This is a genomic window from Nocardioides sp. WG-D5 (assembly GCF_054031175.1).
In genome coordinates this window covers 3,842,563-3,956,904 of sequence record NZ_CM132928.1, presented here as the reverse complement: position 1 = coordinate 3,956,904, position 114,342 = coordinate 3,842,563, and the positions used below count along the sequence as shown (strand labels likewise).

The window sequence follows — 114,342 nt, the reverse complement described above, 5'->3', positions numbered from 1 at the left end:
GCTCGACGCCACCCGTGGTCAGCTCGACGTACGTCCACCGCCCGACACGTACGCCGGACCAGAGCCGGGAGGTGCCGTCGGAGGTCGGCCACGCCTCGATCGGGACCACGCGCGTCTGGTCGGGCGCCCGCAGCCACGGCAGGATGTCGACGCCGTCGGGCTCGTGCGGGTCGTCGGCGCCGGCGGCCGCGAGCAGCGTGGTGGCGATGTCGGGGTTGGTGAGCGTGGTCGCGACCTTGCGCCCCTTCGGCACGCCGGGCCCGCTCATCAGGACCGGGATGCGCAGGGACTCCTCGTAGTACCAGAGCTTGCCGTTGAAGTTGTGGTAGCCGTTCGAGAACCCGTTGTCGGAGGTGAAGACGACCAGCGTGCGCGCCAGCTCGCCGCTCTTCTTCAGCCCACCGAGCAGGGAGGCGATGTTGCGGTCCAGGCTGCGCGCCGACTCGATCCGTCGCTGGTAGGAGAGCTCGTAGGCGTCCTTCTCGACCTGCGAGGGGTTCTTCCGTGACGGCGACCCCTTGGGGAACTGCTTGCGTCCCTCCGGGAAGAGGTTCGGCTGCTGCGGGATCGGCTTGTCGGCGTACGCGTCCCGGTCCTGCCGGTCCGGCACCGGTACGCCGATCGCGCCCTTGGTGCCGGGGAAGCGCTGCTTGGGGTCGCCCTTCTCCGTCGGGCCGCCGATGTGCGGCGCCACGTAGTTGACCCACTGGAACCACGGCTTCGCCTCGGCCCCGGACTTCTTCCTCGCGTCTCGCAGGGCCGCCTGCGCCTGCTGGGTGATGACGGTGGTCGAGTAGCCCTTCGGCTTCACCAGGCGCCCGTTCACGTTGAACTTCGCGCCCAGGTAGTTGTAGGTCGACGGGTCGACGGTCGCGCGCCACTCGTCCCACCCGGGAGGGATGTCACGGTCGGTGCCGTCCTCGCCGTACTCGTTGAGGTACTTCCCGGTGAACACCGTGGTGTAGCCCGCGTCCTGCAGAGAGGTGGCAACGGTCTCGGAGTCGTCGAAGGAGGGGTAGCCGCCCTCGGGACCGTGGATGGTGTGCGCGCCGTGGTTGTGGGCGTACTGCCCCGAGAGCAGCGAGGCCCGGGCCGGCACGCAGATCGGCGTCGGCGCGACCGCGTCGGTGAAGGTCACCCCGCTCTCGCCGACGAGCTTGCGCACGCTCGGCAGGTAGTCCATGTCGACGGTGGCGAGGTCGTCGACGGTCACCATCAGCAGGTTGGGCTTCTCCACCGGCATCTCGAAGGCCGGTGCCGGCGTCGAGGGCTGGCCCCCGTCACCGGACGGCTGCTGGGTCGGCGCGTGGCCACAGCCCGACATCCCCACGACTCCGGCCACCGCGAGTGCCGCCGACAACGCCCGGACGCGCCTGGATACCGCCACTGATTGTCCTCATCACACTGGTCATCTACTGGTCGCCATGACTGGGCCCGCCCGGTCGCGCGGACAGCCTGCCACTATGCCGATGGTTCATCCCAGATCAACGCACGTGTCGCGCACTCGCCATCCCCGGGCAGGACGCTGGTCCCATGAAGATGGCGCTGGTCACCGAGAGCTTCTTTCCTACCATCGATGGTGTCACAACCACGGTGAAGGCCATCGCCGACCGCATGATCGAGTCGGGCCACGAGGTGCGTTTCATCGCGCCCGGCCCCGGCCTCCCGGTTTACCGCAACAGCCGTGTCGTCCGGGTCTCGCCGATCGCCAAGACCGGCAGGCAGGTACGCACCGCGCTGGAGTCCTTCGATCCGGACGTCGTGATCAGCTTCGACCCGGGGCGTCTGGGTCGCAAGGCGCTGGCCTCGCCGACGGCCGCCGACGCGACCACGCTGGTCGTCCAGCAGTCCCCGATCTCCCCCAAGGCGGCACTCACCTGGGACACGTCGATCGCCGCGTACGCGGATGAGATCTTCGTCACAAGCGAGTGGCTCCGTCGCGTGCTCTCGGCGATCGACGTCCGCGCCGAGGTGTGGGAGCCGGGGGTCGACACGGCCGCCTTCTCACCCAGCCTGCGCGACGACTGGCTCCACCGCCGCTGGTCCAAGGCGAAGTCCCGTCCCACCCCGCTGGTCGTGGTCGGCTATGCCGGGAACCTGGCCAAGAGCCATGGCGTACGCCGCCTCGCCGAGCTCACCGCCGTGCCCGGAATCCGCCTCGTCATCATCGGCGACGGACCCCAGCGCGGCTGGCTCAAGCAGCGGGTCCCGCAGGCGAAGCTGACCGGGCCGCTGGGCACCGGCGACCTGGCCATCGCACTGGCCTCTCTCGACGTGCTGGTGCACCCCGGCGAGGAGGAGGGATGCGGCCACATCCTGCGTGAGGCCGCGGCCAGCGCCCTCCCGGTGGTCGCCCCGCGTGCCGGCGCCGCGGCCGAGATCGTCCAGCACCTGGAGACCGGTGTGCTCTACAACCCGGCGCGCAGCCGCGAGCTCGCCGACGCGGTCGCCTCGGTGGTCTCCGACCCCCGTCGACGCCTGCTGGGCGACCGGGGTCGCGAGCTGGCTGCGACCCGGCCGTGGACCGATGCCGTCGACGAGCTCTTGACCCGTCTGGTCACACTGAACGACGCCCGGACCTCACAATCTCACGCCGCTGCCTCCGAGAATGCGGGACCTGCTGTTAGGCTTGCCTAACTCGCGATAACGATACTCATCGGTAACCTCGCCCGCCCAGGTAGAGACGACAATGTCACATACTCCCTGCGTACAAGTTCGGGTCTGAGGGGTAGTAGCGTGCGTGCCGTGGCAACCACGACTCTGATCAAAGGCGCGCGGTCGACGCGCTCGACGATCGCCCTGAAGCTCCTTATGGCGGCCAGCGGCATCGTCTTCATCCTGTTTGTGCTCGTGCACATGTACGGCAACCTCAAGGCCTTCAGCGGCGAGCTTGCCTTCAACGAGTACGCCGAGCACCTGCGTACGTTCGGGGAGCCGATGCTGCCGTACGGCGGCCTCCTCTGGATCATCCGGGTGGTGCTCCTGGCCTCGCTGGTGGCGCACGTCGGCTCGGCGATCGCACTCGCGAAGCGTGCGCACGCGCAGCGGCCGGTGAAGTACGCGGTGAAGAAGAACAAGGCTTCGTCGCTCTCCTCGCGCACCATGCGCTGGGGCGGCGTGGCGCTGTTCCTCTTCCTCGTCTGGCACCTGCTCCAGTTCACCATCGTGAAGATCAACGTGGGTGCGGGCGGACAGGCTCCTGACGTCACCGAGAACCCCTACCGGCTGCTGATCAACGCCTTCCAGCCGGAGCAGTGGTGGATGGTGATCATCTACCTGCTCGCGATGCTCGCGCTCGCGTTCCACCTGCACCACGGCACCTTCAGCGCCATCCAGACGCTCGGGTTCACCAACACCGCTGAGTCGCGTGCCAGGGCCCGCGTCGCCGGCTGGGTCGTCGCGATCGTGGTCGCCGGCGGCTTCTCGCTGGTCCCCCTGTTCACCGTCTTCGGCGTCATCTCGTAAGGACATCTGACACATGGCTGCTGGAACCCACTACCTGCCGGGCCTCACTCCGACCAACGAGGCACCGGTCCAGAAATCCGACGACGCCGCGGGCTACTACGTGCTCGGCGACAAGCTCGTCGACCCGAAGGCTCCGACCGGTCCGATCGAGGAGCGCTGGACGACCCGCAAGTTCGAGAACCGCCTGGTCAACCCGGCCAACCGCCGCAAGCTGTCGATCATCATCGTCGGCACCGGCCTGGCCGGCGGCGCCGCCGCCGCCACGCTCGGCGAGGCCGGCTACAACGTGAAGTCGTTCTGCTACCAGGACTCCCCGCGTCGCGCCCACTCGATCGCCGCCCAGGGCGGCATCAACGCCGCCAAGAACTACAAGGGCGACGGCGACTCGGCCTACCGGCTCTTCTACGACACGGTCAAGGGCGGCGACTACCGCGCCCGCGAGTCCAACGTCTACCGCCTCGCCGAGGAGTCGGTGAACATCATCGACCAGTGCGTGGCGCAGGGCGTCCCGTTCGCCCGCGAGTACGGCGGTCTGCTCGACAACCGCTCGTTCGGTGGCGTGCAGGTGTCGCGTACGTTCTACGCCCGCGGCCAGACGGGTCAGCAGCTCCTCATCGGCGCCTACCAGGCCATGGAGCGCCAGGTCGCGGCCGGCACGGTGGAGCAGTTCACGCGTCACGAGATGCTCGAGCTGATCGTCGCCGACGGCAAGGCCCGCGGCATCATCGCCCGTGACATGGTCACCGGCGAGATCGAGACCCACCTGGCCGACGTGGTCGTGCTCGCCACCGGCGGCTACGGCAACGTCTTCTACCTCTCGACCAACGCGATGGGGTCCAACGTCACCGCCACGTGGCGTGCGCACCGCAAGGGCGCCTACATGGCCAACCCCTGCTACACGCAGATCCACCCGACCTGCATCCCGGTGACCGGCGCCCACCAGTCGAAGCTGACCCTGATGTCGGAGTCGCTGCGTAACGACGGCCGCATCTGGGTGCCCAAGAACGCCGAGGACTGCGCCAAGGACCCGCGCGACATCCCGGAGGAGGACCGCGACTACTTCCTGGAGCGGATCTACCCGTCCTTCGGAAACCTGGTCCCCCGCGACATCGCCTCGCGTGCCGCGAAGTACATGTGCGACGAGGGCCGCGGTGTCGGCCCGGAGGTCGAGGAGACCCAGCCCGACGGCTCGGTGAAGAAGTTCCGCCGCGGCGTCTACCTCGACCTGGGTGCCGCGATCGAGCGCCTCGGCAAGGCCGCCATCGAGGAGAAGTACGACAACCTCCTCGACATGTACGAGCGGATCACGGGTGAAAACCCCTACGAACTGCCGATGCGCATCTACCCCGCCGTCCACTACGTCATGGGCGGTCTGTGGGTCGACTACGAGCTCTCGACCAACATCGAGGGCCTGTACTGCACCGGTGAGGCCAACTTCTCCGACCACGGCGCGAACCGCCTCGGTGCCTCGGCGCTGATGCAGGGTCTGGCCGACGGCTACTTCGTGCTCCCGAACACGATCCGCGAGTACCTCGCCGACGGGCCGTTCGAGCCCATCTCCGAGGACCACCCGGCGGTCGTCGAGGCGAAGCAGTCGGTCCAGGAGCGGATCGACAAGTTCATGTCGATCAACGGCACCCGCTCGGTCGAGTCGATCCACAAGGAGCTCGGCCTGATCATGTGGGAGTACTGCGGCATGGAGCGGACCGAGGAGGGCCTCAAGAAGGCCATCGGCCTGATCCGTGAGCTCAAGAAGGAGTTCTGGACCAACGTCAAGGTCCTCGGCTCGGCCGACTCCCTCAACCAGGACCTCGAGAAGGCCGGCCGTGTCGCCGACTTCATCGAGCTCGGTGAGCTGATGTGCATCGACGCGCTCAACCGGCGCGAGTCCTGCGGCGGCCACTTCCGCGCCGAGTCGCAGACCGAGGACGGCGAGGCGCTGCGTCACGACGACGAGTTCGCCTACGTCGCGGCCTGGGAGTTCGGTGGCGAGGACGGCGCCCCGATCCTCCACAAGGAGGACCTGATCTACACCGCCATCGAGATGAAGCAGAGGTCGTACAAGTGAAGCTCACCCTCAAGATCTGGCGGCAGGCCAACGCGTCCGAGAAGGGTGCGCTCAAGACGTACGAGCTGGACGGCGTCTCGCAGGACATGTCCTTCCTCGAGATGCTCGACCTGCTCAACGAGCAGCTCCTGCACAACGACGAGGAGCCGGTCGCGTTCGACTCGGACTGTCGCGAGGGCATCTGCGGCATGTGTTCGCTGATGATCAACGGCCAGGCGCACGGCCCGGAGGTCACCACGACCTGCCAGCTGCACATGCGCTCGTTCAACGACGGTGACACCATCACCATCGAGCCGTGGCGCGCCGCGTCGTTCCCGATCGTCAAGGACCTGATCGTCGACCGCTCGGCGTTCGACCGGATCATCCAGAACGGCGGCTACATCTCGGCCAACACCGGCTCGGCCCCCGAGGCCAACTCGGTGCCGGCTCCGCGCGACAAGGCCATGCGGGCGTTCAACACGGCCACCTGCATCGGCTGCGGCGCCTGCGTCGCCGCCTGCCCCAACGGCTCGGCGTCGCTGTTCCTCGGCGCCAAGATCACCCACCTCGGTGAGCTGCCGCAGGGTCAGCCGGAGCGCTACTCCCGCGTGCAGTCCATGGTCGGCCAGCACGACGCCGAGGGCTTCGGTGGCTGCACCAACATCGGTGAGTGCGCCGCCGCCTGCCCCAAGGAGATCCCGCTCGACGTGATCTCCCAGCTCAACAAGGACCTGCGCAAGTCGCTGATCCTCGGCTGACCAATCTGGTCGCCGGACGCCAGAAGGGCCGCTCTCCTCGGAGAGCGGCCCTTCTGCTGTGTCGAGGTCAGGCGACGGTGAGCTTGACCTCGATGTTGCCGCGGGTGGCGTTGGAGTAGGGGCAGACCTGGTGGGCCTGCTCGGCGAGCTGCTGGGCGGTCGCGGCGTCGGCGCCGGGGATGGTGACCTCGAGCTGCACGGCGAGGCCGAAGCCGCCCTCACCGTTGCTGCCGATGCTGACGTCGGCGACGACCTCGGAGTCGGTCATGTCGACCTTGGCCTTGCCGGCGACCAGCTTGAGCGCCGAGTGGAAGCAGGCGGCGTAGCCGGCGGCGAAGAGCTGCTCGGGGTTGGTGGCACCGCCCTCGCCACCCATCTCCTTGGGGACGCGGACGTCGGCGTCGATGAGACCGTCGGTGGACTGGACGTGGCCGTTGCGGGCGTCGCCGGTGCTGACTGCGGTGGCTGTGTAGAGAGGTGTCATGTGCACAACTATATTGCGCACAACTTAATAGCGCAAGGGAGTAGACTGGTGAATGTGTCCGGACGTACCTATCCCCAGCTCGCGCTCGACCTACAGCTCTGCTTCCCGCTGTACGCAGCGACCCGAGCCGTCACGAAGCGCTACGTGACGCTGCTCAAGGGGACAGGCCTGACCTATCCGCAGTATCTGGTGATGCTGGTGCTGTGGGAGGCCGAGGAGCCGCTCTCGGTGACCTCCCTCGGCCAGCGGCTGCGGCTCGACTCCGGCACCCTGACGCCGCTGCTCAAGCGGCTCGAGACCGCGGGGCTGGTGAGCCGCGACCGCGACCCCGGCGACGAGCGCCGGGTGCTGGTCAGCCTCACCGAGGAGGGCCGCGCCCTGGAGGAGCAGGTCTCCGGTGTGCCGCATCAGCTCGGCGCGTCGATGGGGATCACCCGTGACGAGGCGCTCGCGCTGCGCGACCAGCTCACCGAGCTGGTCGACCACCTCGACACGGCCGAGTCGTCCTGAGCGTCCTATCCCCTGGTCAGCAGCCGCTGCACGCCGAGCTTGATCAGCAGACCGCCGAGCAGGACGTCGACGACCACGAGCACCGCGTGGGCGATGTAGTAGGGCTTGGGCCGGCTCTGCTCCGGGTCCTTGGCCGTCTTGACGAGGTTGCGGCCGAAGTTGGTCCAGATGGCGATCGTCCAGATCCCGATGACTAGGAGGAGCGCGCCGTCAGTCTTCTCGAGCTTCATGGTCCGACTCTCTCATCCGCTGGTGTCGTCTGAAGCGGCAGCCCGGTCGGGATCGTCCGAATCGGCCGGAGTCGCCCCGACGTGCGCATACGAGGCGGCGTACAGGATCACCATCGAGGTGTAGTGGATCCAGACGACCAGGATGAGGGCGATGCCGAATGCCTGGAACGCGGGCTGCCCCTGGGTGGCGTTCAGCAGCAGGGTCGAGGCCTGCTTGAGGACCTCGAAGCCGATGGCGCCGAGCACGGCGCCCGCCCACAGGGGTCGCTTCGGGGTGTCCTTCTGGGGCGCCAGGTGGAACATCGCGAAGAAGAGCACGGTGTTGGCCGCCAGGCCGAGCACCAGGGAGAGGAGCACGATCAGCCAGCCGAAGCCCTCGTCGAGGCCGATCCAGTCCAGGACGTTGACCGAGAACGTACGGATGAGGCCGGTGAACGCGACTGCGACCAGCATGATCAGGCCGAGCAGGATCAGCGCGGCCAGGTCGCGGACCTTGGCCATCAGGAAGCCCGGCTGCTCCTCCTCGGGCACCAGGAAGACCGCCTCGAGCGCCTTGCGCAGCCCGTCGATGAAGCCCAGGCCGGCGTAGAGCAGACCGAACGCACCGACGATCCCGACCGCTCCGGCGGCTCGCTCGATGTCGGCGATCTTCAGCTGGCCGGGGCTGTCCCCGACCAGGCCGGGCAGGACCTGGTCGATCGCCTCGACGAGGTCGCTCTCGGCACCGCCGTAGACCTTGGCGATCTGGCCGACCGCGAAGAACGCCAGCGCGAGGATCGGGAAGGTCGACAGGAAGCCGAAGTAGGTGATCGCGCCGGCCTGCTGAGAGGCCCCCACCTCGCCATAGTGCTCCTGCGTACGCATCACCCGGTCCAGTGCCGGGAAGCGAGCACGCAGCTCGGCGATCTTCGCCTTGATCTTCTCTTTGTCGAGCATCCCGAGGTCCCCATCCGTCGTTCGTAGGCGGACCCGAGCCCGCCTAACCGGTCAGTGCTGCTCTCAGTGCGAACTCCCGGGTCGGGCGCCAACCGTCCGTGTCGTCGTGGACATAGAGGTGGAACTCCTCGACCGACCACTCGCACTCGAAGTCGGCCAGCTCACCGAAAGCCTTGTCGAGGCTAGCGTCGGGAAGGTCGTGGGCGATCGTGACATGCGGGTGATAGGGAAACGTGAGCTTCTGGTCGAGCGGACCCTGCCGGACCGTGTTGGCCAGCTGCTCACATCCCGAGATGCCCTGGACCACAGCTACGAACACCACGGGTGAGACCGGCCGGAAGGTGCCGGTGCCGCGTAGGTGCACGCCGAACGGAGCCACCCTCGAGGCAGCCTGCTCGAGATGGCTCTCGACGTCCGGCAGCAGATCGTCGTGGATCTCGGTCGGTGGCACAAGTGTGATGTGCGTCGGGATCATGGTCGCCGTCGCGTCCCCGAGAGACGTCCGGTAGTCCTGGAGCTGACTTGCCCACGGCTCCGGGATAGCGATGGCAACACCGATGGTGCGCATGCGCCGACCTTACTAGCCGAGAGGCGCCGCGGGGGCCACAAAGCCAACCCGCTCGTAGACGTCGGCCAGAGTCTTGCGGGCGACCGCACCCGCCTTCTCCGCACCCTGCGCAAGGATGCCGTCGAGATACTCCCGGTCCTCGAGGACCTCGAAGGTCTTCTCCCGGAACGGCGTGACGTAGTCGACGACGACCTCGGCGAGATCCTTCTTCAGGTCGCCGTAGCCCTTGCCGGCGTACTTGCCGACCAGGGTGTCGATGTCGGAGCCGGTCAGCGCGGAGTAGATCCGCAGCAGGTTGGAGACGCCCGGCTTGGCCTCCTCGTCGAAGCGGATCTCCATCTCGGAGTCGGTGACCGCGGAGCGGATCTTCTTCGCCGAGACCTTCGGGTCGTCGAGCATGTCGATCAGACCGCTCGGGCTCGAGGCCGACTTGGACATCTTGATCGACGGGTCCTGGAGGTCGTAGATCTTCGCGACCTCCTTGAGGATGTAGGGCTCGGGGAGACGGAAGGTCTTCTTGTAGCGGCTGTTGAACCGCTGCGCGAGGTCGCGGGTCAGCTCCAGGTGCTGGCGCTGGTCCTCGCCGACAGGGACGTACGCCGGGCGGTAGAGCAGGATGTCGGCGGCCATCAGCATCGGGTAGGAGAAGAGGCCGACGGAGGCCGCGCCCTCACCACCCTTGGCGGACTTGTCCTTGAACTGGGTCATCCGGCGGGCCTCACCGAAGGAGGTGATGCACTGCATCACCCAGCCGAGCTGGGCGTGCTCGGGGAGGTGGGACTGGACGAAGATCGCGGACCGCTCCGGGTCGACACCGGCGGCCAGCAACTGGGCGGCGGCCCGCCGCGTACGCTCCCGGAGCACCTTCGGGTTCTGCTCGACGGTGATCGCGTGCAGGTCGGCGATGAAGAAGAACGGCTCGTGCTCCTCCTGCAGGCTCACCCACTGCCGAACGGCGCCGAGATAGTTGCCGAGGTGGTAGGAGTCCGCGGTCGGCTGGATGCCGGAAAGAACCCTGGGCCGAGTGGTGGGAGCGGTGCTGCCGGTCATGTGCGCATTCTGTCAGCCGGTCGCCGAAAGGCTCGAAATGACAGAGGATCCTGCCCGCGGCACTGATCTGCGTGCCGGCCATGGGCCTCGACGCCCCCCGTGATCAACGTCGAGGACCATGGTCGCCCGCAGTCTTAGAGGCCGCGAGCAGGATCCGCATGACCCATCAACGACGGATCCTCGGCGGGGTTATCGAACAAGTGCATCCAATTTCTTACGAGTTTGTGGACCTCCTGAGAGGCTCTACTCAGTGCAGATTCGATGCTCCGTCAAATGCCCGTTCCCTGGATGACACACGCTCCTGTTAACGTGGTTGGTCGACCCGCGGATCCTCCAAGGGGTCCGCAGCCTCGGGCCAGCTGCCGAATCGGCCTCGAGGCCAGGCGACCCCCGAGGAGACTTGTGAACGACACGTCCGCTGCCAATGCGCGCATGCTGCTCGCGACCGATCTGGACGGAACCTTCCTAGCCGGCGACCCCGAGGCGAAGGTCAAGCTCTACCAGACGCTGAGCCGCCGCGAGGACGTACTCCTGTCCTTCGTCACCGGTCGTGGGCTGGAGTCGGTGATGCCGCTGCTCGCCGACCCGACCATCCCGACGCCCGACTTCATCATCTGCGACGTCGGCGCGACCATCGTCACCGGCCACGACCTGCTCGCCGTCGAACCGATCCAGCAGGAGATCGCGGCCAAGTGGCCCGGCGAGCTCGCCGTCCTGGAGAAGATCGGCGACCGACCCGGCCTGGTGCGCCAGAACGTGCCCCAGGATCGCCGGGTCTCCTACTTCTGCGACCCCGAGGCCGTCACCGACGACCTCGCCCCGCTGGTCGCGGAGATCGGCTGCGACCTGCTCTACTCCCTCAGCCACTACCTCGACGTGCTGCCCGGCGGGATCAACAAGGGCCACACGGTCACCAAGCTCGTCGAGCACCTCGGCATCCCCAAGGACCGCGTGCTGGTTGCCGGCGACACCCTCAACGACCTGGCGATGTACGACATCGGGTTCAACGGCGTCTGCGTCGGCGAGGCCGAGGACAAGCTCCTCGACGCGACCCGCGACCAGGAGCGTACGTTCCACGCCACCTCCCCCGGCACCGGCGGGATCCTGCAGGCGATCAGGCGCTTCAACCTGCTCGACGACGAGCACATCTACGACCCGGAGAACGACGCCGACGACCCCGGGAAGTCCGACCTCGTCATGGTCTACCACCGGCTCCCCTACGACGAGGTGATCGAGGAGGGAGAGGTCAAGCGTCGCCGCCCGAAGTCACCCAACGGCATCATCCCGACGCTGCTGTCCTTCTTCACCGAGCGCACCGGATCCTGGGTCGCCTGGTCGATCGACGACCCCAAACGCGGGAAGTTCGCGACGCACACGGTGGTCGACCCCAAGCTCTATCCCGGCCTGGTGGCCTCCCGGCTGCCGCTGTCGAAGAGGGACGTCGACGTCTTCTACAAACGCTTCTCCAAGGAGGCGTTCTGGCCGTTGCTGCACACCTTCTGGGAACGCGCGAAGTTCAAGGAGGAGGACTGGAAGGTCTACTGCCGGGTCAACAAGGCCTTCGCCGAGCAGGCGGCGGCCGAGGCGGCGTACGGCGGCATCGTCTGGATCCACGACTACAACCTGTGGATGGTGCCGGCCTACCTGCGTGAGCTGCGTCCGGACGTGAAGATCGCGTTCCTGCACCACACCCACTTCCCGGGCGCGGACGTGTTCAACGTGGTGCCGTGGCGCCGAGAGATCATCGGCTCGCTGCTGCAGTGCGACTACATCTCGTTCCACATCCCGCGCCAGGTCGAGAACTTCGTCGACGTGGCCCGCGGCGTGGCACCGGTCGAGGTCGTCGAGACCGAGGACTCGGCGCCGCGGTTCCGCACCTACGGCTTCGCCCTCGGCCTCGACACCATGCCGTCGGTGATCGACGTCGGCGGGCGGCGCGTGCACCTGGGCGCCAACCCGGTCAGCGTCGACACCAAGCGGATCGAGCAGACCCTGGCCTCCTCGGCGGTGCAGGCCTCGATCGCACGGGTGAAGGACGAGTTCGAGGGTCAGCGGATCGCCCTCGCGGTCTCGCGACTCGACTACACCAAGGGCGTGCTGCAGCAGCTCGAGGCCTTCGAGCGGGCTCTGCTCGAGGACCCCTCGCTGCTGGGCGAGCTGTCGCTCGTGCTGGTGTGCGTGCCCGCGGCCGGCGAGATGACCGTCTACAAGACCCTGCAGAACCAGATCGAGCAGGCGGTCGGGCGGATCAACGGCCGGTTCTCGCGGATGGGCTGGATGCCGGTCCACTTCTACTTCCGGCCGATCCCCTTCGAGGAGCTGCTGGCCTACTACGCCAACGCCGACGTCATGTGGATCACCCCGCTGCGCGACGGCCTCAACCTGGTCGCGAAGGAGTACGCCGCGGTCCACGGTCTCCGCGGCACGAGCGGCACGCTGGTGCTCTCCGAGTTCGCCGGGGCGGCCGCCGAGCTGCGCGGCGCGGTGCTGACCAACCCCCACGACGTCTCCGACATGGTTCGGGTCTTCCTCCAGGCCGTCGACATGGACGAGGCCGAGGCCAAGGACCGGATGCGCGGGCTGTGGGACACCATCCGCCACCACGACTCCAAGGCCTGGGCCGACGGGTTCCTGGCCGCGGTCGAGGCCGCGACCTCCAACACCCCGGGCGACGAGGTCGAGCTCTAGGACTGGGCCCGCCGCCGGTGGATGCTGATGCTCCACACCAGCACCAGCAGCCCGGCGGCGGCCAGGCCTGCGCCGACCAACGGCGCCTCACGGACGCTCCAGACGTCGAGGGCCACGCCGCCGGCGAAGGCGCCGAGCGCGTTGGCGATGTTGAGGCTCGCGTGGTTCATCGCGGCACCCAGGGTCACCGCGTCGTCGGCGACGTCCATCAGACGCACCTGCAGGTTGATCACCAGCACCGACGCCACCGCGGTGGTCAGGAAGGCGACCGGCGCGAGCCACCAACCGGCCGGGGCGACCAGCCAGAAGAGCGCCAGCACCGCCACCATCCCGAGGCTGCTGGCGAGCAGTGAACCCATCACCGACCAGCGCGCCAGTTCCCCCGCGATCCAGGTGCCGACGACCATCCCGGTGCCGAACGCGAAGACGAACCACGGCACCGCGCCCGCCGCCAGTCCGGCCGTGTCGGTCACGATCGGGGCGATGTAGGAGTAGGCGGCGAACATGCCGCCGAAGCCGATCGCGCCCGCGAGCATGGTCAGCCAGACCTGCTTGTTGGTGAAGAACCGGCCGGCCTCACTGCGGCCGGTCGCGTTGGGGTCGCCCGGGAAGTGGGGCACCGAGAACTGCACCAGGACCACGGTCAGCAGGGCGAGGCCTGCTGCGGCTGCGTACGGGGCTCGCCAGCCGGCGGTCTGGCCGAGCCAGGTGGCGAACGGGACGCCGACCACGTTGGCGACCGAGAGCCCGAGCATCACCAGGGCGACCGCCCGGCCGCGGTGCTTCGGGGCGGCCATCGAGGTCGCGACGATGCTCGCGACACCGAAGTAGGCGCCGTGCGGCAGCCCGTCGAGGAACCTCGCGACCAGGAGCATCTGGTAGTCGACGGCAGCCGCGCTCAGGACATTGAACAGCGCGTACGCCGCCATCAGCGACAGCAGCAGCCCCTTGCGCGGAAGGTGGGCGACGAAGAACGAGAGGATCGGTACGCCGACCACGACTCCGACCGCGTAGGCGCTGATCAGGTGGCCGGCCGTGGAGGTGCGGACACCCACGCCCTCGGCGATCTCGGGCAGCACGCCCATGGTGACGAACTCGGTCGTACCGATCGCGAAACCACCCGTCGCGAGGGCGATCATCGCGATCGCGAACCGGACGGGGGTGACCTGCCTCAGGGCGGTCTCGGTGCTGGCGCTGTCGGTCACTACGGCTTAACCTTCCGCGATTTGGGGGCTATTCCGCGAATCGGTGTGACTCGGGTCCCGCTTCTCCACGCTTCTGTCAATCTTGGTTGACATCGCGGATCTGTCAACCTACATTGACATCATGACGGATGCCAAGGATCTCGCCGAGTCGGCCGCGAGCGCCGACCCGCGCACCGGACTGCGAGCCGCGCTCGCGCTACGTCGCCTCGCCGACTCGCTGGAGCGGCTGCAGGTGGCGAACGCCCGTCGACAGGGATGGGCCTGGCAGGAGATCGCCGACGCGCTGGAGGTCAGCCGGCAGGCGGTCCACAAGAAGTATGCGAAGGAGCTGTGATGTTCGAGAGGTTCACCAAACAGGCCCAGCTGGTCGTGGTCGAGGCACAGGGCGTCGCCCGAGAGCTGAACCACACCCAGATCGACACCAACCACCTGTTGCTGGCGATGCTGGGCGACCCCGAGAATCCCGCCGCCCGGGCGCTCCTCGAGGCAGGCATCGACCGCGAGCGGTTGCGCTCGGAGGTCGCGAAGGCCCACGACCGCCTCGGGCCCGACGACGCCGAGGCGCTCGCGGCTCTCGGGATCGATCTCGACGCCGTCCGGGAGAAGGTCGAGGAGGCCTTCGGCCCCGGAGCCCTGGACAAGAGCGGACCGCGGCGCCGCGGCGGGCACATCCCCTTCTCCAAGGAGGCCAAGAAGACCCTCGAGCTCTCGCTCCGCGAGGCGATCCGGCTCAAGGACCGCTCGATCGGCACCGAGCACATCCTGCTCGGCATTCTGCGGGCGGAGGGGGAAGGACATGCTGCACTACGGGCCCTCGGCGTGGATGTTGCTGCGCTGCGCCGCACGCTCGAGCACGGCGAGGCCGCCTGACGCCGAAGCGCCAGACGGCCTGCCGAGGCGGCGATCAGCCGGCGAGGTGGGACCAGGCCGGGGCCAGCTCGGCCCACGGACCCACGGCCGCGACCTCGCCGTCGACCATGACGACCACGCGGTCGGCCTGGGCGAGAGCGGCTCGCTTGGAGGTGGCTCCGATGACCGTCGTGTGCCGGTCGCGGAGCGCCCGCCAGAGCTCGATCTCGGTGGCCGCGTCGAGCGCGCTGGAGACGTCGTCGGCCAGGAGCAGCTCGGTGTCGGCGGCCAGCGCCCGCGCCAGGGCGAGACGCTGGACCTGACCCCCGGAGAGGCGTACGCCACGGTGACCGACGATCGCGTCCGCACCGCCCGCCTCCTTGACGTCGAGCTCGAGCCGCGCGTCGGCGACCGGGCTGTCGAAGGGTCGGTCGTGACCCAGACGGATGTTGTCGGAGAAGGTGCCGGAGAGCACCCGCGGCACCTGGGCGACGTAGGCGACCTGACCGGGCCGCAGGAAGGCCTGCGGGTCCTCGACCAGCTCGTCGTTCCACCGGATCGTGCCGGTGTGCTCGATCAGGCCGGCCAACGACGCCAGCAGGGACGACTTGCCCGAGCCGACCTGCCCGACGAGCAGGACCAGCTCGCCACGCTCGATGGTGAGCGAGACGTCCGAGACACCGATCGTGCCGTCGTCGTGGACCGCCGACAGGGCCGAGAGCTCCAATGAGTGGAGCGGCACCTGATCGACCGGACCCGGATCCGGCGCGTCGCCGGAGACCAGGTCGACACCCGGCGGCAGGTCCATCAGGTCCCGGCCACCGGCGAACCGGCTGGTCTCCCTCTGCCACGCACGGGTGCCCGGCGCCTCGGTGACGACCATGCCGGCCACGCGGCCGAACCAGTCGAAGCCCGAGACCGCGTTGGCCACCAGCAGCGCGGTGGCCAGGCCCCAGCCGCCGCCGAAGTAGATGCCCCACGCAGCCACGACACCGCACTGCACCATCAGCGCGGGCACCCCGTCGAGGAACGCCTGCACCCGGTGCTCCTTCACCGCCGCCTCCACGCGACCCGAGTCCACGTGCTGCAGGTGGGCGTGGACCTGCGGGGTGGCCGCGGCCAGCTTCACCGTGCGTACGGACTCCAGCGCCGAGACCACGGCGCGCCCGAACCGGGCACGAGCGGCGGAGGAGGCCGCGGCCGAACGACCGGCGATCGGCCGACCGACCGCGGAGGCCAGGGCCGAGGCGACCATGACGACCAGGAGCACGGCGCCCGCGAGCGCGGTGCCGGCGAGCAGGGCCGTGATCGTCGCGATCACCAGACCGTTGACGAAGTCGACCCAGCGGTCGGCGTAGCGGGCGTAGCGGTCCGCGTCCATCGACCGCGCGACGACCTCACCCGGCGGCGTACGCGTCAGGCGGTGCTGGCGGGTCTGGCCGTAGAGCACGGCCATCCGGGCCCGCAGCATGACCTCGATCCACCAGCGCGGGTAGCGGTAGAAGGCGTCGGCGAGCATCAGCGGGGCGGCCAGCAGGCTGACGACCAGCAGCACCGACAGCACGGTCGGGCTGCCACCGTCCTGCAGCGACTCGACGATCCGACCCCACAGGAGTCCGGTGAAGGCACCCTGCGCACCGGTCATCGAGGCGAACAGGAAGAGCAGCGCACCCGCGACTCCCCACTCGGGGCGCAGGAACAGGACGTGCAGCATGCCGCGGGCGAGCGACGGCCCGGTGCCGACCTCCGGGAGCTCCGGCGGAGCACCCGAGCGCCGCTTGCCGCCGACCCCGGAACTGCCCTCGGCGACGTGGTCGAGGGTGGAGTGGTCGACGGGCTTGGCCTCCGGCGAGGGCGAGTCGTGGTGATCGGTGCGACTGGCCTCGAGCAGGTCGTGGAACGGCCCCGGCGCGGTCGCCAGCGAGGCCCGCAGGCCATGCTGGATCACCCGGCCGTGGTCGAGCACGGCCACGTGCGGAGCCCGCTCGATCGTGGACAGCCGGTGGGCGATCAGGATGCCCGTGCGCCCGGTGAGCAGCCGGTCGGCAGCAGCGACCACCCGGCGCTCGGTGAGCGGGTCCATCCGCGCGGTCGCCTCGTCGAGCACGACCACGCGTACGTCGCGCACCAGCAGCCGGGCGAAGGCGACCAGCTGCTCCTCCCCCGCCGACAGCGAGGTGCCGCCGGGTCCGAGCAGGGTGTCGAGGCCCTCGGGCAGCCCCGCGACCCACTCCGAGAGCCCGAGCCGGGCAACCGCCCGCTCGATGTCCTCGCGCGGACGCGAGTCGTCGAAGAGCGCGATGTTCTCCGCGAGCGTGCCGGCCAGGATCTCCGTACGCTGCGTCACCACGCCCACGGAGGCGCGCAGCTGCTGCAGGTCGAGGTCGCGCACGTCCACGCCACCCAGGAACACCGAGCCGCGCGGCGGCTCGACGGCCCGGGAGAGCAGCGAGGCGAGCGTCGACTTCCCCGAGCCGGTGCGGCCGACCAGGGCGATGGTGTCGCCGGCGGGCACGGTGAGCGAGATGCCCTGGAGGGCGAAGGTGCCCTCGGCGTAGGAGAAGCTCAGGTCGCGCAGGTCGACCTCGAGCGCTCCCCCACCGGGCACCGGCTCGCCGCCCTCGGGCTCCGGCTCGGCGGCCATCATCTGGCGCAGCCGGATGACCGCGCCGAGGCCGGCCTGGATGTCGGGCAAGTGGTTGGCGAGCATCGCGATCTGACCGACGAACGTGCTCGTGACCAGGAAGAGCGTGACCAGCGCGCTGATCCCGAGCCGATCCGTCGCGGCGAGCGCCACCCCGGCCAGGCCGATACCGGCCAGGAGGGAGTGGAGCAGCACGCCGGCGCGACGGCCGACCTTCGCCTCGACCGTGACCACGGCCCGGAACTTCTCGTGGACCGTCGACGAGAGTCGCGCCACCCGGGCGACCACGTGGTCCTGGCCCAGGCTCGTACGCAGGTCGTCACGCCCCGCGATGCCCTCCTCGAGCACGGCGGCGTGGTCGGTCCAGGAGGCCTCCTCGATGACCTTGAGCCGCGAGATCTGGCCCAGCAGGCCGCGGATGACGAACCAGGTCACCGCGGCGAGGAGCGGGAACAGGATCGCTGACGGCCACCAGGTGAAGCTGGCCACGATCCACATCGGCAGCGCCGCGAAGACCGAGCGGAAGAGCATCCACAGCTGCCAGCGCAGCAGGTTGCCGACCTCGTGGGAGTCGTCGTCGACCCGGTCGAGGATCTCCCCGACGGCCTGCTCGCTCAGCTCGGAGAGCGGCTGTCGCATGGCGGCCTGGAGCACGTCCTCGCGCAGCTTGCCCTCGACCCGGTCGGAGACGCCGACCCAGGCGATCTTCGCCGTGGAGTCGACCAGCGAGGCGCCGATCACGCACAGCGCCAGCCACCCGACCAGGCTGGCGGTCGGGTTCTCGGCCAGCCGGCCGGCCACGACGGTGCCGATCGACTGGGCCACCATGGCAACCGCCAGAGCGAGCAGCGCAGCGACCGTCACCGGCCCCTTCAGGCGTCGCCAGTCGACCTGCCGGCTCGGGTCAGCAGGTTCGGCGGAGACTCCCAGAGCCTTGCCTGAGGTGGGCGCGGGCGGAGTCGAGAGGGTCGCAGTCATCAATAGATCACGGTAGGCGCGAGCACCGACACTTACCTAAAGGTTTTCCGCCTCTCGTCGGCGGAAAACACCATGCTGACCTGGACTTATAGGAATCAGAAGAAAGATCTGGAGAGCAAGGTCACCTCTGTCGGGAAGGTGTCCCGACAACGCACGACGGCCCGGCACGGAGTCCGTGCCGGGCCGTCGGGGATTGAATCAGAGAGAGTCGATCGCCTCGTTGAGCGTCGCGGAGGGACGCATCACGGCGGTGACCTTCTCGGCGTCGGGCAGGTAGTAGCCACCGATGTCGGCGGGCTTGCCCTGGACCGCGAGGAGCTCCTCGACGATCTTGTCCTCGTTGGCCGCGAGGGTCTCGGCAAGGCCCTTGAAGGCCGCGGCGAGCTCGGTGTCCTCGGTCTGCGCGGCGAGCTCCTGGGCCCAGTAGAGGCCGAGGTAGAAGTGCGAGCCGCGGTTGTCGGTGGTGCCGAGCTTGCGACCCGGGGAGCGGTCGTTCTCCAGGAAGGTCGCGGTCGCCCGGTCGAGCGCACCGGCGAGCACCTTCGCAGCCGGGGCCGAGGCCTGCTCGGCGTACTTCTCGAACGAGGGCACCAGCGCGAAGAACTCACCCAGCGAGTCCCAGCGGAGGTAGTCCTCCTCGACCAGCTGCTGCACGTGCTTCGGCGCCGAGCCGCCCGCACCGGTCTCGAACAGACCGCCGCCGGCGATCAGCGGGACGATGGAGAGCATCTTCGCCGACGTACCGACCTCGAGGATCGGGAACAGGTCGGTGTTGTAGTCACGCAGCACGTTGCCGGTGACCGAGATGGTGTCCTCGCCGTTGCGCAGGCGCTCGAGGGAGTACGCGGTCGCCAGCTCCGGCGAGAGGATCTTGATCTCGAGACCCTCGGTGTCGTGCTCGGTCAGGTAGGTCGTGACCTTCTTGATCAGCTCGGCGTCGTGGGCACGCGACTCGTCGAGCCAGAACACGGCCGGGGTCTTGGACTCGCGGGCACGGCTGACGGCGAGCTTGACCCAGTCGCGGACCGGGATGTCCTTGGTCTGGCAGGCACGCCAGATGTCGCCGGCCTCGACGTCGTGCTCGATCAGCACCTCGCCGGCCTTGTTCAGGACACGTACGGTGCCGGCGGCCTCGATCTGGAAGGTCTTGTCGTGGGAGCCGTACTCCTCGGCCTTCTGCGCCATCAGACCGACGTTGGGGACGGTGCCGATCGTCGCCGGGTCGAGCGGACCGTTCTTCTTCACGTCGTCGATGACGGTCTGGTAGACGCCGGCGTAGGAGGAGTCCGGGATCACCGCGAGGGTGTCGTCCTCGCCGCCGTCGGCACCCCAGAGCTTGCCGCCGTTGCGGACCAGCGCCGGGATCGAGGCGTCGATGATGACGTCGGAGGGGACGTGCAGGTTGGTGATGCCCTTGTCGGAGTTGACGTAGGACAGGCGCGGGCCGGCCTCGATCGCGGCCTTGAACGCGGCCTCGATCTCGGCGCCCTTCTCCAGGCCGGACAGACCCGAGAGGATCGCGCCCAGACCGTCGTTGGCGGAGAGGCCGGCGGCCTCGAGGTCGGCGCCGTACTTCTCGAAGACGTCCTTGAAGTAGGCCTTCACGACGTGGCCGAAGATGATCGGGTCGGAGACCTTCATCATCGTGGCCTTGAGGTGCAACGAGAACAGCACGTCGTCGGCCTTGGCCTTGGCGAGCGCGTTCTCGAGGAAGGCGTGCAGGTTGGCCGCGGACATGTACGTCGCGTCCACGATCTCGCCCTGGAGCACGGGCAGCTCGGCGAGCAGCGTCACCGTCTCGCCGTCGGCCTTCTCGAGCACGATGGAGAGGGTGTCGTCGGCCGGGAGGGTCACCGACTTCTCGTTGGACTTGAAGTCGTGGGCGCCCATGGTGGCGACGGTGGTCTTGGAGTTGTCCGCGAACGGCTTGTTGGTGTGCGGGTGGGCCTTGGCGTACGCCTTGACCGAGCCGGGCGCGCGACGGTCGGAGTTGCCCTCGCGCAGGACCGGGTTCACCGCGGAGCCCTTGACCTTGTCGTACTTGGCCCGGATCTCCTCCTCCTCAGGCGTGCTGGGCGCCTCGGGGTAGTCGGGGATCTCGTAGCCCTTCTCCTGCAGCTCCTTGATCGCGGCCTTGAGCTGCGGGATGGAGGCGGAGATGTTGGGCAGCTTGACGATGTTGGCTTCCGGCGTCTTGGCCAGGTCGCCGAGCTCGCCCAGCGCGTCGTCGGCCAGGCCGAACTGCGCCAGGATGCGCGCGGCCACCGAGATGTCACGCGTCTCGACCTCGACGCCCGCCTTGGCCGCGAAGGCCGAGACGATCGGGAGGAAGGAGTACGTCGCGAGCAGCGGCGCCTCGTCGGTGTGGGTGTAGATGATTCGTGCGGCCATGGGTGTGGCTACTCCTGACAAGTTGCGATCTGCGGTGCTGCGGACTTAGGTCGGGGACCCGGACATGAGAAAGTGCCTTGACGTCAAGATACCTGATGCTCGATGCGACACCGCCCCGCCCTACCTAAGCACCACGAAGTGCCGTCACAAAAGAGTTACTGTGTGTCAACACCTCCTTGTTGTTCAGGTGACTGCTGGTGCCTGAGTGCTTCTCGGGTGTCGATGGGTCTGACCGACGTCAACAGACATTGAAGGGTTTAAGGGGACATGACTGAGGAATCACTGTCGGCCGCTGAGCCGACCTTCATCCAGAAGATGGCAGCCGAGGTCATCGGCACCTTCATCCTCGTGTTCATCGGCTGCGGTTCTGTCATCGCGGTCGTGGCCGGCGCCGGCCACGCCGAGCAGCCGACCTGGGGACTCGAGGTCGTCGCAGTCGGACTGGCCTTCGGTATCGCCGTGGTGATGGGGGCCTACACCTTCGGCCGCATCTCCGGCGGCCACTTCAACCCGGCGGTGACCCTCGGCGTTGCGACGGCCGGCCGGATCAGCTGGAAGGACGCCGGCGCCTACATCGGTGCCCAGTTCGTCGGCGCGGTCATCGGCGCGATCGCACTGTTCCTCATCGCCCTCTCCACGGGCTACAACTCCTGGAACGACGGCGGCCTCGGCGCCAACGGCTTCGGCGACGGAGCCGGCACCGGCATCGTCGGCGCGATCCTGGTCGAGCTGATCCTCACCTTCATCTTCGTCTTCGTCATTCTCGGCGTCACCGACGTCCGGGCCGGCACCAACGCCGCCGCCGCGCCGCTCGCCATCGGTCTGGCGCTGGCCGCGATCCACTTCGTCGGCATCCCGCTGACCGGCACCTCGGTCAACCCCGCCCGCTCGTTCGGCCCGGCCCTCTTCTCGGGCACCGACGCACTGGCCAACCTGCCGGTCTTCCTGATCGTCCCGGCCCTCGGCGGCGCGCTCGCCGGTCTCGTCTACCCGCTGCTCTTCGACAAGGACGGCTCCGAGATCGCGGGTGCCGGCCTCGCCTTCGGTGGCGACAACCTGCGCCCGGCCGTCCCGTCCTGGGACTCCCAGGCTGCCGCCCCGGCCGCCCCCGCGGCTGCGGCTCCGGCGGCTCCCGCTCCGGCCGCTGCTCCGGCTCCGGCTGCACCCGCAGCTCCCGCGGCACCCGCCGCGCCGGCCACCCCGGCCGCACCTCCGGCTCCGGAGAACAGCGACCGCACCATCGTCTCCGGCGGTGCCGGTGGCGGCCAGCAGGCCTGGCAGCAGCCGACCCAGACCGCCGAGGGCGAGCTGCCGGTCTACGAGCAGGACGGCTGGCGCTGGGACTACGCGAAGCAGGAGTGGGTCCCGATCGAGCAGTGACCCGGACATAGAAGAAGGCCGTCCCGCTCGGGACGGCCTTCTTGCTGTTCCTGGGTCCTACTCGCCCGGGACGGTCACCGCGAGGATCCACAGCGCGCCCGCGGTCAGCGCCAGCAGCACCACGTCGAACCAGCGGTTGCGCACCGCCAGCATCCCGGCGTCCTTGGTGCGCAGCACCGCACGCCCCAGCGACGCGGCCCCCAGCCCGGCGGCGAGGACGATGATCCCCACCCGCCAGTGGCCGAAGCCGACCAGCCCGAGACCGACGATCGCAGCCGTCAGCACGCCGAGGTAGACGAAGCCGCCGATGGTCGAGGGGAAGCTGCGTACGTCTTTGGGGTCCGTCTTCTCATGCGCCACCGCCACCGGTGCGGGAGCCGCCGGTGTGGGGCTGAGCGGGGGATGGACGGACACGTGTCAGAGCCTTTCGACAGCCTTCTCGGCGCTGAGGACGATATTGGAGAGCAACATGGCGCGTGTCATCGGACCCACCCCACCCGGGTTCGGAGACACCCAGCCAGCCACGTCCCACACGTCCTCGGCCAGGTCTCCTGCGATCTTACCGTCGACCCGGGAGACACCGACGTCCAGCAGCGCCGCGCCCGGCTTGACCATGTCCTTGGTGATGATGCCCGGCACGCCCGCGGCGGCCACCACGATGTCGGCGTTGCGGGTGTGGGCGGCCAGGTCGCGGGTGCCGGTGTGGCACAGCGTGACCGTGGCGTTCTCGGAACGCCGGGTCAGCAGCAGCCCCAGCGGACGCCCGACAGTCAGCCCACGGCCGACCACGACCACCTCGGCGCCGTTGATCTCGACCCCGTGACGGCGCAGCAGCTCGATGCAGCCCACCGGGGTGCACGGCAGCGGGCCGTCCTCACCCAGGACCAGCTTGCCGAGGTTGTGCGGGTGCAGGCCGTCGACGTCCTTCTCCGGGGCCACCCGAGAGAGCAGCGCGAACTCGTCGAGCCCGGTCGGCTGCTGGATGAGGAAGCCGGTGCAGTCCGGGTCGGCGTTGAGGCGGTCGATCTCCGCCTCGACCTCTTCCTGCGTCGCGGTCGCCGGTAGGTCCACCCGGATCGACTCGATGCCGATCTCGGCGCAGTCCTTGTGCTTGGCGTTGACGTACCACCGGCTGCCCGGGTCGTCGCCCACCAGCACGGTGCCGAGCCCAGGCGTCACGCCCGCGGCCTTCAGCTTCTCCACCCGGTCGGCCAGCTCGGCCTTGATCGTCTTGAGGGTGGCGGTGCCATCCAGCTTCTGTGCAGTCACAGGAACCATCCTAGGCTCGCTCGACCCGAGCCTTGCGAAGGCCCACGCGCGTCAGGGGATCAGCCGCTCGCAGCCGTACTTGACCTCGGCCCGGCAGGCGTCGGTGCCGGCGCGCCCGTAGACCGTGTCCCGGCCACCGTCGCCGTCGAGCACGTTGGCGCCGGCCGTTCCGTAGACGATGTCGCGGTAGTCCGTGCCGTCGAAGTTCTCGAGGCTGGTGAAGGTGAATTCGTACGCCCCATAGTCCGTCGTTCCGGGCATCACCAGCGTGCGCCCGGTGCCCGCCGCGAGGTCGACGCGAGCACCGCCGGTGTCGGCGGCCCCGAAGAGAAGGGTGTCCGCTCCGGTGCCACCAACAAGTCGAACGCCGTCGCCATACGGCCCGAGCTTGTCGTTGCCCCCGTCGCCATAGCCCTTCCCCTTGGTGACGCCGATCCCGTCAGCACCCGGGCCGCCGTGGCCCTCGCCGCCCCACAGATGGATCCAGTCCCGTCCGTCGCCGCCATAGACGACGTCGCCCACCGTCTGACCGAACACCGTGTCGTCACCGGGACCGCCGAAGAGTCGGTCGACGCCCTCGTGGCCCGTCGAGTCGTCGATCTTGTCCGCGCCGAGTCCGCCGAAGATCCGGTCCTTGCCGAAGTTGCCGCGGATCGTGTCGTCCCCCGAGCCACCGCACACGATGTCGTTGCCCGCCTTGCCGAGAATGACGTCGTTGCCGGCACCCCCGACGATCACGTCCACCCCAGCGGTGCCGACCAGCCTGTCCGCAGAACTGGTGCCGACGATGGTGGCGGCCTTCCCGTCGCACGTCGCTGCGGCGCTGGCCGAGTTGAGCGCGAAGCCGACGGGGACGGCAGCAGCGGCTGCGAGGGTGATGACTACGGCGGCACGGCGAATCATTCGGCAGTTCTCTCTTTCGGGCGTTGAGGCAGCCCGACAGTAAACCCCGGGGCGTATGCACGCAGCCGATCCCGCACCGTGTTACCCGACGGTTGCAGGATCGGCTGCGAAGGGAGGATCAGTGCGCGAAGTGGCGCGTGCCGGTGAAGTACATCGTCACCCCGGCCGCCTCGCACGCCTTGATGGTGAGCTCGTCGCGGATGGAGCCACCGGGCTGGACGATCGCCTTGACGCCGGCGTCGATCAGGATCTGCGGGCCGTCCTCGAAGGGGAAGAAGGCGTCGGAGGCGGCGACGGAGCCGCGGGCACGCTCGGTGCCCTCGGCGAGGGTGTTGGCTCGCTCGACGGCCAGGCGGCAGGAGTCGACGCGGTTGACCTGGCCCATGCCGATGCCGACGGCGGCACCGTCGCGGGCCAGCAGGATCGCGTTGGACTTGGCGGCGCGTACGGCCTTCCAGGCGAACGCCAGGTCGGCCAGGGTCGCCTCGTCGGCGGCCTCACCGGTGGCCAGGGTCCAGTTGGCGGGGTCGTCGCCCTCGGCCTGGAAGGTGTCGGTGTGCTGCATCAGCAGGCCGCCGCTGATCGGCCGGGTCTCGACGCCGGTGGTCGCGAGCGGCTCGGCCACGAGGATGCGGATGTTCTTCTTGCCCTGCAGGATCTCGACGGCGCCGTCCTCATAACCAGGAGCGACGATCACCTCGGTGAAGACCTCGGCGACCTGCTCGGCCATCTGCTTCGAGACCGGTACGTTGGTGGCGATCACGCCGCCGAACGCGGAGACCGGGTCGCACTCGTGGGCGCGGCGGTGGGCCTCGGCGACGTCCGCGCCGACCGCGACACCGCACGGGTTGGCGTGCTTGATGATCGCGACGGTCGGCTGGTCACCCTGGTCGTAGGCCGCGCGGCGGGCGGCGTCGGTGTCGACGTAGTTGTTGTAGGACATCTCCTTGCCGTGCAGCTGCTCGGCGGCAGCCAGGCCTCCCGGACCGAAGCCCGAGCGGTAGAGCGCGGCCGGCTGGTGCGGGTTCTCGCCGTAGCGCAGCACCGCCTGGCGGTCCCAGGTCGCACCTGCCCACGCCGGGAAGCCCGAGCCGTCGGAGGTGTCGGTGAGCACGTTGCCCATCCAGGAGGCGACGTGGACGTCGTACGTCGCGGTGTGCACGAAGGCGGCCGCGGCCAGCGCCTTGCGCTGGGCGTAGGTGAACCCGCCGGCCGCGAGCGCGGCGAGGGTGTCGGCGTACTGCTCCGGGCTCGTCACGATGGCGACGGAGGGGTGGTTCTTGGCGGCGGCGCGGACCATCGAGGGGCCGCCGATGTCGATCTGCTCGACGACCTCGTCCGGGCCGGCGCCGGAGGCGACGGTCTGCACGAACGGGTAGAGGTTGGAGACGACCAGGTCGAACGGCTCGACCTCGAGCTCCTTGAGCTGCTCGACGTGGGACTCCAGGCGGCGGTCGGCGAGGATGCCGGCGTGCACGCGCGGGTGCAGCGTCTTCACGCGGCCGTCGAGGCACTCGGGGAAGCCGGTCAGGTCCTCGACCTTGGTCACCGGCAGGCCGAGGTCGGCGATCAGCTTGGCCGAGCCGCCGGTCGAGACGAGCTCGACGCCGGCGTCGTGAAGCCCCCGGACCAGGTCCTCGAGACCGGTCTTGTCGTAGACGGACACCAGGGCCCGCTTGATGGCGATCTTGTCCTGCACAGCCACTCCTCATCGGTCGATGAATTCGATGAGGGGCACCCAGGCGGTCGATGCCGTCTCTTTACACTCCCCGGTGGTCCCCCACCTGCGCCAGTCGTGTGCTCGTCACTCTAACCGTTCAGGCGCGCCCGAATCGAACCCGCCGGCCGTCCACGGTGTAGCCCTCACGGGCGATCCGACCGACCGACTCGACGAGCATCGAGCGCTCGACGACCTTGATCCGCTCGTGCAGCGTCTCCTCGGTGTCGTCGTCCTCCACCAGCACCGTCACCTGGGCCATGATCATCCCGGTGTCGACCCCGGCGTCGACGATGAACAGCGTCGCCCCGGTCACCTTCACGCCGTAGTCCAGCGCGTCCCGCGCCCCGTGCATCCCCGGGAAGCTCGGCAGCAGCGCCGGGTGGGTGTTGAGCGTCTTCCCGCCGAACCGGTCGAGGAAGGCAGCGCCGACGAGCTTCATGAAGCCGGCGGAGACCACCAGATCAGGCTCGTACGCAGCCACCGACTCGGCCAGCGCCGAGTCCCACTCCTCGCGCGACCCGAAGTCCTTGACCCGGTGCACGAACGTCGGGATGCCGGCGTCGGTCGCCCGGGTCAGCCCCTGGATCCCGTCGCGGTCGGCCCCGACCGCGACGACCTCGGCCCCGTACTCCGGGGACGCACAGGCGTCGAGAAGAGCCTGGAGGTTGGTGCCCGAGCCGGACACGAGGACGACGAGACGCAGCGACATGCTGCGAACTCTAGGCGGATGGGGCGGCGGGGAGGGAACGCCGGTGCCACCAGGTCATGGTGAGACCGGCGAGGAGACCGGCGAGGCCGAAGAAGGCGATGGCGTTGACGAGCACCTGGCCGGCGTACGGCCCGACGTCGGCCATCCGGCCGGGGCCGACGGCGCCGCCGGCGATGCCGGAGAGGATCGCGACAAGGAGGCCGGCGACGACTCCGGCGCTGACGCCGCGGAGCGCGCCCTCCGACCAGCGCAGGGTGGGCCGGACCCGGCTGACCCGGCAGACGGCCCAGAAGGCGGTGAGTGGGCCGAGCGCCATCACGGCGGCGACCCAGGCGGGCGGGGCGCCGTTGTCGGGCAGCGCGGCGAGCATCGGGAACATCGGCAGCGGACCGAGGGTCACCGCCGTGGGGGTGACGGTCGTCCCGACGCCGACCGAGAAGCCCGGGCCCAGGGCGTACGCGCTGGAGAAGAGGACGGCGTTGGGCAGCACGAGGACGGCGAGCAGCGAGTAGAGGATGATCCCGCCGAGGTCGAGGTGGAGCTGGGAGACCACGTTGACCGAGGTGGTGAAGTCGGTGAAGAGAGCCGCGAAGAACACCAGGGTGCTGACCGCGAACCACCAGAGCAGGATCGAGCGGACCATCACCAGCACGTCCACGGCAGCGCGCGGCAGCAGCGTGATCCACAGCGCCGCGCGGCCGGAGCCGACCGCGATCGCGGGCAGCGCCACGACCACGCAGAGCCCGACCGACCAGGCGAAGACCCCGGCGATGCTCGGCGCGGTGGCCGGGGTGCCGGCGATGCTCGCGGTGACCAGGGCGGTGGCGGTGTAGCCGAGCGTGAAGAGCCCGGCCACGACCGGGACGGTCAGGTCACGCTCGCCGTCGGCGAGGGCGTTGGCGTCCGGCCCGTGCAGCGAGACCGCGTCACCGACCCGGACAGCCACCTGCCACATGACCCAGGCCAGGACGAGGGTGAGGCCGAGCGGGACGACGGTGACCGCCACGCCGGAGACGAGGACGCCGGACCCGTGGCCGAGCAGCCAGCCGAGCGCGGCGACACGCAGGGCGTCCGAGGGCTCGCCGTGGGCTCCCATGTCGCTGATGAACCAGCCGAGGATGCCGACCGCCAGGCACACGACCAGCGTGGACGCGGCCGTGCCGACGCCGCCGAGCAGGGCGACCGCGACCAGCGGGCGGCGGTGGCGGAGATCGTGGAGATCATCCGCGACTCGCCCGTCGGGGGTGCGAGGAGGCAGCAGCGAAGACATCGCCACTCATCCTCGCAACCCTCGTCGGCTCGATCTCGGCGACGCGCCGCCACGGCCCGTGCCCGGCTTGGTCACAGCGGTTGATACCCGCCTGTGCATCTGCGGGTATTGCCGTTCATTCGACCGAATCACCTACAGTTGACCGCTGACATGGGCATGACCGCGGCAGACCACGAGACCTTCGAGGCGTTCTATCAGGACGTCCGCGGACGCCTCCTTCTCCAAACCTGGTCGCTGACCGGGGACCTGGAGGCTGCCAAGGCCGCCGTGCGCGGCGCGCTGGTCATCACCTGGCACCACTGGCGCAAGGTGAAGCCGATGGACGACTTCGAGCGCGAGGACTGGGTGCGCCCGATCGCCTGGTCCAAGGCGATCCGCAACCACTCGGTGCCGCTGCTCCACCGCGACCAGACGATCGCTCCCGAGGCTCGCAGCACCCTCTCCGCGCTGCGCAGCCTGCCGCTCCACGACCGCAAGGTCTTCCTGCTCGGCCACCTCACCAGCGTCGACCTGGCCCAGCTGGCCCGCGAGGTCGGCACCCCGATCAGCCGCACCGAGACCGACCTGCAGGGCGCCAACGCCGCCATCTGCGCCGAGCTCGGGATCGCGCCCGAGCAGCTGCAGTCCATCTTCGACCCGCTCGTCGACGTGCTCACCGAGCAGCCCTGGCCGAAGACCTCGACGATCACCACCGCCGGTGCCGTACGCCGCCGGGTGCACACCGCGATCGGCGCGGTCGCGGCCGTCGCCGCCCTGGTCGGCACCGGTTTCTTCGTCACCCAGGACGCCGAGACCGAGCCCCGGCTCAACACGCTCTCGATGCAGTCGGCGGCCGAGGAGTTCGAGGTCGAGCCGAGCCAGATCCCCGGCAAGAAGCTGACCGCCAAGGACCTGATGACCGAGGACGAGGTGGCGAAGATCTACGGCGGCACCTGGGCCGTCGACATCTCCTCCGACAACCTCGAGGGCACCGGCCTCACCATCCCCTGCCAGGCCGACACCTCGGCCGACAAGCGGCCGGTGGCGAGCCTGGCGCGCACCTTCACCGCGCAGGCGAAGGCGACCACCGCCGGCACCACGATCGAGTCGTCCGTCGACGCGAAGGCGGCGGCTGCTGCGTACAAGAAGATGCAGGGGTGGTACGCAGCATGTGCTGAGCCCCGCTACCAGCTGATGTTCACCGAGACGGTCCAGGGCATCGGCGACGAGGCGACCCTCTTCACCTACCGCGACTGGGAGAACAGCCGGGCGGTCACCTACGGCGTCGCGCGCACCGGCCGGCACACCGCCGCGGTGACCGTGAAGACCGAGGGCAAGTCCAGCACCACCGCGGCCAAGACCTCGACCATGCTCGGCACCGCGGTCCACAACCTCTGCTCGATGCCCGGCGCGGGTGCGTGCGTGGAGACCAAGCGGCCGCGCGCGACGGTGGTCCCGATCCCGACCGGCAAGGCGCCGGGACTGATCAACGAGACCGATCTTCCGCCGGTCAGCACGATCGGTGACCCCTGGGAGGGCACCGAGGCGAAGGCGGCCAAGACCAACCCGGCCCAGACCCGCTGCGACAACACCGAGTTCAACGCCAAGGGCATGTCCGGCGCCCAGACCCGCTCCTTCGTGATCCCCGAGACGAAGAAGAAGCTCGCCCCGATCTTCGGGCTCACCGAGACCGTCGGCAAGTTCGGCTCGGCCAAGGAGGCGCAGGCGTTCAACGTCGCGATCAAGGGCCGGCTGGACAAGTGCAGCGACAAGCAGCTCGGCAGCCACGTCACCCAGCTCGCGACCGAGTCCATCAAGGACGGCGCGATCACGGTGTGGTACATCCGGGTCGAGCTCGAGAACACCTCGATCTACTACCGGATGGCCGCGATCCGGCGCGGTGCGAACGTCGCCCAGATGAGCTTCGTGCCCGACGGTGACGCCGACATCAGCAACTCCGAGTTCGTCGCGCTCGCCAAGCGCGCTGCGTACCGCCTCGACTACCTCTGAGCAGTTCTCGGTATTTCTCGTCCGGATGCAACCGGACCTGCCTCTCGTGCATCTGACTGATCGAGGCTGGCGCAGGGCCAGATCGGCGAGGCCCAGTCTGGGGGAGGCAAGCGATGGACGAGGACGAGTTCGACGCGTTCTACAACGCGTCCTACCGCCGCGTGTGCGCGCAGGTGTACGCCATGATCGGCGACTCCGACGAGGCCGCCGAGTGCGTCCAGGAGGCCTTCGCCCGCGCCTGGGCGCACCGGCGCAAGCTGTCCACGGTCGACTACCCTGAAGCCTGGGTCCGCACCACCGCCTACCGCCTCGCCGTGGGCCGCTGGCGCCGCAAGAAGTACGCCGGCCGGGTCACCGACAGAGCCGTCGGCATCCGGATGGAGATGCCGGCCGTGGACGAGACCCATGTCGCCCTCGTCGCCGCGCTCAAGAAGCTCCCCGAGGCCCAGCGCCAAGCCATCGTCCTGCACCACATCGCCGACCTGCCGGTCCATCAGGTGGCCGCCGAGGTCGGCGCCCCCACCGGCACCATCAAAGCCCGCCTGGCCCGAGGACGAGCCACGCTGGCCGAGCTACTCGCCGACGAAACACCCGGCGCCGTCTGGAAGGAGGCCTGAGATGAGTGATCCGATCTCGCGTCTGGACCAGTTCCGCGCCGACACCCCTGGAGCACCGATGAAGTCCGCAGCCGAGGTACGCCAACGGGGTGATCAGATCCGACGCCGCCAGCGCGCCATCGTCACCGCCGGTGCGGTAGCCCTGGCCGCGGTGGTCGCCGGGCCGATCATCTTCCTCTCCGCCGGGTTCGGCGAGCGGGCCACCGAGCCGGACCCTGCCCCGGCGCCGAGCCAGACACCGAGCACGGCGCCGAGCCCGTCGTCCTCGGCGCCGGCCGCGGACCTCACCCGTGCCCACCTCCCGACCGCGGACGACCTGGTCGCCGACGAGCCCGCTCCGCGGTGGGTCGAGGACCAGACGTACGACGACGAGGGCAAGAGCGACTACAACGAGTGCCTGCCCGAGTCGCTCCGGGACATGGGGGCGACCGCTGCGGTGCGCCGCGACTTCCTCCCCCGGTCCGGCGAGGAGCTCTCGGACTCCGCCGGGACGCTGAAGGCCGTCGTCGCCGAGTTCTCGTCGGCCAAGGAGGCCGAAGCGGCCCGCGCCGAGATCACGAAGGCCGCAGCGAACTGCTCCGCCCTCGACGCCGAGACCGCCGGCTCGTTGCCGGTCGAGGGCGGCGTCGCCTCGGCCGGGGACATCAGCGTGGTGACGTACCAGCCCGACGACCCCGACATGAACGCGGTCTGGGAGGTCGCGACGGCCGTCGTGACCGTCGAGGACCGGGTGCTGGTGATGACCCGGAAGCGTGGCGTGCAGAGCTACGTCCCGCCGACCGACCTGCGGACCTCCGCCGTCAACGCCACCTACCGGATGGTCGGTGCCCGGCCGCCGGCCGCATCGACGTCGTCGCCGGCGTCCAATCCGGCGTCGAACCCGCCGTCCTCGCCTCCGCCCGCCGACATCCTCGGCGACGCCCAACTCGTCTCGGCCGCGGCGCTGCCGGCGCTGCCGCTCGAGGGCGAGTCGTCGGCGACGTGGCAGCAGGTCGCGGCCCAGCCGACCCCGACCCTCTACTGCCAGGGCGCGTGGCTCTCCTCGTTGAAGGCCGCTGAGTCGGTCAGCCGGGAGTTCCGGCTCGAGAACCCGGGCGAGATCGGCAAGGTCAACGTGACGGTGCTGGAGTTCGCCACGAAGGCGGCCGCCGACGCGGCGTACGAGACCGTCCACGGCTGGCTCGACGGCTGCCCGGCGACGATGGCCGACGCGAAGCTCTTCACGGCCGGTCCGGTCGAGTCCATCGAGATCGATTCCACCCCCGCGATCGACCGCGCCGCACAGACCCTCGCCGAGTACGCCGGTGACTGCGGTGACGGAAACTGCGACGCCACCTGGTACGACCACCAGACCGTCGCTCAGATCGGGACCCGGCTGGTGCTGGTCACCCACGCCGAGGCCGGTGGTCCGTGCCCGCCGACCCGGGCCTGCCCGCCGGAGGAGGCCTCGGACTACACCGAGTGGGACAACCGGGTCGCCCAGACCGTCGAGGCCACCGTGGGCCAGGCCGTCGTGGACCTGCGCTGATCAGGGGACCCAGGTGCTATTGAACTTTACGGTCACGCCCGTCACCGCCGACACTGACGCTCTGGCAGGCGTCAGGGGACGCGCCAGGCAGAGCCAGCCGGGGAGGCGAACGATGGACGAGGACGAGTTCGACGCGCTCTACAACGCGTCCTACCGCCGGCTGTGTGCTCAGCTGTACGCCATGATCGGTGACTTCGACGAGGCGGCCGAGTGCGTGCAGGAGGCGTTCGCGCGCGCCTGGGCGCACCGGCGCAAGATGTCCTCGGTCGACTACCCGGAGGCCTGGGTCCGCACCACCGCCTACCGCCTCGCGGTCGGCCGCTGGCGCCGCCGGAAGTACGCAGGCCGCGCCGCCGACAGGGCGGTCGGCGCTCGCACCGAGATGCCGGCCGTCGACGAGGCCCACGTGGCTCTCGTCGCGGCCCTGAAGAAGCTTCCCGAGGCGCAGCGCCAGGCCATCGTCCTGCACCACATCGCCGACCTGCCGGTCCATCAGGTCGCCGCCGAGGTCGGCGCCCCGACAGGCACCGTCAAGGCCCGCCTGGCCCGAGGACGAGCCGCCCTCGCGGAACTGCTCGCCGAGGACAATCCCGGCGCCGGCGCCGTCTGGAAGGAGGCCTGAGATGAGTGACCCGATCTCACGCCTGGACCAGTTCCGCGCCGACTCCCCCGGAGCCCCGATGAGCTCCGCTGCCGAGGCCCGGAGGCGAGGCGACCAGATCCGCCGGCGCACCCGTGCCGTCGTCACCGCCGGCACGGCTGCCGTCGCCGCGATCGTCGCCGGACCGGTCATCTTCCTCTCCACCGGGATCGGCGATCAGGGCGTCGACCCGGCACGGAGCGACAGCATCAGTGCGGCCGAGTCCAGCGCGGCGGACTCCGTGTCGCCGTCCGATCTCACCCGCGCCAACCTGCCGACCGAGGACGACCTGGTCGCCGACGACCCCTATCCGGCGTGGGTCCAGGAGCAGACCTACGACGGCGAGGGCACGGACCCCTACAACGAATGCCTGACCGAGTCGCTGGGTGACTCCGGTGCGACGACGACGTTCCGCCGCGACTTCGTCGCGAAGCCCGGTGCGGAGATGGCGGACGCGGCAGGCACGCTGAACGCCGTCGTCGGGGAGTTCGACTCGGCCGACGAGGCCGAGAAGGTGAGCATCGACCTCTCCGACGCCGCGATCTCGTGCTCCGGCGTGGATGGCGCGGAGCTGGCCGGCACGCTGCCGGTCGAGGGCGACGTCATCTCCAGCGGCAGCATCGACGTGGTGACGTACTCCTCCGACGAGCCGGACATGAACGCGGTCTGGGAGGTCGCGACGGCCGTCGTGTCCGCCGAGGACCGGGTGCTGGTGATGACCCGGAAGCGCGGTGTCCAGGACTACGTCTCGCCGACCACCCTGCAGACCTCCGCGGCCAACGCCGCCAACCGGCTGGTCGGCGCCACGCCCCCGGCCGAGCCGTCCACCGATCCGGCCGCCGACCCGACGGCCACCGGCTCCCCGACCGAGGAGCGTTTCGGCGACGCCAACCTGGTCGCGGCCGGCGAGCTGCCGGCGCTCGACCGCTTCGAGAGCGCCCTCGGCTGGAACCGCTACACGCCCACCCCCGACGTGCCGACCCTGGCCTGTCAGAAGGAGTGGCTCTCAACCCTCGGCGCCACAGCCAAGGTGGCGGCCGACTACCGCTGGGACACCGATCGCGCCATGGTCGGCCAGGTGCATGTGGCCGTGCTGGAGTTCTCGGACGTGAACGCGGCGGGTGCTGCGTACAACGAGGTCATGGAGTGGATGGAGGTCTGCCCGGCCAACAAGCTCGGGGTCGACCCCGAGGTCACCGCGCTGCCCAGGGACGTCAGCGCCGACCTCGATGCCGGGCCGAAGCGCGCGGCGCGGTCGCAGGCGACGTATCCGGGGTCGGACGGCAACGACAGCATCTGGTTCGAGACGGAGCTGGTCGCCGAGTACGAGACCCGGCTGGTGCTGGTCGGCTACGCCGAGTCCGCTGGTCCGTGCCCGCCGAGCACCGGCGACAAGGAGGACCCGTGCTACCAGCCCGACCAGCCTGACTCCTGGCCCGACCGGATCCTGGCGATCGAGAAGGCGGCGGTGACTGCCGGCATCAGCGATCTGCGCTGACGGCGCTCCTCTTGAATACGATATGGTCGATCGTCTTTCATGACTTAGCGCCGAGACTCCTGTCACAACGCGCGCACGCAGGGAAGACACGTACTGGCCATGGCGTTCGGGACCCACAGAGCCCGACCCGCATCAACCCTGGAGTAGCCCTCTCGTGTCCACCGCCCCCACCACCAGAAGGCGGCTGCCGCTTCCGTCCTTCTCGGTCCAGATCATTCTCGGCCTCGCTCTCGGCGTCGCCCTCGGTGCCATCGCGCGAGCGATCGGGCCCGGGGCCGGCGACGAGGCCAATTGGCTGACGACGACCCTCGCCACGATCGGCAGCTCGTTCGTCGCGCTGCTGAAGGCCGTCGTCGTACCGCTGATCTTCACGGCCATCATCGCCTCGATCGCCAACCTCCGCACGGTCAGCAACGCGGCCCGGCTCGCCGGCCAGACGCTGCTCTGGTTCGCCGTCACCGCGGCGATCTCGGTCGCCATCGGCATCGGCCTGGGGCTGCTCTTCCGGCCGGGCAGCAACACCGCCGTCAGCACCGCGGACGCCGCCGAGGCCGGTGCCTCCGCGTCATGGCTCGACTTCCTGCAGGGCCTGATCCCCGGTAACTTCCTCGGCCTCCAGGCCTCGACCAGCGTCGAGCAGGTCGGCGGGAGCCCGGTCGCGGAGACCGCGCTGAGCTTCAACGTGCTCCAGGTGCTCGTGGTGGCGCTCGCCATCGGCATCGCGGCGCTCAAGACCGGCGAGAAGGCCGAGCCGTTCCTCGCCTTCAACCGCTCCTTCCTGGCCATCGTGCAGAAGGTGCTGTGGTGGATCATCAGGCTGGCGCCGATCGGCACCCTCGGCCTGATCGGCAACGCGGTCGCCTCCTACGGCTGGGACTCGCTGAGCTCCTTGGCCTGGTTCGCGGTGGCCGTCTACGTCGGCCTGGCCCTGGTCCTGTTCGTGGTCTACCCGGTGCTGCTGCGTGTCCACGGCCTCAACCCGATCGCCTACTTCCGCGGCGCCTGGCCGGCCATCCAGCTCGCCTTCGTCTCGCGCTCCTCGGTCGGCACGATGCCGGTGACCGAGCAGGTCACGGTCAAGAACCTCGGTGTCCCGCAGGAGTACGCCTCCTTCGCCGTCCCGCTGGGCTCGACCACCAAGATGGACGGCTGCGCGTCGATCTACCCGGCGATCTCGGCGATCTTCGTCGCCCAGATCTTCGGCATCGACCTGAGCATCACCGACTACCTGCTGATCGCCTTCGTCTCGGTCGTCGGCTCGGCCGCGACCGCTGGGCTGACCGGCGCCGTCGTGATGCTGACGCTCACCCTCTCCACCCTCGGCCTGCCGCTGGCCGGTGTCGGCCTGCTGCTCGCGATCGACCCGATCCTCGACATGGGACGCACCGCCGTCAACGTCGCCGGCCAGGCGCTCGTGCCGACGATCGTCGCCAAGCGGGAGGGCATCCTCGACATCGACCGCTACCGCTCCGCCTCCGCGGAAGGACTGCTGGCCGACGAGGAGCCCGCGGACGCAGTCGCCGCCTGATCATTCGTGGGCTTCAGCGCCCCGGCAGCCTGTGGCTGCCGGGGCGCTGTCGTCTCAGCCGGGGTAGGAGGCGGTGGACCGGGCCGTCCGCAGGGCCTCGGCCCACCAGGCGAGCTGAGCGAGCATCGCCTTGGCGTAGACGGCCGAGTCCGGGTCGTCGGGTCGGCCGTTCTCGTCGAGCCGCTCCCAGTAGCGAGGGAAGGCGAGGCGGGCCTGCACGGGATGGGCGTGCAGCTCGGTGAGCACGTTCTCCAGGTGCAGGGCGGCATGGCGGCCGCCGCTGTCGCCGCCATAGGAGACCAGCGCGACCGGCTTGGCCTGCCACTGGGTGAAGTGCCAGTCCAGCGCCGACTTCAGCGAGGCCGGGTAGCTGTGGTTGTACTCGGGCGTGACGATGACGAAGCCGTCGGCGGCCTCGAGGGCGGCGGTCAGGTCGCCCTGACCCTCCGGCCGTGGATAGTCGGCGCCGGCCATCTTCGGCGACTCGGCGGGTAGGGACAACGGGATCTCATGGTCGGCCAGGTCGATCAGCTCGACGTCGAGACCGCCGTACGCCTCGGCCTGCTCGGCCATCCAGGAGCCGAAGATCGGGCCGCCGCGACCTTCCCGGACGCTGGCGAGAATGACTGCGATACGTAGTGGTTCGTTCATGTCATCCAGGCTCACGCGGATCAGCGGGTGGCGGGAGACCGAGCCGAGGCTGGCCCCGCCAGGGCCACCCTGACCACCCGGCCCCGCCGTAGGCTTGGCGCCATGCCTGCCAACCCGGGAGCCCTCGGCTCGTTCATCAGGGACCGCCGGGACCAGACCACGCCGGAGAGCGTCGGCCTCCCGGTCGGCGTACGCCGCCGCGCGCCCGGCCTGCGGCGCTCCGAGCTGGCCACGCTGGCAGGGATCAGCGTCGAATACCTGGTCCGGATCGAGCAGGGCCGCGACCGCCACCCCTCGCCCCAGGTCCTCCGGGCGATCGGTGACGCGCTCCGCCTCGACGCCACCGCCCACGAGCACCTGCGCGCGCTGGCGATGGCTTCCAGCGGACAGTGCCTCGGGCCGTACTCCACGGGTCGCGACGTACGCTCCGGCGCCCGCGCCGTCGTGGAGCAGTTCGAGCCGGGACTGGCGGTGCTCACCAACCGGCTCGGCGACCTGCTCGCCCACACCTCCGGGTTCGACGCGCTCGCCCGGCCGCTCGGCCTGCTGGACCAGGCCGAGCCCAACCTGACGAGGTACGTCTTCCTCGACCCGCGCGCTCGCGAGGCGTTCCCCGACTGGGACCGGGTCGCCGACGACCGGGTCACCAACCTCTACCGCGGACCGACCGCCGGCGCCTCACGCCGGCTCATCGAGGCCATCTCGGAGCACGCGGGGCCCGAGTTCACCGGCCGGCTGAACCGCCACGAGCAGCCGCACGGCGGGGTGTGGCGCTGGCGCCACCCCGAGGCCGGCGAGCTGCGGCTCCAGGTCGAGGAGCTCGAGCTCCCGGCCGCCGACAACCAGCAGATCCTGGTGATGATGCCCGCCGACGACGCCACCGCCGAGTCCCTCGACGCGATGCGGCGCCGCCGGTCGGGCGCCCTGCGAGCGGTCTGACGTAGGTCAGCCTCGGTCGCTCTTCTCGGCGTCGTCGTCGGCCGACAAGCTGTGCCAGACCTCGTAGGCGACGGATGCCGCACCCTCCGCGTCGCCGGATGCGAGCAGATCGATCAGGGTGTCATGACGCTCGACCGAGGCCCGGCCGTCGGCATCGAAGCGGTGTCGCTCGGCGCGGCGTACCAGCGGGTCGAACTGCTCGAGGACCGTCTCGATGGCGCGGTTCCCGAGGACTGCCACGGGGACACGGTGAAGCTCCTCGTCGGCGTCGAGAGCCGCGGTGACGTCGCCGGCATCCACCGCCTCCGCGAACCGTCGGTTGGCCTCGCGCATGCGATCGAGCTCCCGCTCCCCCAGCTTGCCGGCAACCTCGCGCGCGGCCAGCTGGTGCATCGCGGCCACCACGTCGCGCGCGTCCCGTACGGCCTGCGACTCGATCGTGCTCACGGTCGTCGACCGTCCGGGCAGCGCCACCACGAGCCCGCTTCCCCCGAGGCGCAGCAGCGCCTCGCGGACGGGAGTGCGGCTGACGCCGAGCCACGCCGCCAGCTCGCCGTCCTTCAGCTGCTCGCCGGGACCGAACGTGCCATCGACGATCGCATCTCTGAGCCGTCGGTAGACGTCGTCCCGGAGGAGGGTGCGGTCGACGGCGGGCGTACCTGAGGGGATCGGCATGCAACATATTGCACACGGCTTCCCGGGTCGGCGCAAACCCGACATTGTTTCCGACTGTTGCATGCAATATATTGCACATTGGTGGCGGACGCCGCCACCGACAACCGCTCGCGGGACCGCCTCGCGGCACACGAAAGGAACGGCAGCATGAGCACCACCGGTCAGCAGATCAAGAACGTCGTGCTGGTTCACGGGGCCTTCGCCGACGGCGCCGGATGGCGCCGCGTCTACGATGACCTCACCGCCCGCGGATACCGCGTCAGCATCGTGCAGAACCCGCTGACGTCGCTCGCCGACGACGTCGCAGCAACGACGCGGGTCCTCGATCACCAGGACGGTCCGACCGTCCTGGTCGGTCACTCGTGGGGCGGAACGGTCATCACGGAGGCGGGAAACCACCCGAACGTCGCCGGCCTCGTCTACGTCTCGGCGCTCGCACCGGCTTCGGGCGAGACCACCGCGCAGCAGTACGAGGGCTTCGCCCCCACCCCCGATTTCGTCATCGAGGTCGGCGAGGACGGCTACGGGTTCCTCAACTCCGAGAAGTTCAAGGCCGGTTTCGCGGCGGACGCGAGCGATGAGGACGCCGCGTTCCTCCGCGACTCGCAGGTGCCGATCAACATGTCGGTGTTCGACGAGCCCGTGACGCACGCCGCGTGGGGCGACAAGCCGAGCTGGGCCGTCATCGCCACCGAGGACAAGTCGTTCGACCAGGCGATGCTCCAGCACATGGCCACCCGCGCGGGCGCCAAGATCACCAACGTGTCCGCGAGCCACGCGTTGTACATCACCCAGTCGGGCGTCGTCGCCGACACGATCGCCGACGCCGCCGAGCACGCGCTGATCCCGGCCGGCTGAGCCACCCGGGCGCTGAGCTCATCCGGCTGAAGCAACGGGGAGCGGCCTGGGCTGCCGCAGCCCGGGCACCGCCCCTCGAAGGAGACACACGATGACGATCACCACGCTTCAGGCGCCGCTGTGGATCGAGCTTCTCGCGGCCGGCCTCGGCGGGCTGCAGGGCGCTCTCTTCGCCGCGGGCGAGCGCCACCGCCGCATCGACGTCCTGGGAGTCGTCGTCATCGGCCTCTCCGTCTCGCTCGGCGGCAGCCTGCTGCGCGACATCTTGCTCGATCAGCCGCCCGTGGTGATCTGGAGCAACTCGTACCTGCTCGTGGCCGGCGCCTCCGCGGTCGTCGGCATGCTGGTCCAGCCTCTGCTGGCGCGTGCCGACTGGACGCTCACCGCCCTCGATGCGGTCGTGATGGGTCTGTTCGGCGCGATCGGCGCTTCCAAGGCCCTCTCGCTGGGGGCGGGTGAGGCCGGTGCTCTGGTGGTCGGGGTCGTGGGTGCCATCGGCGGCGGGATGCTGCGCGACGTCATCCTGAGCCTGCCCTTCTCGTTCCTGCAGGTGGGGACCTTGTACGCCGTCGCCGCCGCCACCGGCGCCGGCATCCTCATCGTGCTCGTCGGTCTCGGCACCCCGGTGGCGGTGGCGGGCCCGGTCTGCGTCATCGTGACGGCGACTGTCCGGCTGGTCGCCGTGCGCTTCGAATGGCGTTTCCCCGAGCAGCGGCCGCTGCGCCTCCGGCGACGCCTCGGGCGCGACGGCGAAGCCGCGTGATCAGCTCGACGGGATGTAGAGCTTGAAGCCGGGAGGCAGCTTGTCGGGTGCCCGGTGGCCGTTGTAGATCCGCAGCTCCTCCTCGGTGACACGGAACTTCTTGGCGACGCTCGCCCAGGTGTCCCCGGCGACCGTCGTGTAGACCGTCTCGCCGGTGCCGGGCTGGGGCTTCGGCTTGGGCTTGGGCTTGTCCGCCTTGGCCGGGATCTCGATCGTCGAGCCGGCGAGCAGCTTGGTGGGGTCCGTGTAGCCGTTGTGCGCCATCAGCTCGTCGGCGGTGACGCCGAACTTCTTGGCGATGCTGAAGAACGTGTCCCCGGCGACGACCTTGTACTTCTTCAGCTTCGGCTTCGCCGCCGGGATCTTGATCTCGCTCCCGGCCAGCAGCTTGGTGGGATCCTCGTAGCCGTTGTGGGCCATCAGCTCGGCCACGTCGACGCCGAACTTCTTGGCGATGCCGGAGAAGGTGTCACCCGGCGCCACGGTGTAGGTCTTCTCGGCCGGCTTCGCAGGCGGGCTGACCACGAGCTCGGCCCCCGCCCGGATCTTGGCCGGATCGGCGATCTTGTTCCAGGTCGCGAGGTCGGCGACCTTGACGCCGTACTTCTCGGCGATGCCGGAGAGGGTCTCCCCCGGCTGGACGGTGTGCGTCTTCCGCTCCGCCTTTGCCTGATCCACGCTCCGGTGCGTGCCGGGGGCCGATGCCGCCACCGCCGGGGCCGACCCGGCGATCGACGACCCGACCGAGGCTGAAACAGCGATGACGACCGCACCCGAGATCAAACGCGTCATTCTCTTGGCCATAGCCGTCACAGTAAACCGTTCGGACGCTCACGCGCGCCCATTCGAACCAATCCCCGAAAACACGACCGCCCCGCGACCATTGCGGTCGCGGGGCGGTCAGGGTCTGACGTACGTCAGAGGGACTGCAGGATCTCGCGAGCGAGAGCAGCGGTCTCCGACGGGGTCTTGCCGACCTTCACGCCGGCGGCCTCGAGGGCCTCCTTCTTCGCCTGCGCGGTGCCGGCGGAGCCGGACACGATCGCACCGGCGTGACCCATGGTCTTACCCTCCGGCGCGGTGAAGCCGGCGACGTAGCCGACGACAGGCTTGGAGATGTTCTCCTTGATGTAGGCCGCGGCACGCTCCTCGGCGTCGCCACCGATCTCACCGATCATGACGATGAGCTTGGTCTCGTCGTCCTTCTCGAACGCCTCGAGGGCGTCGATGTGGGTGGTGCCGATGATCGGGTCACCACCGATGCCGATGGCGGTGGAGAAGCCGAAGTCCTTCAGCTCGTACATCATCTGGTAGGTCAGCGTGCCCGACTTGGAGACGAGACCGACCGGGCCCTTGCCGGTGATGGTGTGCGGCGTGATGCCGGCCAGCGACTCGCCCGGCGTGATGATGCCGGGGCAGTTCGGGCCGATCATCCGGGTGGCCTTGCCCTGCAGGTAGGACCACACCTCGGCGGTGTCCTGGACCGGGACGCCCTCGGTGATGACCACGATCAGCGGCATCTCGGCGTCGATGGCCTCGATCGCGGCGTCCTTGGTGAACGCCGGCGGCACGAAGAGCACCGACACGTTGGCGCCGGTCTCCTTCATCGCCTCGGCGACCGTGCCGAACACCGGGAGCTCCACGTCGGCGCCCTGGGCGTCCTTGTGGGTGACCGTGGTGCCGGCCTTGCGGGCGTTGACGCCACCGACGATCTGGGCGCCCGAGTCGAGCATCAGGGCGGTGTGCTTCGCACCCATGCCGCCGGTGATGCCCTGGACGATGACCTTGCTGTCCTTGTTGAGGTAGATGCTCATGTTTCTCTCTCCTGACCTCAGGCGTTGGCCAGCTCGGCGGCCTTGTCGGCGCCGCCGTCCATGGTGTCGACGATGGTGACCAGCGGGTGGTTGGCCTCGCTGAGGATCTGGCGGCCCAGGTCCACGTTGTTGCCGTCCAGACGCACGACGAGCGGCTTGGTCGCCTCGTTGCCGAGAATGTCCAGCGCGCCCACGATGCCCTTGGCGACCTCGTCACAGGCGGTGATGCCACCGAAGACGTTCACGAACACGGACTTGACCTGCTCGTCGTTCAGGATGACGTCGAGACCGTCGGCCATGACCTGCGCGTTGGCGCCGCCACCGATGTCGAGGAAGTTGGCGGGCTTCACGCCGCCGTGCGCCTCGCCGGCGTAGGCGACCACGTCGAGGGTCGACATGACCAGACCCGCGCCGTTGCCGATGATGCCGACCTGGCCGTCGAGCTTGACGTAGTTGAGGCCCTTGTCCTTGGCCTTCGCCTCGAGCGGGTCCTCCTCGTCACGGATGACGAACTGCTCGTGGTCCTCGTGACGGATCTCGGAGGCGTTGTCGTCGAGCGACACCTTGCCGTCCAGGGCCTCCAGCTTGTCGCCCTCCAGGCGAGCCAGCGGGTTGACCTCGACGAGGGTCGCGTCCTCCTCGGTGAACACCGTGTAGAGGCTCTGGATCATCGAGACGGCCTGCTCGAAGACGGGCTCCGGGAAGCCGCACTCGGTCGCGATCTCGCGGGCCTTGGCCTCGTCGACGCCCTTGCCGGGGTCGATGCCGATCTGCTTCACGGCGTCGGGGTTGGTCTTGGCGACCTCCTCGATCTCCACACCACCCTCGACGGACGCGATGCAGAGGTACTGCCGGTTCGAACGGTCCAGCAGGAAGGAGAAGTAGTACTCCTCCACCGGCGGGGTCGCCGGGGTGATCAGCACCCGGTTGACCTTGAGGCCCTTGATCTCCATACCGAGGATGTTCGAGGCGTGCTCGAACGCCTCGTCCGCGGTCTTGGCCAGCTTCACGCCGCCGGCCTTGCCGCGGCCACCGGCCTTGACCTGCGCCTTGACGACGCAGAAGCCGATCTCCTCGGCGGCCTTCCTGGCTTCCTCAGCCGTCTCGACGACGACACCTTCGGTCACGGCGACGCCGTGCTTGGCGAAGAGCTTCTTCGCCTGGTACTCCATGAGATCCACTGATCCACCTGGTCTGTGTGTTGCGGTACGAGGCGGCGTACCGCATGGATCAGCGGTCGACGTCCTCGTCTTCAGATGTGTCCGTCCTGCACCCTAGACCCCGTCACGGCCTGGTTACGAGCCCAGGGGCCACGACGTGACGTACGCCACTAGCGGGGCGAGAGGCCGGACACACCGGACATATACCAACAAATCAGCAACCTCGAGTAACAGTCCGTAGCCCTGCCCGCTGAGGCCCGTTTGACCGCCTACGGCGCGACCCGCCGCTCGAGGAATGGCGGGTTTCAACACCGTATCGAGACGCAAACCCGGCCGTAGACACGCGTTTCGGGTGACACGAACAAGCCGCAATCCAGTTTCTAGTCTGGCGGAAATACGCAGATCAGCGCCCGGTTCCGTGTTCGCCCAAGGTGAAATCAGCGAAACGGGCGTGCCACATTTCTTGACCGCGCCCTCCGGTCCGTTACAGTCATGGCTCGCCGTCTGACCCCGAACAGCGGAGATATGAACTGATGGGCAACCACCGAGCCGACGTCACAAGTGACAGTCCGCGTTCGGTCACCCCTTCCCCCGGAGCAACCACGAGCAGCAGCTACGTCGGGAAGCGGCGCGCAGCGCCGGCGACCGACAGCCCTGCTTCCAGGCCCGCTCCGCGAGCGACCGGATCGACCTCCTACGTCGGGAAGCGGCGCGCCGCGCCGTCCCCCGCCGTCGGGACCGCGACACCGACCCCCGCCCCTGAGACTGTTGAAGAGCCGGTCGCCAAGGCCCGGCCCAACCGCGTGGTCCTCGAGCAGACCGGCAAGATGCCGGTCGTCGGGTCTCCCCGCGACACCGAGGCCACCGACGGCCGCATCTCGACGGGTGAGCTGCGTGCCCTCGTCGAGGGCGACGGCGGCCCCTCCTTCCCGGCGACGTTCCCGACGACGCCGCCCGCCCCGCAGGCGCCCAGGCCGATCGTGCCGGTGCAGCGCCGGGCGGCCCAGATCGACCCGGTCCTGGCTGACCTGCTCTCCTCGATGGGCATCGACCCGGACAAGGTGACTCCCGAGGTGCTCGAGGACCTCGGCGTCGGGGGCATGACGACCTCCGAGCTCACCAAGTTCCTGACGCAGCCGACCAAGCCGGCGCCGATGAGGGCCGCGCTGAGCACGCCGGTCTCGACCAAGACCCCGCCTCGCGGCATCCCGGCAGCTCCGGCTCCGTCCCGCCCCGAGCCGGTGGCACCGGTCGCTCCCGTCGTTCCTGCCGCCCCGGCCGCGCCCGTCGCCCCGGAGCCGACGTTCCAGGCGCCCGAGCCGACGCACACCCCCAAGCCGCTGCGGATGGCCAACACGTTCGCACCGCTGACCGGCAAGGTCCGCGCCGTGCGCCAGGCCCGCCAGATCCCGGCTCCCCCGATGGCCCCGGCGCCCGCTCCGGCCTACGAGCCCGAGGTCAGGGAGCCCCGCGGGTTCCAGGAGGCGTTCGACGCCCCGCCGACCTCCTTCAAGATCGACACCACCTCGTTCCCGGCCCCGCCGGTGTCGCTGCCGCAGCAGATCGACTTCGACTCGATGGCGATCGACCTCCCGGCCGAGACCTACACCGCCGACGCGCCCTACTACGAGGCTCCGCAGGCCGCCGAGCCGTTCTACCAGGACGACTACGCCGACGGCTACGGCCATGAGGCCCACCAGGCCGAGTCCTACTTCCGCGCCGAGACCGGCAGCATCGACCTGCCGAGCATCAGCGAGATCGCGACCTACCGGCCCGAGCTCCACGACCTGCCGGCGGTCGAGACCACCGGCACGATGGTCGGCATCGGTGGCCCCACCCGGCCGCGCACCCGCCGGGCCGCTGCCGCGGCCGCCGGTGGCCGCCCGACGGTCCCGCTGACCGCTGGTGCCGCCGCTCTCGCCGCCGCCATCGGTGGCATCGCGCTGACCGGCGGACCGACGATGGTCGCCGCCGACGACGTACGCCTCGTCGGAGCCACCGCGCTCGGTGGCGACAGCGACATGGTCGTCGTCGGTGACCGCTCGGCGACCGTGACCCGTAACGACGAGCGCTCCGAGGCCGACACCGCGGCGAGCGACCGGGAGAAGGCGCTCCAGGGCGTCGACGTCCAGGCGGACAAGCAGGACAAGTTCCTCAAGTCCAACCTGTGGGAGCTCCCGATCCCGGCAGGCGTCTACCGCATCACCGGCACCTTCGGTTCCTCCGGCTCCAACTGGGCCAGCACCCACACCGGCCTGGACTTCGCGGCGCCCTACGGCACCCCCATCCACGCCATCGCCCGCGGCACGGTCACCGAGACCGCGTGGGGCGGGGCCTACGGCAACCGGACGATCATCACGCTCGATGACGGCACCGAGATCTGGTACTGCCACCAGAGCGACTACGGCGTCTCCGTCGGCCAGACGGTCTCCCCCGGCGAGGTCATCGGCTACGTCGGCTCCACCGGAAACTCCACCGGCAACCACCTCCACGTCGAGGTCCGCCCCGGTGGTGGTGACGCCGTCGACCCGGACGCCGCGCTCAACGAGCACGGTGTCGACCCGAGCTGACACAGAGCCGAGTCGGCGCAACTGCACGCCTTGGAGCGAAGCGAAGCGAGCGAGGCGTGCCGTTGCGCCGACTCGGCGTACCCCGAGGAGACAGCCGCCTATGCGACTGGCGCCACGTGAGCCTTCAACCGCCCCGAGTCACAGCTTCTCGACCGGCGCGTAGCGGAGAAGCAACCGCTTGACGCCCGTATCCCCGAAGTCGATGCTCGCGACCTGCTTGTCGCCCGATCCCTCGATGGTGACGACGGTGCCGAGGCCGAAGGAGTCGTGGGTGACCCGGTCGCCCGGGTCGAGCGACGGCACCGCGCGGGCAGGCTTCGACTTGGCGGCGGCATCCGCGCGGAGGGCGGCCGAGGAGAAGTTGCGACGCCCGGCGGCCGTGGGCTGGCCGAGTCGCTGGCCACCGCCCCAGCTGTCGCCGGCGAAGTTGGGCCGGCCCCAGGAGGACATCTCCTTCTCCGTACGCCGCCAGTCGACCAGGTCGACCGGGAGCTCGTCGAGGAAGCGGCTGCCCGGGTTGTGCGAGGGCGCGCCCCACGCGGACCGGACGACGGCCCGCGAGATGAAGAGGCGCTTCTCGGCGCGGGTGATGCCGACGTAGGCCAGCCGGCGCTCCTCCTCGAGCTCGGTGCCGTCACCCAGGGCCCGGGAGTGCGGGAAGACGCCGTCCTCCATGCCGGTGAGGAAGACCGCGGGGAACTCGAGGCCCTTGGCGGTGTGGAGGGTCATCAGCGTGACCACGCCGTCCTCGTCGTCGGGGATCTGGTCGGTGTCGGCGACCAGGGCCACCCGCTCCAGGAAGTCGGCGAGGCCGGGCTCGACGGTGCCGGCGTCGACGTCGGCCGGGTCGGCGCTCGGGGCGGCGACGGGGTCGTCGGAGAACTCGCGCGCCACGGCGACGAGCTCGGCGAGGTTCTCCACCCGGGTCTCGTCCTGCGGGTCGTCGGACTCCTCGAGGGAGGCGAGATAGCCCGAGCGGTCGAGCACCGTCTCCAGGATGACGTCGGCACGCTCGCCGGCGTCGACCATCTGCAGCAGCTCCTCGACCATCGCGACGAAGACCTTGATGTTGGTCAGGCTGCGGGTGGCCATGCCGGGGGCGTCCTCGGCCTTCTGCAGCGCCTCCCAGAAGGTCAGGCCGTCGCGCTCGGCCAGCGCGTTGACGCAGGCCACGGCGCGGTCGCCGATGCCACGCTTGGGGGTGTTGAGGATCCGTCGCAGCGAGACCTGGTCGTCGGGGTTGGCCAGCGTGCGCAGGTAGGCCAGGGCGTCGCGTACCTCCTTGCGCTCGTAGAAGCGCACGCCGCCGACGACCTTGTAGGGCTGGCCGGTGCGGATGAACACCTCCTCGAACACGCGCGACTGGGCGTTGGTGCGGTAGAAGACGGCGATGTCGGCGGCCTTGAGCCCGCCGTCGACGAGCTTGTCGATCTCGTCGGAGACGAACCGCGCCTCGTCGCGCTCGTCGTCGGCGACGTAGCCGACGATGCGCTCGCCGTTGCCGGCGTCGCTCCACAGGGCCTTCTCCTTGCGGCCCTTGTTGTGCTTGATGACCGCGTTGGCGGCGGTGAGGATCGTCTGCGTGGAGCGGTAGTTCTGCTCCAGCAGGATCGTGGTCGCGTCGGGGAAGTCCTGCTCGAAGTCGAGGATGTTGCGGATGTTGGCGCCGCGGAAGGCGTAGATCGACTGGTCGGCGTCACCGACCACCATCAGCTCGGCCGGTTCGCTACGAGGCGCCTCGTCGGCGTAGGAGTCGGTCAGCGCGGTGTCATCCATGCGATCCGCACACAGCTCGTGGACCAGGGCGTACTGGGCGTGGTTGGTGTCCTGGTATTCATCCACCAGCACGTGGCGGAACCGGCGCCGGTAGACCTCGCGCACCTCGGGATAGGCCCGGAACAGCTCGACGGTCGACATGATCAGGTCGTCGAAGTCGAGGGCGTTCGCCTGCCGCAGGCGCTTCTGGTACTCCTTGTAGGCCGCGACGTAGGTCTGCTCGAGGTGGTTGCGAGCGTCCTTCTCGGCCGCTTCGACGTCGCGCAGCTCGTTCTTCTGGTCGCTGACCCAGTTGAGCACCTGGCCGGGCTGGTAGTGACGCGGGTCCAGGTCGAGGTCGCTGAGCACCAGCTGCATCAGCCGCTTCTGGTCCTGCGCGTCGTAGATCGAGAAGTTGGACTTGAGCCCGACCTTGTCGATCTCCTTGCGGAGGATCCGCACGCAGGCGCTGTGGAACGTGGAGACCCACATGATCCGGGCACGCTTGCCGACCAGGGCCTCGACGCGCTGTTTCATCTCGGCGGCGGCCTTGTTGGTGAAGGTGATCGCCAGGATGCTGCCGGGATGGGCACCGCGCTGGGAGATCAGCCACGCGATCCGTCGGGTCAGCACCCGGGTCTTGCCCGACCCCGCACCCGCGACGACCAGCAGGGGCGCACCCTGGTGCTGCACCGCCGCCTTCTGGGGCTCGTTGAGCCCGTCCAGGAGCTCCTCGGCGCTCGGCCCACGCCGTTGCGTACGCGGCTCGTCGGCCGGCTGCGCCGAGGCGAAGGCCTCGAGGCCCGGGATGGTGGCAACAGGGGTCTGGTCAGGCGTACTCATGCTGCCTCCAGCCTAGGGGCTGGCACCGACAAGTCGCGGGTCGGCGTGAGCGACAGCCCGCAGCGAGCCCACTAAAATATCAAGACGAACATTAATATCTCATTCTGGCCTTTGATATTTTAATCCCGGAAATGATATGATGCTGCCATGACAGAGACCCCGCTGACCACGAGCGTCATGGTCGCTGCGCTCACGAAGATCTTCAAGCCCTCGGCTCCGACCGACGACGAACAGCTGTTCCGTGGCCGTCAGACGCAACTCGACAGCATCGTCACAGCAACTCAGGAGCAGGGGCAGCACGCGATCGTTTTCGGCGAGCGCGGTGTCGGCAAGACCTCGCTGGCGTATATGGCAATGTCCGTATTCCGCCACAACGCCCCGTCGGGGCTCGCAGTACGCGTCGCGTGCTCCGCCGAGGACGATTTCGGCAGCGTCTGGCAGAAGCTCGTGCCCCGACTGCGCCAGGTCGTTGACACACGCGAAACAGAAGAACGCGACGCGTTGGCCGATCCGATCGACCGCGTCGAGGACGTCTTCATGGACACACCGACACCCGAATCCGTTAGCCGAGCTCTTCATCTGCTCGCCTCACGCGTACCTATCCTGGTCGTGATCGACGAGTTCGATCGGATCAATGGCTACTCCCATAGCGACGCGTTCGCCGACCTGATCAAGCTGCTCTCGGACGATCTCATCGATGCAACGGTTGTCGTCGTCGGCGTCGCCGACGACGTGAGCGGGCTTCTCGCGGGGCACGCCTCCGTCGACAGATCATTGCGGCAGATCGCCATGCCTCGAATGACGGTGCCTGAACTTGCCGAGATCGTAGTCAAGGGCTTTCAGGCATTCAGCGCGCGCTCCGGAAAATCGATGGAGATCGAGGATGACGCCGTAACCGCAATCGCCGACCTCTCGCAAGGCTTCCCTTACTACACGCATCTGCTGGCCAGCTCAGTCGGTAAGCAGGCCATCCATGAAGGGGCCGACAAGATCACGTTCAAGGACGTTATTTCAGCGTTGGTGCGCGCGGCCGACGACGCCGAGCCAAGTATCAAGGACGCCTACCACCGCGCCACGGTGGCCGCCCGCACTGGCGCGACCTTCGAGAAGACGCTTCTCGCATGCGCTCTAGCAGCCCCAGATCACAAGGGGTACTTCTCAGCAGGAGACGTGCGACCGCCACTCGAGCGAGTCATGGGTGTCCCGCGTCGTACCTCCGATTTCAACGCGCACCTGCGCCGATTCAGCCAGGACGAGCCGTACGTCCTTGAGGCCCAAGCGTTCAAGAGTACCCAGCGTTATCGATTCCGCAATCCGCTTATGCGCCCATTCGTCCTCATGCGCGGCTATGCAGACGGACTGCTCGCTCCAGGCGTCCTGGCTAACGACCACGAGTGACCTCACGCCAAAACTGGGAGACACCGCTCGACGGCGTGCTGAACTCGCACTCAGGAAGCGACGTGCGCGGAGGACCAGAAGACGGCCACGCAGACGTTGATGACCGTCAGGCCGAAGATCGTCCAGTAGAGGCCGTCGGAGATCTTCGGCTTGCGCAGCTGCGACATGACCAGACCGAGGACGACCAGGCCGATCACGAGCTTCACGCCGACCTTGGCGTGGTCGACCGGACCGTCGCCCATCTCGAGGACGCCGACGAGCAGCAGCCCGGCCAGGAACGCGGTGCCGGAGCCGTCGCGCATGAGGCCGTTGGCCACCTTGTCAGGGGCCTTGATCTGCACCAGCAGGCCGCCGAAGAGCGCCGCGAAGCCGAGCAGGTGAATGACGAGCAGGATGTGCCGCACGATCTCCATGGGCAAAGACTAGAGCCCCCGCCTCGGAGCCGATCAGCCGGTACCGCATCGACGCGTTTTCGAACGATCACACGAATTTGATCACATTCGCCTTGGGGAATTCCGGTGCGTCTGCCTACTCTCACCGTGACCGCCACCATCGCTCTCGGCTCCGCAAGGAGGATTCTGACGTGTCATCACCTCGCCCGACCCTGCCCACCGGCGGGTCCAGACCGCTCGATCAGCTCCGCCAGTCCATTCGCTTCGACGTACCGGCCTCGCTGGTCGTCTTCCTCGTCGCCGTGCCGCTCTCGCTCGGCATCGCCGTCGCCTCCGGTGCACCTGTCGCCGCAGGCCTGATCGCCGCCGCGGCCGGCGGCATCGTCGCCGGTCTCTTCGGCGGCTCTCCCCTGCAGGTCAGCGGCCCCGCTGCCGGCATGACCGTCGTCGTGGCCGAGACGGTCGCCGAGTTCGGATGGGAGGCGACCTGCGCCATCACCGTGATGGCCGGGATGCTCCAGGTCGTGCTCGGCGCCACCCGGCTGGGACGCTACGCGCTGGCGATCTCTCCCACCGTCGTCAGCGCGATGCTCGCCGCGATCGGGATCTCGATCGTGCTCGGCCAGCTCAACGTCGCCCTCGGCGGCCGGTCGCAGTCCAGCGCGTTCGAGAACGTCAAGCACATCATCGGCAACGCGCAGGAACCCAACGTCCACGCCGTCCTGGCCGGGCTCGGGGTGATCGCCATCCTGCTCGCCTGGCCACGGCTCCCGCAGCGGATCCGCGCGGTGCCCGGCCAGCTGGTCGCCGTCGTCGCGCTCACCCTGCTCGCGGCCGCGTGGCTGCCCGGCGCCGAGCGGGTCGAGCTCGGCACCGACCTGCTCGACGAGATCGGCTCGGTCGCGCTGCCGGAAGGCACCCCGCTCGCCGTGGCCGGCGCGGTGCTGACGGTCGCGCTGGTCGCGAGCGTCGAGAGCCTGCTCTCCGCGGTCGCCGTCGACAAGCTGCACGGCGGCCAGCGCAGCAACCTCAACCGCGAGCTCATCGGTCAGGGACTGGCCAACACCGCGTCCGGCGCCCTGGGCGGCCTCCCGGTCACGGGCGTCATCGTGCGCAGCTCGACCAACGTCGCGGCGGGGGCGCGCACCCGTGTCTCCGCGATCCTCCACGGTGTCTGGGTGCTCCTCTTCGCCCTCGTCCTGGTCGGTCTCGTCGAGCAGATCCCGCTCGCCGCGCTGGCCGGCCTGCTGATCATGATGGGCACCGGCCTGGTCAGGCCCGCCGACATCTCCCAGGCGCATGCCCGCGGCGAGCTGTGGATCTACGCGCTCACCATCGCCGGTGTGCTCGCGCTCAACCTCATCGAGGGTGTCCTGATCGGCCTGGTCGCCACTCTGGTCCTGGTGCTGTGGCGGCTGATCCACGTGCGGATCGACGTACGCCCGTCCGGCCAGGCGGCCGACGGCCGCGAGAAGTGGCTGGTCGAGGTACACGGCAGTCTCTCGTTCCTGGCCACGCCGACGCTGGTGAGCAGGCTCGACACGATCCCGGAGGGTCAGCTCGTCGAGCTCGACCTCCTGGTCGACTACCTCGACCCGGCCGGGCGCGATCAGCTCGACCACTGGCGGGCCCGCTACGAGGCCGCCGGCGGCACGGTGCTCGTGGAGCACTCCGGGCCGCACGGCGCCGAGGCGCCCCGTCAGGAGCGGGCGCTGAAGGCACCTCCGATCAGCCCGCGGGGGCTGCTTCCGTGGGGCGCCTGGCAGGACGTACGCACCGACCGCACCTACCCGCACCACCCGCTGGCCCTCGGCGTCCGGGAGTACCACCGCCGGCACGCGGCACCGCTGCGGCCGGTCTACGAGGGCCTCGCCGACGGCCAGGAGCCGCAGGCGGTCTTCCTGACCTGCGTCGACTCGCGGGTCGTGCCCAACCTGATCACGTCCAGCGGCCCGGGCGACCTGCTGACGGTCCGCACCATGGGCAACCTCGTGCCGGAGCCGGGCAGCACGGACAGCTCGGTCGCGGCGCCGATGCTCTTCGGTGTCGACGACCTCGGCATCAACACCGTCGTCGTCTGCGGCCACTCGCGCTGCGGCGCGATCACCTCGGCGCTGGAGAGCACCCGCGCCGGCGAGGTGCCCGCGGGGCCGGTCGGTGACTGGCTGCGCCACGCGGCGCCGGCGATCCAGGAGTGGCAGACCGGGCATCCGGTCGGTCTCGCCGCTGCCGCCGCCGGCCGGAGCGAGGTCGACCAGGTCTCCCAGGTCAACGTCGCGGTGATGATCGACCGGCTCGGGGAGCTGCTGGCAGGTCGGGACGTACGTCTCGTGGGGCTGTTCCTGGACATCTCCGACGGCACGCTGCAGATCCTGCGCGGCGACGGGTTCACGACGCTGACCGACGCGGAGACCGACGAGCTCGCCCACCTGATGGAGGCGAGGCCGCCCGAGCCCGCGTGACCGGGACCCCTAGAGCAGGCGGCGGTCGTTGGCCCAGCGAGTGAGCTCGTGACGGCTCGACAGCTGCAGCTTGCGCAGCACGTTGGACATGTGGGTCTCGACCGTCTTGATCGAGATGAACAGCTCTCCGGCGACCTCCTTGTAGGAGTAGCCGCGGGCGATGAGGCGCATCACCTCGCGCTCTCGTTCGGTCAGACGGTCGAGGTCCTCATCGATGTCGGCGATGGCGATGGTGCCGGCGAAGGCATCGAGCACGAAGCCGGCCAGGCGCGGCGAGAAGACCGCGTCTCCCCCGGACACCCGCTGGATCGCGGCGACCAGCTCGGAGCCGGTGATGGTCTTGGTGACGTAGCCGCGGGCACCGCCGCGGATGGTGCCGATGACGTCCTCGGCCGCGTCGGAGACCGACAGCGCGAGATAGCGCGGCGAGCCGTCGACGGCCGGAGCCTTGCGCATCACCTCGACGCCGCCACCACCGGGGAGGTGCACGTCGAGCAGCACCACGTCGGGCTTGCCCTCGGCGATCGCCTTGACCGCGGTGTCGACGTCCTCGGCCTCCCCGACGATCCGGATGACCGGCGACCGGCTCAGCTCGGCGCGTACGCCGGTGCGGAACATCGCGTGGTCGTCCACGATGACGACCTTGACCTCACTCATGCCCGTTCTCCTTCATACCCGGCCTCCTTCGTGCGAGGCTGCTTCAGCCGCACCTCGGTGCCTTCTCCCGGTGACGATCTCACCACAGCCGAGCCGCCGTGGCGCGACATCCGGTCGATGATGCTGTCGCGTACGCCGTGCCGGTCCGCGGAGATCTCGTCCACCACGAAGCCGGCGCCGCGGTCGCGGACGAAGACCTCGAAGGCCTCATCGGTCGCCTCCGCGTAGACGTCGACCCGTCCGGTGCCGGCGTGCTTGGCGGCGTTGGTGACGGCCTCGCGGGTGGCGGCGACGATGGGCCTCACCGTCTCGTCATAGGGCCCGTCGCCGACGACCACCACGTCGACGGTCACGCCGTGGGCGTCCTCGACCTCGGCGGTGGCCGCCTTCAGCGCCGCGGCGAAGGTCTCGTCGGCCTCGGCCGGGGTCGAGAAGAGCCACTCCCGCAGGTCGCGCTCCTGGGCTCGGGCGAGCTTCTGCACCATCGCAGGGTCGCCGGAGTTGCGCTGGATCAGCGCGAGCGTCTGGAGGACGGAGTCGTGCAGGTGGGCGGCCATGTCGGCGCGCTCCTGGCTCCGGATCCGCTCCTCGCGCTCGCTGCCGAGGTCGCTGGCGAGCTGCCGCACCCACGGCCCGGCGACGAGGAAGCCGGCGGCGAGCACGATCAGCCCGGCGATGATCAGCGCGGTGGCGTTGCCGAGGTCGAGCTGGCCGCCGGCGAGGATCACCGCGAACAACATCAGCCCGACGCCGACCCCGACCCGGACGTAGGCCCGCCAGCCGCCCTTGCCGAAGACCATCCGCACCAGGTCGAGACGCCCGGTGCCGTCGATCCAGCGCTCGCGCTGGGCGGCGTCGGCCTGACGCCACAGCAGCGCGACACCGGCGACGCCGAGCATCGCCGGCCAGATCAGGGCGCCCGCGCCGAGCACCGTGTCGAAGAGCACGACGGCGCCGAACCCGAGCGCGAGCAGCGCGATCGCCGGCCCCTTGTCGACGCCTCCGGGGCGCGAGGACGGGCGGCGGCCGCCGCGGGTCGCGCTCTCGCCGCCCGGGGTGGACTGCTCGATGTGGGGTGCGGCGGGGATGAAGATCCACAGCGCGGCGTAGAGCACCACGCCGAACCCGCTGAACACCGCCGTCACCACGAAGAACGCGCGCACGGCCAGCACCGGGAGGCCGAGGTGCTCGGCCAAGCCGGCGGCCACGCCACCGATCACCGACGCGTCGGTGTCTCGGTAGGCGCGGCGTACCGCGGGCTCCGGGGGCGGTGCCGGCAGCTCTGCCGTCGCATGGGTCGTCGTCATGATGACAACCATCGTCACACCAACCGGGGGCGGGTGCCATGAGGATTCACCCTGATCCTGGCGCGTCGAGAACTCAGGGCCGTCCCTGATGGCCTGCGACTGGCCGAGGGGTCAGAGTAGGGGTGTGACGATCCCGCCCGAGGCGCCGCTGCCTCCAACCCCGGAGCCGCCATCGCCTGTCTCCGAGGCGCGCACCCGTCCCAGCGGCGAGCAGCTGCGCAACCTCAGTGCCCTGCGGCGTACGACCCAGGCGTCCCCGGAGGGACGGCACATCGCCGGCGTCGCGGGTGGGATCGCACGCCACTTCGACGTCGACCCGCTCCTGGTGCGGGTCATGCTGGTGGTGGCGGTCTTCTTCGGCGGTTCCGGCGGGATCGTGTACGTCGCGGCCTGGCTGCTGGTGCCCGAGGACGGCGCCGAGGACGGGCCGATCCCGGTCGGGCCCCCTGCCCGCAACCTGCTGCTCTGGATCGCCGGTGGCATCGCCACGATCTCGCTGCTCAGTGACGCGTTCGGCGACACCAGCGTCCCCTGGTTCTGGCTCGCCGTGCTCGCGGTGGTCGCGCTCTGGTACGCCAACCGCGGCAAGTGGGGCCGCCGCAAGCAGGGCGGGCCTCCGCCCGTGGCTCCGGTGCCGACCGGCGATGTGCCAGCCCGTGCTCCCGCCGCGCCGACGCGCTATCTTCCGGCGCCGTGGGCGCCCGGCACCTACGACCCGCACGCGCCGATCCGGCCGGTCGGCCGCCGGCGCCCGCCGCTGCTGTTCGGCCGCGCCATCGCGGTGGCCGCCCTGGTGGTGGGCGTCCTCGGGCTCGTCGACGTGGCCGACTGGATGCCGGTCCCGACCAGTGCCTATCCGGCCGCGCTGCTGGCCGTCTTCGGCGGCTTCCTCGTACTCGGCGCCTTCTGGGGCCGTGCGGGCGGCCTGATCTTCCTCGGACTGGTCTCACTGGCCGCGCTCCCGCTCACGATGATCGACATGTCGAACCTCGAGACCGGCAGCAGCATCGAGATCCACCCCCGCAGCGTCGCGGCCCTGGAGAGCTCCTACGTGGTCGACGCCGGCGCGATCGTCGTCGACCTGAGCGCGATCGACCCGAAGACGCTCGACGGCCGCGACCTCGACATCACCAGCTCGTTCGGCGAGATCACCGTGATCGTCCCCGACGACGCCACCGTTGCTGCGGAGGCGACGCTCGGCGCGCTGGGCGAGGCCCAGGTCTTCGACGAGACCCGCAGCGACCTCGGCGGGTTCGCCCTGGCCCGCACCCACGTCGCCGGGGAGGAAGGCAGCGAGCCCGGCCTCGCCGACGACGCCGACCTGCACCTGACCGCGACGGCCGACCTCGGGGCGATCAACGTCTACGAGGAGAGCGACCCCAGAGCCGTACGCTTCGTCGGGACGGCCGGGAGGAGGACCCCATGAGTCACGACTACGCCCCGCCTCGCTTCGAGGATCGCGCGGGCAAGGCGAAGCCCACCGGCCGGCACCCGGTCAACATCGGCCACCTCGTCATGGGCCTCGCCTTCCTCGTCTTCTTCGTGGTCTGGGCGCTGATCGTCAGCGGCACCGTCGTCATCAACAGCATCGAGGACCTCCGCTGGCTGCTCCCCATCCCGTGGATCGTCGGCGGCTCCGTCGGGCTGCTCGCCGCGCTGCTCAGGAAGAGCTGACCGAGTCGGCAGTGCGGTGACGCCTCGCCCGACCGGAGTGACGCCTCAGGAGACGCTGGAGATCTCTCCGGACCAGCCCCCGATGAGCTCGGCCTCGTGCGGCGGCGGACCCGGAAGCCGGCGGCTCGCGGCCTCCGCGCGCAGACCGTCGCAGACGAGGGCGAGGTAGCGGCGGCGCAGGGCGGCGCTGCGTACGTCATCGCCGACGTCGATGCGGCCGATCTGCTCGAGGATGACGGCGATGTCGGCGCGGGTCACGTCGGGGCGGAGGATGCCGCTGCCGCGGGCGCCGCGCAGGAGCCGGTTGGTGGTGTCGACGGCGAGCTTGTCCAGGTCATGCAGGTCCTGGTCGAGGTGGACCTCGCCGCGCAGGGCGAGGGTGAGCCGCGGGAGGCCGTCGTCGAGCACCTGGCGCAGGAAGCCGGTGAACGCGTGCCAGGGGTCGTCGGTGTCGCTCAGCGCCGCCTCCGCGAAGGCGATGTAGCGGCGGTAGCTGTCGGCGGCGACCGCGCGCAGCAGCGCCTGCTTGTTGGCATAGCGGCGGTAGAGACCGGCCACGCCCATCCCCGCCTCCTCGGCGACCGCGGCCATCGTCGCGCGGGGGTCCCGGAGCAGCACCTCGCGAGCAGCGATCAGGACCGCGCGGTCCGCGTTGAGGGGCGGCATGCCCCTCACCCTACGGGGGCGCGCCAGCCTCAGGCGGTCTGCGACGCTGTGATGTCGGCCAAAGCCGCGATCGGCCGGTTGGGGTAGTCGGCGAACACCCCGTCGACCCCTGCCTCGAAGAGGCGATTCGCCTGGTCGCGGCCTGCTTTCAGGGTCCACACGAAGACCTTGAGACCGTGCCGGTGGGCCTCGTCGGCCAGGCCGGTCGGCGGCTGCCCCTTCTTCCGGACCATCGACTTCTTCGGACCGATGGCCTGGGCGTACGTCGCGATCTCCGCGCAGTCGACGGCACCCCATTTCTTGTCGACCAGCTGCACCAGGGACAGGTCCGTGCGGGTGCTCATCTCGCGCACCCACGCCTCGTCGAAGCTCTGCAGCCACAGCCGCTGGGTCGGCAGACCCGGGAGGCTGTTCCAGGCCTCGACGCCGTGGTCGGCGAGGGTCTGCAGGAGGGTGTCGGTGACGGGCAGGCCGATGGAGGCGAAGTAGGTCGGGTGCTTGACCTCGACGTGCAGCCCGACCCGTCGGCCGCGGCGCTGCGACTCGTCGGCGACGAGCAGGAGCAGCGTGTCGAGCGTGATGATCGGCTGGCTCGTCGTCGGCGCGCCGAGACTGAGCAGCTCGGCGAAGGTGAAGTCCTCGGTGAACCAGCCGGTCCACTTCTTGCCGCTGATCACCTTGGTCGTACGCCGCTCCGCGAACTCCGGGCGAGAGGCCACGTCCGTGGTGCGGGTGAGCTCGTTCTCGTGCCGGAGCACCATGACCCCGTCACGCGTCATCACCACGTCGGTCTCGAGTGCGTCCACGCCCTGGCGCAGCGCCAGGCGGTAGGACTCCAGGGAGTGCTCCGGCAGGTAGCCGGGGGCTCCGCGATGGCCGATCACAAGGGGGCGGGAGGCCGATGCCATGGCGCCAAGCGTGCGTGCCGGCAGCGACGCCGCGGCGGGCGCAATGTGAATGGGACGTTACGAGCGGCAGGCCATTCGATGGGCACCGCGGTTCGGACCTCAGGGAGTGTCCTCGCCCGACCAGACGACGTTCTCGCGGATCAGCCGGGCAGGAACACCGGCCACGGCCGTACGCGGCTCGACCTTCTGGTTGCGGACCATGCTGCGCATCCCGACGACGGCGCCGTCGCCGATCTCGACGTGACCGGTGACGATCGCGTCGCGGCCGAGCCAGACGTGCTCGCCGAGGCGGATGTGGGCGCCGTACGGATTGATCCGCTGCCCCGTCTCGCCGTCCTCGAGCCGGTGCATGTCGTCGGTGGCGACGTAGACGTTGGCGGCCCAGAGCTGGTCGCGGGCGGTGACGATCGAGCCGCCGTTGCGGGCGTCGATCTGCGCGCGCGAGGTGGCGACGAGGCCACCGGAGAGGATCACCGCGGAGTCGCCGCCGCAGTAGATCTCGCCCCAGACCATGCTCGTGTCCGGGCCGATGAAGATCGTCGGCCGGTCGCCGCCGACCAGCAGCGCCTGCATCGAGGTGATGTCGGTCGCGACCACGATCAGCGCGTCCGAGAAGGGGTAGAACCCGAGCAGGTCGATCAGCCGCTCGTCGAGCCGGAAGCCGTCGCGCAGGTAGAGCGCGTTGCCGCCCTCGTGCCACCACTCGGGCAGCGGCCCGGTGATCTCGCTCAGCTCGAGACCGACGAGCACCTCCGGATCGAGCCCTGCGGCGACGAGCCGCTCCCGATGTACGTCGGTGAGCGGCTCACCCCTGGTCCAGGACATGCCGGGAACCATAACCCGCACGGCTCGCGCGACAGGAAAACCGTTCGCAACCCCGTCCCGAGATGCTGATAATCGGTCAGGTGCGCAGACTCCCTCTCGATGATCCCGGGGTCGCGGACCATCGGTCCCCCGGCCGGTTCCTGTGGTGGATGGCGAGGGGGCAGTGGGACACCCTGCTGGGCGGGATGTTCTTCGGGATCGTCTGGATGTGCGCCCAGGCGGTGATGCCGCTGGTGATCGGCCGTGCGATCGACGAGGGTGTGGCGACCAAGGACATCCCCACTCTCAGCGCCTACGCGGCCGTGCTGCTCGGCGTCGGCCTGGTGCAGGCGGTCGCGGGGATCATGCGCCACCGGTTCGCGGTGACCAACTGGCTGACCGCGGCCTACCGGGTGGTGCAGCTGGTGACCCGACAGTCCGTACGTCTCGGCGCCTCCCTCCCTCGCAAGGTCTCGACCGGCGAGGTCGCCGCGATCGGCACCTCCGACCTGTCCCACATCGGTCAGGTCATGGACGTCTCCGCCCGGTTCTCCGGCGCGGTGGTCTCCTTCGTGGTCGTCGCCGTCGTCCTGCTGCAGACCTCGGTCACGCTCGGGCTCGTGGTGCTGATCGGCGTACCGTTCGTCGTGCTTCTCGTCGGCCCGCTGCTCTCGCCGCTGCAGAAGGTCTCGGCCGACCAGCGGCAGCTGATGGGCGAGCTGTCCAACACCGCGGCCGACATCGTGGGCGGCCTGCGGGTGCTGCGCGGGATCGGCGGAGAGGAGGTCTTCGGCGCGCGCTATCGGCGGCAGTCGCAGGACGTACGCCACGCCGGGGTCCGCGTCGCGCGGCTGCAGTCGGTGCTCGACGCGATGCAGATCCTGCTGCCCGGGCTGTTCGTGGTCGCCGTGGTGTGGCTCGGCGCGCGGATGGCGGTCGCGGCCGAGATCACGGCGGGGCAGCTGGTCGCGTTCTACGGCTACGCCGCGTTCCTGATGCTGCCGCTGAGGACCGTGGTGGAGTACGCCAACAAGTTCATCCGTGCCCGGGTCTCGGCCAAGCGGGTCATCACGGTCCTCGCACTCGATCCGGACAACGTCTCCCTCGACACCCCGCTGCCCATGCCTCCCGCGGGCTCCGAGCTCCGCGACGTCGTCTCGGGGCTGCGCATCGAGCCCGGACGACTGACGGCACTGGTCTCCGAGCAGCCCGATGACACCTCTCACCTCGCCGACCGGCTCGGCCGGATGTCACCGCCGGACGACCTGACGGACCGGTCGGTCACTCTCGGCGGAGTCCCGCTGTGCGATCTGCCGCTGGCAGACGTACGCAGCAGGATCGTCGTCTCCGACACCGGCACCCAGCTCTTCTCGGGCCCGTTGGGCGAGGTCCTCGACGCGACCGGCCGGGCCGGGAGGGCAGGCACCGAGGCAGCGGTGCACACGGCATCGGCCGAGGACATCCTGGAAGCCCTTCCCGGGGGCTACGAGGCCCCGGTGACCGAGCGTGGCCGCAGTCTCTCGGGCGGTCAGCGCCAACGGCTGACGCTCGCCCGGGTGCTCACCCTCGATCCCGAGATCCTGATCCTCGTCGAGCCGACCTCGGCGGTCGACGCCCACACCGAGGCCAGGATCGCCTCGCGGCTGAGTGCACACCGCGCCGGGCGGACGACCGTGGTCACCACCACCAGCCCGCTGCTGCTCGACACCGCCGACGAGGTCGTCTTCCTCGAGGAGGGGAAGGTCACCGCCACCGGGACCCACCACGACCTGCTGCAGAGCTGCCCCGGCTACCGGCGTGTGGTCGTGCGAGACGTAGAGGAAGAGGTCACGTCGTGACAACCGCGCTCCCGGTGGCGTCGAACAAGGACGTACGCGCCTATGTCGCCACCCTGGCCCGCCGCCACCCACGCATGCTCTGGGGTGCGCTGGGCCTGCACCTGCTCGCCGCGGGCGCCGCGCTGGCACCGCCACGACTGATCGGTGACCTGGTCGAGTCGGTGGAGACCGGCACGACGACCGGCCACGTGGACCTGCTGCTGGCACTTCTGGCCGGTTTCCTCGTGGTCCAGGTGCTGCTCACTCGGTATGCCCGGCTCCTGTCCCAGGTCCTGGGCGAGCAGGTGCTGGCCGAGCTGCGCGAGGAGTTCGTCGACAACACCCTGGCGCTCCCGCTGGGCACCGTCGAGGACGCCGGCTCCGGCGACCTGCTGACCCGCACCGGCCGCGACGTCGACCAGCTCAACTGGTCGATCCGCTACGCGCTGCCGGAGTGGACGATCGCCTGCCTGACCGCGGTCGCGACGCTCGTCGCCGCGCTCACCGTCGGCTGGTGGGTCGCGCTGCCCTGCCTGCTCGGTGTGCCGGCGCTCGTGATCGGCCTGCGCTGGTATCTCCGCCGCGCCAAGGACGGCTACCTGCGCGAGTCGGCGACCTACTCCCAGATCAACTCGACGCTCACCGAGACGGCCGAGGGGTCGCGCACGGTCGAGGCGCTCGGCCTCCAGCGCGCCAGGGTCGAGGCCGGTGACGCCGACATCGCGGAATCGTTCCGCGCCGAGCGCTACACGCTGTTCCTGCGGACCGTCTTCTTCCCGGCGATGGAGATCTCCTACCTCGTTCCCACGGTCGTCACGCTGCTGTTCGGCGGCTGGCTCTACACCCAGGGCGTCTGCTCGCTCGGCGACGTGACCGCGGCGACCCTGTACGTCCAGATGCTGATCGATCCTGTCGACCGCATCGTCTCGATCCTCGACGAGCTGCAGATGGGCAACACGTCCCTGGCCCGACTTCTCGGTGTCGCGCACGTCCCCGACGACCGGGTGGCCACCGGCGCCGAGCCCACCGACGAGAAGATCCGGGCCTCCGAGGTGAGGTTCTCCTACGCCGAGGGCCGCGATGTCCTCCACGGGATCTCGATGGACATCGGGGTCGGCGAGCGGGTGGCCATGGTCGGGCCCTCCGGCGCCGGCAAGTCGACGCTCGGGCGGCTGCTCGCGGGCATCCATCCGCCGCGTACCGGAGCCGTGACGGTGGGTGGTGTGCCGCTGGTCGACCTGCCGCTCGACGAGCTGCGCGGGCATGTCGCGCTGGTCACCCAGGAGCACCACGTCTTCGCCGGGACCGTGCGCGACAACCTGGTCCTGGCGCGCCCCGGAGCCTCGGACGCCGAGGTGCTCGACGCCCTGGCGGCGGTGGATGCCCGCGAGTGGGTCGTGGCACTCCCGGACGGCCTGGACACCGAGGTCGGCTCCGGGGGCCGCGCCCTGACCGCGCCGCAGGCCCAGCAGGTCGCCCTGGCCCGGCTCGTCCTCGCCGATCCGCACACCCTGGTGCTGGACGAGGCGACCTCGCTGATCGACCCCCGCGCCGCCCGGCACCTGGAGCGGTCGCTGGCCGCGGTGCTGGAGGGACGTACGGTCATCGCGATCGCCCACCGGCTCTTCTCCGCCCATGACGCCGATCGTGTCGCCGTGGTCGAGGGCGGCCGGATCACCGAGTTCGGCCCCCACGACGAGCTCGTCGCCTCGCGCGGGTCCTATGCCCGGCTCTGGGACTCCTGGCGCACCTGACCTCGCGGCTCAGCTCGGGTACATCCCGCTGGTCACGTTGAGCCAGGTGCCGGTGATCGCCCCGGCGCCGTCGGAGGCGAGGAAGGTCGCGGTGTCGGCGACCTCCTTCAGCCGCGGGGACCGCTTGGTCATCCGCAGCCCGTCGAGGTTCGCCCGGATCCCCTCGAGCGCCTCCTCCGGGAGCCGCGTCCCGAGGACGCGTTCGAACTTCTCCGCGGTGAAGGTCTCGGTGATCCCGGCCGTCCAGATCCCCACGACGCGTACGCCGGCGGGCCCGACCTCGGCCGCCAGGTCGCGGACCAGCGCGTCGAGCGCACCGTCGGCGGCACTGGTCCCACCCATGCCGGGGGCCGAGCCGCGCGCGGAGCCGGAGTCGAGCGCGATCACGACGCCCCGCTTCTGCCCCGCCATCTGCCGGGCCGCCGCGCGGGCGGTGTGGAAGGAGCCGGTGATGCCGCGGAGGACCGGCTGGGTGTAGTCGGCGGCTGAGATCTCCAGCAGCGCCTGCCCCTGGATGTCGCCACGGTCGGCGACGTTGAACGAGATGTCCAGCGAGCCGGTCTCGGCGACGACCCGCTCGACGAAGGCGACCACGGCGTCCTCGTCGAGGATGTCGACCACGCCGTAGCCGGCGGCACCGACCTCCTCGGCCCTGGCCGCGAGCGTGGCCTCGGTACGACCGGCCAGATAGACCGTGGCGCCCGCCTCGGCGAAGGCCTTCGCGGTGGTCGAGCCGATGTCCCCCGCGCCGCCCCAGACGATGGCGGTGCGGTCCTGAAGCTGTGCGTTCACGATGTCTCCTGAGCTGTCCTCACGCACCCGGTGTGCGTGATCTGACCGTTAGGACGTACGCCACCTCGTCCACTCATCGGGTGCGCCCGAACTTTTTCTGATCCGTGCTCAGGTCAGCGCCTGCGGGAGCCCGAAGGCGGGGAAGAGATGCGGTTCGAACGTGGTGATCTGAGCGATCCTGCCGTCGACCACGCGGAGCACGTCGAGCGTCTGCGGACGGTAGATCGTCGTCCCCGGGCGGCGTACGTAGCCCGCGACCGCAGGCATCCGGTTGGCGCTCGCCGGCACGAAGCGCCATTCCCCGAGGTAGGTCGGCGATGACGGTTCCAGGTTGGGCAGCACGAAGTCGATCAGCGCCTGCCGGGTGGAGAACCAGAACGGGTTCGGCGGCATGGTCAGCACCGCGTCGCTGGTCAGCAGGTCGGTGATCCCCTCACGCCAGTTGCTCTCCCCCGCGGCGATGTAGGCGTCGATGACCTTGCGCTCCTCCTCGGTCGGACCCTCGGTGCGCCAGGCCGACCGGTCCTCGGGCAGATGCCGGCGCAGCGCGGGCTTGGCGCGCTGGAGCAGCGAGTTGACCGTGGCGACACTGACGCCGAGCGCGGCCGCGGTGTCGGCGGCCGACCAGCCGAGCACCTCCCGGAAGACGAAGACCGCCCGCTGCTGCGGGGTCAGATGCTGGATCGCGGTGAGGAAGACCAGCTCGATCGTCTCCCGCGCGACCGCCTCCTCCTCGGGGCGCTCCGGCTCCAGCAGGGAGTCGGGGAACGGCTGGAGCCACTCCAGCAGCTCCGGCGGCTCACCGGTGCCGTGGTCGAACCCCGGCAGCGCGGCGTACGTCCTCGGGCGTCGCTCGTTGCGGCGCAGGAAGTCGAGACAGGTGTTGGTCGCGATCCGGTAGAGCCACGCTCGCATCGCCTCGGGGTCGGTCAGCTGGTCACGGCGCTCCCACGCCTTGACCAGCGTCTCCTGCACCAGGTCCTCGGCCTCGTCGAAGCTCGCCACCATCCGGTAGCAGTGCACCCCCAGCTCGCGCCGGTGCTTCTCGGCGGCCTCCGCGAACGGGTCGGTCGTCACGCTCATGGCTGGGAGCGTAGGGCCTCACGTCGGCACCGGGAACGGAATTCGCAACCGATCTCAAACAGGTGCAACGCAAGTTAAATGAAGGGCGTAGTAGGTATGTGGGGCGGTCCTCCCAGGGCCCCGGCTCTGATTCCCAGCCGGGGCCCTGGCCTTGCCCGGGGCCCAGGGTCAGGCTCAGATGAGAGCCCGGAGCTTGGGGAGGATCTCCTCACCGTAGAGCTCGAGGAACTTCGCCTGGTCCGGACCCGGAGCGTGGAAGACCAGGTGGGTGAAGCCCATGTCGAGGTATTCCTTGATCCGGGCGACGTGCTCGTCCGGGTCGGTCGACACGATGAACCGCTTGGCGGTCGCCTCGGTCGGGAGCGCGTCGGCGAGACGCTGCATCTCCACCGGGTCCTCGACGGAGTGCTTCTGCTCGGGGGTGAGGCCGAGGGCGCCCCAGAAGCGGGTGGCCTCCATCGCCTGCTCGAGGTCGTGGTCGAAGGAGATCTTGACCTCGATCATCATGTCGACGTCCTCCGGCTTGCGGCCGGAGAGCTCGATCCCGGTGCGCACGGCCGGGAGCAGCGTCTCGGTGTAGAGCTCGGCACCCTTGCCGGAGGTGGTGATGTAGCCGTCACCGGCACGGCCGGCGTACTTCGTCGCCGCCGGACCCGAGCCCGCCAGGTAGATCGGGACCGGCGTGGAGGGCTTGTCGTAGATGGTGGCCCGGTCGAGCTGGTAGTAGTCGCCCTCGAAGGTGACCCGGTCCTCGGTCCAGAGCTTCTTGATGACGCGCACGGCCTCGCGGAACCGCGCGAAGCGCACCTTGCCCTCGGGCCACTCCACACCCAGCGGCGCCTCGTTCATCGCCTCACCGGTGCCCATCCCGAGCACGACGCGGTCGGGGAAGAGCGAGCCCAGGGTCGCGAACGACTGCGCCACGATCGCCGGGTGGTAGCGGAACGTCGGGGTGAGCACCGAGGTGCCCATCACGATCCGCTCCGTGCGCGCGCCGAGCGCGCCCAGCCAGGTCATCGCGAACGGCGCGTGTCCGCCGTCGTGTCGCCAGGGCTGGAGATGGTCGGAGATGAAGACCGAGTCGAAACCCTGCTCCTCCGCCATCACGCCGTAGTTCAGCAGCTCCGTCGGTGCGAACTGCTCGTTGGACGCCTTGTATCCGAACCTGATCTCCGTCACGCGCCCACGGTAGCCTCCCCTTCATGAAGCTTGCGATGCCCTTGACCTACTTCGGCAACCCGCGTGACACCGCAGACCAGGTCGTCGGCCTGGAGAAAGCAGGGCTCGACCAGCTCTGGGTCGCCGAGCCGTACGGCTTCGACGCGGTCTCGCTGCTCGGCTACCTGGCCGCGAAGACCGAGACGGTCGAGCTCGGCGCGGGCATCCTCAACATCTACAGCCGTACGCCGGGAGCACTGCTCCAGACCGCGGCCGGTCTCGACAACGTCTCCGGCGGGCGCGCGATCCTGGGCCTCGGCGCGAGCGGGCCTCAGGTCATCGAGGGCTTCCACGGGGTGGCGTACGACAAGCCGTTGGCCCGCACCCGCGAGATCATCGGGCTCCTGCGCGCCGGGCTGCGCGGTGAGCGGCTGCAGAGCGACGGGCTCTACAAGATCCCGCTGCCGGCCGACCAGGGCACCGGGCTCGGCAAGCCGCTCAAGCTGCTCAACCGGCCCGAGCGCGCCGACACCCCGATCTGGGTCGCCGCGCTGGGTGACAACAACGTCGCCATGACCGCCGAGGTCGCCGACGGCTGGCTGCCGTTCCAGTTCCTGCCCGACAAGGCCCGCGACGTCTGGGGCGAGGCGATCGACAAGGGCCTGGCCAAGCGCTCGCCCGACCTCAAGCCCCTCGAGATCTCCGCCGGCGGCCTGCTCGCGATCACCGACGACCCCGACGAGGCCAAGCGTCACCGCGACACGATGCGCGGCCTGCTGGCGCTGTACGTCGGCGGCATGGGCGCCCGCGGCAAGAACTTCTACAACGACATGGCCGTGAAGTACGGCTTCGGCGACGCGGCCAAGAAGATCCAGGACCTCTACCTCGACGGCCACAAGCGCGACGCCGAGGCCGAGGTGCCCGAGGCCTGGCTCGAGGCGGGCAACCTGGTCGGACCGGAGTCGTTCGTGAAGGAGCGGATCGCGGCGTTCAAGGAGGCCGGCGTGACCAGCCTCCAGGTCACTCCCGCCGCCGGCACCGACGGTCTCGCGTCGATCGCCCAGGTCAAGGAGTGGCTGGTCTGACCTCCCCGGCCGGCTGTGACCTCGCTTACCCCCACGGCCGGCCCGGCCGTCCCCCTGTGACCTTGCCCCCACGGGCATTGGTTGCATGGACGCATGTCTGAGCGGATCGGCGCCCAACTCGCGACCAGCATCACCGGACCCGTCACGAAATGGGTCGTGCTCGGCTTCTGGCTGGTGATGCTGGTCCTGATGGGTCCGCTGACCGGCAAGCTCGGCGACGTCGAGTCCCACGACAACTCCGACTGGCTCCCGGCCAACGCGGAGTCGACCCGGGCGATCGACGAGCTCGCCAAGGTGCAGGACCCCGACGACCTGACCACCACGATCGTCTACCACCGCGAGGGCGGCCTGACGAAGGCCGACTACACCGCGATCGTGCTGCAGATCCCGGAGATCGCGTCCTTGGACGGGGTGGTCACCCAGGAGAGCAAGCCCGATCAGCCGGTGATGCCGGCGATCGCCTACCCGACCGGCGAGAAGAAGGGCCAGAAGCAGGGTCTGGTCTCCGCCGACGGCGAGGTCGCCACGGTCTCGCTCGTGGTCAACTACGCCGACGAGGACCCGACCGCGCTGCTCGACCTGCGCGACGACCTGGTCGAGCTGACCGAGATCGACGGCGTCGACGTCTACATCGGCGGTGCCGGCGGCTCCACCGCCGACCAGATGGAGGCGGGTGCCGGGATCGGCGGCGCGCTGCTCTACGCGGCTGCCGGCGTGGTCATCGTGATCCTGCTGATCACCTACCGCAGCCCGGTGCTCTGGTTCCTCCCGCTCGTCTCGGTGCTGGTCGCGCTGGTCGTGTCGATGGGCGTCGTCTACCTCTGCGCGAAGTACGCCGGGCTGACCCTCAACCAGATGAACCGGGCCATCCTCGACGTGCTCGTCTTCGGCGCCGGCACCGACTACGCCCTGCTGCTCATCGCCCGATATCGCGAGGAGCTCGGCCGCCACCAGGACCGGCACGTCGCGATGGCGGCGGCGCTGCGCGGCTCGGCGCCCGCGATCATCGCCTCGGCCGGCACCGTCACGGTCGGCATGCTCGGCCTGATGGTCGCCACCATGGGCTCGACCGCCAGCCTCGGACCGGTCTGCGCGATCGGCATCGTCGCCGGCCTCGTGGTGATGCTGACCCTGCTCCCGGCGCTGCTGGTGATCACGGGTCGCTGGGTGTTCTGGCCGGTCAGGCCGGCGTACGGCACCACCGGCGAGAAGCACGGCGGCATCTGGACCCGTCTGGGCGGGTGGATCCGGAAGCGGCCGCGAGCGGTCTGGATCGGCACCGCCGCGGTGCTGCTGGCCTGCTGCGGCGGGCTCTCGATGCTCAACGTCACCACGCTGGACAGCTCGGAGACCTACACGAAGGACTTCCCCTCGCTGATCGGCGACCGGGTGCTCGAGGAGCACGACCTCGGCGACCCGTCCAACCCGATCCAGGTGGTCTCCGCCCCGGGCAGCGAGCAGGACGTCGCCGAGGCGCTGACGAAGGCGGGCTACGACGGCGTCACCCCGGTCACCGACGGCACCCACGAGGTCGCGCTGACCGCGGTCCCGCTGACCACCGACCCGATGTCGAAGGCCTCGTTCGACACCGTCGAGGACGTACGCAGCGTGGTCCACTCCGTCGACGGCGCCGACGCGCTCGCCACCGGCACCGCCGCGATCCAGCTCGACATGGCCTCGGCGACCGACCGGGACACCCGGGTCGTGATGCCGCTGGTGCTGGGCCTGGTGCTGATCATCTTGATGATCCTGCTCCGCTCGGTCCTCTCCCCGCTGCTCCTGATGGCCACGGTGGTGCTCAGCTTCGGCGCCGCGCTCGGCCTCTCGGCGGTCATCTTCGACGCGATGGGCTTCGCCGGCCAGGGTCGCGAGTTCCCGCTGTTCGTCTTCGTCTTCCTGGTCGCGCTGGGCATCGACTACAACATCTTCCTGATGCACCGGGTCCGCGAGGAGGTCGTCGAGCACGGCGACACCCGGCGCGCCTCGCTGGTCGCGCTCTCGGCGACCGGCGGGGTGATCACCAGCGCCGGGCTCGTCCTGGCCGCGACGTTCGCGGTGCTCACCACGCTGCCGCACGTCAGCTTCATCGAGATCGGCCTGGCGATCGCCCTCGGCGTGCTTCTCGACACTCTCGTCGTTCGCTCCGTCCTGGTCACCGCCATCAACCTCGACCTCGGCGACGTCATCTGGTGGCCGAGCAGGCTGACCCGCGGGCGAAGGGTCGCTCGTTCCTCCCACCCGGTAGGCGGCCCGCCGATGCCCCCGCACGGGTACGCGCCCAGGCCCCCGCGAGACCTCCGGGGCCACCCGCCGCCGCAGCAGCGTCCGCGCGCTCCCGGCCGGTACTGAGGTCTCGGCTGCGAATTCGGCGAAGTGTCTTTACGATGTGCCCTACGACTCGGGTCGCTCGGCCCGGTCGCTCCACTTCACTGACATGCGGGGCGTGCGACATGGGGCCAGACGACCAGGACAAGACGAGACCCGGTACGCCGCGGCCCACTCCGCCGCCGACGCCCGAGCCCGCGAACCCGGTCGACCCGGACGCGACCCGGATCCCCAGCGCGCGCCCCACTCCGCCGCCGCCTCCGCCCCCTCCGCCGTCGGCTCCCCCGGCTGGGCCACCGGCTGCTCCGCCGACTGCTCCGCCGCCGTCGTCTCCTCCGCCTGCAGGGCCCCCGGTGGCCCAGCCACCGGCGGCCCAGCCACCGGCAGCACCGCCCCCGCCGCCACCCACGATGGCGATGCCGGCGGCACCGCCGAGCGGCTACGGCCCGCCCCCGGCACAGCCGCCGGTCACGTACGGCTCGGCCTACGGGCTGCCGCCGCACCACCAGCCGAAGAAGAGCAACAAGGGGCTGCTGATCGGTCTGGGTGCCGCGGGCGCGGTGGTGCTGGTCGCGCTGCTCGGCACCGGGGCGTGGGCGTTCTTCACCGGGCGACTGGGCTTCGGGCCGCTGAGCGCCGAGGACAAGAAGGCGGTGACCGCCATCGCCGCGGACGCGCCGAAGCCGGCCTGGGCCTCCGAGGGTGACGCGAAGTGCGCCGCTGAGCAGCTGGTCAAGGACGAGCGCAGCGACGCTCTGCGGAAGGCCGGGCTGATCCAGACCAGCGGCGAGACCGTCACCTACACCGGCGCCTGGCGCGGGCAGCAGGCGACGACGTACTCGGAGGGTCTGCTCTCCTGCGCCGGCGACTGGAGCAAGGCGATCGGCACGGAGTGGGCGCTGGCCGACACCGGCTGTCTCGGCGACGTCGACGAGTCCGCGATGGCCGGACTGATCACCTCCCAGGTGATGGAGGTCGAGGACGCCGGCGTCCAGAAGAAGGCCGACGAGGCCGTCTCGGCACTGGACGAGTGCTACGCCAGCGACGAGCTCACCGAGCCGACCGCGACGGCGACGCCTGCCGTGCTCGGCGTCGACTTCTCCGTCAAGGGTCCGGCCGTCGAGGGCAGCGAGGTGGTCCTGCGGGCGAAGTCCGCCGACGCCACCGAGTGGACCCCGGTGTCGGGCGGGAAGGTCAACATCCCCGTGCGCGAGGGCGGCCAGGAGGGCTGCGCCACGTTCGAGGCGTCGATCAGCTACCCCTGGGGCACCACGAAGACCAGTGAGACCGAGGCCTGCGGCAAGGCGAAGGACCGCCGGCTGTGGTGGACGAAGGACAAGTCCTGCGCCCAGCCGAAGTTCGCCCCGTGCAGCTCCTGGACGCTCCACTACGAGGGCTACGAGCTCCTCTCCAGCGTCACGATCAAGCTGAAGCTCAACGGCGGCAACTGCCAGTCGGCGTCGGGTAGGTGCTCGGACACCGCGTTCGTCACCAAGCCGAGCGGCACCTGGACGAACTGGACCGCGCCCAAGGGCTGGAAGGACCGGTTCACGGCCGAGGTCGACGGGCTCACCGCCGTACTTCCTAACTAACGCCTTAACAATTGGTCTCGCCCGTGGCGTTGGAGCACGACGATCGTTGACGGGACGCTAGGGTTTCGGCAGACGTCATTCGGGTAAAAAAGTCAGGGCGAGGTTCTAAAGATGGTTGCGTTCCCCCAGGAAGGCGAGCAGTTCGGTCGCTACGTGATCGAGCGGGTCCTGGGTCAAGGTGGCATGGGTGTCGTCTACCAGGCGAAGGACCCGGCCCTGCGGCGCAAGGTGGCGCTCAAGCTGGTGCTGCCGTCGCTCACGGTCGACAAGGACTTCATCACCCGGTTCGAGCGGGAGGCCAACATCCTGGCCAAGCTGCGCTCGCGCAACATCGTCCAGATCATCGAGTACGGCGAGGTCGAGGGCACGGTCTACCTGGTCACCGAGTACGTCCCGGACGGCGACCTGCACGGCTGGCTGAAGTCCAACGGCGCCCTGGAGACGGTCCAGGCGCTGCGCCTCGTCGGCGACGTCAGCGACGCTCTCTTCGACGCCCACCGCGCCGGCGTGGTCCACCGCGACGTGAAGCCGTCCAACGTGCTCCTGTGGGAGCGCCAGGAGGGCGAGCTCGTCCCCTACCTGACCGACTTCGGCATCGCGACCGAGGGCGACTCCAACGTGACCCGCGCCGGCTCGGTGGTGGGCTCGCTGCCCTACATGTCGCCCGAGCGCCACATGGGTGAGCAGGCGACCGCTGCGGGCGACATCTACGCTGCCGGCTGTCTGCTGTGGGCCTGCCTGACCGGCAAAGCCCCCTACACCGGCACCGACTTCGAGCTGATGAGCGCCCACATCAACAGCCCGGTGCCGCGGCTGCCCGCCGCCACGCCGGGCGCCGACCTGATCAACCCGATCATCCAGCGGGCGCTGGCCAAGAAGCCGGAGAACCGCTTCCGGACCGCCGCCGAGCTCTCCAAGGCCCTCGACAAGGCCGCCGACCGGCTCGAGGAGGCCGGCCTGGGCGGCGGTGTCATCGGCGGTGCCGCCGGCGTGGCCGCGGCCGATCTCGGCTCGCGTCCCGGTGCCAGCTACGACACCACCTCGAGCGGCGGCACCTCCGGCGGTGGCACCCCGGCGCCCGAGGCCGAGGCCCAGCCGACGATCGTCAAGCGCCCCGGCGAGGGCACCCCGACCCCCGCCCCGCTCGCCAACGAGACCGACTCCACGGTCGTCCACAGCGGCAAGGGCCTGCCCGCGGTCGCTGCGGCCGCAGCAGCCGCGGCCTCCACCACCGGCGGCAGCCAGCCCGAATGGCTGCCGTCGCACCACTCCACCGCCGGCCAGGGCGACGGCGGCGACAAGAAGAAGCTCTACGCCATGGTCGGCGGCGGTGTCGCCGCGGTCCTGCTCCTCGGTGTCGGCATCTTCACCCAGGGCTTCGGCATCTTCGGTCTCCACGGCGACGACGGCAAGGCCGCCGAGGCGATCGCCAGCGGCGTACCCAAGCCGGGGTGGGCCAGCGAGGACCAGATGACCTGCGCCGCCGAGAGCCTGGTCGGCAAGGTCCCCGCGGCCGAGCTGCGCTCCCACGGGGTCGTCGACGCCGGCGACGAGTGGACCTACACCGGCGAGTGGCCCGCCGACGACGCGATGAAGTTCACCCAGGGCCTGCTCGACTGCACCGAGTCCTGGGCGACCGAGATCGGCGACAACTGGAAGGTCGGCGACACCCGCTGCATGGAGAAGGAGGTCGACAAGACCTCCATGGCCGGCCTCCTCGCCGTCGGTGACCTCCTCAAGGACGGCGACCCCGGCGCGGCCGGTCCCGCCAAGGACAAGGCCGTCAAGGCCCTCGACGAGTGCTACGTCAAGGCCGACGCGCTCGGCGCCAAGGTGACCCCCAAGCCCGCCTACATGCAGGTCGACTTCGACGTGCAGGAGCCCACCGCTCCCGGCGGGGAGTCGGTGATCGGGATCGCCAAGACGGGCAGCAGCAGCTACGAGGAGCTCAAGGGCTCCTCCTACGAGCTCCCCGTCACCGAGGGTGGCGTCGAGGGCTGCATCGCGGTCAAGACCACCGTCACCTTCGCCTGGGGCACCGAGAAGGCCACCGACGCCGAGGCCTGCGGCAAGGCGGAGCCGAAGAAGCTCGAGTGGATCAAGCAGGACAAGTGCACCGACCCGATCTATACGAAGCAGAAGGTCGAGTGCAACACCTGGCGGCTGACCTTCGAGGGCTTCCAGCCCGGCAAGCCGTTCAACGTGAAGCTCACCCTCAACGGCGGCAAGTGCTCCGACGCGAAGGGCGCGAAGTGCGCCTGGCCCGGCACCCCCGACGGCGAGGGCAAGGGCGCCATCGTCGACTGGTCCGGCCCGAAGGACTGGACCGCCAAGTTCGTCGCCACGGCCCCCGGGGCGAGCGCCCAGATCGACAACTAGTTCGACAACTGGGCGGGGCCTACTAGGCTGATCGTGATGAGCGAGCAGCCGACACCTCAGCAGATCCGCCGGGCGCTGGCCCGGGCCGAACGTGGCGCAGCCCTCGACGTGGCGGAGGCTTCGGCGCTCCTCGCGGCCCGGGGCGACGACCTCGACCGGCTGACCGCCGCGGCGGCGAAGGTACGCGACGCAGGCCTGGTCGCGGCCGGACGACCCGACACGGTGACCTACTCCCCAAAGGTCTTCATCCCGGTCACCAAGCTGTGCCGCGACCGATGTCACTACTGCACGTTCGTGGAGACGCCGGGGCAGGCGGCGCGCGAGGGCCGCGAGCCCTACCTGAGCCCCGACGAGATCCTCGAGATCGCCGCCGAGGGCGCCAAGCTGGGCTGCTTGGAGGCGCTGTTCACCCTGGGCGACCGGCCGGAGGACCGGTGGCCGGAGGCGCGGGAGTGGCTGGAGAGCCGCGGCTACGACTCGACCCTCGACTATGTGCGGGCGATGGCGATCCGGGTGCTCGAGGAGACCGGCCTGCTCCCCCACCTCAACCCCGGCGTGATGTCGTGGGAGGAGATGAACCGGCTCAAGCCGGTCTCGCCGTCGATGGGGATGATGCTCGAGACCACCAGCCGCAGGCTGTTCGAGACGAAGGGCGAGGCCCACTTCGGCTCGCCCGACAAGGACCCGGCGATCCGGCTGCGGGTGCTCGAGGACGCCGGACGGCTCTCGATCCCGTTCACCTCCGGCCTCCTGGTCGGCATCGGCGAGACGCTCACCGAGCGCGCGGAGACGATCTTCGCGCTGCGGAAGGTGCACAAGGCGTACGCCGGGCTGCAGGAGATCATCGTGCAGAACTTCCGGGCGAAGCCGTCGACCGCGATGCGCCACGTCGACGATCTGGGGCTGGACGAGTACCTGGCCGCGATCGCGGTCACCCGCATCGTCCTCGGGCCCAAGGCCCGGGTGCAGGCCCCGCCCAACCTGGTCGACCTCGACGAGTGCCGGGCGCTGCTCGGTGCCGGGATCGACGACTGGGGCGGCGTCTCGCCACTCACCCCCGACCACGTCAACCCCGAGCGCCCCTGGCCCTCGCTGGACGCGCTGCGCCAGGTCAGCGCCGAGGCCGGCTTCCAGCTGAGGCCGCGGCTCACCGTCCACCCCGAGTACGTCGAGGGCACCCTGCGCGACGGCCAGGCCTGGATCGACCCGCGCGTCCTCTCCCACGTCGAGGCGCTCGCCGACGTGGACGGGCTGGCCCGCGACGGTGTCCGGCCCGAGGGTCGCCCGTGGCAGGAGCCCGACGGCGGCTTCACCGCCGCCGGCCGGGTCGACCTGCACGCCTCCGTCGACACCGAGGGCCGCACCAACGACCGCCGAGACGACTTCGAGACGGTCTACGGCGACTGGGACGCCGTGCGGGAGGCGGCCACCTCGACCGGGGCGCCCGCCGTTCTCCACGCGGAGGGGAGCGCGGCTCTCGCGGCCGCCGAGAAGGACCCCGGCAACCTCTCCGACGAGCACGCGCTGACCCTCATGACCGCCGAGGGCGACCTGCTGCGCCAGGTCACCAGGCTCGCCGACGACCTGCGCAAGGAGGTCAACGGCGACACCGTGACGTACGTGGTCAACCGCAACATCAACTTCACCAACGTCTGCTACGTCGGCTGCCGGTTCTGCGCCTTCGCGCAGCGCCGGACGGATGCGGATGCGTACTCCCTCGATCTGGACCAGGTCGCCGACCGCGCCGAGGAGGCGTGGAACCTCGGCGCCACCGAGGTGTGCATGCAGGGTGGCATCGACCCCGAGCTCCCCTCGACCGCCTACTTCGACCTCGTCCAGGCCGTCAAGCAGCGCGTCCCGGAGATGCACGTGCACGCGTTCAGCCCGATGGAGATCGTCAACGGCACCGCCCGCACCGGGCTCTCGATCGAGGACTTCCTGATCAAGGTGCGCGAGGCCGGGCTGGGCTCGCTCCCGGGCACGGCGGCAGAGATCCTCGACGACGAGGTCCGCTGGGTGCTGACCAAGGGCAAGCTGCCCGCGAAGACGTGGATCGAGATCGTCTCCACCGCTCACCGCGTGGGCATCCCGACGACCTCGACGATGATGTACGGCCACGTCGACAACCCGCGGCACTGGGTCGGCCACCTCCGCGTCCTCGCGGGCATCCAGGACCAGGCTCGCGAGCACGGCAACGCCGGGTTCACCGAGTTCGTGCCGCTCCCGTTCGTCCACACCAGCGCGCCGATCTACCTCGCCGGCGCGGCCCGCCCCGGCCCGACGATGCGCGACAACCTCGCCGTGCACGCGCTGGCGCGGATCATGCTCCACGGCCGCATCGACAACATCCAGACCAGCTGGGTCAAGCTCGGTGTCGACGGCACCAGGGCGATGCTCCAGGCCGGCGCCAACGACCTCGGCGGCACCCTGATGGAGGAGACCATCTCTCGGATGGCGGGCTCCGAGCACGGCTCGGCCAAGACCGTCGCCGAGCTCGAGGAGATCGGTGCGGGCATCGGCCGCCCGGTCGACGAACGGACCACGCTGTACGGGACGCGATGAACCTGCGGCGGGTGGAGCGACGACTCGTCGCGCCGTTCTACCTGAAGATGATGGGTTCGAACGCGACCTTCCTGGACAAGAGGACGTACCGAAGGCTGGTCCGCGTCGGACGGAAGGCGACATCCACGGAAGTGAGAGCGTTGCTGCGGGGCGGCTCGCTGACGGTCGATGCGTGGTACGAGGCTGCGGCTGAGTCCCCGGATCGGGCCGCCCTGCTGACCCACGTCACCGGCCTTGCTCCAGATCATCTGCCATGGCGACCAGTCGTGATGGGTGCGTGGCTGAGCCTCGCCTGCCGCCCCGAGGAGATCGCTGACGACATCCTTTTCTCACTTGCCCGCTGCGACGGCGACCTGACAGCCGCTCCCCTGAGCACGGCAGCTGTCCTGATCGCCGGCGACGCGGCGGTTGAGACGCTCAGGTCCAACCGCCTTCGAGCGGATGAATATGAGGCGGACGCGGTGGCGTACCTCGACGCCGCGCTGGAACGCCTCGGAGAGGTTCCGGTGGAGCCACCCGGAGAGGGGATGCGGGAGCACTTCCGTCGGATAGTCGAGTTCGGCGTAGGCCTTCGACACGACCTCACGCGTTAAGCCGGTCAGCCTCCGAGCCGAACGATCGAGACCGCCAGATCGACGAGGGATCGGGCGCGCGGCGTTCGAGCGCCTCAGCCTTCGTATGACTGGATTTCCAGTCATACGACCGGCATGGCGGTCATACGCCCTCATGGCCTCATCGAGGGAGTGGCGGGGGGGTATCGGAAACGACTACCCTCTACGATCCTCGCTGAACTGTTCTCGAGGGAGTGAGATGTCCGACCCCACCGGCAGTACCGCTCAACAACAACCGAAACCCACCGAACTCGCCAACGCGGCGGCCGAGGAGGCCCGCCGGCGGCGGCTCGGGCTGCCCCCGATGCCGCGGCGGCGGCGCGACCGGACCCGGCCCGTACGTCTGGTGCTGCTCTGGCTCATGAGCGTCGGGGTGCTCGTGGCGGTGGCCTTCCTCGGGACGTCGGCGTGGGCCTACTTCACCGGTGAGATCGGTCCGATGCGCGGTGATGAGAAGGCTGTGGCGCGCACACTCAGCCTCGCCGGCGACACCCCGTCGTGGGCGGACCCGGCGCAGATCCGGTGCGCCGCGGAAGCGGTCGTCAAGGACGAGGGCAGCGCCGGGCTCGCCACCGCCGGAGTGGTCACCAAGACCGGCAACGGCTTCAGCTACACCGGCGAGTGGCCCTCCGCGCTGGGCGCGCAGTGGTACGCGGAGCTGCTCGACTGCGCCGACGGCGGCGCCAACAGCTGGAGCAGGCAGGTCGCGGAGGCCTGGACGCTCGAGGACCCGAGGTGCCTGCGCGAGGTCGGCCGCCCGGCGATCGCCGGCGTCCTCGCGGTCACCAACCTGCGGCTCAGCGACGAGGACCTCGCCGCCAAGAACGTCGCCGCGATCACCGACCTGGACAGCTGCTACGCCCGCACCCCGGAGACGCCGACCGGAGCCGCGTCCGCGGGCTACCGCGAGGTCACGCTGAAGGTCACCGCACCGGCGGTCACCTCCGGCGTCGCCTCCATCGACGACGGCGCCGCGCAGCCGACCGCCGGCGAGGACCCGGAGCTCACCTACACCCTGCCGGTCGCCAAGGGCGGCACCGAGGCCTGCGTGGAGGCGACCACCAAGGTGACGTACGCCTGGGGCACGGTCCGCACCGGCGAGCCGGCCAAGATCTGCGGCAAGGCGCAGGCCGCCACGATCCAGTGGCGCCCCTACAAGCACGCCTGCCCGAAGAACATGCCCAGGTGCGCCTACATGGCGGCGTACATCGAGGGACTGGCGGACAACCAGAGCCTGACCGTCACCTACCGGATGTCGGGCGATTTCAAGTGCCCGCGCAAGAAGCCCAGCTGCAGCGCCACGGTCAAGGCCGACGACACGGGCAAGGCACGAGCGCCCGGCATCCTGGTCACCGGCAAGAAGGGCAAGGTCGTGGCCAGCGCGGGCAGCCTGAAGACGACCTACCCCCGCTGAAGCGGAGCCCGAAGCCATAGGCACAGCTGAGGCGGAATGCCCAGCTCGTAGGCTGGTGGCCGTGCCCTCCGACCTGACCTTCGGCGCGACCCGCGGACCCAGCCCCGACCCGGCTCTGCGTCCGCCGGCCCTGCCCCGCAAGCGCCGCCGGACCCTCGTCGACCTCCCCGGCGGGACGTACGCCGCCGGCGACTCCTTCGGCGAGGGATACCAGGCCGACGGCGAGGGCCCGGTGCACCAGGTCGAGCTGCCCGGCTTCCGGCTCGACGCGACCGCGGTGACCAACGAGGAGTTCGCCCGGTTCGTGAAGGCGACCGGCCACGTCACCACGGCCGAGCGGGAGGGCTTCTCGGCCGTCTTCCACCTGGCCTTCGAGGGCGACCCCCGCGACGTGCTGGGCCGCTCCCCCGAGGCGCCCTGGTGGCTCGGCGTGCGTGGCGCCTCCTGGCGCACCCCCGAGGGCCCCGGCTCCAACGTCGGCCGCCGCGGCAACCACCCCGTCGTGCACGTCTCCCACGACGACGCGCTCGCCTACTGCGACTGGGCCGGGACGAGGCTGCCGACCGAGGCCGAGTGGGAGTACGCCGCCCGCGGCGGCCGCGCCGGCTCGAGGTTCCCGTGGGGCGACGACCTGGAGCAAGACGGCACCCATCACGCCAACGTCTGGCAGGGAGTCTTCCCCGACACCAACACCGCGGACGACGGGTTCGTCACCACCGCGCCGGTGCGGACGTACGACCCCAACGGGTTCGGCCTGTTCCAGATGATCGGCAACGTCTGGGAGTGGTGCGCGGACTGGTTCTCGCCGACCTACTACAACGACCTCGTCGAAGCCGGGCAGCCCAGCGACCCGCGTGGCCCCGCCGAGGGCCTGACCCGGGTGATGCGCGGCGGCTCCTACCTCTGCCACGACTCCTACTGCCACCGCTACCGGCTCTCGGCGCGCTCCAGCAGCCCGCCCGACTCGACCGCCGGCAACCTCGGGTTCCGCTGCGCGGCCGATGCTCCCGACGCGGCCGATCAGTCAGCCGGGTAGAACTCCTTCGGGCAGGTGTCGCCGGCGCAGTCGGCGTACTTCTTGCTCAGCGAGCGCAGCTCGGTCAGCTCGTCGGCGTACTCGGGGAGCAGCGCGAGCGAACGGATCTGGTAGGGGTCCTCGGCCAGGTCGTAGAGCTCTTCGCTGCCGTCGGAGAAGCGGGCGTAGGTCCAGTCGCCGAAGCGGATCCCGGAGTAGATCTGCTTGTGACCGTCGTTGACCCGCCACGCGGAGAGCGGGATCACCCGGTTCTGAGCGGGCGCGGTGAGCCAGGGCATGAAGTTGACGCCGTCCTGGATCCGGCCCGGCTCGGCGCCGGCGATGGCCATGACCGTGGTGGCGATGTCGGGGTTGCCGACGCCGGTGGCCAGGCTCCGCCCGACCGGGATGCCCGGCCCCCGCAGGATCAGCGGGATCCGCTGCGTCTCGCGGTAGTGCATCAGCTTGCCGTTGATGTTGTGGCCACCGGTCGTGTAGCCGTTGTCGGAGGAGAAGATGATGATGGTGTTGTCGAGCTGGCCGGTCTCCTGCAGACGGAGTACGTGGCTGGCGACCGCCCGGTCGAGCGCCTGGACGGCCTCGACCCGCTGCTCGTGCGCGATCCGCAGCTCGGCGCGACCCTCGGCGTCGAAGAACTTGCGCGAGGCCGAGATCCGCGGCGCGTCGGTCGGCGTACGGAACATGTAGGGCAGGTCCGGCAGCTCGAGACCGTCGAAGGAGTGTTTGTCCTCGGCCGCCGGCCTGGTCGTGCTGGTGCCCTCGGGGTCGTCCGGCTCACCGGGGCCGCCGTGGTGCGGCGCCACGTAGTTGAGCCACATGTACCACGGCTTCTCGGCGCGCTCCGGCGCGGAGATCATGTCGTTGGCCTGGTCCCGCATCACGTAGGTCGTGTAGCGGTGGTAGGTCGTGAACTTGCCGTTGTGGTTGATCCGCGGCCTGATGAAGTTGTAGGTCGACATGTCGGTCGTCGCCCGCCAGTCGGTCCACCCGGGAGGCACGTCCTTGGCGGTCCCGCGCAGGCCGTAGCCGTTGAGGTACTTCCCGGCGAAGAGCGTGTCGTAGCCGGCCTCCTGCAGCGCCTCGGGCAGCGTGCCGGTGTGGTTCATCGCCTCGTAGCCACCGCGTTCGCCGTTGATGGTCACGGTGTGGTGGTTCTGGCTGTACTGCCCCGTCAGCAGCGACGCCCGGGCCGGGACGCAGATCGGCGTGGGCGCGATCGCCTCGGTCATCGAGGTGCCCTGCTCGGCCAGGAGGCTGCGGGTGTGGGGCATGAACTCGAGATCCTCGTAGGCGAGGTCGTCCGCCGTGATCATCAAGATGTTGGGCTTGGTCGAGTAGGGCGCCCACTCGGGCGTCTTCGTCGGTGTCGACGGCACCACGCCCTCCTCGGGAGCGATGCCGACGCGGGCGAAGGCGTTCCCTGCCAGCGTCCCCAAGGACCCCAGCGGACCGGTCGAGTCGGGCATCACACCGAGCGCGATCGAGGAGCCCGCGAGCACGGCAACGGCCGCCACCGCCAATCGGGCGCGAGGCGCCATCTACTCTGCTCCCTCGGTCGTTCCCCGCGTCGTCTGTTTCCGTCCGGTTCCACTCCATACCGGACCGGGTTAACGTTACCGAAGGGGGCCTCGATGACCCCAATGCCCGGCCGATGAGGAGACCCAGGTGAGCGAATCGCGCGAGAACTACGGCGACTACAGCGTCGACGACGAGGACCAGATCACCGGCGAGGACGCACTCTCCGGGGACGTTCTCGAGGGTGAGGTGCGCGACGAGCTCGACCACGGCATCGTCACCGCTGACCACTACTCCACCGACTACGGCAACACGCCGTGGGAGGAGGAGCACCGCGAGTGCATCGACCAGCGTCAGCACCAGGAGATCCCGGAGCCGGATCCCTACGCGGTCGAGTACGACGACGCCGAGGAGGCCGACGACCCCGACGGCCGCGAGGTCGGCAACAAACGAGCGGGCCGGCTGGTCGACCCCGACCAGGGTGGCGGCGAGGACACCGACTCCGAGGTCTACGGGATCGACGCCGGCATCGACGGCGCCGGCGCCTCCGCGGAGGAGGCGGCGATGCACATCATCGACGACGAGGACAATGACGAGGACGGCGACGAGGACTACAGCTAGGCGGTGAGGTCCTCGACCTCCAGCACGATCTCGACCTCGAACCCCTCCGAGCTCTCCAGGTAGAGCGCGGTGTGCTCGTCGCCGCCGGCGTGCGGATAGCGGTCGGCGTACATCTCGTGCCAGCCGTGCTCCGTCGACGCCGCCCGCATCCGGTCGAGCACCTCCCGGCTCTCGACGGTGAAGGCGATGTGGTTCACGCCCGGCCTGAGCCGGTCCTGCGTGCCGTGCTGGTCCGTGGAGTGCTCCATGAAGACGTACGTCCCGTCCGGTGCCTCCCAGAAGTGACCCTTCTCCCCGGCCTCCCAGCCGAGCTCGCCGAAGAGCCAGCCCCACTCCCCCGAGGCGGTCTCGAAGTCGTCGACCCAGAGGTCCCAGTGGTGGATCGCCCGCATGCCTGCCTCCAAGCCTTCGATCTGGTCCGGACTAGCCCACGATCGCGACGTTCTTGACCTCGATGTCGTGTGCCTCTTCACCGTAGTTGTGCACGGCGGTGGCCATGGTCTCCAGCACGCTCGCGGCGCGGCCGGAGGCGTCGATCATCCTGCGGGCGGCCCGGTCCGCGGCCTGCTTCGAGCCCGTCTCGGCCGACCAGCCGGCGGTGATCCGGTCGACCTCGTCCATCAGGTCGGTGAAGAAGGTGCGCAGGTCCTCGGCGGCCGTCCTCAAGGTCGTCTCGAGGTCGTCGATGCTGGCTTCCTTGACGATCAGGCTGTTGTCGCTCATCAGAGGGGCCCCAGTCGCTGCTGGAGGTTCGAGGCCTGGCCGTGGGCCTCGTGGACGATGTCGTTCTGGGTGGTGGCGTGCTGGATGTCGACGTCACGCAGTGCGGCGGCGTACTCCTGCATCAGGGTCCCCAGTCCACCGACTTTCTCGAACCAGGTCTGCAACGACTCGACGAGGCCGCCCGCGGCGCTGCCCATCATCCCCGGGATCGAGCTCTCGATGTCGCCGGAGAGCGTGGTCAGCAGCTTCTCGAGATCGGCGATGCTGTCCTCGACATGCTTGGCCGCAGCCGTCTGCTGCCCGAGTGTCAGCTGGATGTTGTCGTTCACGAGCTCCCCTGGCGCTGGTGGATGTGCACCGGTCCTGAGGTTACATTGTCTTCGCGTACGCGGCTCGGGCATCGCGCCCGGCACACGATGGGGAGGCTGGACGGGTGGCATCGTACGACTTCGAGGTCGATCTGGAGTCCTTGGCGAAGGCGGCTCAAGGCTTGGCCGACACGGTCGAGCTGTTCAAGGACAAGGACGTCGAGGACCTGGTCCCGTCCGAGGACGCCTGTGGATCCGAGGAGGTCTGGGGTGCGGTCGAGGAGTTCAAGGACCGCTGGGAGCGCGGCATGAACAACCTGTGCGAGGACGTCGGCGAGATGTCCGGTCGCATCGGGAAGATCGCGATGAACTACTTCGAGCTCAACGAGAAGGGCACGACGGAGATGGCGAAGGCCAAGTCCGCTGCCACCGACCTCACCATCACCGGCGGCGGGAAGTAGCCGGTGCCCGACTTCACCATCAAGGGCAATCCCGGCGAGATCCGCTCGCGTGGTCAGACCTGCGCCGACAAGGGACGGCTCTTCGACCAGACGGGCGACGCTCTGACCAAGATCGACACCCAGGGCTGGATCGGCCGGGCTGCCGACAACTTCCGCGACGCCCACGACCGGGAGCCGAACCGCTGGTACGAGGCCGGCACCGGCTTTCGCGCAGCCGGCAATGCCCTGATCGACTACGCAGCCGCGCTGGAGGTCGCCCAGCGGAACGCGGCCACCGCCAAGTCGGAGTATGAGCGAGGCGAGGGCGTCACCACCCAGGCCAAGTCCGACTATGCCGAATACTCCAGCCGCTTCGACCGGGCCCGCTCCGATGCGCTGGCCGGCGGCATGACCTATCCCTACACCAAGGAACCCTTCACGGATCCGGGGGCCGAGATCCGCTCCGGCGCCTTGGAGATGTTCGAGACCGCCAAGAGCGACCTGAAGCTCGCTGCGGCTCGCTGCGCCCGGGAGGTACGCGTCGGCTGCAAGGACGCCCCCGAGAAGCGCAACTGGTTCGAGTCCGGGCTCGCCTTCGTCGGCGGCATCTTCGAGGGTGCCGGCGAAGCCGTCTGGGATCTGGTCAAGATGGGCTACAACATGGGCCCGCTCCACGACATCATCGAGCTCGCCACCGGTGACCTCACCGCCGAGGAGCTGGCCGCTCAGAAGTCGATGATGCTCGAAGACGCCGAGGCGCTCTGGGAGGCCCTCAAGAAGGATCCCCTCGAGTTCGGCAAGCAGCTTGGCAAGGGCCTGCTCGACTGGGACACCTGGGCCGACGACCCGGCCCGGGCCATCGGCCACCTCGTCCCCGACATCGTCGCCGGCGTCCTGACCGGTGGAACCGGCACCGCTGCCACCCGCGGCATCAAGGGCGGTGCCGATGCACTCGACGCCCTGGGCGACATGACCAAGGCCTTGCGCGGTGTGGACAACCTCGATGGTCTCGGCGACATCGGCAAGATCGACAACGCCATCGACGACCTGAGTGACCTGGGCAAGCTCGACAACTTCGACGTTCCTAGACGTGAGTACTCCATGTGGGACGGTCAACCTCACCTGGCGGAGTACGCACCCGAACGGCTTCCGACGGACGGGGCTGGGCGTGACTTGGTACAGAACGCGCTCGATGATGGTTCCGTATTCGCCAAGCACGGTGAGGCGCCGTGGTCACGTGATGATCTGATCGAGAAGATCAACACTCCGACCGACCAGCTCTCGGCGGTCGACCGCCAGATCTTGACGGAGCTGCGCGACGAGGTGCCCATGCCGAGGGCTGGTGAGCCGATGCAGAAGGTCATCACCCAACAACAGTTTGACGACTACATCCTCGGCCGCTCCGACACCAACAGGTTCTTCCAAGTCGATGGTGTCGGCGGGTCCGTCACCCGTGCTTCCGACACTGCGCACCTCGGTACACCTCGTGACTTGCACGACGGTCTGCGACTGGACTACCAGATCGATCGACAGATGCCAGACGGCACTACAATCCCGAAGGACGATTATCAATACCGCCCCCACGACGAGTCCATGCGAGTGATGCGCTTCCAGACCCGTGAAGAAAACTACGTTGTTCCCCGCAACAGCGACATGCCAAGCGGGTCTCCACGGTTCGACGGATGGGATGAGCCCTTCACTGGCAACGGGTTCACCAAAGCAGGCAACGACGTCATCCCCGAGTTTCAAGTCGATGGAGGCATCACGATGCGCCAAGGCGCCGAAATCTGGGAGGTTCTTCCAGATGGCACACAGCGCCTGGAGGCAGTACTCAGGGGCAGCGATTGGATTCCCGTAGGCCCGGAGGTCAAGTGATGCGTTCCCCAGGGTTGTTCGCACGGCATTACGGTCGCGACTATCCAGTCGCGTTCATCGGCGGGGACTGGGTAGCAATTCGCCCGGCATCAGATGCAGACGAGTCTGATCTCATGGCCTCCGCCATCGAGGCTGGTTCGGACAGCAAGGGAACGTGGGTCAAGATTCCAGAGAGTCGCCTCGAGAGATACTTCAGGGTCAAACTCAACGCGATCTGGCACGACGAACCGGTGTGGGTCGAGGGCATCGGCGACGACGGGCTCATCGGGATCGGTTACCTCGGATCCGGCGACTTCGCTCGACGCCACGGGCTTGTCGGGCAGGAGCGAGAGGGCTTCTTCGGGGAGGTCCCTGAAGCGGAACTGTCAGATATCCAGGTGACAGAAAAGGATCTCCTGCCGTGACCGTCATTCAGAAGTTGCTCACGCCCACCGGCGCCTCACGGATCGTGAACGAAGGCTACGCCGGTGTGGGTGGGTACGTCGCAGATGCCCGTGACATCGCAAGTTTCACGCCGTCGGAGCTGGTCGTGGCGTACGACTGGGAGACCGTCCTCGGTGAGTCGCCGCGATTCGTCGACGTACTGCGCTTCGAGACCAACCAGATGATGCAGATCGCGAAGCCGAACTCATCTGGCGACGTTCCTTGGCCCTCCTATCCGACCGGCTTCCTCAAGGGCTCATCGTTGGCCCCGGTGTGGGAGCTGTCTAAGACACGCGTGCCGATCGGCGCCGAGTTCTGGCGGGTTCGCGCCGACGGTGAACAGCGGATGTTGTCGGTGTACGGCGGCCCCGACCGCGGCTGGGCAAATGCGAGGGGATACACCCCGCCGACCGAGCTCATCGGCACGCGGGCCGAGTGGCGTGGCCTCGAACTGGTCGCCGCTTTGGTTCCGAAGACGGATCAGATCTCGCTGCTCGCAATCGGCGATGCGCCGGCGATCGACGGATTCACCACCGTGATGCCTGGCATCCACAGCATCCAGGTTCCTGTCGCCGAGTGCGATGCGGTCTTCGAGGTCATCCTCACCGCGCGCACGATGGGCGCCGAGGTCAGGTTTCTGGAGCGGGTTGGAGACGACGCGCGAGTCCAGGTTCTGTCGCCAGATCAGTACTCGATCGAACGCCTGGGCGCCCAGGAAGTCGAACCCGGTGTCTTCGAGGCACGGGTCCGCGCTGACCAGTTGACTGAAGTCTCGGGTGTTCGCAATGAGCTGTCGGCCCCAGCAAGCCAATGACCAGCAAGCAACCCCTCTGATCCGGGAGGTTCACCATGGGCGACGACCGATTCGAGCACAGTTATCACGTCGACGGACCGTGTCCGATCTGCGGGAACATCACCGCCCAGAACGCCCGGTATCCCCAGGCGATCTGTCGTGACTGCGAGCGGCGTGCGCTGTGTCATCATGGGCAGCCGCTGACGGCGTACAACACCTCACTCAGCGGCGGTTTCGAAGCCGCCCACGCTGCCGACAAGGTGGTCTGCATCGAGGCGACCACCACCCATCAGGTCTGGATCGACGGCGTCGAGTGCCACATGGGTGAGGCCCGCTTCGGGGGGATCGTGTCGCAGCCGGCGAACAACTGAGCACATGGTCCGCGTGATCATCCAGTTCGCTGAGCGCCGGATTCAGGTCGGAGCACGCTAGCTGTGTGTCGAAGTCCCGGCGACGATCGCATCGCCTGAGATCTGGACCTCAGGCAGTCTTGAGATGCCGGAGCCGAGCCACGGCATCAGCGCCCACTCGACGATGGGGGCCCTCTGGAAGCGTCGCCAGGTGACCCTCGAGAGCATCGACAACGGCCAAGGACACCGTCTCCGGCGCCCGTTCGATCAGCTCGATCAAGGAGGTGAGGTATTCGCCTGCGTCGATGTCGTCTGCGATGACCTCGAGCACATCGGCAGGGATGGACGGCCGCGCCTCCATCAGCACGCCGTAGGCGAAGTCCTCGATGTTCACGGCCACCAGGCTAGTCCTCAGCGTCCACCAGATATGCGTTCCAGATCTCTGGCGGTCCTTGTCGACCCTCACCTGCTATCCGGATCACCGACATTTCTTCTGACGTGTATGAAACCGAGTCGCGCGGCGGCGTACGACATGTGACGATCGGGGCGTGAGTGACCTGAAGACCTTCATCGCCGGGCTGCCGAAGGCAGAGCTGCACGTCCACCACGTCGGGTCGGCCTCGCCGCGGATCGTCGCGGAGCTGGCCGCGCGGCACCCGGGGGCGGTGCCGGCGGACGTGGAGCTCCTGAAGGACTACTTCACCTTCAGTGACTTCGCGCACTTCATCGAGGTCTACCTCTCGGTCGTGGACCTGGTGCGGACGCCGGAGGACATCCGCTACCTGACCTACGAGATCGCGCGGGACCTGGCCCAGACCCAGCAGGTGCGATACGCCGAGCTGACCTGCACCCCCTACACGTCCGTACGTCCCGACCTGGCCGTGCGCGAGCCGGGCACCGGGCACAACGGGATGGCGATCGAGGCCTACACCGAGGCGCTCGAGGACGCCCGGGTGGCGGCCGAGCGCGACTTCGGGATCACGCTGCGCTGGATCTACGACATCCCGGGCGAGGCGGGGATCCCGGCGGCCGATGCGACGCTGACGTATGCCGTCGACCACGGGCCCGAGGCGCTCATCGGCTTCGGGCTGGGTGGGCCCGAGGTGGGCGTTCCCCGCCCGCAGTTCGAGAGGCACTTCGACGCCGCCCGCGCCGCCGGGCTCCGCTCGCTGCCGCACGCCGGGGAGACCACCGGACCGCAGACGATCTGGGACGCCCTGAACGTACTGAAGGCCGAGCGGATCGGCCACGGCACCTCGGCGGCCCAGGACCCGGCCCTGCTCGCCCACCTCGCCGAGCACCGGATCCCGCTCGAGGTCTGCCCGTCGTCCAACGTCGCCACCGGTGCGGTCGCCTCGCTCGAGGAGCACCCGCTGAAGACGTTCGTCGACGCCGGAGTGCCGGTCACGATCAACTCCGACGACCCGCCGATGTTCGCGACGACACTCAACCAGGAGTACGAGATCGCGACCGACCTCCTCGGCCTCGACCCGACCGGCATCGCAGCCCTCGCCCGGGCCGCGGTCGACGTCTCCTACGCACCCGACGACGTCAAGGCCCGGCTGCGCAGCGAGATCGACACCTACGCCGCCGGCACCGATTAACGCTTGACGCGTTCGGCCGAGGGCGATCTGCTGGTCGCCATGGAGCAGATGCTGGCGGTCAACGGGATCGAGCTGTGCACGGAGACGTTCGGTTCACCGACCGACCCGCCGATCCTGCTGATCGGCGGGAAGTCCGCCTCGATGGACTACTGGGAGGACGACTTCTGCGCGGCGCTGGCGGCCGGCGGCAGGTACGTCATCCGCTACGACCACCGCGACACCGGCCGCTCGACGACCTGGCCGGCGGGCAAGCCGGACTACACCTGGCGTGACCTGGTCGCCGACGTACCCGGTCTTCTCGACGCCCTCGGCCTCGACCGCGCTCACCTGCTCGGGATCTCGATGGGCGGCGCGATCGCCCAGTGCGTCGCCGTGCTCCACCCCGAGCGGGTCGCCACCATGGTGCTCGACCAGACCACGTCCGCGTTCGAGGGCGTCGAGCTTCCGCCGATCGGCGAGGCGCTGGCGGACTTCTTCGCAACGGCTGCCGACCGGCCGATGCCCGACATGGACGACCACGACGCGCTGGTCACCATGCTGGTCGAGGACCAGCGGGCGTTCGTGCCCGAGCGCTTCGACGAGACCCGGGTGCGAGCCTTGGTCGAGCGGGCCGTACGCCGCACACCGGACATGCGGCCGAGCCTGACCAACCACCACGTGATGGGCGACGGCGAGCCGGTCGAGGCGACGCTGGCGGACATCACCGCCCCGACCCTGGTCGTCCACGGCACCCGGGACCCGCTCTTTCCCCTCGGCCATGGCGAGCTGCTCGCCCGGGAGATCCCCGACGCCACGCTGCTGACCCTCGACGACGTCGGCCACGAGCCGCCGCCTCCCTACACCTGGGAGACGGCCGTCCCGGCGATCCTCGATCACACCGCCTAGAGCTACTCGATCTTCCCGAGCACGTCCCCGATCGCGACCGAGCCACCCACATCGGTGCCGCGGGAGAGCACGCCCGCACGATGCGCGGTGACCCGGGTCTCCATCTTCATCGCATCGAGGACCGCGACGTCCTGGCCCTCGGTGACCTTCTCGCCGTCGGCGACGAGCCATTCGACAAGTACGCCGGGGACGGGCGCCTCGAGCGCCGTCGGGTCCGCGGCCTCGGCTGCGCCGTCCACCGGTGCAGGCCCGCCCGCGGCGAGAGCCCGCAGCAGGTCGTCCGGCAGTCCGAGCATCACCCGGCGACCGTCGATCTCGATCGGCACCCGCCGGAGCGGCTGCTCGGGCGCCCGCTCGGGGCGCCGCTGCGCCTCGAGGCGGGGCATCAGCGTGGTCTCGATCCACTGCGTGTGCACCGCGAACCCGTCGGTCGAGAACGCCGGGTCGTCGAGCAGCACACGATCGAAGGGGATGACCGTCGCGACGCCCTCGACCGAGAGCTCGCGGAGCGCGCGGCGGGCGCGTACGAGTGCGGTGTCGCGGTCCGGCGCGTGCACGATCAGCTTGGCGATCAGCGAGTCGAAGGCACTCTGGACGGTGTCGCCCGCCTCGATCCCCGCATCCCAGCGCACCCCGGGGCCCGCGGGGACCCGCAGGCCCGTCACGACGCCCGGGCTCGGCAGGAAGCCGCGGCCCGGGTCCTCGGCGTTGATCCGCAGCTCGATCGCATGGCCGACGGGCTCCGGGGTGGAGGAGAAGGAGAGGCCCTCGCCTGCGGCGATCCGCAGCTGCTCGGCGACGAGGTCGACCCCGGTGACCGCCTCGGTGATCGGGTGCTCGACCTGGAGCCGGGTGTTCACCTCGAGGAACGAGATCACCCCGTCGGCCCCCATCAGGAACTCGACGGTGCCCGCACCACGGTAGGAGACCGCCGCGCAGATGTCGCGCGCGGCGTCGTGGATGCGGCGGCGCTGCTCGTCGGTCAGACCCGGCGCGGGTGCCTCCTCGACGAGCTTCTGGTTGCGTCGCTGGAGCGAGCAGTCCCGGTCGCCGACGACGACAACATGACCGTTGCCGTCGCCCAGCACCTGCGCCTCGATGTGCCGCGGACGCTCGAGGAACCGCTCGACGAAGCACTCCCCTCGACCGAACGCCGCCAGCGCCTCACGCGAGGCGGACTCGAAGGCATCGGCGACATCGTCGAGCTCGCGGGCCACCTTCAGACCGCGACCTCCGCCACCGAAGGCGGCCTTGATCGCGATCGGGAGACCGTGCTCGCGCGCGAACGCGACCGCCTCGTCGGCCGACTCCAGCGGCCGGTCGGTGCCCGCCACCAGCGGCGCACCCACGCTCTGGGCGATCCGGCGCGCGGTGATCTTGTCGCCGAGCCTGTCGATGCTCTCCGGACTCGGGCCGATCCAGGTCAGTCCGGCCGCCTCGACGGCGCGCGCGAACTCGGCGCTCTCCGACAGGAACCCGTAGCCGGGATGCACCGCGTCGGCCCCGGAGGCCTGCGCCGCGGCCATCAGCCACTCGATGCTGAGATAGGAGTCGGCGGCAGTGGAGCCGCCCAGGACGTACGCCTCGTCGGCGAGCCGCACGTGCAGCGCGTCGGCATCCTGGTCGGCGTAGACGGCGACCGACACCAGGCCGGCCTCGGCGACCGCCCGCACGACGCGGACGGCGATCTCTCCCCTGTTGGCGATGAGCACCCTGCGCATGTCAGTCTCCTCGGATCTCGGCCGCCGGCGCCTCTGGCGCGACGGGTCGGAAGCGGATGCGGACCCCGGGCGGCAGCTGCCCGGCCAGGTCCAGGTCGCGGTCGATGACCGCGCCGATGATCGGATAGCCGCCGGTGAGCGGGTGGTCCGGAAGGAACAGCACGGGCTGCCCGTCGGGCGGCACCTGGATCGCGCCGGTCACCGCCCCCTCGCTCGGCAGCTCGCCGGACACGGCGCGCTCGAGCGGGACGGCTCCCTCGAGACGTACGCCGACGCGGTCGGAGCGTGGGGTGACGGTCCACTCCTGCTCGACGAGGGTGCGTACGCCGGCCTGGGTGAACCAGTCCTCGCGCGGGCCGAGCACGATCCGCAGCACGACGGTCTCACCGGGTGCGGGCAGCTGGTCACCGGGAGCGGCACCGGGTTCCACGGCGTACGGCGCCGCCGCGGGGCCTCGCAGCGGGACGACGTCGCCCGCCCGCAGGGGGCGCCCGCCGAGGTCACCGGGGCCGAGGCCGGCGAGGGTGTCGCTGGAGAGGCTGCCGAGCGCCGGCGGAAGGTCCAGGCCACCTCGTACGGCGATCACGGCCCGCAGGCCGGCGGTCACCGCGCCGAGACGCAGCTCCTCACCGTCCTCGAGCGCGGTGGCGGCGCCGTGCTCGACCGGGAGCGGGGGTCCGTCGCTGCGTACGATCGTCGTCTCGACGACCGCGCCGGCCACCGCGACGACCGCGGGTCCGGTGAAGCGCAGGACCGCGCCGCCACCGGCGAGCTCGAAACCAGCCGCTGCCGGAGCGTTCCCGACGGCTCGGTTCGCGGCCCGGAGGGCACGACGGTCGGCGGTCCCCGACGCCGAGACGCCGAGCGCGGCATGGCCCGGGCGGCCGAGGTCCTCGATCACCAACTGGAGGCCGGGGCGTACGACCTCGACGGCGAAAGGGTGGGCCGCGGCGTCGGCGGGCGCGGCCGGCGCGGCGACCGAGACGGACTCACGCTCGAGCCGCTCGAACCGCACGGTCATCCCGGGCGCAAGGAGCGCGGGCGGGTCCCGGTGCAGGTCCCACATCGGCGCGTCCGTACGCCCGATCAGCTGCCAGCCGCCGGGGCTCTCCCGCGGGTAGACGCCGGAAAACGTCCCGGCGAGCCCGACCGAACCGGCCGGGATCCGGGTGCGCGGCGAGGAGCGGCGCGGTACGTCGAAGAGCGGGTCGTCGCCGACGAGATAGCCGAAGCCCGGGGCGTAGCCGGTGAAGGCCACCCGCCACGTCGCGGCCGTGTGACGCGCGACGACCTCCTCGGCACTGACCCCGAGCAGCTCGGCGACCTCGTCGAGGTCCTGCCCGTCGTAGCGGACGCCGATCGTCACCGAGCCCGCGGTCGGAAGACCGCCGTGGACGGCCTCGACGTGGGACAGCTCCTTGGCGAGCGTCGCCTCGTCGACCAGCGTGGGGTCGAACCGGACGAGCACCGTCCGGGCCGCGGGCACCAGTTCGACGACGCCGGTCGGAGGTGCGGCCACGAGGGCGGCGTGCAGCCGCATCGCGCCCTCGAGGTCCTCCTCCTCGACCAGCAGCGCCTGATCCGATGCGATGAGAACGCGCCTCACGCCAGATACTCCGCATCCCGTACGTCGGTGATGAACATGTGGCCGGGCGCGTGGGTGAGCGCGAACGGCGGGCGCGAGGCCATGATCGCCGCCTGTGGCGTGACCCCACAGGCCCAGAAGACCGGCACCTCGCCGTCCCGCACCTCGGGCGGGTCGCCGAACTCGGGGGCGGCCAGGTCGGCGATGCCGAGCGAGGCCGGGTCGCCGACATGCACGGGCGCACCGTGCACCGCCGGATAGCGCCCGGAGATGCGTACGGCATCGGCGACCCGGTCGGCGGGGATCGGGCGCATCGAGACCACCATGTCGCCACGCAGGCGCCCAGCCGGTGCGCACGCGCGCGAGGTGCGGTACATCGGCACGTTGCGGCCGAGCTCCTGGTGACGGATCGGGATCCCGGCATCGGCCAGGCCGGCCTCGAAGGTGAAGCTGCAGCCGATCAGGAACGAGACCAGGTCGGGGTGCTCCTCCCACGCCGCGCCGGCGTCGGTGACCTCCTCGGTCAGCTCGCCCTCACGCCAGATCCGGTACGCCGGGATGTCGGTGCGCAGGTCGGAGCCGGGCGCCAGGGACGACTCGTAGGCACCCGGGTCGAGCACCTCGAGCACCGGGCAGGGCTTCGGGTTGCGCTGCGCGAAGAGCAGCACCTCGAAGGCCCAGTCGGCCGGCACGGAGATGAGGTTCGCCTGCACGAGGCCGTGGGCGACGCCGCTCGTGGGGGCGACCTCGCCCGCCCGGTACGAGGCGCGCGCGGCGCGCGCCTCCTTCAGCTGGGTGGCGCTGGCGGTCATGCAGACGCTCCGGCGAAGGGCGCGATGACCATGCCCTCGGCCTCGAACAGCTCCCGGATGGCCGCGGCCATCCGGATGGCGCCGTCGCTGTCACCGTGCACGCAGATCGAGTCGGCGCGTACGGCCACGTCGGTGCCGTCGATCGCCTCGACGACACCTTCGCGGGCGAGCCGCAGCATGCGGGCCGCGACCGCCTCGGCGTCGTGCAGCACCGCACCCGGCTCGGCGCGCGAGACCAGCTCGCCGCCGGGCGTGTAGGCGCGGTCGGCAAAGGCCTCGGCGGCCGTCGCGAGCCCGGCCTTCTCGGCCACGTCGAGGACGACGCCGCCGGCGAGCCCGAGCAGCACGAGAGCCGGGTCGATCGCCTTGACCGCAGCCACCACGCTCCGTGCCTGCCGCTCGTCGCGGGCGATGGTGTTGTAGAGCGCGCCGTGCGGCTTCACGTAGCGGACCGCGCCGCCGACCGCCGTGGTCAGGCTGATCAGCGCGCCGAGCTGGTACTCGACGTGCGCCTGCAGCGTCGCGGACTCGATGTCCATGGCACGACGGCCGAAGTTCTCGTAGTCGCGATAGCCGGGGTGCGCGCCGATCGTGACGCCGTTGGCGACGGCGTCGGCGAGCGTCGTACGGATCCCCTCGGGGGTGCCCGCGTGGAAGCCGCAGGCGACGTTGGCGCTCGAGACGATCCCCAGCATGGCCGCGTCGTCGGCGACCACCCGGTCGGGCGAGTTCTCGCCGAGGTCGGAGTTCAGGTCGATGGTTGCCTTGGTGTTCACGGTGCTCACGCTCCAATGCCGATGAAGGCGAAGATCGGGCCGACCGAGACGATGCCCATGTACCAGCTGAGCAGGGTCGCGAGCGTCCCCAGGGCCAGCAGCCACACCGGGTAGCGGTAGCCGTGCAGGACGTCGCGCTGACGGAACCAGCCGACGTACATGAAGATCGTCATGCCGATCGGGAGGATCAGACCGTTGAAGCCGCCGACGAAGACCAGGATAGCCGCGGGCGCCGCACCGATCAGCAGGTAGAGGACGAGGGAGACCACGATGAAGGCGACCGTCGCGACCTGCAGCCGCCACCCGGTCCCCAGCTTCTTCGAGAAGGTCGAGATGAACGTGGCCGAGGTGTAGGCAGCACCGATGACCGAGGTGATCGCCGCGGCCCAGAAGATCGCACCGAAGATGCGGATGCCCGCGTCGCCGAGCACGGCTCCGAAGGCCTGACCCGCCGGGTTGGCCGCCTGGCTCGAGAAGTCGAGGGTGACGCCCGAGGCCACGACACCGAGGATCGCCAGGAAGAGTACGTAGCGCATGATCCCGGTGACGAGGATGCCGCTCATCGAGGCCCGGTGCACGGCCGGCACGTGCTCGGGTCCGGTGAGGCCGGAGTCGAGGTAGCGGTGGGCGCCCGCGTAGGTGATGTAGCCGCCGACGGTGCCGCCGACGATCGTGGTGATCGTCGCGAAGTTGAGGGTGTCGGGCACGAAGGTCTGCCGCAGCGCGTCGCCGACAGGAGGCTGCGACGCGATCGCGACGAAGAGGGTCAGCCCGATCATCAGCAGGCCGAGACCGAGCACGACCACGTCGACGACGCGGCCGGCCCGCTTGTACATGAAGATGCCGATCGCGAGCAGGGCCGAGAGCAGGCCGCCCACCTTCGGGTCGATGCCCAGCAGGGCGTTGAGACCCAGGCCGGCACCCGCGATGTTGCCGATGTTGAACGCCAGGCCGCCGATCACGATCAGCGTCGCGAGCACGTGCCCGGAGAACGGCACGGCCTCGTTGGCCAGGTCTCCGGCCCGCTTGCCGGCGACGGTGATCATCCGCCACACGTTCATCTGCAGCGCGAAGTCGATCAGGATCGAGGCCAGGATCGCGAACGCGAACGCCGCGCCGAGCTGGGCCGTGAACGTCGCGGTCTGGGTGATGAAGCCGGGGCCGATGGCCGAGGTGGCCATCAGGAAGATGGCGCCGAGGATCGGTCCTCGGCGTGAGCGGGCGAAGCTCTTCGCGCGCTCGGCGCTGGTCGTGTCAGTCATGGGGGACTCCTGGCATCTGCGGGCCGTGTGGTTGGGGCCACATTCTTGATGTAGTACAGGATGACATCGATTGTTCAACAATGATAGTCGCGTCCGTTAAAATCGTGTTTCGATTGTCCGCGGATGCGATTCCCCTAGGATGCGGTCATGCCCGATGTCGAGGACACCCTGACGAACGCCCTGCGCCGGCGGATCATCGACGGCGAGTTCGCGCCCGGCACCCGGCTGTCGGAGATCTCCCTCGCCGAGAAGCTCGGCGTCTCGCGCAACACGCTCCGTGAGGCGTTCCGCGTGCTTGCGGAGCAGGGCCTCATCGAGCACGTGCCTCACCGCGGGGTCTCGGTCGCCTCACCCGGCGTGGCGGACGTCGTCGACATCTACCGCGCGCGCCGCTACGTCGAGCCCGCTGCCCTGGCCGCGGGCTCCCCGCTGCACCCCGCCGTGGCCGCGATGCGCGAGGCCGTGGAACTGGGCGAGACCAGCCTCGAAGCACGCGATTGGCGCACCGTCGGCACCGCCAACATGGCGTTCCACGACGCCATCGTCGCCCTCGCCGACAGCCCGCGCCTGGAGCGGCTCTTCCGTGACATCGCCGCCGAGCTCCGGCTCGCGTTCCTCGAGATCGACAATCCCGAGGCCCTGCACGCCCCCTTCGTCACCCGCAACCGCGCCCTGCTCGAGACCTTCCTCGAGCAGGGCGGGCCCGCGGCCGCGGCCGAACTGCAGGACTACCTCGTGCTCTCCGAACGCACCGTCCTCGGCGCCTTCACCCGCCTGCGCCGCTAGGACACCTCGTGGTTGAGGGGGTAGTCCGACGATGCCGCCTATCTCAGGCGGTGACCAGGCCCCGCAGCCGCTCGTCGCGGGGCCAGGCACCCGCCCAGACGAGGACGGCGGTGGCGATGGCGAAGACGGTGTTGAAGGCGGGCTGCCCGAAGACCAGGTTCACGGTGACCGCGCCGCCGAGGTAGGCGGTGATCAGGACCGTCCCCATGGCCCGGGTGGCCGGCACGTGGTACGCGACCAGCGACAGGCCCAGGACGACGCCGCAGACCACCGGGAACCAGCCCGGCGCGCCGATCTTGTCGTTGAAGTCCATGACCGGCTCGACCCGCAGCAGGTGCGTCACGATGTCGAAGCCGAGGAACAGGGTGACCAGGACGGTGATGACCCAGCCGGCTCGTTGTGCGTTGGTGCTCATCTCGATCTCCTCGGAGGTGGGTGGTGATGCTCTTACCCATCCGTCGAGCGTGCACCGGCGATCTCGACATCGCCTCTCGCAATTTCTCTGCGGTCATTTCTTCAGGGCTGCTGCGGCGACCTTCAGATCGGCGACCAGACCGTCGTACGTCGCCTGCCGCTCGTCCTCCGCCCGGAGCACGGCGGAGGGGTGGGTCGTCGCGAGGACCCAGGGGTCGAGGGTCGCCGTGGTGATGGCCTCGGGCCAGTCGAGCAGATGGCCGCGGGCCTCGCCGACGCGGAAGGACGAGCCGAACAGTGCCTTGCCGGCGGTCCCGCCGAGCAGGACGACGCCGGTGGGACGTACCAGGTCCAGCTCCGCGGCCAGCCACGGCGCACAGGCGCCGACCTGCTTGCTGGTGGGCGACTGGTGGATGCGGCGCTTGCCCGAGAGGCGGTGGCGGAAGTGCTTGACCACGTTCGTCGTGTACGTCGCCTCCGGATCGATCCCCGCGTCCGCGAGCGCCTCGTGGAGGATGCCGCCGGCGGGGCCCACGAAGGGCTCGCCCTCGCGGTCCTCCCGGTCGCCGGGCTGCTCTCCGAGCAGCATCAACGGGGCGGGCGTGGGGCCTTCGCCCATCACGCCCTGGGTGGCGTCACGATAGAGCTCGCAGCCACGGCAGTCCTGGACGGCGCTGCGCAGCTCGGCCAGCGTCGGTGACTCCGGCACCCACTCCGCGGCGCTCACGGGACCAGCGGGTCGTGTCCGACGTTCATCAGCCGGTGGCGCCAGTGCTCATCGCCCGCGGTCGGCTCCCACTGGCCGGTGTCCCCGCCGCGCAGGTCGGTGACCTTGTCGACGACGCGCCGCATCACGTCCACGTCGTCCGGAGTCACATCGGCCCGACGCTTGCCGAGGATGTCGGCCACCCGGTGACCGAGCTCGCTGCCGGCCCGGTCCGGTTCTGTTTCGGTCGTCTCTCCTGCGCCCTGCACGGCGAGCCACTGCCGCAGGTCGCGCGAGGTCATGTTCACCGCGCGGTGGAAGTTCTCCCAGAGCCTGTCGTCGACGATCGTCTCGGCCATGTCGTGCCTCCTACCTGATCGACTGCTCCGATCCGGTACCCAGCGCAGCGGCCGAACACGCGGGGCGTCACCCCAGGAGAGCCTGGGCCTCCGGAGAGTCGTAGAAGCTCGACAGCCGGCGACGGATCAGCTGCTCGAGGACGCCGGCCTCGGCGAGCGCCTCGATCACCGGCGGCCCGAAGCGGAGAGCCTCCTCGATCAGGTCGTCGCGACCCAGGCCCCACTCCTCCAGGAGCCGGTCGAGGGTGAAGCTCCCGTAGGTGTCGAAGAAGAAGTCGACCCCCGTGTCGACCAAGGCCTGCAGATACTCCGAGTCCCGGACGTCGAGCCAGACCTGGTAGCCCCCGACGAAGAGCGCGACCAGCTGCTCGTCGTCGACCAGGTCGGCGATCTCGCGCACCGGGCGGGTGGCGAGCGCGTCCCAGACCTCGAGCAGCGCGTCGTACACCTCCTCGTCGGTGACCGAGCTGGCCGCGGTGTCGGAGAGATAGCCGAGCAGCGCCCCGGCTCCCCGCTCGGCGAGCTCGCGGGCGCTCTGGTCGACGGCCGCACCGACCGGGGTGCCCTTGACCGTGTCTGCCATCCGGCCGGCGACGCGTTCGGCGATCGAGAAGCCGAAGGCACCTCCCGGCAGGTTGTCGGCGAGTCGGCGTCCGGTGTCGACGGCACCCCGGGCCGTGCCGCGCACCAAGGTGCCGACGCCGGCCTGGATCCCGGAGTTCTCGGCCAGGCTGCGCAGGACCTGCTGGCGCAGCGTACGCATCTCGACGAGGACCTCGACCAGCTCGGCGATCCGCGGCCGGCTGACCACCTCACCCAGCAGGGTGTCGTTGGCGGGGTGCGCCCTCAGTCTCGTCGCGATCGCCCCGGCGACCTCGGGGATCGCGCCCGGGAGCCGGAAGGTGCTGACGTACTTCAGCGCGACCTCCTTGATCAGGTCGCACGGCATCACCTGATCGAGCGTCAGCTCACTGGCAGCGCGCAGCGCGAAGTCGATCTCGCCGGTGACGAGATCGAGGAAGCGTACGCCGCGGATCGCCGCCATCTCGTGGGCGACATGGGCGTCGAGGAGTCGTCGAGCGAGGTCCGGCTCAGTCATGGACGACATTGTCCACGGCCGGGACCGCTCGACGACTCATTCCCACTCGATGGTGCCCGGCGGCTTCGAGGTGATGTCGACGGTGACCCGGTTGATCTCGCTCACCTCGTTGGTGATCCGGGTGGAGATGCGCTCCATGACGTCGTAGGGCAGCCGGGCCCAGTCGGCGGTCATCGCGTCCTCGGAGGTGACCGGGCGGAGCACGACGGGGTGGCCGTAGGTGCGGCCGTCGCCCTGGACGCCGACGGAGCGGACGTCGGCGAGCAGCACGACCGGCATCTGCCAGATGTCGCGGTCGAGGCCGGCGCGGGTCATCTCCTCGCGGGCGATCGCGTCGGCCTCACGCAGGATGTCGAGCCGCTCCTTGGTGACCTCGCCGATGATGCGGATGCCCAGGCCGGGGCCGGGGAACGGCTGGCGCTGGACGATCTCGTCGGGCAGGCCGAGCTGGGAGCCGACGGCACGCACCTCGTCCTTGAAGAGCTCACGCAGCGGCTCGACCAGCTCGAACTCGAGGTCCTCGGGGAGGCCGCCGACGTTGTGGTGGGACTTGATGTTGGAGGTGCCGGCACCGCCACCGGACTCGACGACGTCGGGGTAGAGGGTGCCCTGGACGAGGAAGGCGACCTTCTCGTCGGAGTCACCGAGGATCTCGACCTCGGCGCGCTCGAAGCAGCGGATGAACTCGCGCCCGATGATCTTGCGCTTCTCCTCCGGGTCGGTGACCCCGGCGAGCGCGTCGAGGAACTCCTTCTCGGCGTCGACGATCTTCAGCTCGGCGCCGGTCGACTCCCGGAACGCCTTCTCGATCGCGACCGACTCGTTCTTCCGCATCAGGCCGTGGTCGACGTAGACACAGGTCAGCCGGTCGCCGATCGCCTTGGCGACGATGGCGGCCGCGACCGCCGAGTCGACGCCGCCGGAGAGCGCGCAGATCGCGCGGTGGTTGCCGATCTGCTCGCGGACGCGCTCGATCTGGTCCTCGGCGATGTTGCCGATGGTCCAGGTCTGGCGCGCGCCGGCGATGTCCCACAGGAAGTGCTCGAGCACCTGCTGGCCGTGCTCGGAGTGGAGCACCTCCGGGTGCCACTGCACGCCCGCCAGCTGCTTGTCGACGTTCTCGAAGGCGGCGACCGGGGTGTCCGCGGTGCTCGCGAGCACGGTGAAGCCCTCGGGCGCCTCGGAGACCGAGTCGCCGTGCGACATCCACACGTTGTGGGCCGGCGGCATGTCCCGGAGCAGGGTGCCGGGGACGCCGATGGTGACCGGCGTCCGGCCGTACTCCCGCGCGCCGTTGTCGTCGACGGTCCCGCCCAGGCCCTGAGCCATCAGCTGGAACCCGTAGCACATCCCGAAGACCGGGGTGCCCGCGGTGAACAGGCTGTTGTCGATGGCGGGGGCACCCTCGGCGTACACGCTCGACGGGCCGCCGGAGAGGATGATCGCCTTCGGGTTCTTGGCGAGCATCTCCTCGACCGGCATCGAGTGCGGCACGATCTCGGAGTAGACCTTCGCCTCACGGACGCGGCGGGCGATCAGCTGCGCATACTGCGCGCCGAAGTCCACCACGAGAACCAGATCGTGCTCTTCCGCCCCAGGAGCCTGCGTCATGCACGAATCCTAACGACGGGTCGCGCTGCCCGCGAAATGCACCAGGGCCCGGCCGGGGAGGGAGGTGGCCGGGCCCTGATTGCCCGAGGCATCACTGTCCCGGACTGAAAAGACCCGGCATGTATTAGGGAGGGAGCAATCCCGGGTCTGATCACTCCAACGACCCCTCTTAACCACGGTTACGGGTCAACTAAAAACTTCCTGCCAGAAACTTCGTGCACAGTCGGTGTCATTACGGCAACAGTCCGGTCACCGAACATCAACGATGGGCAGCTGCAGCGCGGCCGGCGCCGTGGCCGGCACCGCAGGAGCGGCCGGCCGGACCGGCTGGATCCGCGCGTACGCGGCGCCCAGCTCCGGACGCGGGTCGGCCTGGTCCTTGTTGGGCCAGAACGCCATCGCCCGCTCGGCCTGCGCGGTGATCGTCAGCGACGGGTTCACGCCCAGGTTGGCGGAGATGGCGGAGCCGTCGACGACATGCAGGCCCTGGTAGCCGTAGAGACGCTGGTAGGGGTCGATGACACCGGTCTCCACCGAGTCGCCGATCGTGCAGCCACCGATGAAGTGGGCGGTCATCGGCTTGTTGAACGGCTCGCCGATCGTGCCGCCCGCATACCCCGGCTTCTCCCCCGAGCTCATCACCCCGGCCATCTTCCGCACGGCGTCGAGGCCGGCGGGGATCCAGGTCGGGTTGGGCTTGCCGTGGCCCTGCTTCGACGACATCCGCCACCCGAAGATCGTCCGCTTCGGGAAGGTCGTGATCGAGTTGTCGAGCGCCTGCATGACCAGCGCGATGACGGTGCGCTCGGACCAGTGCTTGAAGTCGTAGAACGTACGCAGCGACCGCCGCTGCAGCCACATCTCCTTGAGCCACCGACGGAGCCGATGCGGACCACCTTCGGTGAGCACCGTCTGCATGGCCGCGATCGCGTTGCTGCCGTGGCCGTAGCGGACCGGCTCGATGTGGGTGTGCTCGTCGGGGTGCCACGAGGAGGTGATCGCCACGCCCTCGGTGTAGTCGATGGCCGTGTCCGGCGCGATCGCGCCGAGGATCGACTCCGAGTTGGTCCGGGTCAGCTCGCCGAGACGGTCGGAGATCTGCGGCAGGTCGCCGGTGCGCTTGAGCTTGTGGAGCAGCTTCTGGGTGCCGAGCGAGGCCGCCGAGAAGATCACCTGGTCGGCGGTGAACCGCTTCGTCCGGCCCAGCCCCAGCTTGGCCTTGGTGGAGCGGGTCTCGACGACGTACCCGGTTCCGGTCTTGGCCGGGTAGACGCGGGTCACCGTCGTCAGCGGGTGCACCTCGGCGCCGTTCTTCTCGGCCAGGTAGAGGTAGTTCTTGACCAGGGTGTTCTTCGCGTTGTGGCGACAGCCGGTCATGCACTCGCCGCAGTTCGTGCAGGTACGCCGGTCGGGGCCCTCCCCTCCGAAGTAGGGGTCCGCGACCTCCTGCCCTTCCACGTGGCCAGGGCCTCCGAAGAAGACGCCGACCGGTGCCTTGTGGAAGGTGTCACCGCGTCCGGCCTCGGCCGCGACCTTCTGCATGACCTCGTCGGCGGGGGTCAGGTGCGGGTAGAGGGTGACGCCGAGCATCCGCTTGGCCTGCTCGTAGTAGGGGGCGAGCTCGTCCTTCCAGTCGGTGATGTGGCTCCAGGAAGGGTCCTCGTAGAACGGGTCGAGCGGCTCGTAGAGGGTGTTGGCATAGACCAGCGACCCGCCGCCGACCCCGGCACCGGCCATGATCACGGCGTCCTTGACCATGTCGATGCGCTGGATGCCGTAGCAGCCGATCGCCGGCGCCCAGAGATATTTGCGCAGGTCGAAGGAGGTGTTGGGCAGCTCGTCGTCGGCGAACCGGCGACCCGCCTCGATCACCCCGACCTTGTAGCCCTTCTCGGTCAGACGCAGCGCACTGACCGACCCGCCGAACCCCGAGCCGATGACGAGAACGTCGTAGTGACCCCCGCTCATGCGCGGCCCAGCGACTTCAGCACCCGCAGCGAGGCGGTCATGAACTTGGCGTACGCCTGGTCGCTCATCCCGAACTGCGGGGCGAAGCGCAGGACAGCCTGGGAGGCGACCGACTGGGTCTCGGTGTAGCGCAGGATGCCCTCGACACCCTGGCGACGACCCTGGCCGGACTCGCGCATGCCACCCATCGGGGCGTCGATGCTCGCGAAGGTGGCGCCGAAGGCCTCGTTGATGTTGATCGTGCCGCACTTGATCTGGCGGGCGATACGACGGGCGCGGGCGGTGTCGCGGCTGTAGATCGAGCCGTTGAGGCCGTACTCGCCGTCGTTCGCGCGCTCGATCGCCTCCTCCTCGCTGTGGAAGCGGTAGATCGAGACGACCGGGCCGAAGGTCTCGTTGCCGAAGCAGGTCATCTCCGGGGTGACGCCCTCGAGGATGGTCGGCTCGAAGAAGAACGGCGCCAGGTCGGGGCGGGCCTTGCCGCCCGCGAGCACGCGCGCGCCCTTGGAGACGGCGTCCTCGACGTGGGCGGTCGCGGTGTCGACCTGCGCCTGCGAGATCAGGGTGCCCATGTCGTTCTCCCACCCGAGGGTGGCCCCGAGGGTCATCGCCTGGGTGCGGGCGACGAAGCGCTCCACGAACCGGTCGTAGATCTGGTCGTCGACGAAAAGCCGCTCGACGCTCACGCACAGCTGGCCGGAGTTGGAGAAGACCGCGCGTGTCGCGCCCTCCGCTGCCTTCTCGATGTCGGCGTCCTTCAGGATCAGCATCGGGTTCTTGCCGCCGAGCTCGAGGCTGGCGCCGATCAGGCGCTCCGCGGCCTGCTTGGCGACGATCTTGCCGGTGTTGGTCGAGCCGGTGAAGCAGACGTAGTCGGCGCGCTGGATGATGCTGGTGCCGACCTTCGAGCCCGGTCCGGCGACCACGGTCCACAGGTTCTCCGGAAGTCCAGCCTCCTCCAGCAGCTCGGCGCCGAGGAGGGCGCTGAGCATGGTCTGCGAGTCGGGCTTGATGACCACCGCGTTGCCCGCGGCGATCGCGGCCAGGCCGTCGCACAGCGCCATCGTGAACGGGTAGTTCCACGGGCTGATGATGCCGACGACGCCCTTCGGGACGTGGTTGAGCTCGACCCGGGTCAGCATCGGGATGACGCCGAGCTTGCGCTCGGTGTCGAGGATCTTGCTGCTCCTGCGCCCGTAGTAGCGGGCGGTCAGCGCGATGTGCAGCGGCTCGTCGAAGGCGTGCTTGCGGGCCTTGCCCGACTCCAGCACGATCAGGTCGAGGATCTCGTCCTGGCGGTCGAGGACGAGGTCGTGCAGCTTGATCAGGATCCGCTCGCGCTCGGCGACCGGGGTCGCGGCCCACTTCTCCTGCGCCACCCGGGCCTTGGCGAACGCCCCGGCGACGTCGTCGTCGCTCGACTGCGGGATGTGCGCCAACGGCGCCCCGTTGAGCGGACTGATGACCTCTCGGCTCTCCCCCGTCGTCGCCACGATGCGGCCGGTCAGGCGGGAGACGTAGTCAGGCTCGAGGGCCAGGGACGCCGTGGCGTCGTGCTCGGGATCGAGCGGGCCCTCGACGATCGGGCCGCCGGAAGAAGTCGGGTTGGATGCGCTCATGTACCGAGAGTATGTGACGGGCGTCTCGGAAGCCAGACAGTCGTCCCACTAACTCACGATACGAACGTCCGCGGACCACCACAGGTAGTCGTGCTGCTCGGCCGGAAGGTCGATCACGACGCGGTCCAGGGGCAGCCGATCGAGCGCGTGCACGGTGCATTGCTCCGCGGGGGTTGCTCGGTAGAGATAGGCGTCCAAAGGCCATTTCGTACGCAGCCACTCATCGAGCCGCTCGGCGACCGCCGCGCCGAGCCCGGGCTCACGGTCCTGGCGGAGCCAGTAGCTGACCCGGGCGGTGGAGCCACCTGCGTACCGGAGGAGGGTCTGGGCGTCCGCGCCCATCGCCTCCAGGTAGGGGAACAGGGGCTGCACGTAGAGGCAGCCGAGCGAGGAGGTGCCCGCGGGGTCGAGGAAGAGGTAGGTGAAGGCGCGCTTCGCCTGGTGGTCGGACCAGTGCCGGATCACCAGCGGCAGGTTGTCCTCGGTGCCGAAACCCTCCAGCGGCCACCGGCCACAGCTGTGGTCGCGGATGACGTCCGGGCTGGCCAGGTAGGCCTCGGTGTCCAGGTCGAGCAGCTCGGGCCGGAGCGGGGCGAGCACGAAATCTTCGGTGGCCAGCGGCTCGGGGGGATCTGCGACCAGAAACATGGCGTCAGAGTGCTACGTCAACCGCTTCGTCCGCCACGGTAATTCGCTCGCCGTGAACCTTCGCCGCAGGGCCGTAGGCTCAGACCTCGACCTCGTGCCGAGCGCGGTCGGCCTCCTCGTCGGTGACCTGGAGCTGGGAGCGGCGCTCGGCCTCGATGCGGCGCAGGTAGTGGTCGACCTCCTCCTTGGCGCGCTGCTCGTCCCAGCCGAGCTCGTCGGCCATGATCTTGGCGACCCCCGGCGCCGCGCGTACGCCGCGGTCGAAGGTCTCCATCGAGATCCTGGTGCGGCGCTCGAGCACGTCGTCGAGGTGGCGGGCGCCCTCGTGGGTGACGGCGTAGACGACCTCGGCGGCGAGGTAGTCGTCGGCCCCCTCCAGCGGCAGCGCGAGCGGGCGGCGCTGCTGGATGAGGTCGAGGACGTCGTCGATCAGGCCGCCGTGACGGCCGAGGAGGTGGTCGATGCGGGCGACGTGCAGGCCGGACCGACGGGCGAGCAGGACGCGCTGGTTGGAGCGGGTCTCGAAGCCCTCGGCCCCGACGAGCCGCACCTTGTCGGTGATCGAGTCACGCAAGGTCATGTTGGTGGTCGTACCGAGCGAGTGGGCCGCCGCGTCGACGGCGTCCTTGGCCATCACCCGGTAGGTCGTGAGCTTGCCGCCGGCGATCAGCACCAGGCCCGGCAGCGGCGTGACCACGGTGTGCTCGCGGCTGAGACCCGCGGTCTGGTCGGACTCGCCGGTGAGGAGCGGGCGGAGCCCGGCGTACACGCCCTCGACGTCCTCGAGGTCCAGCGGCTCGCGCAGGATCGCGTTGACGTGCTCGAGGACGTACTCGATGTCGGTCTTGGAGGCTGCCGGGTGGGCGAGGTCGTAGGTCCAGGGGGTGTCGGTGGTGCCGATGATCCAGTGGCGGCCCCACGGGATCACGAAGAGGACCGACTTCTCGGTGCGGACGATGAAGCCCGACTCGGAGCGGATCCGGTCGCGCGGGACGACGAGGTGGATGCCCTTGGACGCCTTGACGTGCAGGGCACCGCGGCCGCCGACCATGGCCTGGATGTCGTCGGTCCACACCCCGGCGGCGTTGACGACGGTCTTGGCGCGGATGACCAGGTCCTGGTCGTGCTCGAGGTCGCGGGCTCGGACGCCGACGACCCGCTCGCCCTCGCGCAGGAACCCGGTCACCTGGACCCGGGTCGCGATGTGGGCGCCGTGGGAGGCGGCGGTGCGCGCGATCGTCATGACCAGGCGGGCGTCGTCGACCTGGGCGTCGTAGTACTGGATCGCGCCGGTGATGGCGTCGGTGTTGAAGTCGGGGGCGATCCGGGCGACTCCGCGGCGGGTGAGGTGGCGGTGGCGCGGGAGGCCGGAGTTGCCGAGCCCGGAGAGCGGGCCGAAGCTCGCCATCCCGTCGTAGAGCGCGAGGCCCGCGCCGATGTAGGCGCGCTCCCAGACCGGGTTGGTCAGCGGGTAGAGGAACGGCACCGGCCGGACCAGGTGCGGGGCCAGGGTGTTGAGCAGCAGACCGCGCTCCTGGAGCGCCTCGCGGACCAGCTCGAAGTCGAGCATCTCGAGGTAGCGGAGCCCGCCGTGGACGAGCTTCGAGCTGCGCGAGCTCGTTCCGGAGGCCAGGTCGCGCTGCTCCAGCAGGCCCGTGCTCAGGCCTCTGGTGACGGCGTCCAGCGCCACGCCGGCGCCGGTCACACCTCCGCCGACGACGAGTACGTCGAGCTCGGTCTCCCCCGCCGCACCGACCATCGTGCCGATCGCGAGATCGCGGCTCTGTGGACTCAGTGCCCCAGTACGAGTCATACGTTCGAAGTTAACCCACCACGCCGAATTGTCACTTCCGGCGCGCGAGAAATTCACCGGCACCGGCCGATAAGTCACGCAGCCGTCACAGACGGGCGGCGCTGACCAGGGTGGCGAGGCGATCCGGACCCATCGGCTCCTCGACCACGAGCATCGTGTCGCCGTCGGCGTGGATCATCGGGCGGGTGCCGTCGGGCTCCGGAGGCGCGGTGGCGATGGCGACATGCATGACGCGCCCGTCCGGGCGCGCGAAGAAGTAGAGGTCGCCGGCGGTGACGTCGTCGAGGTCGATCGCCTCGAGCGCGACCGCCTGGTCGCGGGCGTCTCGCGGGAGACGTACGCCGATGGCCTCGGCCGCCCGGAAGACCAGGCCGGAGCAGTCGATGCCGGCCTCGGTGGTGCCACCCCAGACGTAGGGGACGCCGAGGTAGCTCCTGGCCTTGCTCAGCAGGATCGAGACCGAGCTGGTCAGAGCGTCCGCCGGCAGCCACCCGGGATAGCCGCGCTCGTCCTTCGTGGAGGCGTGCGAGGGGACCACGACGTACGCCCATTCCCCCTGCGTCTTCAGGACGACGACCTCCTCGCCGGGGACGACCTCGGTCTCGTGCTCGGCGTCGTCGGCGGGCTCGGCCACGACGAAGGTGGGCTGGTTGACGGTGGTCATGAGAGGACTCCTTCGATGCCGAGGCCGTCGGCCCGGGGGAAGAGGATGCGGGGGCCGTCGTAGGCGATGCCACCGTCATACGGGCTCGTCCTCGCCCACCAGCCGGCATCGAGATCCTGCTCGGCGGGGAGGCCTGTCGCGGCGACCAGGGCTGCCGCCGCGCCGATGCCGAGGTGGGACTCCATCATGCAGCCGACGAGCCGACCAAGGCCGTGGCGCTTCGCGACCTCCAGCAGCTCGATCGCCGGCGTGATCCCACCACACTTGGCCAGCTTGACGGTGACCGCGTCCGCCGCACCCGCGCGGATCACGTCGACGAGGTCCTCGAGGTCGAAGACGGACTCGTCGGCGAGGATCTTGTAGGGCTGGTGACGGCGGACGTACGCCATCCCCTCCAGGTCGCGCCGAGCCACCGGCTGCTCGACGAACTCCAGCTCGACGCCCTGGTCGGCCAGGGCCGTCAGCACCGCCACCGCCTCGTCCGCGCGCCAGCCGGTGTTGGCGTCGAGACGGAGTACGCAGCCCGGGGCCGCCTCGCGCACCGCGAGCACCCGCTCGGCGTCGCCTGCCGCGTCCGTTCCGACCTTGATCTTCAGCGTCGTGAAGCCGTCTCGGGCTCGCGCGGCCGCGGCCTCTGCGAGGTCGACGGGGGTGCCTACGGAGAGGGTCATGTCGGTGAGCAGGCTCGTTGGAATACCCGGTTCACCGGCCAGGTGCTCGACCATGGACACCCCGGCTCGCCGGGCGACGAGGTCGTGCAGCGCGATGTCGGCGGCCATCTTGGCCGACCGGTTGCCGACGACCGCACCCTGGATCAGGCCCGCCGACGACAGGTCCGCGGCAGCACCGACCAGGACATCCGAGATCGGTCCCTCCAGCGCCGCGGCGGACCCGGCGAGCGAGTCGCCGGTGACCCGCCAGACCTGCGGCGCCTCACCCCACCCGACGCGCCCGTCGGAGTCCTCGACGGTAACCACGACCGTCTCCGCGAACTCCGTACGCCGCAGCGCGGTCACGAACGGGGTGTGCAGCGGCACCCGCACACGCCGGGTGCGCACCGCGACGACCCGAGGCACCGTCACAGGGTCGACCACAGATAGCGAGCGACCTCGCTGATCCGGAACTCCGACTCGTCGTCGTCCAGGCCGGTCGTGAGGACGACCATCACCTGCGGTTCGCCCTGAGCCGGCCGGATGATCGCCATGTCGTGGCGTACGCCGTCGACCCAGCCGGTCTTGTTGCCGACCACCGCGTCCTCGGGCACGCCGAGCGGGATCGCGTCGCGGTACTCCTGAGCGACCAGGATGCCCTCGAGCTCGGCGGTCGACTCGGGCGAGAGCAGCCGGCCGGAGGCGAGCTTGGTGAGCAGCTTGCCCATGTCGTTGGCTGTCACCAGGTTCTGCAGCCCGGCCTCGCGCGCGGGCGCGTCCTCGATCCCCCGCGCGATCGTCGTCATCGGCGTGACTCCGGCGTCGGCGAGCACCGCGGCGACCTCCTCGAGCCCGACCCGCTCGAGCACCAGGTTGACGGCCAGGTTGCCCGACACGGTCAGGGAGCGGCGTACGAGATCACCCAGCGGCAGCTGCGAGCCGACCGCCTCCCAGGTCACGGGATCCTGGTCCTCCTCCCGCGACATCTCGAAGCGCGACCCGGTGACCGCGGAGTCGAAGTCCGGATGCACCGCGATCGGCTCGTCCAACGACAGCAGCCCGCGATCTCGCAGCCGGTAGGCCGCGATCGCGACGGGCACCTTCATCAGGCTCGCCGCGTAGTGCTGCTGGTTGACGTTCTGGGCCTGCGTCGGGATGCCGTCGAGCCCACTGAGCCAGGTCGAGACCAAAGGTTCCACGCGTCGAGGCTAGTCGGTCCGGTCGAGATCCTGCCGGATCCGGTTCACCTCGTCGAGCCAGCTGTCGACGTCCGCGGCACGCGTGGCGTACTCCTCGGCCACGTCGGGCTCGAGCGAGATCCAGAACTGCGAGCTCTGCCCGGCATCCCAGACGGCGTCGGCGACCTCCTCGGCGGTGAGCGCGCCCTCGGCCGTCCGGAAACCCGGGAGTCCGGAGGAGCGCTCGAGCATCGCGGTCTTCACGCTGCGCGCGACGATCGCCTGAGCGACGATGCCCTGGTGCCGGTAGGTGGCGGCGAGCCACTCGGCGAAGGCGATCTCGGCGTGCTCCGTGGCCGCGTAGGAGGGGGAGCCGAGCAGCGTGAGGAGACCCGCGGAGGAGGAGGTCACCACGAACCGACCGGCGCCGCGGGCGACCCAATCCGGCAGCAGCAGCCGCGCTGCGCGTACGTGGGCGAGGACGTTGACCTCGTAGGAGGTCAACCAGGCGTGGTCGGAGGCCTCGAGGCCGCGGCCGCGCTCGACTCCCGCGTTGCCGTACCAGGCGTCGATCTTGCCGAGCTCCTCCCGGGCAGCGTCCACGAGCGCCGCGGTGCCGGCGGCGGAGGCGGCGTCGCCGGGGACCGCAAGGGCACCGATCGAGTCGGCCACCGAGCGGAGCTCGGCGTCGTCGATGTCGGCCACGACGACGCGACACCCTTCCGCGGCGAACCGCGTGGCCAGGGCTCTCCCGATCCCTCGGGCTGCTCCGGTCACCACTACCCCGCTCCCGGGTGCGAGTACGTTCACGGACCGACCACCTCCAGTGGCATTTGGGGTTGGCTGACCACTGTACCGAGGTCGATCCGTGAACGTGTGACTACCTACTGATCAGTACGGATTACTCCGCCCATCTCATTCGGGCAGCCCGGACGAGGGCGGGGCGTCCGAGGCGGCGCTGTCGTCCTCCTCGATCGGGGCGTCGCCGATGTCGGTGACGAGGACCGGCGTGAGCGGCTCGGAGGCACCGTTCTTGATCTCGACCACGCTGACTCCGGAGATGCCCATGTGGGAGTCCTCGGAGAAGCGGAACGGCGCCAGCCCGGGTCCTTCGAAGGAGGCGCCCTCCTTCTCGATCGTCTCCACGATCGACTCGCGGGTGAGGTCCTCGCCGTTGGCCTGCAGCGCCTGGACGAAGGTGTAGGCCTGCGACATGCCGTAGATCCGGTAGTTGGTCAGCTTCTCCGAGCCCTTCTTGGAGTAGGAGTCCCAGACCTTCTGCCAGAGCTTGACCCACTCGTCGTCGGGAGCGTCGACGCCGGGGATGTACTCGGTCGTCATCATCCCGTCCATCAGCTTCACGCCCTGCTCGGCCGGGATCTTCCCCTTGGTCATCGAGGCCAGGAGACCACCGACGAGCGCCGGGTCGGAGCCGACGTTCGAGTAGAACCACTTCGACTTGAAGCCGACACCCTGAGCGGCGATCTGGCTCAGCGCCGTGTAGGAGGGGGTGTTGAAGCCGATCACCAGGTTGACGCCCTTGGACTTGAACGAGGACATCTGCGGGGAGAAGTCGGTCGACCCACCCGGCGTGTACTTCTGCACGTCGACGATCTGGGAGTCGAGGAACTGCCGCGCGCCCTTCTCGCCGTCCTCGCCGAAGTCGTCGTCCTGCAGGAAGAGACCGACCTTGGCGTCGGGCATGTTCTCCTTGACGTACTGGCCGATGACCTTGCCCTCGATCTCGTAGTCCGGCTGCCAGCCGAACGTCATCGGCGAGGTCGCCGGGTCGTCGCCCCACTGCAGCGAGCCACTGGAGACGAACAGGTCGGGGATGCCGTCGTCGTTGAGCCGCTGCACGACCGCGCGGTGCGTGGGGGTGCCGAGGCCGGAGACCATCGCGAAGATCTCGTCCTGCAGGATCATGTCGTTGGTGACGGCGCTGGTGTTGGTCGGGTTGTAGGCGTCGTCCTTGACGACCATCTCGATCTCGCGGCCGTGGACGCCGCCGGCGTCGTTGACGTACTCATAGAACGCCTGATGGCCCGACGGGATCTCCGAGTAGCCGGGTGCGGCCGGGCCGGTCAGCGGGAAGTGCGCGCCGACCTTGATGGTGGTGTCGGTGACGCCGACCGCCGTCCCGTCCTCGGACGGCCGCTCCTTCCCCGCGCCACAGGCCGCGAGGAGCGAGGCAGTGGTGAGGACACAGACGACCTGTACGGCTCTGCGTGCAGTGTTTCTCATGTTGTCTTCTCCTTGGTTGACCCGAGAGATGAGCGCGCCAGCAACGGGCGCAGGCTGCCGACGATCCCCGCCGGAGCGAGGAGGATGACGAGCATCAGCACCAGCCCGTAGACCACCGGGGTGACCTCCGCGGCCTGGGTCGCACTGAGCCCGGCCGACTCCCCGAGATCGGTGGCGAAGTGAGGAAGAAAGGCGAGTACGCCGGCCCCGATGAGCGCTCCGGTCAGGCTGCCCAGCCCGCCGAGGACGACCGCGGCCAGCAACGTCAGCGAGAGCGTGATCGTGAACGCGCCCGGCGCCGTGAGACGTACGTTCATGGCCATCAGCCCGCCGGCGAGCCCGGCGCACATGGCGCTGACGGTGAAGGCGACCACACGGGCGCGGCCGAGGTGGATGCCGGCCAGCTCGGCGGAGACGTCGTCGTCGCGCACCGCCCGCCAGCGGCGTCCCACCCGGGACCGGCTCAGGTTGGCGAGCGCCACGAAGGTGAGCACGAGGAGCAGCCAGCCGAGGTAGGCGAGGAAGGAGTACTGGTCGATCTCGACGGCGGTGAAGAACCAGATCAGGTCCTGGATCCAGGCCGGGAGCTCGCTCGCCCGCGGCACCGGCACCTGGAGACCCTGCTCGCCGCCGAGGACGTCCCACTGGTTGGCCAGCCGGGGCACCGCGACGGCCAGGGTCAGCGTCGCGCCGGCGATGTAGGGCCCATGCAGCCGCGCCGCCGGGACCCCGACCACCACGCCGACCACCGCGCAGACGGCGATCGCGACGAGCAGGGCGACGAAGACGTCGGCCAGCGTCTCGCCACCGGTGCGCTCGAGCACGAGGGTGGCGGCGTACGCCCCGACGGCCATGAGCGCGCCGTGGCCCAGGGAGAGCTGGCCGGAGAGGCCGGTCAGCAGCGTGAGACCGCCGGCGGCGATGGCGAAGTAGGCCATCTCGGCGTAGCGGGTCTGCAGGTACTGGCTGGAGGTGCCGATGACCGCCATCGCCACCACGAGGGCGACCAGGGCGACGACGAGGTGGCGGGCCAGCGGCACCGACATCACCGGACGGAGGAGAGAGCGCAGACGTTCCATGGGTCAGACCCTCCTGGTCGCGGCCGCCGCGAAGAGGCCGCTGGGACGCACCAGCAGCACCACCATCAAGATCCCGAGCGCCACCAGCGGCGCCAGGTGCTCCCCGACGTAGCCGGTCACGTAGGAGAGCGAGAGCCCGAGGATCAGCCCGCCGATCACCGACCCGAGCGGCGAGTCGAGGCCGCCCAGCACGGCGGCGATGAAGCCGTAGATCACGAACGGGTCCATGAACGCCGGGTTCACCAGGTCGCCGCCGGCGATGAGCATCCCCGCCACCGCGCCCACGGCCGCGGCGAGCGCCCAGCCGAGGGTGAGCATGCGGCCGACGCGTACGCCCAGGAGGCGGGAGACCTCGCCGTTGAACGCCGCCGCCCGCATCCGCAGCCCCAGGTCGGTGAAGCGGAAGAGCACGACGAGCCCGGCCATCACGACGGCGACCACGACGATCGTCAGGATGCCGAAGGGGGTGATGCCGATCGAGGTGTCCCCGACCGCGATCGCGTTGGTGCTGACCGGGGCCGGGAAGCCGCGGTGCTGGACACCGAAGGTGATCGCGGTGAGCCCGTGGAGGACCATGAAGAGCCCGAGGGTGAGGATCACCGCGTTGAGCTCGGCCTTGCCCTCGACCGGGCGGATGATCACCCGCTCGATCACGGCGCCGAGCCCGAAGCCCGCGGCCAGCGCGGCGACGAAGGCCAGCCAGTAGGGCACGTCGGCGTTGAGCAGCGACAGCGCGATGTAGGTGGTCACCATCGCCATCGCCGCCTGGGCGAAGTTGACGATCCGGGTCGAGCGCCAGATCAGGCACAGGGCCAGCGCGAACGCGGCGTAGACCGCGCCCAGGACCAGCCCGCCGAGGGTGGTGTCGAGGAACTGTTGCATCGTTCTTGGCCTCCTAGAACCCGAGGTAGGCGTGGCGGAGCTGCTCGTCGGCGGCCAGCTCGGCGGCCGGCGCCGAGGCGACGACCTTGCCGAGGTTGAGCACGACGCCGTGATCAGCGATGGACAGGGCACTGCGGGCGTTCTGCTCGACCAGCACGACCGTGAGCTCCTCGGTCTGCACCAGGCCGCGGAGCAGGTCGAAGATCTGGGCGACGACCCGGGGCGCGAGCCCCAGCGAGGGCTCGTCGAGCAGGAGCACGGTCGGTCGGGCCATCAGCGCACGGCCGATGACGAGCATCTGCCGCTCACCGCCCGAGAGCATGTGGGCGGTGGCCTCGCGGCGCTCACCCAGGCGTGGGAAGAGCTCGAAGACCCGCTCGATCGGCATCGGCTGCGAGCCCGTCGCGCGGTGCAGACCGCCGAGGCGGAGGTTCTCGACAACGGTCAGCTCGGCGATGACGCCGCGGCCCTCCGGGACGTGGGAGAGGCCGTACGAGGTCAGCTTCTCGGTCGCCGTGCGGGTGATGTCCTTCCCGTCCAGCTTCACGCTGCCCCTGGTCGACCTCACCAGCCCGGAGACGGTGCGCAGGAGCGTGGTCTTCCCGGCGCCGTTGGCACCCAGGACCGCGGTGACCTGCCCTCTCGACGCGGTGAAGGTGACGCCGTTGAGCGCCTTGACAGGTCCGTACGCAGCGCTCAGTTCCTCGACGGCGAACATCAGGCCTCCTCACCATCGTTGGTCGAGCTTGTCGAGACCATGGCGTGGACCTCGGCGTCCAGGTCGTCGTGCTCGACCTGGTCACCCAGGTACGCGGCGAGGACGGCGGGGTCGTTGCGGATCTCGTCGGGTGTGCCGGCCGCGATGACGCGGCCGAAGTCGAGCACGGTGATCCGGTGGCAGACCGACATCACCAGGTCCATGTGGTGCTCGACCAGCATCACGGCGGTGCGCTCGGTCAGTCCGGTGATGATCTCGCCGAGCTCGGACATCTCCTCGGCGCTCAGCCCGCTGGCGGGCTCGTCGAGGAGCAGCAGCTCCGGCTCGGCGACCAGGGCGCGGGCGAGCGCGACCTTCTTCCGGATCGGGTAGGGCAGGCTGCCCGGGTAGCGGGCGGCGTACGACGCGATCCCGAGCTCGCCGAGCACCTCCCGCGCCTTGGCGGCCAGGCGGGCGTCGTCGCGGTGGCCGAGCCCGAGCAGGCCGCGCACGAACCCGGCGCGGGCGAGCCGGTCGGCTCCGACCATCACGTTGTCGAGCACCGTCATCCGCTCGAAGAGCCCGAGCCCCTGCAGGGTCCGGGCGACGCCGTGGCCGGCCAGCTGGTGCGGGCGGAGGTCGTGGATCGGCTCGCCGCGCAGGCGGAGCTCGCCCTCGGCGGGGCTCACGAAGCCGCACACGACGTTGAACAGGGTGGTCTTGCCGGCACCGTTGGGGCCGATGACGCCGAGCACCTCGTGCGGCGCGACCTCCAAGGAGACGTCCTCGAGGGCGCGTACGCCACCGAATCTCACCGAGACGCCCTCGACGGCGAACAGCGGCGTGGCTTCGCCAGGGTTCTGCATCGTGCTCCCTTCACCCGTTGTGACGGCTATCACTTTGGACTCTCCGCACAACAGGGGATATGGGCAACGCGCCCAAAATCGTTCGGGCACTCTGTCTGAGATTCCCCGGTTTACTGGCGGATACGGCAGTGGGCATGGGACGCTCCGCACATGGGTGTGATGCGCGACACATCTCCCGACTCGGAGCTCCGACCGCTGGTGGAGCGTGCCTGGGCGTCCTTGGTGAGCCAGGCCGACGCGATCGCCGACGACATCACGTTGACGCTGATCGCGATCCAGCCGGAGTGGCACCAGAACGCGGAGCCGTCGGTGCGAGCCGACCTGCGCTCGAGCACCCGGGAGCACGTACGCCGGGGCATCCGGGCCATGGCCGGGATGACCCCGGGAGCCAATCCCGTCGACCTGTGGCGCGAGACCGGCAGGCGGCGCGCGCGGCAGGGCGTGCCGCTGGAGTACTGCCTCAACGCCTACACCGTCGGCACCCGGATGCTGTGGGAGGCGATGGTCCGCCAGCAGGCGGCACTGGGCATCGACGACCGGGTGATGGTGCTCGCCGGGCGGCAGGTGTGGACCGACCTGGACGTGCAGAACTCGGTCATGTCGGGGGCCTACCGGAAGGAGGCGGCGCTGCTGCAGCGTCGCGACCTGCAGCTCCAGGCCAGGCTGCTGGACGGGCTGGCCGAGGGCCGTGGCGGTGACCCGGCCTTCGCCGCCGAGGTGCAGGACATCCTCGGGATCGCCGCCGACGAGCAGATGGCCTGCGTGGTCGCCGCCTTCGACGGCAACCGCGACTCACCGCTGCGCAACCCCGACGACCGGCTGGAGAAGGCCGAGCTGATGTCGTTCTGGCACGTCCGCGGCGACCACCACTTCGGGCTGGTCCCGCTCGGGTCGCGCCCGATCGCGGAGGCCGTCGAGAACCTCGTCGAGCAGCTCGCCTGCTGCAACTCGGGCCGGGTCGGGATCGCCACCGCCGACGACCTCAGCGGCTTCGGCACCGCCTTCCAGCTGGCCACGCACACGGTGGAGACGGTGCCCCGGGGACGTACGGACATCGCGGTCGTCGACGACCGCCTTCCGCAGGTGCTCCTGACCGCCTCCCCGGCGGTCTCCTCGCTGCTCGTGCGCCGCACCCTCGGCCCGATCCTGGCGCAGCCGACACACCAGTCCGACGTGCTCCTGGCGACCCTGCGGGCTCTCATCGCCCACGGCGGCTCACCCACCCACGCCGCCGAGGACCTGATCTGCCACCGCAACACGGTCATCTACCGCATCAAGCAGATCCAGGACCTCACCGGCAAGAGCATCTCCGACCCCGGCGACCGCCTGCTCCTGGCGCTCGCCCTGATGGCCCTGGAGAAGTAGCCGCGCTGGTCGAGCCGTCGTCGTGAGGAACGAACGACGACGTGTCGAGACCAACACGGTCCCTTCGGCGCTCGATAGGACTGTGTTGGTCTCGACACGCCTCCGCCTAGCGGCTCCGGCGGCTCGACCAGCGGTCTAGATGTCGACCAGCGCCCCCAGACGGTCGCGATGGAGGCCGGGGAGGCCGTACGCGATCTGGTCGGCCTTGGCCCGCTTGAGGTAGAGGTGGGCGGGGTGCTCCCA

101 protein-coding genes, 2 pseudogenes and 1 riboswitch (2 of these 104 cut by a window edge) are annotated in these 114,342 nt (G+C 69.8%); of the genes and pseudogenes, 43 read left to right on the top strand and 60 right to left on the bottom strand.

The features are described 5' to 3' along the window. Positions 1-1,387: the 5' portion of a sulfatase-like hydrolase/transferase gene (locus ACWZJV_RS19195; RefSeq protein ID WP_457177904.1), read on the bottom strand. The gene continues 176 nt to the left of window position 1, outside the view; only the first 1,387 of its 1,563 coding nucleotides appear in the window; its start codon is at positions 1,385-1,387; the stop codon falls past the left edge of the window. Positions 1,388-1,533: 146 nt separating this feature from the next. Between ACWZJV_RS19195 and ACWZJV_RS19190 the strand changes: the two genes are divergently transcribed. The 4 genes from ACWZJV_RS19190 to ACWZJV_RS19175 all read left to right on the top strand — a co-directional run bounded on the left by ACWZJV_RS19190 (position 1,534) and on the right by ACWZJV_RS19175 (position 6,270). Further along, the gene (locus ACWZJV_RS19190) at positions 1,534-2,637 is read left to right on the top strand and encodes a glycosyltransferase (RefSeq protein ID WP_457177903.1); all 1,104 of its coding nucleotides are present in this window, start codon (positions 1,534-1,536) and stop codon (positions 2,635-2,637) included. Between the two features lie 108 nt (positions 2,638-2,745). After that, positions 2,746-3,465, top strand: coding sequence for a succinate dehydrogenase cytochrome b subunit (locus ACWZJV_RS19185; RefSeq protein ID WP_457177901.1), 720 nt, complete (start codon positions 2,746-2,748; stop codon positions 3,463-3,465). A gap of 13 nt (positions 3,466-3,478) precedes the next feature. Next, positions 3,479-5,533 carry a fumarate reductase/succinate dehydrogenase flavoprotein subunit gene (locus ACWZJV_RS19180; protein WP_008364025.1) on the top strand — a complete coding sequence of 685 codons (2,055 nt, stop codon included), beginning with the start codon at positions 3,479-3,481 and terminating at the stop codon, positions 5,531-5,533. Next, positions 5,530-6,270 carry a succinate dehydrogenase/fumarate reductase iron-sulfur subunit gene (locus ACWZJV_RS19175; RefSeq protein ID WP_008364027.1) on the top strand — a complete coding sequence of 247 codons (741 nt, stop codon included), beginning with the start codon at positions 5,530-5,532 and terminating at the stop codon, positions 6,268-6,270. Before ACWZJV_RS19180 ends, ACWZJV_RS19175 begins: the two co-directional genes overlap by 4 nt. Positions 6,271-6,337: 67 nt before the next feature. Here the strand turns inward: ACWZJV_RS19175 and ACWZJV_RS19170 are convergent, their stop codons facing one another. Next, complete coding sequence (locus ACWZJV_RS19170) at positions 6,338-6,754, bottom strand: organic hydroperoxide resistance protein (RefSeq protein WP_045549995.1); 417 nt, start codon at positions 6,752-6,754, stop codon at positions 6,338-6,340. Positions 6,755-6,802: 48 nt separating this feature from the next. Here ACWZJV_RS19170 and ACWZJV_RS19165 point away from each other — a divergent pair, with 48 nt between their 5' ends. Beyond that, entirely contained in the window at positions 6,803-7,264 is a 462-nt protein-coding gene (locus ACWZJV_RS19165) for a MarR family winged helix-turn-helix transcriptional regulator (protein WP_008364030.1), read from the top strand. A gap of 5 nt (positions 7,265-7,269) precedes the next feature. On the opposite strand, the gene ACWZJV_RS19160 is transcribed toward ACWZJV_RS19165, so the two are convergent. Genes ACWZJV_RS19160 through trpS form a run of 4 tightly spaced genes read right to left on the bottom strand, consistent with a single transcriptional unit; the run spans position 7,270 to position 10,048 of the window. After that, positions 7,270-7,494 carry an SCO4848 family membrane protein gene (locus ACWZJV_RS19160; protein ID WP_457177897.1) on the bottom strand — a complete coding sequence of 75 codons (225 nt, stop codon included), beginning with the start codon at positions 7,492-7,494 and terminating at the stop codon, positions 7,270-7,272. A 12-nt stretch (positions 7,495-7,506) separates the two neighbouring features. Then, positions 7,507-8,430 (bottom strand): YihY/virulence factor BrkB family protein, encoded by a 924-nt coding sequence (locus ACWZJV_RS19155; RefSeq protein ID WP_457177896.1) that lies wholly within the window; start codon positions 8,428-8,430, stop codon positions 7,507-7,509. A 43-nt stretch (positions 8,431-8,473) separates the two neighbouring features. Then, positions 8,474-8,998: a 2'-5' RNA ligase family protein gene (locus ACWZJV_RS19150; RefSeq protein WP_008364033.1), complete on the bottom strand. Its 525-nt coding sequence runs from the start codon at positions 8,996-8,998 to the stop codon at positions 8,474-8,476. Positions 8,999-9,010: 12 nt separating this feature from the next. Further along, positions 9,011-10,048, bottom strand: a complete 1,038-nt coding sequence (gene trpS, locus ACWZJV_RS19145; RefSeq protein ID WP_457177893.1) for a tryptophan--tRNA ligase — start codon at positions 10,046-10,048, stop codon at positions 9,011-9,013. Between the two features lie 402 nt (positions 10,049-10,450). Between trpS and ggpS the strand changes: the two genes are divergently transcribed. After that, entirely contained in the window at positions 10,451-12,736 is a 2,286-nt protein-coding gene (ggpS, locus tag ACWZJV_RS19140; RefSeq protein ID WP_457177891.1) for a glucosylglycerol-phosphate synthase, read from the top strand. Here ggpS and ACWZJV_RS19135 read toward each other — a convergent pair. After that, positions 12,733-13,941 carry an MFS transporter gene (locus ACWZJV_RS19135; RefSeq protein ID WP_457177889.1) on the bottom strand — a complete coding sequence of 403 codons (1,209 nt, stop codon included), beginning with the start codon at positions 13,939-13,941 and terminating at the stop codon, positions 12,733-12,735. The genes ggpS and ACWZJV_RS19135 overlap by 4 nt on opposite strands. Before the next feature lie 121 nt (positions 13,942-14,062). Here ACWZJV_RS19135 and ACWZJV_RS19130 point away from each other — a divergent pair, with 121 nt between their 5' ends. Further along, the gene (locus ACWZJV_RS19130) at positions 14,063-14,275 is read left to right on the top strand and encodes a helix-turn-helix domain-containing protein (RefSeq protein WP_008364037.1); all 213 of its coding nucleotides are present in this window, start codon (positions 14,063-14,065) and stop codon (positions 14,273-14,275) included. After that, positions 14,275-14,811 (top strand): Clp protease N-terminal domain-containing protein, encoded by a 537-nt coding sequence (locus ACWZJV_RS19125; protein ID WP_457177887.1) that lies wholly within the window; start codon positions 14,275-14,277, stop codon positions 14,809-14,811. The genes ACWZJV_RS19130 and ACWZJV_RS19125 overlap by 1 nt, the downstream gene beginning before the upstream one ends. Positions 14,812-14,845: 34 nt before the next feature. Here the strand turns inward: ACWZJV_RS19125 and ACWZJV_RS19120 are convergent, their stop codons facing one another. After that, positions 14,846-18,412, bottom strand: a complete 3,567-nt coding sequence (locus tag ACWZJV_RS19120; protein WP_457177885.1) for an ATP-binding cassette domain-containing protein — start codon at positions 18,410-18,412, stop codon at positions 14,846-14,848. Positions 18,413-18,610: 198 nt separating this feature from the next. Then, a complete protein-coding gene (locus ACWZJV_RS19115; protein WP_457177883.1) occupies positions 18,611-20,803 on the bottom strand; it encodes an NADP-dependent isocitrate dehydrogenase in 2,193 nt (730 codons plus the stop codon). A 267-nt stretch (positions 20,804-21,070) separates the two neighbouring features. On the opposite strand from ACWZJV_RS19115, the gene ACWZJV_RS19110 reads away from it, so the two are divergent. Beyond that, positions 21,071-22,183 (top strand): MIP/aquaporin family protein, encoded by a 1,113-nt coding sequence (locus ACWZJV_RS19110; RefSeq protein ID WP_008364041.1) that lies wholly within the window; start codon positions 21,071-21,073, stop codon positions 22,181-22,183. Between the two features lie 57 nt (positions 22,184-22,240). Here ACWZJV_RS19110 and ACWZJV_RS19105 read toward each other — a convergent pair whose 3' ends face one another. The 6 genes from ACWZJV_RS19105 to ACWZJV_RS19080 all read right to left on the bottom strand — a co-directional run bounded on the left by ACWZJV_RS19105 (position 22,241) and on the right by ACWZJV_RS19080 (position 28,054). Next, complete coding sequence (locus ACWZJV_RS19105; protein WP_457177881.1) at positions 22,241-22,597, bottom strand: DUF3017 domain-containing protein; 357 nt, start codon at positions 22,595-22,597, stop codon at positions 22,241-22,243. Between the two features lie 3 nt (positions 22,598-22,600). Continuing rightward, entirely contained in the window at positions 22,601-23,452 is an 852-nt protein-coding gene (locus ACWZJV_RS19100) for a bifunctional methylenetetrahydrofolate dehydrogenase/methenyltetrahydrofolate cyclohydrolase (protein WP_457177880.1), read from the bottom strand. 51 nt (positions 23,453-23,503) lie between these two features. Continuing rightward, positions 23,504-24,355: a calcium-binding protein gene (locus ACWZJV_RS19095; RefSeq protein ID WP_457177878.1), complete on the bottom strand. Its 852-nt coding sequence runs from the start codon at positions 24,353-24,355 to the stop codon at positions 23,504-23,506. A 118-nt stretch (positions 24,356-24,473) separates the two neighbouring features. Then, positions 24,474-26,054: a bifunctional phosphoribosylaminoimidazolecarboxamide formyltransferase/IMP cyclohydrolase gene (gene purH / locus ACWZJV_RS19090; RefSeq protein ID WP_457177877.1), complete on the bottom strand. Its 1,581-nt coding sequence runs from the start codon at positions 26,052-26,054 to the stop codon at positions 24,474-24,476. A 30-nt stretch (positions 26,055-26,084) separates the two neighbouring features. After that, positions 26,085-26,162: riboswitch (ZMP/ZTP riboswitch) on the bottom strand. 10 nt (positions 26,163-26,172) lie between these two features. Further along, a complete protein-coding gene (gene purN / locus ACWZJV_RS19085) occupies positions 26,173-26,784 on the bottom strand; it encodes a phosphoribosylglycinamide formyltransferase (RefSeq protein ID WP_457177875.1) in 612 nt (203 codons plus the stop codon). 10 nt (positions 26,785-26,794) lie between these two features. Continuing rightward, a complete protein-coding gene (locus ACWZJV_RS19080) occupies positions 26,795-28,054 on the bottom strand; it encodes a cell division protein PerM (protein WP_457177873.1) in 1,260 nt (419 codons plus the stop codon). Between the two features lie 150 nt (positions 28,055-28,204). Between ACWZJV_RS19080 and ACWZJV_RS19075 the strand changes: the two genes are divergently transcribed. The 6 genes from ACWZJV_RS19075 to ACWZJV_RS19050 all read left to right on the top strand — a co-directional run bounded on the left by ACWZJV_RS19075 (position 28,205) and on the right by ACWZJV_RS19050 (position 35,854). Continuing rightward, positions 28,205-30,043, top strand: coding sequence for a hypothetical protein (locus ACWZJV_RS19075; protein WP_457177871.1), 1,839 nt, complete (start codon positions 28,205-28,207; stop codon positions 30,041-30,043). Between the two features lie 113 nt (positions 30,044-30,156). Next, a complete protein-coding gene (locus tag ACWZJV_RS19070; RefSeq protein WP_008364050.1) occupies positions 30,157-30,660 on the top strand; it encodes a SigE family RNA polymerase sigma factor in 504 nt (167 codons plus the stop codon). Between the two features lies 1 nt (position 30,661). Continuing rightward, a complete protein-coding gene (locus tag ACWZJV_RS19065) occupies positions 30,662-32,188 on the top strand; it encodes a hypothetical protein (RefSeq protein WP_457177869.1) in 1,527 nt (508 codons plus the stop codon). Between the two features lie 112 nt (positions 32,189-32,300). Beyond that, positions 32,301-32,810, top strand: a complete 510-nt coding sequence (locus ACWZJV_RS19060) for a SigE family RNA polymerase sigma factor (RefSeq protein WP_008364052.1) — start codon at positions 32,301-32,303, stop codon at positions 32,808-32,810. Between the two features lies 1 nt (position 32,811). After that, positions 32,812-34,326 (top strand): hypothetical protein, encoded by a 1,515-nt coding sequence (locus ACWZJV_RS19055; protein ID WP_457177867.1) that lies wholly within the window; start codon positions 32,812-32,814, stop codon positions 34,324-34,326. A 154-nt stretch (positions 34,327-34,480) separates the two neighbouring features. Beyond that, entirely contained in the window at positions 34,481-35,854 is a 1,374-nt protein-coding gene (locus tag ACWZJV_RS19050) for a dicarboxylate/amino acid:cation symporter (RefSeq protein ID WP_457177865.1), read from the top strand. Between the two features lie 54 nt (positions 35,855-35,908). Here ACWZJV_RS19050 and ACWZJV_RS19045 read toward each other — a convergent pair whose 3' ends face one another. Then, positions 35,909-36,505 (bottom strand): NADPH-dependent FMN reductase, encoded by a 597-nt coding sequence (locus tag ACWZJV_RS19045; protein ID WP_457177864.1) that lies wholly within the window; start codon positions 36,503-36,505, stop codon positions 35,909-35,911. Between the two features lie 102 nt (positions 36,506-36,607). On the opposite strand from ACWZJV_RS19045, the gene ACWZJV_RS19040 reads away from it, so the two are divergent. Next, the gene (locus tag ACWZJV_RS19040) at positions 36,608-37,444 is read left to right on the top strand and encodes a helix-turn-helix domain-containing protein (protein ID WP_457177862.1); all 837 of its coding nucleotides are present in this window, start codon (positions 36,608-36,610) and stop codon (positions 37,442-37,444) included. Positions 37,445-37,450: 6 nt separating this feature from the next. Here ACWZJV_RS19040 and ACWZJV_RS19035 read toward each other — a convergent pair whose 3' ends face one another. Next, positions 37,451-38,119: a GntR family transcriptional regulator gene (locus ACWZJV_RS19035; protein WP_457177860.1), complete on the bottom strand. Its 669-nt coding sequence runs from the start codon at positions 38,117-38,119 to the stop codon at positions 37,451-37,453. 147 nt (positions 38,120-38,266) lie between these two features. Here ACWZJV_RS19035 and ACWZJV_RS19030 point away from each other — a divergent pair, with 147 nt between their 5' ends. Continuing rightward, positions 38,267-38,977 carry an alpha/beta fold hydrolase gene (locus tag ACWZJV_RS19030; protein ID WP_457177858.1) on the top strand — a complete coding sequence of 237 codons (711 nt, stop codon included), beginning with the start codon at positions 38,267-38,269 and terminating at the stop codon, positions 38,975-38,977. 91 nt (positions 38,978-39,068) lie between these two features. Further along, a complete protein-coding gene (locus ACWZJV_RS19025; RefSeq protein WP_008364060.1) occupies positions 39,069-39,740 on the top strand; it encodes a trimeric intracellular cation channel family protein in 672 nt (223 codons plus the stop codon). Here the strand turns inward: ACWZJV_RS19025 and ACWZJV_RS19020 are convergent, their stop codons facing one another. From ACWZJV_RS19020 to sucC, 3 genes are all read right to left on the bottom strand, one after another. Beyond that, on the bottom strand, positions 39,741-40,532 hold the full coding sequence (locus ACWZJV_RS19020) for a LysM peptidoglycan-binding domain-containing protein (protein ID WP_457177855.1): 792 nt from the start codon (positions 40,530-40,532) through the stop codon (positions 39,741-39,743). It lies immediately after the preceding gene. Positions 40,533-40,657: 125 nt separating this feature from the next. After that, positions 40,658-41,554, bottom strand: a complete 897-nt coding sequence (sucD, locus tag ACWZJV_RS19015) for a succinate--CoA ligase subunit alpha (protein ID WP_008364062.1) — start codon at positions 41,552-41,554, stop codon at positions 40,658-40,660. Between the two features lie 17 nt (positions 41,555-41,571). After that, positions 41,572-42,735 carry an ADP-forming succinate--CoA ligase subunit beta gene (gene sucC, locus ACWZJV_RS19010; RefSeq protein WP_396987347.1) on the bottom strand — a complete coding sequence of 388 codons (1,164 nt, stop codon included), beginning with the start codon at positions 42,733-42,735 and terminating at the stop codon, positions 41,572-41,574. 512 nt (positions 42,736-43,247) lie between these two features. Here sucC and ACWZJV_RS19005 point away from each other — a divergent pair. Next, entirely contained in the window at positions 43,248-45,284 is a 2,037-nt protein-coding gene (locus ACWZJV_RS19005) for a peptidoglycan DD-metalloendopeptidase family protein (RefSeq protein ID WP_457177853.1), read from the top strand. Between the two features lie 138 nt (positions 45,285-45,422). Here ACWZJV_RS19005 and pcrA read toward each other — a convergent pair whose 3' ends face one another. Then, entirely contained in the window at positions 45,423-47,882 is a 2,460-nt protein-coding gene (gene pcrA, locus ACWZJV_RS19000; RefSeq protein ID WP_008364065.1) for a DNA helicase PcrA, read from the bottom strand. A gap of 147 nt (positions 47,883-48,029) precedes the next feature. Here pcrA and ACWZJV_RS18995 point away from each other — a divergent pair, with 147 nt between their 5' ends. Continuing rightward, positions 48,030-49,280, top strand: coding sequence for an ATP-binding protein (locus tag ACWZJV_RS18995; RefSeq protein WP_457177850.1), 1,251 nt, complete (start codon positions 48,030-48,032; stop codon positions 49,278-49,280). Between the two features lie 50 nt (positions 49,281-49,330). On the opposite strand, the gene ACWZJV_RS18990 is transcribed toward ACWZJV_RS18995, so the two are convergent. Continuing rightward, positions 49,331-49,693 (bottom strand): hypothetical protein, encoded by a 363-nt coding sequence (locus ACWZJV_RS18990; RefSeq protein WP_196875478.1) that lies wholly within the window; start codon positions 49,691-49,693, stop codon positions 49,331-49,333. Positions 49,694-49,863: 170 nt separating this feature from the next. On the opposite strand from ACWZJV_RS18990, the gene ACWZJV_RS18985 reads away from it, so the two are divergent. Continuing rightward, on the top strand, positions 49,864-52,134 hold the full coding sequence (locus ACWZJV_RS18985; RefSeq protein ID WP_457177848.1) for a SulP family inorganic anion transporter: 2,271 nt from the start codon (positions 49,864-49,866) through the stop codon (positions 52,132-52,134). Positions 52,135-52,143: 9 nt separating this feature from the next. On the opposite strand, the gene ACWZJV_RS18980 is transcribed toward ACWZJV_RS18985, so the two are convergent. Both ACWZJV_RS18980 and ACWZJV_RS18975 read right to left on the bottom strand, forming a co-directional pair. Then, a complete protein-coding gene (locus tag ACWZJV_RS18980; RefSeq protein ID WP_008364072.1) occupies positions 52,144-52,791 on the bottom strand; it encodes a LuxR C-terminal-related transcriptional regulator in 648 nt (215 codons plus the stop codon). Then, positions 52,788-54,098, bottom strand: a complete 1,311-nt coding sequence (locus ACWZJV_RS18975) for an ATP-binding protein (RefSeq protein ID WP_196875480.1) — start codon at positions 54,096-54,098, stop codon at positions 52,788-52,790. Before ACWZJV_RS18975 ends, ACWZJV_RS18980 begins: the two co-directional genes overlap by 4 nt. Before the next feature lie 124 nt (positions 54,099-54,222). Between ACWZJV_RS18975 and ACWZJV_RS18970 the strand changes: the two genes are divergently transcribed. Together ACWZJV_RS18970 and ACWZJV_RS18965 are read left to right on the top strand one after the other, a co-directional pair. After that, entirely contained in the window at positions 54,223-55,524 is a 1,302-nt protein-coding gene (locus ACWZJV_RS18970; RefSeq protein WP_457177846.1) for a PspC domain-containing protein, read from the top strand. Next, positions 55,521-55,772: a hypothetical protein gene (locus tag ACWZJV_RS18965; protein WP_457177844.1), complete on the top strand. Its 252-nt coding sequence runs from the start codon at positions 55,521-55,523 to the stop codon at positions 55,770-55,772. The genes ACWZJV_RS18970 and ACWZJV_RS18965 overlap by 4 nt, the downstream gene beginning before the upstream one ends. A gap of 45 nt (positions 55,773-55,817) precedes the next feature. On the opposite strand, the gene ACWZJV_RS18960 is transcribed toward ACWZJV_RS18965, so the two are convergent. The 3 genes from ACWZJV_RS18960 to ACWZJV_RS18950 all read right to left on the bottom strand — a co-directional run bounded on the left by ACWZJV_RS18960 (position 55,818) and on the right by ACWZJV_RS18950 (position 58,171). Beyond that, the gene (locus ACWZJV_RS18960) at positions 55,818-56,438 is read right to left on the bottom strand and encodes a TetR/AcrR family transcriptional regulator (RefSeq protein ID WP_457177842.1); all 621 of its coding nucleotides are present in this window, start codon (positions 56,436-56,438) and stop codon (positions 55,818-55,820) included. Between the two features lie 29 nt (positions 56,439-56,467). Continuing rightward, on the bottom strand, positions 56,468-57,346 hold the full coding sequence (locus tag ACWZJV_RS18955) for a glycerophosphodiester phosphodiesterase family protein (protein WP_457177840.1): 879 nt from the start codon (positions 57,344-57,346) through the stop codon (positions 56,468-56,470). 99 nt (positions 57,347-57,445) lie between these two features. Continuing rightward, positions 57,446-58,171, bottom strand: coding sequence for an acyltransferase (locus tag ACWZJV_RS18950; RefSeq protein ID WP_231380409.1), 726 nt, complete (start codon positions 58,169-58,171; stop codon positions 57,446-57,448). 80 nt (positions 58,172-58,251) lie between these two features. Here ACWZJV_RS18950 and ACWZJV_RS18945 point away from each other — a divergent pair, with 80 nt between their 5' ends. After that, a complete protein-coding gene (locus ACWZJV_RS18945; protein ID WP_457177838.1) occupies positions 58,252-59,988 on the top strand; it encodes an ABC transporter ATP-binding protein in 1,737 nt (578 codons plus the stop codon). Beyond that, positions 59,985-61,721, top strand: a complete 1,737-nt coding sequence (locus ACWZJV_RS18940) for an ABC transporter ATP-binding protein (protein ID WP_457177836.1) — start codon at positions 59,985-59,987, stop codon at positions 61,719-61,721. The genes ACWZJV_RS18945 and ACWZJV_RS18940 overlap by 4 nt, the downstream gene beginning before the upstream one ends. Before the next feature lie 9 nt (positions 61,722-61,730). On the opposite strand, the gene ACWZJV_RS18935 is transcribed toward ACWZJV_RS18940, so the two are convergent. The 3 genes from ACWZJV_RS18935 to fgd all read right to left on the bottom strand — a co-directional run bounded on the left by ACWZJV_RS18935 (position 61,731) and on the right by fgd (position 64,775). After that, positions 61,731-62,513, bottom strand: a complete 783-nt coding sequence (locus tag ACWZJV_RS18935) for an SDR family NAD(P)-dependent oxidoreductase (protein ID WP_008364084.1) — start codon at positions 62,511-62,513, stop codon at positions 61,731-61,733. A gap of 108 nt (positions 62,514-62,621) precedes the next feature. Next, positions 62,622-63,596, bottom strand: a complete 975-nt coding sequence (locus tag ACWZJV_RS18930; RefSeq protein WP_457177834.1) for an RNA polymerase subunit sigma-70 — start codon at positions 63,594-63,596, stop codon at positions 62,622-62,624. A gap of 174 nt (positions 63,597-63,770) precedes the next feature. Continuing rightward, positions 63,771-64,775: a glucose-6-phosphate dehydrogenase (coenzyme-F420) gene (fgd, locus tag ACWZJV_RS18925; protein ID WP_457177832.1), complete on the bottom strand. Its 1,005-nt coding sequence runs from the start codon at positions 64,773-64,775 to the stop codon at positions 63,771-63,773. A gap of 23 nt (positions 64,776-64,798) precedes the next feature. On the opposite strand from fgd, the gene ACWZJV_RS18920 reads away from it, so the two are divergent. The 8 genes from ACWZJV_RS18920 to ACWZJV_RS18885 all read left to right on the top strand — a co-directional run bounded on the left by ACWZJV_RS18920 (position 64,799) and on the right by ACWZJV_RS18885 (position 77,758). Then, entirely contained in the window at positions 64,799-65,839 is a 1,041-nt protein-coding gene (locus ACWZJV_RS18920) for an LLM class F420-dependent oxidoreductase (RefSeq protein ID WP_008364088.1), read from the top strand. Positions 65,840-65,932: 93 nt separating this feature from the next. Beyond that, on the top strand, positions 65,933-68,188 hold the full coding sequence (locus ACWZJV_RS18915; RefSeq protein ID WP_457177830.1) for an MMPL family transporter: 2,256 nt from the start codon (positions 65,933-65,935) through the stop codon (positions 68,186-68,188). 329 nt (positions 68,189-68,517) lie between these two features. Then, positions 68,518-69,756, top strand: coding sequence for a hypothetical protein (locus tag ACWZJV_RS18910; RefSeq protein WP_457177828.1), 1,239 nt, complete (start codon positions 68,518-68,520; stop codon positions 69,754-69,756). 111 nt (positions 69,757-69,867) lie between these two features. Continuing rightward, positions 69,868-72,135: a serine/threonine protein kinase gene (locus ACWZJV_RS18905; protein ID WP_457177826.1), complete on the top strand. Its 2,268-nt coding sequence runs from the start codon at positions 69,868-69,870 to the stop codon at positions 72,133-72,135. Positions 72,136-72,171: 36 nt separating this feature from the next. Next, on the top strand, positions 72,172-74,697 hold the full coding sequence (locus ACWZJV_RS18900) for a bifunctional FO biosynthesis protein CofGH (RefSeq protein ID WP_457177824.1): 2,526 nt from the start codon (positions 72,172-72,174) through the stop codon (positions 74,695-74,697). A gap of 11 nt (positions 74,698-74,708) precedes the next feature. Further along, positions 74,709-75,290, top strand: coding sequence for a hypothetical protein (locus ACWZJV_RS18895; RefSeq protein ID WP_008364093.1), 582 nt, complete (start codon positions 74,709-74,711; stop codon positions 75,288-75,290). Positions 75,291-75,507: 217 nt separating this feature from the next. After that, the gene (locus tag ACWZJV_RS18890; RefSeq protein WP_008364094.1) at positions 75,508-76,722 is read left to right on the top strand and encodes a hypothetical protein; all 1,215 of its coding nucleotides are present in this window, start codon (positions 75,508-75,510) and stop codon (positions 76,720-76,722) included. A gap of 61 nt (positions 76,723-76,783) precedes the next feature. Next, positions 76,784-77,758, top strand: coding sequence for a formylglycine-generating enzyme family protein (locus tag ACWZJV_RS18885; RefSeq protein WP_307785687.1), 975 nt, complete (start codon positions 76,784-76,786; stop codon positions 77,756-77,758). On the opposite strand, the gene ACWZJV_RS18880 is transcribed toward ACWZJV_RS18885, so the two are convergent. Next, a complete protein-coding gene (locus tag ACWZJV_RS18880) occupies positions 77,743-79,296 on the bottom strand; it encodes a sulfatase-like hydrolase/transferase (RefSeq protein ID WP_457177821.1) in 1,554 nt (517 codons plus the stop codon). The two genes, ACWZJV_RS18885 and ACWZJV_RS18880, sit on opposite strands and share 16 nt — an antisense overlap. A 127-nt stretch (positions 79,297-79,423) precedes the next feature. Here ACWZJV_RS18880 and ACWZJV_RS18875 point away from each other — a divergent pair, with 127 nt between their 5' ends. Then, on the top strand, positions 79,424-79,894 hold the full coding sequence (locus ACWZJV_RS18875) for a DUF5709 domain-containing protein (protein WP_008364097.1): 471 nt from the start codon (positions 79,424-79,426) through the stop codon (positions 79,892-79,894). On the opposite strand, the gene ACWZJV_RS18870 is transcribed toward ACWZJV_RS18875, so the two are convergent. From ACWZJV_RS18870 to ACWZJV_RS18860, 3 genes are read right to left on the bottom strand one after another with little or no spacing between them, the layout of a single operon-like run. Beyond that, a complete protein-coding gene (locus ACWZJV_RS18870) occupies positions 79,891-80,286 on the bottom strand; it encodes a VOC family protein (protein ID WP_008364099.1) in 396 nt (131 codons plus the stop codon). The genes ACWZJV_RS18875 and ACWZJV_RS18870 overlap by 4 nt on opposite strands. Positions 80,287-80,317: 31 nt before the next feature. Then, positions 80,318-80,617: a hypothetical protein gene (locus tag ACWZJV_RS18865; RefSeq protein WP_008364101.1), complete on the bottom strand. Its 300-nt coding sequence runs from the start codon at positions 80,615-80,617 to the stop codon at positions 80,318-80,320. Next, entirely contained in the window at positions 80,617-80,946 is a 330-nt protein-coding gene (locus tag ACWZJV_RS18860) for a hypothetical protein (protein WP_040757455.1), read from the bottom strand. The genes ACWZJV_RS18865 and ACWZJV_RS18860 overlap by 1 nt, the downstream gene beginning before the upstream one ends. A 104-nt stretch (positions 80,947-81,050) precedes the next feature. On the opposite strand from ACWZJV_RS18860, the gene ACWZJV_RS18855 reads away from it, so the two are divergent. From ACWZJV_RS18855 to ACWZJV_RS18835, 5 genes are all read left to right on the top strand, one after another. Then, positions 81,051-81,386 carry a hypothetical protein gene (locus ACWZJV_RS18855; protein WP_008364103.1) on the top strand — a complete coding sequence of 112 codons (336 nt, stop codon included), beginning with the start codon at positions 81,051-81,053 and terminating at the stop codon, positions 81,384-81,386. A 3-nt stretch (positions 81,387-81,389) separates the two neighbouring features. Then, positions 81,390-83,240, top strand: coding sequence for a putative T7SS-secreted protein (locus tag ACWZJV_RS18850; RefSeq protein ID WP_008364104.1), 1,851 nt, complete (start codon positions 81,390-81,392; stop codon positions 83,238-83,240). Between the two features lie 113 nt (positions 83,241-83,353). Next, positions 83,354-83,644, top strand: coding sequence for a hypothetical protein (locus ACWZJV_RS18845; protein ID WP_457177817.1), 291 nt, complete (start codon positions 83,354-83,356; stop codon positions 83,642-83,644). After that, positions 83,641-84,477, top strand: coding sequence for a hypothetical protein (locus ACWZJV_RS18840; protein ID WP_457177816.1), 837 nt, complete (start codon positions 83,641-83,643; stop codon positions 84,475-84,477). The genes ACWZJV_RS18845 and ACWZJV_RS18840 overlap by 4 nt, the downstream gene beginning before the upstream one ends. 35 nt (positions 84,478-84,512) lie before the next feature. After that, positions 84,513-84,827, top strand: a complete 315-nt coding sequence (locus ACWZJV_RS18835; protein WP_457177814.1) for a hypothetical protein — start codon at positions 84,513-84,515, stop codon at positions 84,825-84,827. A gap of 109 nt (positions 84,828-84,936) precedes the next feature. Here the strand turns inward: ACWZJV_RS18835 and ACWZJV_RS18830 are convergent, their stop codons facing one another. Next, positions 84,937-85,200 carry a hypothetical protein gene (locus ACWZJV_RS18830; protein ID WP_457177812.1) on the bottom strand — a complete coding sequence of 88 codons (264 nt, stop codon included), beginning with the start codon at positions 85,198-85,200 and terminating at the stop codon, positions 84,937-84,939. 154 nt (positions 85,201-85,354) lie between these two features. On the opposite strand from ACWZJV_RS18830, the gene ACWZJV_RS18825 reads away from it, so the two are divergent. Together ACWZJV_RS18825 and ACWZJV_RS18820 are read left to right on the top strand one after the other, a co-directional pair. Continuing rightward, positions 85,355-86,410: an adenosine deaminase gene (locus ACWZJV_RS18825; RefSeq protein WP_457177810.1), complete on the top strand. Its 1,056-nt coding sequence runs from the start codon at positions 85,355-85,357 to the stop codon at positions 86,408-86,410. Positions 86,411-86,413: 3 nt separating this feature from the next. Continuing rightward, positions 86,414-87,295 (top strand): alpha/beta fold hydrolase, encoded by an 882-nt coding sequence (locus tag ACWZJV_RS18820; protein ID WP_457177808.1) that lies wholly within the window; start codon positions 86,414-86,416, stop codon positions 87,293-87,295. Positions 87,296-87,297: 2 nt separating this feature from the next. Here ACWZJV_RS18820 and ACWZJV_RS18815 read toward each other — a convergent pair whose 3' ends face one another. From ACWZJV_RS18815 to ACWZJV_RS18790, 6 genes and pseudogenes are all read right to left on the bottom strand, one after another. Then, on the bottom strand, positions 87,298-89,016 hold the full coding sequence (locus tag ACWZJV_RS18815; protein ID WP_457177806.1) for an acetyl/propionyl/methylcrotonyl-CoA carboxylase subunit alpha: 1,719 nt from the start codon (positions 89,014-89,016) through the stop codon (positions 87,298-87,300). Between the two features lies 1 nt (position 89,017). Then, a pseudogene (locus tag ACWZJV_RS18810) lies at positions 89,018-89,935 on the bottom strand (5-oxoprolinase subunit C family protein); the annotation flags it as partial. An 84-nt stretch (positions 89,936-90,019) separates the two neighbouring features. Next, positions 90,020-90,622, bottom strand: a pseudogene (locus ACWZJV_RS18805) (5-oxoprolinase subunit B family protein); the annotation flags it as partial. Then, the gene (locus ACWZJV_RS18800; RefSeq protein WP_457177804.1) at positions 90,619-91,413 is read right to left on the bottom strand and encodes a putative hydro-lyase; all 795 of its coding nucleotides are present in this window, start codon (positions 91,411-91,413) and stop codon (positions 90,619-90,621) included. The pseudogene ACWZJV_RS18805 and the gene ACWZJV_RS18800, both read right to left, overlap by 4 nt. Next, on the bottom strand, positions 91,410-92,189 hold the full coding sequence (locus ACWZJV_RS18795) for a LamB/YcsF family protein (protein WP_307785688.1): 780 nt from the start codon (positions 92,187-92,189) through the stop codon (positions 91,410-91,412). Before ACWZJV_RS18795 ends, ACWZJV_RS18800 begins: the two co-directional genes overlap by 4 nt. Before the next feature lie 5 nt (positions 92,190-92,194). Continuing rightward, the gene (locus tag ACWZJV_RS18790; protein ID WP_008362345.1) at positions 92,195-93,451 is read right to left on the bottom strand and encodes an NRAMP family divalent metal transporter; all 1,257 of its coding nucleotides are present in this window, start codon (positions 93,449-93,451) and stop codon (positions 92,195-92,197) included. Between the two features lie 147 nt (positions 93,452-93,598). Between ACWZJV_RS18790 and ACWZJV_RS18785 the strand changes: the two genes are divergently transcribed. Then, on the top strand, positions 93,599-94,237 hold the full coding sequence (locus ACWZJV_RS18785; protein ID WP_008362346.1) for a GntR family transcriptional regulator: 639 nt from the start codon (positions 93,599-93,601) through the stop codon (positions 94,235-94,237). Between the two features lie 43 nt (positions 94,238-94,280). Here ACWZJV_RS18785 and ACWZJV_RS18780 read toward each other — a convergent pair whose 3' ends face one another. The 18 genes from ACWZJV_RS18780 to ACWZJV_RS18695 all read right to left on the bottom strand — a co-directional run bounded on the left by ACWZJV_RS18780 (position 94,281) and on the right by ACWZJV_RS18695 (position 112,734). Then, positions 94,281-94,652 (bottom strand): DoxX family protein, encoded by a 372-nt coding sequence (locus ACWZJV_RS18780; protein ID WP_008362347.1) that lies wholly within the window; start codon positions 94,650-94,652, stop codon positions 94,281-94,283. A 93-nt stretch (positions 94,653-94,745) separates the two neighbouring features. Then, positions 94,746-95,378 (bottom strand): UdgX family uracil-DNA binding protein, encoded by a 633-nt coding sequence (locus ACWZJV_RS18775; RefSeq protein ID WP_008362349.1) that lies wholly within the window; start codon positions 95,376-95,378, stop codon positions 94,746-94,748. Then, the gene (locus ACWZJV_RS18770; protein WP_457177800.1) at positions 95,375-95,716 is read right to left on the bottom strand and encodes a DUF3140 domain-containing protein; all 342 of its coding nucleotides are present in this window, start codon (positions 95,714-95,716) and stop codon (positions 95,375-95,377) included. Before ACWZJV_RS18770 ends, ACWZJV_RS18775 begins: the two co-directional genes overlap by 4 nt. 67 nt (positions 95,717-95,783) lie before the next feature. Beyond that, positions 95,784-96,815 carry a hypothetical protein gene (locus ACWZJV_RS18765; RefSeq protein ID WP_457177798.1) on the bottom strand — a complete coding sequence of 344 codons (1,032 nt, stop codon included), beginning with the start codon at positions 96,813-96,815 and terminating at the stop codon, positions 95,784-95,786. 36 nt (positions 96,816-96,851) lie between these two features. Then, positions 96,852-98,426: a glutamine-hydrolyzing GMP synthase gene (gene guaA / locus ACWZJV_RS18760; RefSeq protein ID WP_196875512.1), complete on the bottom strand. Its 1,575-nt coding sequence runs from the start codon at positions 98,424-98,426 to the stop codon at positions 96,852-96,854. A 249-nt stretch (positions 98,427-98,675) separates the two neighbouring features. Continuing rightward, the gene (locus tag ACWZJV_RS18755) at positions 98,676-100,394 is read right to left on the bottom strand and encodes a GMC family oxidoreductase N-terminal domain-containing protein (protein WP_457177796.1); all 1,719 of its coding nucleotides are present in this window, start codon (positions 100,392-100,394) and stop codon (positions 98,676-98,678) included. Next, a complete protein-coding gene (locus tag ACWZJV_RS18750) occupies positions 100,391-102,013 on the bottom strand; it encodes a succinic semialdehyde dehydrogenase (RefSeq protein WP_457177794.1) in 1,623 nt (540 codons plus the stop codon). Before ACWZJV_RS18750 ends, ACWZJV_RS18755 begins: the two co-directional genes overlap by 4 nt. A 48-nt stretch (positions 102,014-102,061) precedes the next feature. Continuing rightward, positions 102,062-102,661, bottom strand: coding sequence for a hypothetical protein (locus tag ACWZJV_RS18745; protein WP_457177792.1), 600 nt, complete (start codon positions 102,659-102,661; stop codon positions 102,062-102,064). A gap of 79 nt (positions 102,662-102,740) precedes the next feature. Further along, the gene (locus tag ACWZJV_RS18740) at positions 102,741-104,474 is read right to left on the bottom strand and encodes a glycerol-3-phosphate dehydrogenase/oxidase (RefSeq protein ID WP_457177790.1); all 1,734 of its coding nucleotides are present in this window, start codon (positions 104,472-104,474) and stop codon (positions 102,741-102,743) included. Positions 104,475-104,559: 85 nt separating this feature from the next. Beyond that, on the bottom strand, positions 104,560-105,138 hold the full coding sequence (locus tag ACWZJV_RS18735; protein WP_457177788.1) for a C40 family peptidase: 579 nt from the start codon (positions 105,136-105,138) through the stop codon (positions 104,560-104,562). Next, positions 105,135-106,214 carry a dipeptide epimerase gene (locus ACWZJV_RS18730; RefSeq protein WP_457177786.1) on the bottom strand — a complete coding sequence of 360 codons (1,080 nt, stop codon included), beginning with the start codon at positions 106,212-106,214 and terminating at the stop codon, positions 105,135-105,137. Before ACWZJV_RS18730 ends, ACWZJV_RS18735 begins: the two co-directional genes overlap by 4 nt. Positions 106,215-106,216: 2 nt before the next feature. Then, the gene (locus ACWZJV_RS18725; RefSeq protein ID WP_457177784.1) at positions 106,217-106,987 is read right to left on the bottom strand and encodes a serine hydrolase; all 771 of its coding nucleotides are present in this window, start codon (positions 106,985-106,987) and stop codon (positions 106,217-106,219) included. Between the two features lie 9 nt (positions 106,988-106,996). Beyond that, positions 106,997-107,776, bottom strand: coding sequence for an SDR family oxidoreductase (locus ACWZJV_RS18720; protein ID WP_008362359.1), 780 nt, complete (start codon positions 107,774-107,776; stop codon positions 106,997-106,999). A 105-nt stretch (positions 107,777-107,881) separates the two neighbouring features. Next, entirely contained in the window at positions 107,882-109,210 is a 1,329-nt protein-coding gene (locus ACWZJV_RS18715) for an ABC transporter substrate-binding protein (protein WP_008362360.1), read from the bottom strand. Beyond that, entirely contained in the window at positions 109,207-110,289 is a 1,083-nt protein-coding gene (locus ACWZJV_RS18710; protein WP_457177782.1) for a branched-chain amino acid ABC transporter permease, read from the bottom strand. Before ACWZJV_RS18710 ends, ACWZJV_RS18715 begins: the two co-directional genes overlap by 4 nt. A gap of 3 nt (positions 110,290-110,292) precedes the next feature. Next, positions 110,293-111,171, bottom strand: coding sequence for a branched-chain amino acid ABC transporter permease (locus ACWZJV_RS18705; protein WP_457177780.1), 879 nt, complete (start codon positions 111,169-111,171; stop codon positions 110,293-110,295). 13 nt (positions 111,172-111,184) lie between these two features. Continuing rightward, positions 111,185-111,889 carry an ABC transporter ATP-binding protein gene (locus ACWZJV_RS18700; RefSeq protein WP_008362363.1) on the bottom strand — a complete coding sequence of 235 codons (705 nt, stop codon included), beginning with the start codon at positions 111,887-111,889 and terminating at the stop codon, positions 111,185-111,187. Then, entirely contained in the window at positions 111,889-112,734 is an 846-nt protein-coding gene (locus ACWZJV_RS18695) for an ABC transporter ATP-binding protein (protein WP_457177779.1), read from the bottom strand. The genes ACWZJV_RS18700 and ACWZJV_RS18695 overlap by 1 nt, the downstream gene beginning before the upstream one ends. Before the next feature lie 150 nt (positions 112,735-112,884). On the opposite strand from ACWZJV_RS18695, the gene ACWZJV_RS18690 reads away from it, so the two are divergent. Further along, the gene (locus tag ACWZJV_RS18690) at positions 112,885-114,099 is read left to right on the top strand and encodes a PucR family transcriptional regulator (protein WP_196875522.1); all 1,215 of its coding nucleotides are present in this window, start codon (positions 112,885-112,887) and stop codon (positions 114,097-114,099) included. A gap of 135 nt (positions 114,100-114,234) precedes the next feature. On the opposite strand, the gene ACWZJV_RS18685 is transcribed toward ACWZJV_RS18690, so the two are convergent. After that, on the bottom strand, positions 114,235-114,342 hold the 3' portion of the coding sequence (locus ACWZJV_RS18685; protein WP_457177777.1) for an acyl-CoA dehydrogenase family protein. The gene runs 981 nt beyond the window's last position; 108 of the gene's 1,089 nt are visible here — the last part of the coding sequence; its start codon lies beyond the right edge, outside the window; its stop codon occupies positions 114,235-114,237.

What these genes read in the sequence shown, in the direction of transcription:
- ACWZJV_RS18740 (WP_457177790.1), bottom strand. Translation starts at nt 104,474, where the DNA reads ATGACTCGTACTGGGGCACTGAGTCCACAGAGCCGCGATCTCGCGATC.
- ACWZJV_RS19005 (WP_457177853.1), top strand. Translation starts at nt 43,248, where the DNA reads ATGGGCAACCACCGAGCCGACGTCACAAGTGACAGTCCGCGTTCGGTC.
- guaA (WP_196875512.1), bottom strand. Translation starts at nt 98,426, where the DNA reads ATGACGCAGGCTCCTGGGGCGGAAGAGCACGATCTGGTTCTCGTGGTG.
- ACWZJV_RS19070 (WP_008364050.1), top strand. Translation starts at nt 30,157, where the DNA reads ATGGACGAGGACGAGTTCGACGCGTTCTACAACGCGTCCTACCGCCGC.
- ACWZJV_RS18900 (WP_457177824.1), top strand. Translation starts at nt 72,172, where the DNA reads ATGAGCGAGCAGCCGACACCTCAGCAGATCCGCCGGGCGCTGGCCCGG.
- ACWZJV_RS18705 (WP_457177780.1), bottom strand. Translation starts at nt 111,171, where the DNA reads ATGCAACAGTTCCTCGACACCACCCTCGGCGGGCTGGTCCTGGGCGCG.
- ACWZJV_RS19095 (WP_457177878.1), bottom strand. Translation starts at nt 24,355, where the DNA reads ATGATTCGCCGTGCCGCCGTAGTCATCACCCTCGCAGCCGCTGCTGCC.
- ACWZJV_RS18700 (WP_008362363.1), bottom strand. Translation starts at nt 111,889, where the DNA reads ATGTTCGCCGTCGAGGAACTGAGCGCTGCGTACGGACCTGTCAAGGCG.
- ACWZJV_RS19180 (WP_008364025.1), top strand. Translation starts at nt 3,479, where the DNA reads ATGGCTGCTGGAACCCACTACCTGCCGGGCCTCACTCCGACCAACGAG.
- ACWZJV_RS18695 (WP_457177779.1), bottom strand. Translation starts at nt 112,734, where the DNA reads ATGCAGAACCCTGGCGAAGCCACGCCGCTGTTCGCCGTCGAGGGCGTC.
- ACWZJV_RS19160 (WP_457177897.1), bottom strand. Translation starts at nt 7,494, where the DNA reads ATGAAGCTCGAGAAGACTGACGGCGCGCTCCTCCTAGTCATCGGGATC.
- ACWZJV_RS19055 (WP_457177867.1), top strand. Translation starts at nt 32,812, where the DNA reads ATGAGTGACCCGATCTCACGCCTGGACCAGTTCCGCGCCGACTCCCCC.
- ACWZJV_RS18990 (WP_196875478.1), bottom strand. Translation starts at nt 49,693, where the DNA reads ATGGAGATCGTGCGGCACATCCTGCTCGTCATTCACCTGCTCGGCTTC.
- ACWZJV_RS18780 (WP_008362347.1), bottom strand. Translation starts at nt 94,652, where the DNA reads ATGAGCACCAACGCACAACGAGCCGGCTGGGTCATCACCGTCCTGGTC.
- ACWZJV_RS18735 (WP_457177788.1), bottom strand. Translation starts at nt 105,138, where the DNA reads ATGACCACCGTCAACCAGCCCACCTTCGTCGTGGCCGAGCCCGCCGAC.
- ACWZJV_RS19115 (WP_457177883.1), bottom strand. Translation starts at nt 20,803, where the DNA reads ATGGCCGCACGAATCATCTACACCCACACCGACGAGGCGCCGCTGCTC.
- purN (WP_457177875.1), bottom strand. Translation starts at nt 26,784, where the DNA reads ATGTCGCTGCGTCTCGTCGTCCTCGTGTCCGGCTCGGGCACCAACCTC.
- ACWZJV_RS18960 (WP_457177842.1), bottom strand. Translation starts at nt 56,438, where the DNA reads ATGCCGCCCCTCAACGCGGACCGCGCGGTCCTGATCGCTGCTCGCGAG.
- ACWZJV_RS18755 (WP_457177796.1), bottom strand. Translation starts at nt 100,394, where the DNA reads ATGAGCGGGGGTCACTACGACGTTCTCGTCATCGGCTCGGGGTTCGGC.
- ACWZJV_RS18785 (WP_008362346.1), top strand. Translation starts at nt 93,599, where the DNA reads ATGCCCGATGTCGAGGACACCCTGACGAACGCCCTGCGCCGGCGGATC.
- ACWZJV_RS19025 (WP_008364060.1), top strand. Translation starts at nt 39,069, where the DNA reads ATGACGATCACCACGCTTCAGGCGCCGCTGTGGATCGAGCTTCTCGCG.
- ACWZJV_RS19075 (WP_457177871.1), top strand. Translation starts at nt 28,205, where the DNA reads ATGGGCATGACCGCGGCAGACCACGAGACCTTCGAGGCGTTCTATCAG.
- ACWZJV_RS19020 (WP_457177855.1), bottom strand. Translation starts at nt 40,532, where the DNA reads ATGACGCGTTTGATCTCGGGTGCGGTCGTCATCGCTGTTTCAGCCTCG.
- ACWZJV_RS18955 (WP_457177840.1), bottom strand. Translation starts at nt 57,346, where the DNA reads ATGGCATCGGCCTCCCGCCCCCTTGTGATCGGCCATCGCGGAGCCCCC.
- ACWZJV_RS18845 (WP_457177817.1), top strand. Translation starts at nt 83,354, where the DNA reads ATGGCCTCCGCCATCGAGGCTGGTTCGGACAGCAAGGGAACGTGGGTC.
- ACWZJV_RS19130 (WP_008364037.1), top strand. Translation starts at nt 14,063, where the DNA reads ATGACGGATGCCAAGGATCTCGCCGAGTCGGCCGCGAGCGCCGACCCG.
- ACWZJV_RS18890 (WP_008364094.1), top strand. Translation starts at nt 75,508, where the DNA reads ATGTCCGACCCCACCGGCAGTACCGCTCAACAACAACCGAAACCCACC.
- ACWZJV_RS19060 (WP_008364052.1), top strand. Translation starts at nt 32,301, where the DNA reads ATGGACGAGGACGAGTTCGACGCGCTCTACAACGCGTCCTACCGCCGG.
- ACWZJV_RS18690 (WP_196875522.1), top strand. Translation starts at nt 112,885, where the DNA reads ATGGGTGTGATGCGCGACACATCTCCCGACTCGGAGCTCCGACCGCTG.
- ACWZJV_RS19035 (WP_457177860.1), bottom strand. Translation starts at nt 38,119, where the DNA reads ATGCCGATCCCCTCAGGTACGCCCGCCGTCGACCGCACCCTCCTCCGG.
- ACWZJV_RS18750 (WP_457177794.1), bottom strand. Translation starts at nt 102,013, where the DNA reads ATGAGCGCATCCAACCCGACTTCTTCCGGCGGCCCGATCGTCGAGGGC.
- ACWZJV_RS19150 (WP_008364033.1), bottom strand. Translation starts at nt 8,998, where the DNA reads ATGCGCACCATCGGTGTTGCCATCGCTATCCCGGAGCCGTGGGCAAGT.
- ACWZJV_RS18770 (WP_457177800.1), bottom strand. Translation starts at nt 95,716, where the DNA reads ATGGCCGAGACGATCGTCGACGACAGGCTCTGGGAGAACTTCCACCGC.
- sucD (WP_008364062.1), bottom strand. Translation starts at nt 41,554, where the DNA reads ATGAGCATCTACCTCAACAAGGACAGCAAGGTCATCGTCCAGGGCATC.
- trpS (WP_457177893.1), bottom strand. Translation starts at nt 10,048, where the DNA reads ATGACCGGCAGCACCGCTCCCACCACTCGGCCCAGGGTTCTTTCCGGC.
- ACWZJV_RS19040 (WP_457177862.1), top strand. Translation starts at nt 36,608, where the DNA reads ATGCCTGCCAACCCGGGAGCCCTCGGCTCGTTCATCAGGGACCGCCGG.
- pcrA (WP_008364065.1), bottom strand. Translation starts at nt 47,882, where the DNA reads ATGAGTACGCCTGACCAGACCCCTGTTGCCACCATCCCGGGCCTCGAG.
- ACWZJV_RS18995 (WP_457177850.1), top strand. Translation starts at nt 48,030, where the DNA reads ATGACAGAGACCCCGCTGACCACGAGCGTCATGGTCGCTGCGCTCACG.
- ACWZJV_RS18710 (WP_457177782.1), bottom strand. Translation starts at nt 110,289, where the DNA reads ATGGAACGTCTGCGCTCTCTCCTCCGTCCGGTGATGTCGGTGCCGCTG.
- ACWZJV_RS18950 (WP_231380409.1), bottom strand. Translation starts at nt 58,171, where the DNA reads ATGTCCTGGACCAGGGGTGAGCCGCTCACCGACGTACATCGGGAGCGG.
- ACWZJV_RS18800 (WP_457177804.1), bottom strand. Translation starts at nt 91,413, where the DNA reads ATGACCGCCAGCGCCACCCAGCTGAAGGAGGCGCGCGCCGCGCGCGCC.
- ACWZJV_RS19045 (WP_457177864.1), bottom strand. Translation starts at nt 36,505, where the DNA reads ATGAACGAACCACTACGTATCGCAGTCATTCTCGCCAGCGTCCGGGAA.
- ACWZJV_RS18715 (WP_008362360.1), bottom strand. Translation starts at nt 109,210, where the DNA reads ATGAGAAACACTGCACGCAGAGCCGTACAGGTCGTCTGTGTCCTCACC.
- ACWZJV_RS18975 (WP_196875480.1), bottom strand. Translation starts at nt 54,098, where the DNA reads ATGACGACGACCCATGCGACGGCAGAGCTGCCGGCACCGCCCCCGGAG.
- ACWZJV_RS18915 (WP_457177830.1), top strand. Translation starts at nt 65,933, where the DNA reads ATGTCTGAGCGGATCGGCGCCCAACTCGCGACCAGCATCACCGGACCC.
- ACWZJV_RS18920 (WP_008364088.1), top strand. Translation starts at nt 64,799, where the DNA reads ATGAAGCTTGCGATGCCCTTGACCTACTTCGGCAACCCGCGTGACACC.
- ACWZJV_RS19120 (WP_457177885.1), bottom strand. Translation starts at nt 18,412, where the DNA reads ATGACTGCGACCCTCTCGACTCCGCCCGCGCCCACCTCAGGCAAGGCT.
- ACWZJV_RS18745 (WP_457177792.1), bottom strand. Translation starts at nt 102,661, where the DNA reads ATGTTTCTGGTCGCAGATCCCCCCGAGCCGCTGGCCACCGAAGATTTC.
- ACWZJV_RS18880 (WP_457177821.1), bottom strand. Translation starts at nt 79,296, where the DNA reads ATGGCGCCTCGCGCCCGATTGGCGGTGGCGGCCGTTGCCGTGCTCGCG.
- ACWZJV_RS18815 (WP_457177806.1), bottom strand. Translation starts at nt 89,016, where the DNA reads ATGCGCAGGGTGCTCATCGCCAACAGGGGAGAGATCGCCGTCCGCGTC.
- ACWZJV_RS18980 (WP_008364072.1), bottom strand. Translation starts at nt 52,791, where the DNA reads ATGAGTGAGGTCAAGGTCGTCATCGTGGACGACCACGCGATGTTCCGC.
- ACWZJV_RS19065 (WP_457177869.1), top strand. Translation starts at nt 30,662, where the DNA reads ATGAGTGATCCGATCTCGCGTCTGGACCAGTTCCGCGCCGACACCCCT.
- ACWZJV_RS18865 (WP_008364101.1), bottom strand. Translation starts at nt 80,617, where the DNA reads ATGAGCGACAACAGCCTGATCGTCAAGGAAGCCAGCATCGACGACCTC.
- ACWZJV_RS19155 (WP_457177896.1), bottom strand. Translation starts at nt 8,430, where the DNA reads ATGCTCGACAAAGAGAAGATCAAGGCGAAGATCGCCGAGCTGCGTGCT.
- ACWZJV_RS19190 (WP_457177903.1), top strand. Translation starts at nt 1,534, where the DNA reads ATGAAGATGGCGCTGGTCACCGAGAGCTTCTTTCCTACCATCGATGGT.
- ACWZJV_RS19110 (WP_008364041.1), top strand. Translation starts at nt 21,071, where the DNA reads ATGACTGAGGAATCACTGTCGGCCGCTGAGCCGACCTTCATCCAGAAG.
- ACWZJV_RS19170 (WP_045549995.1), bottom strand. Translation starts at nt 6,754, where the DNA reads ATGACACCTCTCTACACAGCCACCGCAGTCAGCACCGGCGACGCCCGC.
- ACWZJV_RS18790 (WP_008362345.1), bottom strand. Translation starts at nt 93,451, where the DNA reads ATGACTGACACGACCAGCGCCGAGCGCGCGAAGAGCTTCGCCCGCTCA.
- ACWZJV_RS18930 (WP_457177834.1), bottom strand. Translation starts at nt 63,596, where the DNA reads ATGAGCGTGACGACCGACCCGTTCGCGGAGGCCGCCGAGAAGCACCGG.
- ACWZJV_RS18765 (WP_457177798.1), bottom strand. Translation starts at nt 96,815, where the DNA reads ATGACTGAGCCGGACCTCGCTCGACGACTCCTCGACGCCCATGTCGCC.
- ACWZJV_RS18835 (WP_457177814.1), top strand. Translation starts at nt 84,513, where the DNA reads ATGGGCGACGACCGATTCGAGCACAGTTATCACGTCGACGGACCGTGT.
- ACWZJV_RS18905 (WP_457177826.1), top strand. Translation starts at nt 69,868, where the DNA reads ATGGTTGCGTTCCCCCAGGAAGGCGAGCAGTTCGGTCGCTACGTGATC.
- ACWZJV_RS18965 (WP_457177844.1), top strand. Translation starts at nt 55,521, where the DNA reads ATGAGTCACGACTACGCCCCGCCTCGCTTCGAGGATCGCGCGGGCAAG.
- ACWZJV_RS18870 (WP_008364099.1), bottom strand. Translation starts at nt 80,286, where the DNA reads ATGCGGGCGATCCACCACTGGGACCTCTGGGTCGACGACTTCGAGACC.
- ACWZJV_RS19125 (WP_457177887.1), top strand. Translation starts at nt 14,275, where the DNA reads ATGTTCGAGAGGTTCACCAAACAGGCCCAGCTGGTCGTGGTCGAGGCA.
- ACWZJV_RS19030 (WP_457177858.1), top strand. Translation starts at nt 38,267, where the DNA reads ATGAGCACCACCGGTCAGCAGATCAAGAACGTCGTGCTGGTTCACGGG.
- ACWZJV_RS19080 (WP_457177873.1), bottom strand. Translation starts at nt 28,054, where the DNA reads ATGTCTTCGCTGCTGCCTCCTCGCACCCCCGACGGGCGAGTCGCGGAT.